Source organism: Streptomyces sp. NRRL S-1813 (genome assembly GCF_000719605.1).
GTDB lineage: Bacteria > Actinomycetota > Actinomycetes > Streptomycetales > Streptomycetaceae > Streptomyces > Streptomyces decoyicus.
Window position 1 is genome coordinate 57,672 of sequence record NZ_JOHB01000010.1, and the last position, 112,426, is coordinate 170,097.

Annotated in this window: 108 protein-coding genes and 1 pseudogene (2 of these 109 only partly in view); 55 read left to right on the forward strand and 54 right to left on the reverse strand. The window is 71.4% G+C overall.

Translation table 11 applies throughout. The annotated features are described in order from the left end of the window. A protein-coding gene (locus IF67_RS0116900) for an N-acetylmuramoyl-L-alanine amidase (protein WP_030986467.1) crosses the window boundary here: on the forward strand, positions 1–1,596 show its 3' portion. The gene continues 414 nt to the left of window position 1, outside the view; 1,596 of the gene's 2,010 nt are visible here — the last part of the coding sequence; its start codon lies beyond the left edge, outside the window; its stop codon occupies positions 1,594–1,596. Between the two features lie 98 nt (positions 1,597–1,694). Here IF67_RS0116900 and IF67_RS0116905 read toward each other — a convergent pair whose 3' ends face one another. From IF67_RS0116905 to IF67_RS0116915, 3 genes are all read right to left on the reverse strand, one after another. Further along, a complete protein-coding gene (locus IF67_RS0116905; RefSeq protein ID WP_030986469.1) occupies positions 1,695–2,195 on the reverse strand; it encodes a hypothetical protein in 501 nt (166 codons plus the stop codon). Between the two features lie 109 nt (positions 2,196–2,304). Then, complete coding sequence (locus tag IF67_RS0116910; protein ID WP_030986470.1) at positions 2,305–2,700, reverse strand: ACT domain-containing protein; 396 nt, start codon at positions 2,698–2,700, stop codon at positions 2,305–2,307. Positions 2,701–2,710: 10 nt separating this feature from the next. Then, positions 2,711–3,244 (reverse strand): CGNR zinc finger domain-containing protein, encoded by a 534-nt coding sequence (locus IF67_RS0116915; RefSeq protein ID WP_420708678.1) that lies wholly within the window; start codon positions 3,242–3,244, stop codon positions 2,711–2,713. A 243-nt stretch (positions 3,245–3,487) separates the two neighbouring features. On the opposite strand from IF67_RS0116915, the gene IF67_RS0116920 reads away from it, so the two are divergent. Continuing rightward, the gene (locus IF67_RS0116920) at positions 3,488–4,228 is read left to right on the forward strand and encodes a leucine-rich repeat domain-containing protein (RefSeq protein WP_030986472.1); all 741 of its coding nucleotides are present in this window, start codon (positions 3,488–3,490) and stop codon (positions 4,226–4,228) included. 139 nt (positions 4,229–4,367) lie between these two features. On the opposite strand, the gene IF67_RS0116925 is transcribed toward IF67_RS0116920, so the two are convergent. The 5 genes from IF67_RS0116925 to IF67_RS0116945 form a co-directional block, all read right to left on the reverse strand. Further along, on the reverse strand, positions 4,368–4,607 hold the full coding sequence (locus IF67_RS0116925; RefSeq protein ID WP_030986473.1) for a DUF397 domain-containing protein: 240 nt from the start codon (positions 4,605–4,607) through the stop codon (positions 4,368–4,370). A 137-nt stretch (positions 4,608–4,744) separates the two neighbouring features. Continuing rightward, positions 4,745–5,911, reverse strand: coding sequence for a thiolase domain-containing protein (locus IF67_RS0116930; protein ID WP_030986474.1), 1,167 nt, complete (start codon positions 5,909–5,911; stop codon positions 4,745–4,747). After that, complete coding sequence (locus tag IF67_RS0116935; protein WP_030986475.1) at positions 5,908–6,993, reverse strand: thiolase domain-containing protein; 1,086 nt, start codon at positions 6,991–6,993, stop codon at positions 5,908–5,910. The genes IF67_RS0116930 and IF67_RS0116935 overlap by 4 nt, the downstream gene beginning before the upstream one ends. After that, positions 6,993–7,940: a Zn-ribbon domain-containing OB-fold protein gene (locus IF67_RS0116940; RefSeq protein ID WP_030986478.1), complete on the reverse strand. Its 948-nt coding sequence runs from the start codon at positions 7,938–7,940 to the stop codon at positions 6,993–6,995. Before IF67_RS0116940 ends, IF67_RS0116935 begins: the two co-directional genes overlap by 1 nt. A 14-nt stretch (positions 7,941–7,954) precedes the next feature. Then, complete coding sequence (locus IF67_RS0116945) at positions 7,955–8,755, reverse strand: crotonase/enoyl-CoA hydratase family protein (protein WP_030986480.1); 801 nt, start codon at positions 8,753–8,755, stop codon at positions 7,955–7,957. A 163-nt stretch (positions 8,756–8,918) separates the two neighbouring features. Here IF67_RS0116945 and IF67_RS0116950 point away from each other — a divergent pair, with 163 nt between their 5' ends. Then, the gene (locus IF67_RS0116950; RefSeq protein WP_030986482.1) at positions 8,919–10,547 is read left to right on the forward strand and encodes an acyl-CoA synthetase; all 1,629 of its coding nucleotides are present in this window, start codon (positions 8,919–8,921) and stop codon (positions 10,545–10,547) included. A 30-nt stretch (positions 10,548–10,577) separates the two neighbouring features. On the opposite strand, the gene IF67_RS0116955 is transcribed toward IF67_RS0116950, so the two are convergent. Together IF67_RS0116955 and IF67_RS0116960 are read right to left on the reverse strand one after the other, a co-directional pair. Beyond that, complete coding sequence (locus tag IF67_RS0116955; protein WP_030986483.1) at positions 10,578–11,231, reverse strand: chorismate mutase; 654 nt, start codon at positions 11,229–11,231, stop codon at positions 10,578–10,580. A gap of 218 nt (positions 11,232–11,449) precedes the next feature. Continuing rightward, positions 11,450–12,148, reverse strand: coding sequence for an alpha/beta fold hydrolase (locus IF67_RS0116960; RefSeq protein WP_030986485.1), 699 nt, complete (start codon positions 12,146–12,148; stop codon positions 11,450–11,452). Between the two features lie 121 nt (positions 12,149–12,269). Here IF67_RS0116960 and paaK point away from each other — a divergent pair, with 121 nt between their 5' ends. After that, entirely contained in the window at positions 12,270–13,586 is a 1,317-nt protein-coding gene (gene paaK / locus IF67_RS0116965) for a phenylacetate--CoA ligase PaaK (protein ID WP_030986490.1), read from the forward strand. On the opposite strand, the gene IF67_RS0116970 is transcribed toward paaK, so the two are convergent. The 6 genes from IF67_RS0116970 to IF67_RS0117000 all read right to left on the reverse strand — a co-directional run bounded on the left by IF67_RS0116970 (position 13,583) and on the right by IF67_RS0117000 (position 21,975). Further along, positions 13,583–14,419 carry an alpha/beta fold hydrolase gene (locus IF67_RS0116970; RefSeq protein WP_199812737.1) on the reverse strand — a complete coding sequence of 279 codons (837 nt, stop codon included), beginning with the start codon at positions 14,417–14,419 and terminating at the stop codon, positions 13,583–13,585. The two genes, paaK and IF67_RS0116970, sit on opposite strands and share 4 nt — an antisense overlap. A gap of 228 nt (positions 14,420–14,647) precedes the next feature. Beyond that, positions 14,648–15,448, reverse strand: coding sequence for a VOC family protein (locus IF67_RS0116975; protein ID WP_030986492.1), 801 nt, complete (start codon positions 15,446–15,448; stop codon positions 14,648–14,650). A gap of 109 nt (positions 15,449–15,557) precedes the next feature. Further along, entirely contained in the window at positions 15,558–17,123 is a 1,566-nt protein-coding gene (locus IF67_RS0116980; RefSeq protein WP_030986494.1) for a fatty acyl-CoA synthetase, read from the reverse strand. 466 nt (positions 17,124–17,589) lie between these two features. Then, the gene (locus IF67_RS0116990) at positions 17,590–19,149 is read right to left on the reverse strand and encodes an acyl-CoA synthetase (protein ID WP_030986495.1); all 1,560 of its coding nucleotides are present in this window, start codon (positions 19,147–19,149) and stop codon (positions 17,590–17,592) included. Positions 19,150–19,168: 19 nt separating this feature from the next. Further along, on the reverse strand, positions 19,169–20,272 hold the full coding sequence (locus IF67_RS0116995; RefSeq protein ID WP_030986497.1) for an NAD(P)H-dependent flavin oxidoreductase: 1,104 nt from the start codon (positions 20,270–20,272) through the stop codon (positions 19,169–19,171). A gap of 131 nt (positions 20,273–20,403) precedes the next feature. Next, a complete protein-coding gene (locus IF67_RS0117000; RefSeq protein WP_030986499.1) occupies positions 20,404–21,975 on the reverse strand; it encodes a phytoene desaturase family protein in 1,572 nt (523 codons plus the stop codon). Between the two features lie 179 nt (positions 21,976–22,154). Here IF67_RS0117000 and IF67_RS0117005 point away from each other — a divergent pair, with 179 nt between their 5' ends. After that, positions 22,155–23,462 carry a glycoside hydrolase family 27 protein gene (locus tag IF67_RS0117005; RefSeq protein WP_030986501.1) on the forward strand — a complete coding sequence of 436 codons (1,308 nt, stop codon included), beginning with the start codon at positions 22,155–22,157 and terminating at the stop codon, positions 23,460–23,462. 129 nt (positions 23,463–23,591) lie between these two features. Here the strand turns inward: IF67_RS0117005 and IF67_RS0117010 are convergent, their stop codons facing one another. From IF67_RS0117010 to IF67_RS0117045, 8 genes and pseudogenes are all read right to left on the reverse strand, one after another. Further along, the gene (locus tag IF67_RS0117010; protein ID WP_030986502.1) at positions 23,592–25,709 is read right to left on the reverse strand and encodes a serine/threonine-protein kinase; all 2,118 of its coding nucleotides are present in this window, start codon (positions 25,707–25,709) and stop codon (positions 23,592–23,594) included. Positions 25,710–25,743: 34 nt separating this feature from the next. Continuing rightward, entirely contained in the window at positions 25,744–26,592 is an 849-nt protein-coding gene (locus tag IF67_RS0117015) for an oxygenase MpaB family protein (protein ID WP_234341167.1), read from the reverse strand. Positions 26,593–27,226: 634 nt separating this feature from the next. Continuing rightward, the gene (locus IF67_RS0117020) at positions 27,227–28,450 is read right to left on the reverse strand and encodes an acyl-CoA dehydrogenase family protein (RefSeq protein WP_030986505.1); all 1,224 of its coding nucleotides are present in this window, start codon (positions 28,448–28,450) and stop codon (positions 27,227–27,229) included. A 212-nt stretch (positions 28,451–28,662) separates the two neighbouring features. Continuing rightward, positions 28,663–29,180, reverse strand: a pseudogene (locus IF67_RS40790) (SDR family NAD(P)-dependent oxidoreductase). Between the two features lie 120 nt (positions 29,181–29,300). Next, positions 29,301–29,717: a hypothetical protein gene (locus tag IF67_RS0117030; protein ID WP_030986507.1), complete on the reverse strand. Its 417-nt coding sequence runs from the start codon at positions 29,715–29,717 to the stop codon at positions 29,301–29,303. A 175-nt stretch (positions 29,718–29,892) separates the two neighbouring features. Continuing rightward, positions 29,893–30,657, reverse strand: coding sequence for a VOC family protein (locus tag IF67_RS0117035; protein WP_030986508.1), 765 nt, complete (start codon positions 30,655–30,657; stop codon positions 29,893–29,895). Positions 30,658–30,800: 143 nt separating this feature from the next. Next, entirely contained in the window at positions 30,801–31,382 is a 582-nt protein-coding gene (locus IF67_RS0117040; protein ID WP_030986510.1) for a TetR/AcrR family transcriptional regulator, read from the reverse strand. A 115-nt stretch (positions 31,383–31,497) separates the two neighbouring features. After that, positions 31,498–32,643: an FAD-dependent oxidoreductase gene (locus tag IF67_RS0117045; protein ID WP_030986511.1), complete on the reverse strand. Its 1,146-nt coding sequence runs from the start codon at positions 32,641–32,643 to the stop codon at positions 31,498–31,500. A 337-nt stretch (positions 32,644–32,980) separates the two neighbouring features. Here IF67_RS0117045 and IF67_RS0117050 point away from each other — a divergent pair, with 337 nt between their 5' ends. The 21 genes from IF67_RS0117050 to IF67_RS0117150 all read left to right on the forward strand — a co-directional run bounded on the left by IF67_RS0117050 (position 32,981) and on the right by IF67_RS0117150 (position 58,653). Then, positions 32,981–33,991: a FecCD family ABC transporter permease gene (locus tag IF67_RS0117050; protein WP_030986513.1), complete on the forward strand. Its 1,011-nt coding sequence runs from the start codon at positions 32,981–32,983 to the stop codon at positions 33,989–33,991. Beyond that, positions 33,988–35,058 (forward strand): FecCD family ABC transporter permease, encoded by a 1,071-nt coding sequence (locus tag IF67_RS0117055; RefSeq protein ID WP_030986514.1) that lies wholly within the window; start codon positions 33,988–33,990, stop codon positions 35,056–35,058. Before IF67_RS0117050 ends, IF67_RS0117055 begins: the two co-directional genes overlap by 4 nt. After that, complete coding sequence (locus IF67_RS0117060) at positions 35,055–35,867, forward strand: ABC transporter ATP-binding protein (RefSeq protein ID WP_030986516.1); 813 nt, start codon at positions 35,055–35,057, stop codon at positions 35,865–35,867. Before IF67_RS0117055 ends, IF67_RS0117060 begins: the two co-directional genes overlap by 4 nt. 53 nt (positions 35,868–35,920) lie before the next feature. After that, positions 35,921–36,934, forward strand: coding sequence for an ABC transporter substrate-binding protein (locus tag IF67_RS0117065; RefSeq protein WP_030986518.1), 1,014 nt, complete (start codon positions 35,921–35,923; stop codon positions 36,932–36,934). Positions 36,935–37,026: 92 nt separating this feature from the next. Continuing rightward, positions 37,027–38,217 (forward strand): ATP-grasp domain-containing protein, encoded by a 1,191-nt coding sequence (locus tag IF67_RS0117070; RefSeq protein WP_030986520.1) that lies wholly within the window; start codon positions 37,027–37,029, stop codon positions 38,215–38,217. Further along, a complete protein-coding gene (locus IF67_RS0117075) occupies positions 38,214–40,019 on the forward strand; it encodes an IucA/IucC family protein (RefSeq protein WP_030986522.1) in 1,806 nt (601 codons plus the stop codon). Before IF67_RS0117070 ends, IF67_RS0117075 begins: the two co-directional genes overlap by 4 nt. Beyond that, positions 40,016–41,314: an MFS transporter gene (locus IF67_RS0117080; protein WP_030986524.1), complete on the forward strand. Its 1,299-nt coding sequence runs from the start codon at positions 40,016–40,018 to the stop codon at positions 41,312–41,314. Before IF67_RS0117075 ends, IF67_RS0117080 begins: the two co-directional genes overlap by 4 nt. After that, positions 41,302–43,101, forward strand: coding sequence for an IucA/IucC family protein (locus IF67_RS0117085; RefSeq protein WP_037839482.1), 1,800 nt, complete (start codon positions 41,302–41,304; stop codon positions 43,099–43,101). The genes IF67_RS0117080 and IF67_RS0117085 overlap by 13 nt, the downstream gene beginning before the upstream one ends. Continuing rightward, positions 43,098–44,345: a type III PLP-dependent enzyme gene (locus tag IF67_RS0117090; protein ID WP_030986528.1), complete on the forward strand. Its 1,248-nt coding sequence runs from the start codon at positions 43,098–43,100 to the stop codon at positions 44,343–44,345. The genes IF67_RS0117085 and IF67_RS0117090 overlap by 4 nt, the downstream gene beginning before the upstream one ends. A gap of 1 nt (position 44,346) precedes the next feature. Then, positions 44,347–45,117, forward strand: a complete 771-nt coding sequence (locus IF67_RS0117095) for an HpcH/HpaI aldolase family protein (protein ID WP_030986530.1) — start codon at positions 44,347–44,349, stop codon at positions 45,115–45,117. 87 nt (positions 45,118–45,204) lie between these two features. Then, positions 45,205–46,437: an NAD(P)/FAD-dependent oxidoreductase gene (locus IF67_RS0117100; RefSeq protein ID WP_030986532.1), complete on the forward strand. Its 1,233-nt coding sequence runs from the start codon at positions 45,205–45,207 to the stop codon at positions 46,435–46,437. Between the two features lie 142 nt (positions 46,438–46,579). Further along, a complete protein-coding gene (locus tag IF67_RS0117105; protein ID WP_030986534.1) occupies positions 46,580–50,866 on the forward strand; it encodes a bifunctional nitrate reductase/sulfite reductase flavoprotein subunit alpha in 4,287 nt (1,428 codons plus the stop codon). Between the two features lie 149 nt (positions 50,867–51,015). Next, on the forward strand, positions 51,016–51,210 hold the full coding sequence (locus IF67_RS41585) for a hypothetical protein (protein WP_078889478.1): 195 nt from the start codon (positions 51,016–51,018) through the stop codon (positions 51,208–51,210). 52 nt (positions 51,211–51,262) lie between these two features. Continuing rightward, a complete protein-coding gene (locus IF67_RS0117115; RefSeq protein WP_030986536.1) occupies positions 51,263–52,228 on the forward strand; it encodes an LLM class F420-dependent oxidoreductase in 966 nt (321 codons plus the stop codon). A gap of 36 nt (positions 52,229–52,264) precedes the next feature. Further along, on the forward strand, positions 52,265–54,679 hold the full coding sequence (locus tag IF67_RS0117120) for a phosphoketolase (RefSeq protein ID WP_030986537.1): 2,415 nt from the start codon (positions 52,265–52,267) through the stop codon (positions 54,677–54,679). Positions 54,680–54,798: 119 nt separating this feature from the next. Further along, positions 54,799–54,975 (forward strand): hypothetical protein, encoded by a 177-nt coding sequence (locus IF67_RS44250; RefSeq protein ID WP_199812738.1) that lies wholly within the window; start codon positions 54,799–54,801, stop codon positions 54,973–54,975. Further along, positions 54,972–55,463, forward strand: coding sequence for a monovalent cation/H+ antiporter complex subunit F (locus tag IF67_RS0117130; protein ID WP_037839483.1), 492 nt, complete (start codon positions 54,972–54,974; stop codon positions 55,461–55,463). Before IF67_RS44250 ends, IF67_RS0117130 begins: the two co-directional genes overlap by 4 nt. Then, complete coding sequence (locus IF67_RS0117135) at positions 55,456–55,725, forward strand: DUF4040 domain-containing protein (RefSeq protein ID WP_030986543.1); 270 nt, start codon at positions 55,456–55,458, stop codon at positions 55,723–55,725. Before IF67_RS0117130 ends, IF67_RS0117135 begins: the two co-directional genes overlap by 8 nt. After that, complete coding sequence (locus IF67_RS0117140; protein ID WP_030986544.1) at positions 55,722–56,480, forward strand: MnhB domain-containing protein; 759 nt, start codon at positions 55,722–55,724, stop codon at positions 56,478–56,480. Before IF67_RS0117135 ends, IF67_RS0117140 begins: the two co-directional genes overlap by 4 nt. Then, on the forward strand, positions 56,477–56,824 hold the full coding sequence (locus IF67_RS0117145) for a sodium:proton antiporter (RefSeq protein WP_030986546.1): 348 nt from the start codon (positions 56,477–56,479) through the stop codon (positions 56,822–56,824). Before IF67_RS0117140 ends, IF67_RS0117145 begins: the two co-directional genes overlap by 4 nt. Beyond that, complete coding sequence (locus IF67_RS0117150) at positions 56,821–58,653, forward strand: complex I subunit 5 family protein (protein ID WP_030986548.1); 1,833 nt, start codon at positions 56,821–56,823, stop codon at positions 58,651–58,653. Before IF67_RS0117145 ends, IF67_RS0117150 begins: the two co-directional genes overlap by 4 nt. Positions 58,654–58,791: 138 nt before the next feature. Here the strand turns inward: IF67_RS0117150 and IF67_RS0117155 are convergent, their stop codons facing one another. Then, a complete protein-coding gene (locus IF67_RS0117155) occupies positions 58,792–59,451 on the reverse strand; it encodes a hypothetical protein (RefSeq protein ID WP_030986550.1) in 660 nt (219 codons plus the stop codon). Positions 59,452–59,691: 240 nt separating this feature from the next. Here IF67_RS0117155 and IF67_RS0117160 point away from each other — a divergent pair, with 240 nt between their 5' ends. Then, positions 59,692–60,786, forward strand: coding sequence for a cation diffusion facilitator family transporter (locus tag IF67_RS0117160; RefSeq protein ID WP_030986551.1), 1,095 nt, complete (start codon positions 59,692–59,694; stop codon positions 60,784–60,786). Positions 60,787–60,879: 93 nt separating this feature from the next. On the opposite strand, the gene ligD is transcribed toward IF67_RS0117160, so the two are convergent. Further along, entirely contained in the window at positions 60,880–61,833 is a 954-nt protein-coding gene (gene ligD, locus IF67_RS0117165; RefSeq protein ID WP_030986554.1) for a non-homologous end-joining DNA ligase, read from the reverse strand. An 846-nt stretch (positions 61,834–62,679) separates the two neighbouring features. On the opposite strand from ligD, the gene IF67_RS0117170 reads away from it, so the two are divergent. The 5 genes from IF67_RS0117170 to IF67_RS0117190 all read left to right on the forward strand — a co-directional run bounded on the left by IF67_RS0117170 (position 62,680) and on the right by IF67_RS0117190 (position 66,906). Then, positions 62,680–63,519, forward strand: a complete 840-nt coding sequence (locus IF67_RS0117170; protein ID WP_030986555.1) for a hypothetical protein — start codon at positions 62,680–62,682, stop codon at positions 63,517–63,519. Positions 63,520–63,617: 98 nt separating this feature from the next. Next, the gene (locus IF67_RS0117175) at positions 63,618–64,019 is read left to right on the forward strand and encodes a DUF7144 family membrane protein (protein ID WP_030986556.1); all 402 of its coding nucleotides are present in this window, start codon (positions 63,618–63,620) and stop codon (positions 64,017–64,019) included. Positions 64,020–64,045: 26 nt separating this feature from the next. Beyond that, positions 64,046–65,437, forward strand: a complete 1,392-nt coding sequence (locus tag IF67_RS0117180) for a DUF2252 domain-containing protein (protein WP_030986557.1) — start codon at positions 64,046–64,048, stop codon at positions 65,435–65,437. Between the two features lie 149 nt (positions 65,438–65,586). Continuing rightward, positions 65,587–66,558 carry a Ku protein gene (locus IF67_RS0117185; RefSeq protein WP_030986558.1) on the forward strand — a complete coding sequence of 324 codons (972 nt, stop codon included), beginning with the start codon at positions 65,587–65,589 and terminating at the stop codon, positions 66,556–66,558. Positions 66,559–66,678: 120 nt separating this feature from the next. Next, positions 66,679–66,906 (forward strand): DUF6458 family protein, encoded by a 228-nt coding sequence (locus IF67_RS0117190; RefSeq protein ID WP_030079717.1) that lies wholly within the window; start codon positions 66,679–66,681, stop codon positions 66,904–66,906. A gap of 41 nt (positions 66,907–66,947) precedes the next feature. Here the strand turns inward: IF67_RS0117190 and IF67_RS0117195 are convergent, their stop codons facing one another. After that, positions 66,948–68,459, reverse strand: a complete 1,512-nt coding sequence (locus IF67_RS0117195; RefSeq protein ID WP_234341142.1) for an alpha/beta hydrolase — start codon at positions 68,457–68,459, stop codon at positions 66,948–66,950. A gap of 375 nt (positions 68,460–68,834) precedes the next feature. On the opposite strand from IF67_RS0117195, the gene IF67_RS43765 reads away from it, so the two are divergent. The 5 genes from IF67_RS43765 (at position 68,835) to IF67_RS0117220 (ending at position 73,372) form a co-directional block, all read left to right on the forward strand. Then, the gene (locus IF67_RS43765; RefSeq protein ID WP_030986562.1) at positions 68,835–69,707 is read left to right on the forward strand and encodes a hypothetical protein; all 873 of its coding nucleotides are present in this window, start codon (positions 68,835–68,837) and stop codon (positions 69,705–69,707) included. A 6-nt stretch (positions 69,708–69,713) separates the two neighbouring features. Further along, entirely contained in the window at positions 69,714–70,709 is a 996-nt protein-coding gene (locus tag IF67_RS0117205; protein WP_030986565.1) for an SRPBCC family protein, read from the forward strand. Then, positions 70,706–71,635, forward strand: coding sequence for a Rieske 2Fe-2S domain-containing protein (locus IF67_RS0117210; protein ID WP_030986567.1), 930 nt, complete (start codon positions 70,706–70,708; stop codon positions 71,633–71,635). Before IF67_RS0117205 ends, IF67_RS0117210 begins: the two co-directional genes overlap by 4 nt. A gap of 52 nt (positions 71,636–71,687) precedes the next feature. Beyond that, positions 71,688–72,656, forward strand: a complete 969-nt coding sequence (locus tag IF67_RS0117215) for an SDR family NAD(P)-dependent oxidoreductase (protein ID WP_030986571.1) — start codon at positions 71,688–71,690, stop codon at positions 72,654–72,656. 179 nt (positions 72,657–72,835) lie between these two features. Further along, complete coding sequence (locus IF67_RS0117220) at positions 72,836–73,372, forward strand: Dps family protein (protein ID WP_051818206.1); 537 nt, start codon at positions 72,836–72,838, stop codon at positions 73,370–73,372. 75 nt (positions 73,373–73,447) lie between these two features. Here the strand turns inward: IF67_RS0117220 and IF67_RS39260 are convergent, their stop codons facing one another. From IF67_RS39260 to IF67_RS0117280, 12 genes are all read right to left on the reverse strand, one after another. Continuing rightward, positions 73,448–73,621 (reverse strand): CsbD family protein, encoded by a 174-nt coding sequence (locus IF67_RS39260; protein ID WP_078889484.1) that lies wholly within the window; start codon positions 73,619–73,621, stop codon positions 73,448–73,450. Between the two features lie 17 nt (positions 73,622–73,638). Then, complete coding sequence (locus IF67_RS0117230) at positions 73,639–74,046, reverse strand: gas vesicle protein K (RefSeq protein ID WP_030986577.1); 408 nt, start codon at positions 74,044–74,046, stop codon at positions 73,639–73,641. After that, positions 74,036–74,284, reverse strand: a complete 249-nt coding sequence (locus IF67_RS0117235) for a gas vesicle protein (protein ID WP_030986578.1) — start codon at positions 74,282–74,284, stop codon at positions 74,036–74,038. The genes IF67_RS0117230 and IF67_RS0117235 overlap by 11 nt, the downstream gene beginning before the upstream one ends. Then, complete coding sequence (locus IF67_RS43025) at positions 74,281–75,102, reverse strand: GvpL/GvpF family gas vesicle protein (protein ID WP_030986579.1); 822 nt, start codon at positions 75,100–75,102, stop codon at positions 74,281–74,283. The genes IF67_RS0117235 and IF67_RS43025 overlap by 4 nt, the downstream gene beginning before the upstream one ends. Continuing rightward, a complete protein-coding gene (locus tag IF67_RS44255; protein WP_234341144.1) occupies positions 75,099–75,659 on the reverse strand; it encodes a gas vesicle protein in 561 nt (186 codons plus the stop codon). Before IF67_RS44255 ends, IF67_RS43025 begins: the two co-directional genes overlap by 4 nt. Positions 75,660–75,746: 87 nt before the next feature. After that, entirely contained in the window at positions 75,747–75,998 is a 252-nt protein-coding gene (locus IF67_RS0117250) for a gas vesicle protein GvpG (RefSeq protein ID WP_030986581.1), read from the reverse strand. Positions 75,999–76,009: 11 nt separating this feature from the next. Continuing rightward, positions 76,010–76,723: a GvpL/GvpF family gas vesicle protein gene (locus tag IF67_RS0117255; protein ID WP_030986582.1), complete on the reverse strand. Its 714-nt coding sequence runs from the start codon at positions 76,721–76,723 to the stop codon at positions 76,010–76,012. A 3-nt stretch (positions 76,724–76,726) separates the two neighbouring features. Continuing rightward, positions 76,727–77,173, reverse strand: coding sequence for a gas vesicle structural protein GvpA (locus IF67_RS0117260; RefSeq protein ID WP_030986583.1), 447 nt, complete (start codon positions 77,171–77,173; stop codon positions 76,727–76,729). 86 nt (positions 77,174–77,259) lie between these two features. Then, a complete protein-coding gene (locus tag IF67_RS0117265) occupies positions 77,260–77,658 on the reverse strand; it encodes a gas vesicle protein (RefSeq protein ID WP_030986585.1) in 399 nt (132 codons plus the stop codon). Between the two features lie 385 nt (positions 77,659–78,043). Beyond that, positions 78,044–79,681, reverse strand: coding sequence for a phytoene desaturase family protein (locus tag IF67_RS0117270; RefSeq protein ID WP_030986590.1), 1,638 nt, complete (start codon positions 79,679–79,681; stop codon positions 78,044–78,046). Between the two features lie 72 nt (positions 79,682–79,753). Further along, positions 79,754–80,209, reverse strand: coding sequence for an SRPBCC family protein (locus tag IF67_RS0117275; RefSeq protein WP_030986591.1), 456 nt, complete (start codon positions 80,207–80,209; stop codon positions 79,754–79,756). Positions 80,210–80,505: 296 nt separating this feature from the next. Next, on the reverse strand, positions 80,506–81,600 hold the full coding sequence (locus tag IF67_RS0117280; protein WP_030986592.1) for a PP2C family protein-serine/threonine phosphatase: 1,095 nt from the start codon (positions 81,598–81,600) through the stop codon (positions 80,506–80,508). 273 nt (positions 81,601–81,873) lie between these two features. Here IF67_RS0117280 and IF67_RS0117285 point away from each other — a divergent pair, with 273 nt between their 5' ends. Further along, positions 81,874–83,391 carry a glutamate synthase subunit beta gene (locus IF67_RS0117285; RefSeq protein WP_030986593.1) on the forward strand — a complete coding sequence of 506 codons (1,518 nt, stop codon included), beginning with the start codon at positions 81,874–81,876 and terminating at the stop codon, positions 83,389–83,391. A gap of 22 nt (positions 83,392–83,413) precedes the next feature. On the opposite strand, the gene IF67_RS0117290 is transcribed toward IF67_RS0117285, so the two are convergent. The 4 genes from IF67_RS0117290 to IF67_RS0117305 all read right to left on the reverse strand — a co-directional run bounded on the left by IF67_RS0117290 (position 83,414) and on the right by IF67_RS0117305 (position 87,054). Continuing rightward, a complete protein-coding gene (locus tag IF67_RS0117290) occupies positions 83,414–84,121 on the reverse strand; it encodes a hypothetical protein (RefSeq protein WP_234341146.1) in 708 nt (235 codons plus the stop codon). Positions 84,122–84,179: 58 nt separating this feature from the next. After that, positions 84,180–84,551 carry a hypothetical protein gene (locus IF67_RS43770; protein WP_030986595.1) on the reverse strand — a complete coding sequence of 124 codons (372 nt, stop codon included), beginning with the start codon at positions 84,549–84,551 and terminating at the stop codon, positions 84,180–84,182. A gap of 26 nt (positions 84,552–84,577) precedes the next feature. After that, positions 84,578–85,981: a zinc ribbon domain-containing protein gene (locus tag IF67_RS0117300; RefSeq protein WP_234341148.1), complete on the reverse strand. Its 1,404-nt coding sequence runs from the start codon at positions 85,979–85,981 to the stop codon at positions 84,578–84,580. Positions 85,982–86,316: 335 nt separating this feature from the next. Continuing rightward, entirely contained in the window at positions 86,317–87,054 is a 738-nt protein-coding gene (locus IF67_RS0117305) for an SAM-dependent methyltransferase (protein ID WP_030986599.1), read from the reverse strand. Positions 87,055–87,565: 511 nt separating this feature from the next. Between IF67_RS0117305 and IF67_RS0117310 the strand changes: the two genes are divergently transcribed. Beyond that, positions 87,566–88,570, forward strand: a complete 1,005-nt coding sequence (locus IF67_RS0117310) for a LacI family DNA-binding transcriptional regulator (protein ID WP_030986600.1) — start codon at positions 87,566–87,568, stop codon at positions 88,568–88,570. 13 nt (positions 88,571–88,583) lie between these two features. Here IF67_RS0117310 and IF67_RS0117315 read toward each other — a convergent pair whose 3' ends face one another. Genes IF67_RS0117315 through IF67_RS0117330 form a run of 4 tightly spaced genes read right to left on the reverse strand, consistent with a single transcriptional unit; the run spans position 88,584 to position 94,125 of the window. Next, positions 88,584–90,044 (reverse strand): hypothetical protein, encoded by a 1,461-nt coding sequence (locus IF67_RS0117315; protein WP_030986602.1) that lies wholly within the window; start codon positions 90,042–90,044, stop codon positions 88,584–88,586. A 10-nt stretch (positions 90,045–90,054) separates the two neighbouring features. Beyond that, positions 90,055–92,373: a carbamoyltransferase HypF gene (gene hypF / locus IF67_RS0117320; RefSeq protein WP_030986604.1), complete on the reverse strand. Its 2,319-nt coding sequence runs from the start codon at positions 92,371–92,373 to the stop codon at positions 90,055–90,057. Beyond that, positions 92,373–93,383 (reverse strand): hydrogenase expression/formation protein HypE, encoded by a 1,011-nt coding sequence (gene hypE, locus IF67_RS0117325; protein ID WP_030986606.1) that lies wholly within the window; start codon positions 93,381–93,383, stop codon positions 92,373–92,375. The genes hypF and hypE overlap by 1 nt, the downstream gene beginning before the upstream one ends. A 28-nt stretch (positions 93,384–93,411) precedes the next feature. Then, the gene (locus IF67_RS0117330) at positions 93,412–94,125 is read right to left on the reverse strand and encodes a DUF3865 domain-containing protein (RefSeq protein WP_030986607.1); all 714 of its coding nucleotides are present in this window, start codon (positions 94,123–94,125) and stop codon (positions 93,412–93,414) included. A gap of 265 nt (positions 94,126–94,390) precedes the next feature. Between IF67_RS0117330 and IF67_RS0117335 the strand changes: the two genes are divergently transcribed. The 4 genes from IF67_RS0117335 (at position 94,391) to IF67_RS0117350 (ending at position 98,086) form a co-directional block, all read left to right on the forward strand. Next, positions 94,391–94,975 (forward strand): isochorismatase family cysteine hydrolase, encoded by a 585-nt coding sequence (locus IF67_RS0117335; RefSeq protein ID WP_030986609.1) that lies wholly within the window; start codon positions 94,391–94,393, stop codon positions 94,973–94,975. A 138-nt stretch (positions 94,976–95,113) separates the two neighbouring features. Beyond that, positions 95,114–96,091: an arginase family protein gene (locus IF67_RS0117340; RefSeq protein WP_078889481.1), complete on the forward strand. Its 978-nt coding sequence runs from the start codon at positions 95,114–95,116 to the stop codon at positions 96,089–96,091. Between the two features lie 13 nt (positions 96,092–96,104). Beyond that, the gene (locus IF67_RS0117345; RefSeq protein ID WP_234341173.1) at positions 96,105–96,683 is read left to right on the forward strand and encodes a nitroreductase family protein; all 579 of its coding nucleotides are present in this window, start codon (positions 96,105–96,107) and stop codon (positions 96,681–96,683) included. 92 nt (positions 96,684–96,775) lie between these two features. Next, on the forward strand, positions 96,776–98,086 hold the full coding sequence (locus tag IF67_RS0117350; protein ID WP_051818168.1) for an MFS transporter: 1,311 nt from the start codon (positions 96,776–96,778) through the stop codon (positions 98,084–98,086). Positions 98,087–98,164: 78 nt separating this feature from the next. Here IF67_RS0117350 and IF67_RS0117355 read toward each other — a convergent pair whose 3' ends face one another. Then, entirely contained in the window at positions 98,165–99,364 is a 1,200-nt protein-coding gene (locus IF67_RS0117355) for an MFS transporter (protein WP_030986619.1), read from the reverse strand. Positions 99,365–99,426: 62 nt separating this feature from the next. Beyond that, the gene (locus IF67_RS0117360) at positions 99,427–100,395 is read right to left on the reverse strand and encodes a LacI family DNA-binding transcriptional regulator (RefSeq protein ID WP_030986621.1); all 969 of its coding nucleotides are present in this window, start codon (positions 100,393–100,395) and stop codon (positions 99,427–99,429) included. 206 nt (positions 100,396–100,601) lie between these two features. Here IF67_RS0117360 and IF67_RS0117365 point away from each other — a divergent pair, with 206 nt between their 5' ends. The 6 genes from IF67_RS0117365 (at position 100,602) to IF67_RS0117390 (ending at position 105,610) form a co-directional block, all read left to right on the forward strand. Then, on the forward strand, positions 100,602–101,183 hold the full coding sequence (locus tag IF67_RS0117365; protein ID WP_234341175.1) for a TIGR00730 family Rossman fold protein: 582 nt from the start codon (positions 100,602–100,604) through the stop codon (positions 101,181–101,183). Beyond that, positions 101,180–101,854, forward strand: coding sequence for an HAD family hydrolase (locus IF67_RS0117370; RefSeq protein ID WP_051818171.1), 675 nt, complete (start codon positions 101,180–101,182; stop codon positions 101,852–101,854). The genes IF67_RS0117365 and IF67_RS0117370 overlap by 4 nt, the downstream gene beginning before the upstream one ends. Beyond that, on the forward strand, positions 101,851–102,936 hold the full coding sequence (prs, locus tag IF67_RS40335) for a ribose-phosphate diphosphokinase (protein ID WP_051818174.1): 1,086 nt from the start codon (positions 101,851–101,853) through the stop codon (positions 102,934–102,936). Before IF67_RS0117370 ends, prs begins: the two co-directional genes overlap by 4 nt. Then, positions 102,920–103,639: a hypothetical protein gene (locus IF67_RS40340; RefSeq protein ID WP_051818177.1), complete on the forward strand. Its 720-nt coding sequence runs from the start codon at positions 102,920–102,922 to the stop codon at positions 103,637–103,639. Before prs ends, IF67_RS40340 begins: the two co-directional genes overlap by 17 nt. Positions 103,640–103,703: 64 nt before the next feature. Beyond that, positions 103,704–104,240, forward strand: a complete 537-nt coding sequence (locus tag IF67_RS0117385) for a phosphoribosyltransferase family protein (protein ID WP_030986631.1) — start codon at positions 103,704–103,706, stop codon at positions 104,238–104,240. Between the two features lie 98 nt (positions 104,241–104,338). Continuing rightward, positions 104,339–105,610 (forward strand): adenosylhomocysteinase, encoded by a 1,272-nt coding sequence (locus IF67_RS0117390; protein WP_030986632.1) that lies wholly within the window; start codon positions 104,339–104,341, stop codon positions 105,608–105,610. 127 nt (positions 105,611–105,737) lie between these two features. On the opposite strand, the gene IF67_RS44260 is transcribed toward IF67_RS0117390, so the two are convergent. Beyond that, positions 105,738–105,893 (reverse strand): hypothetical protein, encoded by a 156-nt coding sequence (locus tag IF67_RS44260; RefSeq protein ID WP_199812739.1) that lies wholly within the window; start codon positions 105,891–105,893, stop codon positions 105,738–105,740. Positions 105,894–106,009: 116 nt separating this feature from the next. After that, positions 106,010–107,242, reverse strand: coding sequence for a GDSL-type esterase/lipase family protein (locus IF67_RS0117400; RefSeq protein ID WP_030986633.1), 1,233 nt, complete (start codon positions 107,240–107,242; stop codon positions 106,010–106,012). Between the two features lie 147 nt (positions 107,243–107,389). Between IF67_RS0117400 and IF67_RS39265 the strand changes: the two genes are divergently transcribed. The 3 genes from IF67_RS39265 to IF67_RS0117415 all read left to right on the forward strand — a co-directional run bounded on the left by IF67_RS39265 (position 107,390) and on the right by IF67_RS0117415 (position 108,494). After that, positions 107,390–107,641, forward strand: coding sequence for a hypothetical protein (locus IF67_RS39265; RefSeq protein WP_030986635.1), 252 nt, complete (start codon positions 107,390–107,392; stop codon positions 107,639–107,641). Next, the gene (locus IF67_RS0117410; protein WP_030986638.1) at positions 107,638–107,850 is read left to right on the forward strand and encodes a LexA family protein; all 213 of its coding nucleotides are present in this window, start codon (positions 107,638–107,640) and stop codon (positions 107,848–107,850) included. Before IF67_RS39265 ends, IF67_RS0117410 begins: the two co-directional genes overlap by 4 nt. 200 nt (positions 107,851–108,050) lie before the next feature. Then, positions 108,051–108,494: a GNAT family N-acetyltransferase gene (locus tag IF67_RS0117415; protein WP_030986639.1), complete on the forward strand. Its 444-nt coding sequence runs from the start codon at positions 108,051–108,053 to the stop codon at positions 108,492–108,494. A gap of 46 nt (positions 108,495–108,540) precedes the next feature. On the opposite strand, the gene IF67_RS44265 is transcribed toward IF67_RS0117415, so the two are convergent. From IF67_RS44265 to IF67_RS0117435, 3 genes are all read right to left on the reverse strand, one after another. After that, positions 108,541–108,699, reverse strand: coding sequence for a DUF7196 family protein (locus tag IF67_RS44265; RefSeq protein ID WP_199812740.1), 159 nt, complete (start codon positions 108,697–108,699; stop codon positions 108,541–108,543). 482 nt (positions 108,700–109,181) lie between these two features. Continuing rightward, on the reverse strand, positions 109,182–110,339 hold the full coding sequence (locus IF67_RS0117430) for a hypothetical protein (RefSeq protein WP_234341150.1): 1,158 nt from the start codon (positions 110,337–110,339) through the stop codon (positions 109,182–109,184). A 462-nt stretch (positions 110,340–110,801) separates the two neighbouring features. After that, positions 110,802–111,218: a Fur family transcriptional regulator gene (locus IF67_RS0117435; RefSeq protein ID WP_030986644.1), complete on the reverse strand. Its 417-nt coding sequence runs from the start codon at positions 111,216–111,218 to the stop codon at positions 110,802–110,804. A gap of 134 nt (positions 111,219–111,352) precedes the next feature. On the opposite strand from IF67_RS0117435, the gene IF67_RS46280 reads away from it, so the two are divergent. The 3 genes from IF67_RS46280 to katG all read left to right on the forward strand — a co-directional run. Next, the gene (locus tag IF67_RS46280; protein WP_420708674.1) at positions 111,353–111,622 is read left to right on the forward strand and encodes a hypothetical protein; all 270 of its coding nucleotides are present in this window, start codon (positions 111,353–111,355) and stop codon (positions 111,620–111,622) included. A gap of 115 nt (positions 111,623–111,737) precedes the next feature. Beyond that, a complete protein-coding gene (locus tag IF67_RS46285) occupies positions 111,738–111,878 on the forward strand; it encodes a hypothetical protein (protein ID WP_420708675.1) in 141 nt (46 codons plus the stop codon). 33 nt (positions 111,879–111,911) lie between these two features. Continuing rightward, a protein-coding gene (katG, locus tag IF67_RS0117450) for a catalase/peroxidase HPI (protein ID WP_030986647.1) crosses the window boundary here: on the forward strand, positions 111,912–112,426 show its start. Its footprint extends 1,714 nt past the window's final position; only the first 515 of its 2,229 coding nucleotides appear in the window; its start codon is at positions 111,912–111,914; its stop codon lies off the right edge, out of view.

The window sequence follows — 112,426 nt, forward strand, 5'->3', positions numbered from 1 at the left end:
GCGGAACTCCCCGCGCGGCTGCGGACATTGACGACGGCCGCCACGCTGGCCGGCCTTCCGGCCGAGCGGCTGCGCACCGACCCCGCGTCCAATGTGCTCGGCGGGGCGGCGCTGCTCGCGGCGGAACAGCACAAGCTGGGGCAGACCGCCGGCAGCGACCCGGCGCGGTGGTACGGGGCGGTGGCGCGCTACGGCGGCCAGGACGACCTGCGCGGCGGCCAGGCCTTTGCGGACGAGGTCTACGAGGTGATGCGCCGGGGCCAGACGCGCACGACCGACGCGGGACAGCGGGTCACGCTGCCCGCCACGCCGGAACTGACCCCCGACGCCACGCAGAAGAAACGTCTCAGCGAATCGGCCGCCAGGGCATCGGCGCCGCAGTCCGCTCGCACGCCGGAGTGCCCGCGGAGCGTCGCCTGCGAGTCGGTCCCGGCGCCGTACGAAGAGTTCGGTGACGGTGACTACGGCAACCACGACAAGGCGGACCGGCCCGACGACCAGCGGGTCAGCACCATCGTCATCCATGACACCGAGGGGTCCTGGGAGACGACGCTGAAGCTGATCAAGGACCCGACCTATGTGTCCTGGCATTACACGATCCGCTCCGCGGACGGTCTGATCGCCCAGCATGTGCCGACCAAGGACGTCGCCTGGCATGCGGGCAACTGGTACATCAACTCGCACTCCGTCGGCATCGAGCACGAGGGTTTCCTCGCCGCGCCGGACGCCTGGTACACGGAGGCGATGTACCGCACGTCGGCCCGGCTGGTGAAGTATCTGAGCCGCAAGTACGACGTGCCGCTCGACCGGCAGCACATCCTGGGCCATGACAATGTGCCCGGCACGACCACCGCCACGATCCCCGGTATGCACACCGACCCCGGTCCGTACTGGGACTGGGCGCACTACTTCACTCTGCTGGGCAAGCCGTTCAAGGCCGCCTCGGGCTCGCACGGCGGGCTGGTCACCATCCGCCCCCACTACGAGCGGAACAAGCCGGTCTACACCGGCTGCGAGAAGCCCGGTGACACCTGCGCACCGCACGGCTCCGCGGCGGTCCGGCTGCACACCGCGCCGAGTGAGAGCGCACCACTGGTCAAGGACGCCGGACTGCACCCGGACGGCAGTGACTCGACGAAGGGCGTGAACGACATCGGTGCCCGTGCCTCGACGGGCCAGCGGTTCGCCGTGGCGGGCCAGGCCGGCGACTGGACGGCGGTCTGGTACCTCGGGCAGAAGGCGTGGTTCCACAATCCGCACCGCGCGCCGACGGCGGTGAACGCCAAGGGGCTGATCGCCACGCCGAAGGACGGCCGGCAGGAGATCCCGGTCTACGGCCGCGCGTACCCGGAGAAGGACGCCTACCCGGCCGGGGTGCCCTACCAGGCGGTCTCGCCGCTGCCGTACAAGCTCGCCGCCGGCCAGAAGTACGCCGTCGGGGACCGGATGGCGGGCGACTACTTCTACGCCCCGACGTTCGATGTCTCCCAACACGCGATCGTGCGCGGCGAGGACGTCTACTACGAGATCCAGCTCGGCCACCGGGTCGGGTATGTGCGGGCGGCCGATGTCGATGTGCGGCGCTCGGATTCCTGAGCCCGCTCGCGCACCGTTCGGGTGAGCGCGTCGCGCCCGGTGGACGGCAGTGCCGTCCACCGGGCGCGCCGGTGTCCGCTCCGGAGCCGTGCCGGGGCTCAGCCCTGCTGGAAGAGCTCCGCCGGCAGCGGCTTGAGCAGCGCGTAGAGGTCGTCCGTGATCGGCCGGTCCCAGCTGGCGATGGTGACGAGTACGCCGTCGCTGCGGTCGAACTGGGCGCAGGAGATCCGGCTCTCGGAGCACTTGACGCGCTTGACGATCAGCAGGTTGTCCTCGTGCATCACGGGGGTGTCCTCGCTCTCGACGACCGTCACCGGCTCGTCGTTGCCGAGCGCCGCGAGCAGCTGTGCCACCTCGAAGGGCACCTGGTCGTCCTCCAGCTCGCGGGCCGGGGAGCCTTCGGGCAGATTGCCGATGACCATCGCGGGGCCGCGGCCGCCGAACAGGTCGTAGCGGAGGAAGACGCCCTGGCAGCTCCCGTCGGGCGCGGGCAGCAGCCCGGCCCCGAGATTGCCCGGCCAGTCCCCGGGGTCCATGGCGAGGACGTCGAAGTCAGGCCCGGCGGGCGTGGCTGCGCTGCGGCGGCGGAGGAAGGACATGCCGCCATCGTACGTGGCCCGGCCGGGCACGCGGCGCGGACGTCGGGGTGAGCGGCGCCCGGTGCGCGGAGCCGCCGCGTCCTCTTGCCGCTGGTCGTTGTGGTGGCTGTTATGCCTGGTCGGCCAGCGCGCGCAGCCGGCGCAGCGCCTCGTCGGTCGCGGCATACGGCACGAAGAGGTGATCGTGGTGGAAACCGGCGACGACATTGCAGCTGAGGCCCGCCTGGGCGAGTGCGGTGGCCACGGCGGCGGTCAGTCCGACGGCGTCCAGCGCGGAGTGCACCCGCAGGGTGATCCAGCCGGCGACATAGTCGTACGCCAGGCCCGCGCGGTCGGCCTCGTCCTGGTGGACGACAAGGGTGCGGCCTTCGGGCTCGGTGACGGTGACCACCGGTGTCAGACCTTCGGGGACCGTGCCGGGCACGGTCGCAAAGACAAAGCGGCCCTCGTTCCGCTCGGGACGCATCCCGCTCAGCAGGGCCCGGAGATCACGTTCGCCCGTCATGCGCCCCACCCTACGGGGCGCCGCCCTGCCCTTCCCGGCGCCGCTCGTGGTGGCGTGCGACCCGGGCGCGGTTGCCGCAGGAAGGGGTGCACCACTCCTGGCGGGCATGGTCCTTGACGAAGTAGCGCACACAGCGCGGGGCGGGGCAGGCCCGCAGCAGCGCCCGGTCGGGGCCGGCGAGGAAGTCGAGGGCGGCGCGGGCCAGCGCGGCGACGATCCGGTCGGCGGGCGGCGGGGAGCCGGCCGGGTGGTGCCGCACGGCCGGCGGCGCGCCCGGCTCCCAGCTGAGCCGGGGTGTCATGGGAACCAGGGCCGCAGCGGCATTCAGCCGGCGGAGCGCCTCCTCCTCCGGGAGCAGCCGGTGCGCATCGGCGGAACTGGGCGGCCCCGGCCGGACGGCGCGGGCGAACAGCGACCGGACCGCGGCCCGCAGCTCGCGTACGGCGGTGTGCAGCGCCTCGTCCGGGACGGCCGGGTCGGCCGCGCAGTCCAGCAGCGCGGCCCGCTCACGCACCCAGACCGCGAGCCCCTCCGGACCGGCCAGGTCGTCGGCGACGCCGCCGTGCCCGCGTCCGCGGCCTGGGCGGCGGTCGGCCCGGCCGACTGGTCGCGGCCGGTGAAGTACCGGGACGGCGAGCTGCGTGCCGCCCTGCTGTCCTGGTGGCGGGAATGGGAGATCCACACGGCGGACGCCCGGATCGGCCACGGTCCGCGGGACTGGCCACGGGAGCTGTGCCACCCTAGTCGGCGCTCCCGGCACCACCCTCCGGAAGGAGACCACCACTCCATGGCCCGCCCCGGTTCCGCCACGCCTCTCGTCCTCAACCTCTGGAAGGCGGGCCTGAGTTCGGTGCCTGCCGAGGTCTGGCGGCGCGACGACTGGGAGGTGCTGATCCTCGCCGACAACACCCTGGCCGAGATCCCGGCGGCACTCGGCCGGCTGCGGGCGCTGCACACCCTCGACCTCGGCCACAACGCGCTGACCGCCCTGCCCGACGAGATCGGCGAGCTCACCGGTCTGACCCGCTTCCTCTATCTGCACGACAACCGGCTCACCGCCCTGCCGGACTCGCTCGGCAGGCTGGACCGGCTCGGCTATCTCAACGTCGGCGAGAATCCGCTCGGCGCACTGCCTGCGGCGCTCGGCCGGATGGCCCGGCTGGTCGAACTCCGCGCCCAGCGAGCGGAGTTGACCTCACTGCCCGACACGCTGGGGCGGCTGGGCCGCCTTCGTGAGCTGTGGCTGGGCGGCAATGCGCTGACGGCGCTGCCCGCGAGCATGGCGGCGCTGCGCGAGCTGAGGGTGCTGGAGCTCCGGGACAACGCTTTCCCCGGCGTCCCCGAGGCGCTGCGCACGCTGCCGCTGCTGCGCCGGGTCGACCTGCGCGGCAACCGGATCGAGGTGCTGCCGTCGTGGATCGCGCGGCTGCCGTCGCTGGAGAAGCTGGATCTGCGCTGGAACTCCATGGATGACGGAGCGGAAGCGGTGTCGGCGCTCCGGCGGCGGGGGTGTGTGGTGCTCACCTGACGCTCGCGCCGCGGCCGGCGGGTCGGCCGGCGTCGTCGGACGGGCGGCCCCTCGCCGTTGCCGTGACCATGGCGCGAACGGATGATCGAAACGAAACGCCCCTGCGTGCCGTCTCGGAGCCCGGTGACGAGCGACAGCCCTAGGTGAGATCGAACTCCCCATCGCGGGCATCGAGGACGAACGCACGCCACTCGGCGGGGGTGAAGACCAGCGCGGGGACGTCCGGGCTGTGGCGGTTGCGCATCGCGATATAGCCCTCGACGAAGGCGATCTGGACGCCGCCCACGCCCTGGGTGCTCGACTGCCACTCGGCCTGCGTCAGGTCGAGATCAGGCTTGGGTCCGCCCGCGAGCCGCTGCTCGGTGATGCTGTCGGTCACGTGTCCCGCTCCTCCCGGTACGTCGTCCGCGTCAGCCTAACCACTGTGTCCGGGGACGGACAGGGGACATGGCGGGGCGGTGGAGTGGTGGTCCGGGAGGGGGCGCGCCGGGTCGGCACGCCCGCCCCCGAGGGGTGTCAGGTGGCCGGCCGGTCGGCGCCGACCAGCCACATCGAGAAGAACTGGGAGCCGCCGCCGTAGGCATGTCCCAACGCCGTACGGGCGCCGTCGACTTGATGACCGCCGGCCTGCCCGCGTACCTGGAGGGCGGCCTCCGCGAACCGGATCATGCCGGAGGCGCCGATGGGGTTGGTGGACAGCACCCCGCCGGAGGGGTTGACCGGGAGATCGCCGTCGAGTGCGGTGACGCCCGACTCGGTGAGCTTCCAGCCCTCGCCCTCCTCGGCGAAGCCGAGGTTCTCCAGCCACATCGGCTCGTACCAGCTGAACGGGACGTACATCTCCACCGCGTCGATCTGCCGACGCGGGTCGGTGATGCCGGCCTGCCGGTAGACGTCGGCGGCGCAGTCCTTGCCGGCCTGCGGGGAGACGAAGTCCTTGCCGGCGAAGAGGGTGGGTTCGCTGCGCATCGCACCGCCGTGCACCCAGGCCGCCGGGTGCGGTGCGCGGGCGGCCCCGGTGCGGTCGGTGAGGATCATCGCGCACGCGCCGTCGGAGGACGGGCAGGTCTCGGAGTAGCGGATCGGGTCCCAGAGCATCGGCGAGGCCTGGACCTTTTCGAGGGTGATGTCATTTTCGTGGAGGTGGGCGTAGGGGTTCTTGAGGGCGTTGCGGCGGTCCTTGTAGGCGACGAGGGAGCCGACGGTGTCCGGGGCCCCGGTGCGCCTCATGTACGCGCGGACGTGCGGGGCGAAGAAGCCGCCGGCGCCGGCCAGCAGGGGCTGCTGGAAGGGGACCGGCAGGGACAGGCCCCACATGGCATTGGACTCGGACTGCTTTTCGAAGGCGAGGGTGAGGACGGTGCGGTGGACCCGGGCGGCGACCAGGTTGGCGGCGACCAGGGCGGTGGAGCCGCCGACCGAGCCGGCGGTGTGCACCCGCAGTATCGGTTTGCCGACGGCGCCCAGCGCGTCGGCGAGATACAGCTCGGGCATCATCAGGCCCTCGAAGAAATCGGGGGCCTTGCCGATCACCACGGCGTCGATGTCGGCCCAGGTCAACTGGGCGTCGTCCAGGGCGCGTCGGGCCGCCTCGCGGACGAGTCCGGCGAGGGAGACGTCGTGGCGGGCGGCGACGTGTTTGGTCTGGCCGATGCCGACGACGGCCACGGGCTCCTTGCTCATCGCTCACCCTCCAGGACGGCGACCAGGTTCTGTTGCAGGCACGGGCCCGAGGTGGCGTGGGCGAGGGCGCGGTCGGATGCGCCCCGGTGGATGCGGGCGGCGGCCTCGCCGAGGCGGATCAGGCCGGCGGCCATGACGGGGTTGGCGGCCAGTGCGCCGCCCGACGGGTTGATGCGCACCGTGCTGTCCGGCGCGTCGAGTTTCAGGGCGCGGCGCAGCACGACCTCCTGGGAGGTGAAGGGGGCGTGCAGCTCGGCGGTGTCCACCATGGGGGCACCTCCCATGCCCTTGAGGCCATGGGGGAGCTCGAAGGCACCGGCGCGCTCGGCGGCGAGCCGGGTGGACGGCGAGTCGGTGAGGTCGCGGACGCCCAGGCTGTGGGCCTCGATGCGGTGGTCGAGGCCGCGGATCCAGGCGGGGCGGTCGACCAGCCTGCGGGCGGTGTCGCCGGCGGCGAGGACGACGGCGGCCGCGCCGTCGCCGATGGGCGGGCAGTCGCCGGTACGCAGCGGGGCGACGAGCACCTCACCGGCGGGCACCTCGCCACGCAGCTGGGCGTGCGGATTGGCCCCGGCGTCCGCCCGGCTGCGGGCCGCGATACCGGCCAGCGCCTGCGCGTCGGTGAGTCCCGCGTCGATCAGGGCCTGGGCCTGGAGGGCGGCGAGCGCGACGGAGTCGGGCCACAGCGGGGCGACGTAATACGGGTCGAGCTGCCGGGTGAGGACCTCACGGAGATCGCCGGGCGAGGACTTGCCGTACGCGTAGACCAGTGCGGTCTCCGCCTCGCCGGTGAGGATCTTCACCCAGGCCTCGTACAGCGCCCAGGCGCCGTCCATCTCCACATGGGATTCGGAGATCGGCGGCCAGGCTCCGACGCCGTCCAAGGCCATGGTGAAGGAGAAGGCCCGGCCGGCGAGGTAGTCGGAGGAGCCGGAGCAGGTGAAGTCGATGTCGCGGGCCGCCAGGCCGGTCTGCGCCAGGACATCGTGGAGCACCGGCATCAGCATCTCGACCTCGGAGGTCTCGGCGCTGTCGCGGACGTGATCACTCTGCCCGAAGGCGACGATGGCGACTTCGCGCATCAGATCAGCTCCTTGTAGCTGTCGTAGTCGGCATCGGGTTCGCCGGTGGGGCGGTAGTGGTCGGGGAAGCGGCCGCCCTCGGTCCAGACGGGTTCGACGCGCAGCCCCATGCGGACCCGGTCGTACGGGATGCCGCCGATGCGGGCGTGCAGCGCCAGGTCGGCGCCGTCCAGGGCGATATGGGCGTAAACGTACGGGACCTCGATGTCGAGGTTCCTGGCCTTGATGTTGACGATGCAGAAGGTGGTGACGGTGCCGCCGGGGCCGACCTCGACCTGGGTGTCGGTGGCGACACCGCAGGTGGGGCAGGCGCCGCGGGGCGGGACGTAGACCTTGCGGCAGGAGGGGCAGCGCTCGCCGACGATCCTGTGGTCCGTGAGCGCCCGGAGGTAGCGGGACTGGGTGCGGCCGGGCGAGTAGGTGTAGTCGAGCCGGGCGGGGGTGGTGATACCGGTGACGGCGTCGGCGAACTCTCCGGTGTGCGCGGCCGGCCGGCTGTCGTCCGCGGCGCTGTCGTCCGGCTCGAAGCAGGCAATGTCGGTGATCGCGCCGGTGCGCTCCGCGGCCCAGCGGACCCGGACCCGCATCCCGGTGCGTACGGCGTCCGGGCCGGGTGCGTCCAGTGCGTGCAGCAGTGCGGTGTCGGCGCCGTCGAGCCGGACCAGGACCCAGGCGAAGGGAGTGGTGAGCGGCTGGCCGCGGCGCGGGGACGGGTTCCAGGCCCAGGTGGTGACGGTGCCGCCGGTGCCGACCTCGACCAGCTCGCGGATCTCCTCGGCGGTGACCGGGTCGTACTCGGTGGGCGGTACGACCACCCGGCCGTCGCTCGCGGTGACACCGAGGACGGTGCGCTCGCGCAGCCCGGTGAGAAAGGCGCTCTGGACGGGGCCGAGCGAGCGGGTGAAGGGGAATTCCACGACGAGAGGCGCCGTGAGGACCTCTGACATGCGGGCTCCTTGGGTCAGGCGCGCCGGTAGACGGGCGGGCGCTTCTCGGCGAAGGCCCGGGAGCCCTCTTTGGCGTCGGCGGTGTCGAAGACCGGCCAGCCGCGGGCGAGTTCGGCCGCGAGCCCGTCGGTCTCGGTCATGTCGGCGGTCTCGTAGACGGAGGCCTTGACGGCTTCGACGGCCAGCGGTCCGCAGCCGTTGATCAGTTCCGCGATCTCCAGGGCCTTGTCCAGCGCGGTCCCTTCGGGGACGACATGGCCGATCAGCCCGATGCGTTCGGCCTCGCGCGCGGGGTAGGGCCGGCCGGTGAGCAGCATCTCCAGGGCGTGGGTGCGGGGGATCTGGCGGGCGAGGCGGACGGTGGAGCCGCCGATCGGGAACAGCCCGCGCCGGACCTCGAAGAGCCCGAAGGTGGCGCTCTCCCCGGCGACGCGGATGTCGGTGCCCTGGAGGATCTCCGTCCCGCCCGCGACGCAGTGGCCTTCGACGGCGGCGATCACCGGCTTGCGAGGGCGGTGATGCCGCAGCATCGCCTTCCAGTGCAGGTCGGGGTCGGCGCGCAGCCGGTCGCGGTAGTGCTCGCCGGCCATGCCGTCGCCCGCGAGGGCCTTGAGGTCCATTCCGGCGCAGAAGGTGCCGCCGGCGCCGGTGAGCACGATGGAGCGGATGCCGTCGTCCTCGTCGGCGGCGGTCCAGCCGTCGTACAGCCCCACCAGCATCGGCAGCGAGAGAGCGTTCTTCGCCTCCGGCCGGTTGAGGGTGAGCACCAGTGTCGCGCCGACACGCTCCACCGACAGATGTTCCGTGCTGCCCATTCCGTCCTCCCGTCTCGCGACGTAGAACAGGTTGCAGTAGGCGCACACCGACTTCAAGACCTTTCTGACAGGTAGTCAGATTTCTTGGCCGTGGCCCTTCCCTGCTCCTTCCGGCGGCGCTCTAATGACCGCCAAGCCGACGCCCGCCCGGTCTGGAGGAGACGTGGAGTACAACCTTGCCGACCTCTTCGAGTCGATCGTCGACACGGTCCCCGACCGCGAGGCGCTGGTGTACGTCGACCACCCCGGGACCGGCGCCGAACGGCGCCTGACGTACGCCGAGCTGGACCGCGCGGCCAATCGCCTGGCCCACCACCTCGCCGACCACGGCATCGGTCCCGGCCGGCACGTCGGACTGCACCTCTACAACGGCGTCGAATACCTCCAGGCCGTCTACGCCTGCCTGAAGATCCGCGCCGTCCCGGTCAACGTCAACTACCGCTACGTGGAAGAGGAGTTGACCTACCTCTACCGGGACGCCGACCTGGCGGCGCTGGTCTTCGACGCGGAGTTCACCGCGCGGGTGGCCGCCGCCCTCCCCCAGGCGCCCGGTCTGCGGCATCTCGTACGCGTCGGCACCCCGCCGGCCGACGCCCCCGAGCCGCGGATCACGCCCGTCGCGCTCGCGGACGCCGAGGCCGCCGGTTCCCCCGCGCGCGGCTTCGGCCCGCGCTCCGCCGACGACCAGATCGTCATCTACACCGGCGGCACCACCGGTATGCCCAAGGGCGTGATGTGGCGCCACGAGGACCTCTTCTTCGCCGGGATGGGCGGCGGGGCACCGACCGGCGAGCCCGTGCGGCGACCGCAGGAGCTGGCCGAGCGGGTGGCGTCCGGCGGTGAGGGGATCGTCTTCTTCCCCACTCCACCGCTGATGCACGGCACCTCCACCCTCACCGCGTTCATCGCCTTCCACTTCGGCCAGAAGGTCGTCGTCCACCGCAAATATGTGCCCGAGGAGGTGCTGCGCACGATCGAGCGGGAGCAGGTCACCAGTGTGTCGCTGGTCGGCGATGCGATGCTGCGCCCGCTGGTCGACGCGCTCGCCGGGCCGCTCAAGGACACCGACTGCTCCTCGCTGTTCAGCGTCAGCAGTTCGGGCGCGATCCTCTCCGAGACCGTACGCGCCCAGTTCAGTGCGCTGGCCCCGCACGTCATGCTGCTCAACAACTTCGGCTCCTCCGAATCCGGCTTCAACGGCACCGCCACCGAGGACTCGGGCCCCGCCAACGGCTTCCGGCTGCGCGTCAACTCCCGTACGGCAGTGGTGGACCCCGCGACCCACGAACCGGTCCCGGCCGGCGAGGTGGGCCGTATCGCGCTGCACGGGCATGTCCCGCTGGGCTACTACAACGACCCGAAGAAGACCGCCGAGACCTTCTTCGAGGCGCGCGGTGACCGGTGGGTGCTGCTGGGCGATATGGCCACCGTCGACGCGGCAGGCATCGTCACCGTCCTCGGCCGGGGCTCGCAGTGCATCAACTCCGGCGGCGAGAAGGTCTACCCGGAGGAGGTGGAGCAGGCGCTGAAGGCACATCCGGACGTCTATGACGCGCTGGTGGCGGGCGTGCCGGACGAGCGGTGGGGCAACCGCGTCGCGGCCGTGGTCCAACTGCGCCCCGACGCCGCGCCGTTGGACCTCGCGGGCCTCCAGCTCCACTGCCGGACCCGGTTGGCGGGCTACAAGATTCCGCGCGCCGTCGTCTTCACCGACCACATCCAGCGTTCGCCCAGCGGCAAGGCGGATTACCGCTGGGCGAGAGCGGTGGCGGCGGGCGAGCGGACGGGCTGAGCCGGACGGGCCGCCGGGCGCGGCCGTCGGTCAGGCTTTGTCGCAGACCGAGCGCAGCGAGCGGGCCAGCGCCGCCGTGTGCAGCCCGTCCAGGTGCCGCTCATGGCGGACCTGCGCGGCGGCCACCGTCAGCAGCGGAGTGCAGTACGGCGCCGAGCGGACATGCGGGGAGCGGGCGATGGCCCGCACCAGCTCGCCGTTGATGCGGTTGATCTCCTTGCGCACCTCGTCGAGGTCGGGTCGCGTGGTCGGCGCCTGCGCGGGATCCGCGTGCCACCGGCGGTGCAGCCCCCGCTGCACGACCTTGCTGGCCTCGATCTGGTCCCGGAAGATCCGCACCGTGGCCGCCGGATCGGCGCCCAGCCGCCGGGCCTGATCCGCCACCGCGTCCAGCACCTCCTGCTCACGGGCCGGGTCGTCGATCGGACCGCCGGTACCCCACTTCGCCGCGGCCACCAGATCGCCGGTGGCCAGCCGCTCCGCGGACAGCCCGGCGAGCGGGCCGAGCCGGCCGTACACGGAGTGCGCGGTGGCAGCAGCCGGGGTGGTGGCCGCGGCCGACGAGACGGGGGCCTTGACCGGCGGGGCTGCCGGAGCCGCGACGGCCCCGCCGGTTCCGGTCAGCAGGACGGCGGCGGCCGCTCCGGCGGTCAGGGCGCTCCGCATCGAGATGATCAGCTGCACGGTCGGCCTTTCTCGAACCCCGGGAAACCCCCGGGGAGTTCAGCGGCGGCATCGGCCATGAGCCTAACGGCCGTCCGTCATCCCCGGCGGGCGCGCGACGACAGCCCCGAGACGGACGAGGCGGCCGGGGCACCGTGGGCCCATCCGGCGAGGGCCGAGGGCGTGTCGTGCGGGCCACGGCGGACCCCGCCGGGACCCGCACGACACCGCGCGGCAGGCTACGGGCGCGGCGCGAGGAACGAGTTGACCGCGGCGAGGAACTCCCCGGGGCGCTCCTCGTGGACGAGATGACCGGCACCCTCCACCGTCACCAGACAGGCGTCCGGGATCCGCTCGACCAGCTCGGCGAGGTGCTCCTGCGGAATATGGCTGGACTCGCCGCCGCCGATGACCAGGGTCGGTGCGGTGATCTTCTCCAGCGCCTCCCACCACACGGGGTCGGGCGCATTGCGCTCCGCCACCACGGCGACCTTGGCCTGCCAGTCGAACGGCTGCGGACCGGCCGGCTGCTCCGGCACCTCCTGCGGCGGATCGGCGGGCCGCGGCGGCGCCACTTCCTCCAGGATGAGCCGGTCCACCAGCTCGGGCCGGTCCGCGGCCAGCAGCAGCGCGGCCACCGCGCCCAGCGAGTGCCCGATGAGGATCACCCGCTCCAGGCCGAGTGCCTGGAGGAAGCCGATCGCATCGTCCCGCCACCGTTCGAAGCCGTACGCACCGGGCCAGTCGCTGTACCCGTGGCCCCGCTGATCGAGGGCGTAGACACGGTGGGTACCGGCGAGCCTGCCGACCACACCGCGCCAGTCCTCGCCGTCCTCCCCGAGGCAGTGGAGCAGCACGGCCGGGGGCGCGTCCTCCTCTCCCCACACCCGATACGCCAGCTGGACCTCACCGACCTGCACTTTCCGGACGTCACTCATGCGCTGGACGCTACCCGGGAGGTGTCGGCGCCACGCCCCTTGACGTGTTCGCCGCGCGCTGATTACTTGGACCAGCATGCGGCTACCGAATGATCGGTAGGGACACGAGGCGGTGAACTCCATGCCGGAAGCGGCTATGGGCAGTGAGACGTTCGACGATGCGGAACGACTCTCCGCGGAGGCGTTGCACACCCTGCAACTGACACGGCTGCGCGCCTCGTTGCAGCACGCCTATGACCACGTCCCGTTCTACCGGGAGTCCTTCGACCGGGCCGGGGTGCATCCGCAGGACTGCCGCTCGCTCGGCGACCTCGCCCGCTTCCCGTTCACCGTCAAGGACGATCTGCGCGCCCAGTACCCCTTCGGGATGTTCGCCGTCCCCAAGGAGCAGGTGCGCCGGCTCCATGCCTCCAGCGGCACCACGGGCCGCCCGACGGTCGTCGGCTACACCGAGCGCGATCTGTCGCACTGGGCGGATGTCGTCGCCCGTTCCCTCCACGCGGCCGGCGGGCGGCCCGGTCACACCGTGCATATCGCCTACGGATACGGGCTGTTCACCGGCGGGCTGGGCGCCCACTACGGCGCGGAGCGGCTCGGCTGCACGGTCGTACCGGCGTCCGGCGGGATGACCAGCCGGCAGGTGCAGATCATCCAGGACTTCCGGCCCGAGATCATCATGGTCACGCCGTCCTACATGCTCACTCTGCTGGACGAGTTCGAGCGGCAGGGCGTCGATCCCCGTACGACCTCGCTCAAGGTGGGCGTCTTCGGCGCCGAGCCCTGGACGCAGGAGATGCGCCGCGAGATCGAGGAACGGTTCGCGATCGACGCCGTGGACATCTACGGCCTGTCGGAGGTCATGGGCCCGGGCGTCGCCCAGGAGTGTGTGGAGACCAAGGACGGGCTCCACATCTGGGAGGACCACTTCTATCCGGAGGTGGTCGACCCGATCACCGGCGAGGTACTGCCGGAGGGGGCGCACGGCGAGCTGGTGTTCACCTCCCTCACCAAGGAAGCGATGCCGGTCATCCGCTATCGCACCCGGGATCTGACCCGGCTGCTGCCCGGTACCGCGCGGGCCGCCTTCCGCCGGATGGAGAAGATCACCGGGCGCTGCGACGACATGATCATTCTGCGGGGGGTCAATCTCTTCCCCGCACAGGTCGAGGAGATCGTGCTGCGGACGCCCGGGGTCGCCCCGCACTTCCAGCTGAAGCTGACCCGGGAGGGCCGGATGGACCGGCTGACCGTGCGCGCCGAGGCCCGGCCGGACGCGAGCCCTGAGGTGCGCACGGTGGCCGCCGGGCTGATCGCACGCGGCGTCAAGGACGGGATCGGGGTCACGGTCGCGGTGGAGATCGTCGACCCGGAGACCCTGGAGCGCTCGGTCGGCAAGATCAAGCGCATTGTGGACGCCCGGCCGCGGGATTCGGCCTAGGGAAGCAGCAGGCCGGCGAGGTCGGCGAAGGCCGCCCGGACGGCTTCGGGGTTCTCGATCCACGGGAAATGGCCGGCTTCCCCGATCCGGCGGTGCAGGATGCGCGGACCGTGGAAGCCGGGCTCGTCCTGCCAGAGCCGCTGGTCGACGATGTGGTCCCGGCTGCCGCTGACGATCAGGGTCGGCAGGGTCCGTGGTGTCCAGCGGGCCCGGTAGCTGTCGTCGAAGTGGGCGTCGGCCCAGGCCACCGCGCCATGGCAGTACGGGAGGCCCGCAAGGAGGGCCCGGCCGTCGGCGGCCGCGGACGGGCTGAAATTCCATGGCGCGGCGGCCAGCGTCAGGGCACGCAGGGTCTGGTCGTCCGGCTGCCGGGCATGGCGCTCGGCGGCGGTGTCGACTCCGGGGAGCGGGTGGTCCTGGGCGTAGCGGGCGAAGGCGGGGCGCCAGCCGGCGTGCGGGGCGCTGCTGATCAGCGCCAGGCCCGTGAGCTGTGCCGCGAGTTCCGGGACGGACAGCAGGAACATGCCGCCGGTGGAGTGGCCGACCATCACCACGTCGTCCAGCGCCTGCGCGGCCTCCGTCAGGACTCCCGGCCAGTGGGCGTAGGGGTCGGCGGGAATCGCGGGACGGTCGCGGTTGGAGCCGTCGCCGGGCAGATCGACCAGCCAGGCGGCTCCGGGGACCTGGGCCGCCGTCACCAGGCCGTGCAGGGACTCGGAGCCCAGCCCTGGTCCGCCGGGCACGAAGAGCCAGTTTCCGCGCCCGGCACCGGAGGTGACCTGGCGGAGCCGGACTCCTGACGCCGTCCACCGCTCCTGCCGCACCGCTCCCACCGCGCTCTCTCCTTCGGACGGTCCTGCGTTGCCCTGCCCCGGGGACGATAGGCGCCGCGGACCGCTGCGCGCCCGGCATTTGTGTGTGCGGTGCCGGGAGCGCGTCGCCCCGCCGCACGGCCTCCCGACCGTACGGTCCGGCAGGCGGGCGCGGCTCCTCGCAGGCGGGCGCCGGTGGCTCACGGGCGGGCCCCGGTCCCGCGCCGCGTCCGCGGGGCGGCGGTCGCCTCAGGCCGTCGTCGGGTCCCCCGTAATCAGGGCGAACGGGGCCCCTGCCGGGTCCCTGAGCATGGCCAGCCGGCCGACGCCCGGGGCGTCGGTGGGCGGGATCAGGACCGTGGCGCCGCGGCCGGTGGCCGTGGCGAAGGCGGCATCGCAGTCGGTGACGCCGAAATACGGGTGCCACTCGGAGGTCGAACCGGCCTGTAGATTCTCCTTCGGCAGCTGCATGATGCCGCCGTGCCCCGAGTCGTCGTCCTTGCCGCCGCCCGGTGCGGAGACGACGGAGTAGACCGTTTCGCCGCCCATCGGCATGTCCTGGTGGCCCCAGGAGAAGACCGAGTGGTAGAAGTCCTTCGCGGCGGCCGCGTCGGTGGTGTACAGCTCCGTCCAGCACAGGGAGTTCGGCTCCATGACCGTCTCCAGGCCCTGGACGTCGCCCGGCTGCCACACGGCGAAGTCGCCGCCGGTCGGGTCGGTGAAGGCGGCCAGCCGGCCCGCGGTGAAGACGTCCATCGGCGGGACGCGCACCGAGCCGCCGGCCTGCTCCACCGCCTTGACCGTGGCGTCCGCGTCAGGGGTCTGGAAGTACACCGTCCAGGCGGAGCCGGCGCCCTCCTCCATCAGCGGGCCCACGGCAGCGACCGTCCTGCCGTCGAGCTGGAAGAAGCCGTACCCGCCGGCGTCCGGTCCGGCCGACTGGAAGGTCCAGCCGAACACGGCGGCGTAGAAGGAGACGGCGTCGTCGATGTCCGGGGCCCCGAGGTCGAGCCAGTTCGGGGTGCCCGGAACGAAATTGGTCGTCAGCATCGGTGGTCCTCCGTCGCACGGATGGGTGTTCAGGGCTGTTTCGCGCCGATTCCCAGCATCGCAGGGGGCACTGACAGTCGCCCTTCGCGCACGCCGTGCCGGGCCCGGCTCAGGGCGCGCCGAACCGTGCCCGCAGCTCCCGCTTGAGGACCTTGCCGCTGGCGTTGCGCGGCAGCGCGTCCACGAACACCACCCGTTTGGGCGCCTTGAACGGCGCAAGGCGCGCGCGGGCCGCCGCGATCAGCTCCGCCTCCCCCGCTTCCTCCCCGCCGGCCTCGTCCCCGGTACCGCCCGCACCGTCCGTACGCCGTACGACCACCGCGGTCACCGCCTCGATCCAGCGCTCGTCCGGCAGCCCGATGACCGCGACCTCGGCCACCTGCGGATGCTCGTAGAGCACGTCCTCCACCTGGCGGGAGGCGACCAGGACGCCGCCGGAGTTGATGACGTCCTTGACCCGGTCGACCACCGTGAAATAGCCCTCGGCGTCACGGACGGCGAGGTCGCCGGAGTGGAACCAGCCGTCCCGGAACGCCTCGGCGGTCTCCTCCGGCTTGTCCCAGTAGCCGGTGCACAGTTGAGGGGAGCGGTAGACGACCTCACCCCGTGTGCCGTCCGGTACCTCCCGGCCCTCCTCGTCCACCACCCGGGCCTCGACGAACAGCACCGGACGCCCGCAGGAGTCCATCCGGCCCTCGTGTTCGCCGGGGCCGAGCACAGTGGCCAGCGGCCCGATCTCGCTCTGCCCGAAGCAGTTGTAGAAGGCGAGTCCTGGCAGCCGGGCGCGGAGCCGCTCCAGGACCGGCACCGGCATGATCGAGGCACCGTAGTAGGCCTTGCGCAGCCCGCTCAGCTCCCGGGTGGTGAAGCCGGGGTGGTGCGACAGCGCGATCCATACGGTCGGCGGCGCGAACAGGCTGTCGGCCCGGCCCGCTTCCACCAGGTCGAAGATCTTTCCCGGGTCGGGTCCGTCCAGGATGGTGTTCTCCGCGCCCACCGCCAGGTAGGGCAGCAGGAACACGTGCATCTGCGCGGAGTGGTAGAGCGGGAGCGAGTGAACCGGCCGGTCCGTCTCCTTCAGGTCGAGGGCGACGACGGCGCTGGTGTACTCGTGCACCAGGGCACGGTGGGTCATCATCGCGCCCTTGGGCAGGGCGGTGGTGCCCGAGGTGTACAGCAGTTGGACGAGGGCGTCGTCGTGCACTTCGGCCGCCGGGACGGCGGCGTCCGGCCCGGCGGCGTCCGGCGCGTCGTGGGCCGCGAGCCGCTCCAGCAGCCCGTCGGGCGCCCCGTACAGGGGCATGGTGCGGACGGAGTCCGGCAGCCGGTGCGCGAGCGCGGCGTCGGTGAGCACCAGCGCACTGCCCGACTGCTCCAGGAGGTAGCGCAGATCCTCGCCGGTGAGGCTGTGGTTGACCGGCACATGCACCAGTCCGGCTCGGGCGCAGGCCAGAAATCCGATCAGATACGCATCCGAGTTGTGGCCGTAGGAGGCGACCCGGTCGCCGGGCCGCAGGCCGTCCGCCCGCAGCACCCGGGCCGCGGCGGTCACCGCGTCGTCCAGCGCGCGATAGGTCCAGGCCCGGTCCGCGTACCGCACCGCCGTGCGACCGGGCACCCGGCGGGCGCTGCGCCGCAGGACTCCGTCGACCGTATTGCTCCGCGCTTGCGTCATGGCGCGATCCTCGGCGGCCCCGCACCCCGGGTCAAGGCGCCCGACCGGAGTGCGGCACGGCAGCAGCGCCCGCGCTCGTGCTGCCGCCGGCTCCCCGTCGCCCGCCTCGGGTCACTGCCGGGGCCCCGCCGCCCGCCGCATGTCACGGCCGGCCTCCGCCACCCGCCTCGTGGTGCCGCGGTTCCCCGGAGGGGAATACCGACCGCTTGGTACGCTCAACCGCCTTTGCTCTCACGTCCATTGGGAGGAATCATCCGTAACCGTCTCAGAGCTCTTCCACTCGCCGGGGTGGCACTGTACGCGGCCGGCCGGATGGCCCCGGAGCGGTTCCGCGCCAAGGACATCGCCGCTGCGCCCGGTCTGCGGGTGCTGCACGTGCGCCCCTGACGGCCACGGCAGGCGATGCCGCGGCGGCCGGTCCCCGGAGGGGTGGGACCGGCCGCCGGCGGCTGTCCGGGACGCATGGCTACACGGCGCGCTCCCGCCCCTCCCAGTACGGGTCGCGCAGCCGGCGCTTGTAGAGCTTGCCATTGGGGTCGCGCGGCATGACGGTGATGAAGTCGACCGACTTGGGCCGTTTGTAGCCGGCCAGTTGCCGCGCACAGTGGGCCAGGAGCTCGGCGGCCAGACCGGGCCCCGGCGCATGGCCCTCGGCGGGCTCCACGACGGCCTTGACCTCCTCGCCCCAGTCGTCGTGCGGGATGCCGAAGGCGGCCGCGTCGGCGACGGCGGGGTGGCCGAGCAGGGCGGATTCGATCTCGGCGGGGTAGATGTTCACCCCGCCCGAGATGATCATGTCGATCTTGCGGTCGCGGAGGAAGAGATACCCCTCCGCATCCAGATATCCGAGGTCGCCGACGGTGAAGAAGTCACCGATCCGGTTCTTCTTCGTCTTCCCCTCGTCCTTGTGGTAGCTGAAGCCGCCGGTGTTCATCTTCATGTAGACGGTGCCGAGTTCGCCCGCGGGCAGCCGGTTGCCGTCGTCGTCGAAGACGGCCAGTTCGCTGATCGGCCAGGCCTTGCCGACCGTTCCGGGCCGTTTGAGCCAGTCCTCGGCGGTCGCGAAGGCACCACCGCCCTCGCTGGCCGCGTAGTACTCCTCGACACAGCCGCCCCACCAGTCGATCATCGCGCGTTTGACGTGGTCGGGGCAGGGTGCGGCGCCGTGAATGGCGTGCCGCATCGAGCTCACGTCGTACGCCGCGCGGGCCTCCTCGGGCAGTGCGAGCAGCCGGTGGAACTGGGTGGGCACCATATGCGTGTGGGTGCAGCGGTGCGCGTCGATCAGGGCCAGCATGCTCTGCGGCGTCCACTTGTCCATCAGGACGAGGCGGTGGCCGAGGTGCAGTGAGGCACCGGCGAATTGCAGCACGGCCGTGTGGTAGAGCGGCGAGCAGACCAGATGGACATTGCCGTCGAACGGCTTGATGCCGAAGATGCCGAGGAAACCGCCGAGGTGGGCGTCCTCGGGTGCGGTGCCGGGCAGCGGGCGGCGGATACCGCGCGGGCGCCCCGTGGTGCCCGAGGTGTAGTTCATGACCCAGCCCAGCGTCCGGTCCGCGGGTGCGGACTCGGGCTGCCCGTCGAGGAGCTGGGCGTACGGGCGGAAGCCGTCGATGTGACCGACGGCGTGGCGCTGCGGCCCCGGCAGCTTCGCCTCGTCCGCGGCGTGCCGGGCCGCCTCCGCGAACCGCTCGTGCGCGATCAGCACCTTCGCCCCGGAGTCGGCGACGATCCAGGCGATCTCCGGGCCGACCAGATGGTGGTTGACGGGGACGAGATAGAAACCGGCCTGGGACGCGGCGAGATGTGCGGTGAAGAACTCGACGCCGTTGGGGAGGACCACGGCGAACGCGTCGCCGCGCTCCAGACCCGCCGCGCGCAGCCCGTGGACCAGCCGGTTGCTCGCGGCGTGCAGCCGGCCCGCGGTCCACTCCTCGCCGTCCGGGGCGATCAGGACCGTACGGTCCGGGTCGGCGGCGGCCTGTGCCCAGAAGCCGTTGGGCGGTGGGGAGTCTTGGGTCATTCCGCTGTCCTCCTCGGGATCAGGCACGTCCGGCGATGCGGTTGATGCGGTCGATGGCCCGCTCGAAGCCACGGGTGAGGTCGTCGAAGACGGCCTGTACGCTGCGCTCGCTGTTCATCCGTCCGACGATCTGGCCGACCGGGGTGCCCAGCAGCGGTTCGACCTCGTGCCGCTGGATACGGGAGTTGGCCTCGGCGACCAGCAGGCCCTGCAACGGCATCGGCAGCGGGCCGGGACCGTTCGGATCGTCCCAGGCGTCGGTCCACTCGGTGCGCAGCTGGCGGGCGGGTTTGCCGGTCAGGGCGCGGGAGCGCACGGTGTCGTCCGGGCCCGCGGCGAGCAGTTTCGCGGTCAGCCGCCGGGAGTGCAGGTCGGCCTCCTCGGTGGTCAGCCAGAGCGAGCCCAGCCAGACGCCCTGGGCGCCGAGGGCGAGTCCGGCGGCGATCTGCTCGCCGGTGCCGATACCGCCCGCGGCGAGCACCGGCAGCGGGTCGACGGCGGCCACGACTTCCGGAGTGAGGACCATGGTGGCGATCTCGCCGGTGTGCCCGCCCGCCTCGTACCCCTGGGCGACGACGATGTCGATACCGGCGGCCTTGTGGTGCCGTGCGTGCCGCGGGCTGCCGGCCAGCGCGGCGACGAGGACGCCGTGGTCGTGGGCGCGCCGGATGATGTCGGGCGGCGGTGAGCCGAGGGCGTTGGCCAGCAACTTGATCGGATAGTCGAAGGCCACATCGAGCTGGGTGCGGGCGACCTGCTCCATCCACCCGGTGATCCGCCAGCCGGACGTCTCCCCCGCCGCGAGCTGCGGTACCTGGTGTTTGTCGAGGAGCTCGGTGACGAAGCGGCGGTGCCCCTGTGGGATCATCGCCTCGACCTCGGCCTCGGTGACCCCTTCCACCTTCTTGGCGGGCATGACCACATCGAGCCCGTAGGGCAGCCCGTCGGTGTGCTCCTGCATCCAGTCCAGGTCGCGGGCCAGTTCGTCCGGCGCGGTGTAGCGGACCGCACCGAGCACCCCGAACCCGCCGGCCCGGGTGATCGCCGCGGCGACCGCGGGAAACGGCGTGAACCCGAAGACGGCGTGCTCGACTCCCAGCGTGTTGCTCAGCTCCGTCTGCATGGGCGAAGGATGCCGCAGCGGGCCGTACGAGGGAAGAGCGTTTCTGATGCAGCGTCAGAAACTTGGCGCCGGCCGCCGGGACGGGCGGCCCCCGGCCGTCCCGGGCCGCCGGGGCGGGCGGCCCCCGCCCCTCACCCCTCCTCCAATACCGCCATCGCCGCATTGTGTCCCGGGATGCCGCTCACGCCCCCGCCGCGTACCGCGCCCGCCCCGCACAGGAGGACGTTGGGGTGGGTGGTCGCCACGCCCCAGCGGGCCGGGGCGGACCGGGCGTCGCCGAGGGCCTCGTCCGAGGGATCGGCATAGGGAAAGGCCAGGTCCCGGTGGAAGATGTTGCCGCCCGGCAGGCCGAGTTCGCGGTCCAGGTCGAGGGGGGACCGGGCCTCGATGCAGGGGCGGCCGTCGGCGTCATGGGCCAGGCAGTCGGCGAGCGGTTCGGCGAGGTGGGTGTCGAGTTCGGCGAGGGTGGCCGCCAGCAGGCGGTCGCGGGTGGTGTCGTTGTCGGCGGTGAACAGGCTGGCGGGGGTGTGCAGGCCGAACAGGGTGAGCGTCTGGTAGCCCTGGCGGACCAGGTCAGCGCCGAGGATGGAGGGGTCGGTGAGGGAGTGGCAGTAGATCTCGGACGGCGGGGAGGAGGGGAGGGCGCCGGACGCGGCCTGTTGGTAGGCGCTCTCCAGTTGGCGGTAGCCCTCGGCGATATGGAACGTGCCGGAGAAGGCCTCCCGTGCGTCCACACGGGTGTCACGCAGCCGCGGCAGCCGGGTGAGCAGCATATTGACCTTGAGCTGGGCGCCCTCGGCGGGTGGCGGCGGGGCCTCGCCCAGCAGGCGGGCCAGCTCGCGCGGGGCGGCGTTGACCAGGACCCGGCGGGCGCCGACGGTGCCCTGGTCGCAGGTCACCTCCGCGGTGCGGCCGTCCGTCGCGATCCCGGTCACGGCGCAGTCGGTGACGATCTCCGCCCCGGACCGGCGGGCGGCGTCGGCCAGCGCGTCGGTGAGGGCCCCCATACCGCCGATGGGCACGTCCCAGTCTCCGGTGCCGCCGCCGATGACGTGGTAGAGGAAACAGCGGTTCTGACGCAGGGACGGATCATGAGCGGTGGCGAAGGTGCCGATGAGGGCGTCGGTGAGGACCACCCCGCGGACCAGGTCGTCGCTGAAGGTCTCCTCGACCACCTCCCCCAGAGGACGTTCGAACAGGGCATGCCAGGTGGCGTCGTCGTCGACGGTGGCGCGCAGCGCGGCGCGGGTGGGGAGGGGCTCGGTCAGGGTGGGGAAGACGCGTTCGGCGAGACGCCCGGTGGTGCCGTAGAAGCGCTGCCAGGCGGTGAACTCCCGGTCGGATCCGGTGAGTTCGGCGAAAGCGGTACGGGTCCGGGCATCGCCGCCGCCGACGAGGAGACCGGTGGGGCGGCCGTCGCGCACGGCGGGGGTGTAGGAGGAGACGGTGCGTTTGCGGACCGCGAAGCGCAGACCGAGATCCCGCACGATCTTCGGCGGCAGCAGGCTGACGAGGTAGGAGTAACGGGACAGCCGGGCGTCGACCCCGGCGAAGGCCCGGGTCGACACGGCGGCCCCACCGGTGTGGTCCAGCCGCTCCAGCACCAGCACACTGCGCCCTGCGCGCGCGAGATAGGCGGCGGCAACGAGTCCGTTGTGCCCGCCGCCGACGATGACCGCGTCATACGAAGTCCGTTCCGGCATGCCCCTTGGTAGCACGCGGTGATCTCGGTCGCCAGGTGCAGGCGGCTGAAACCTCTCCCCGGGTCGGTGCGGCTTCTTGACCGGGCAGGGGGCTGCTCCTAGCGTCCGGCCGTGCTCCGCCCCGGCACCGCCCCCGCCACCCTCTCCGCAGGCCGTCCCGCCCACCCGTGAGGTGACCCGTGTCCCACTCCCCGGTACCCCGCCTCGGCCGCACCCTCGCCGGACTGACCGCCGTCGCCGCCTGCTCCGCCGGGCTGCTCGCGGCCCCCGCGCCCGCCTCTGCCGCCGCCGGTCCGGTCCGTGCGACCGGCGCCCGGCACGCCGCCGGGGCGTATCCGAATCTGGCCCCCAGACCCCCGATGGGCTGGAACAACTGGTCGTACTACATGTGCGACATCAACGAGAAGGTCGTCCTCGACAATGCGCGTGCCCTGGTCCGTTCGGGGCTGGCACGGCAGGGCTATCGCACCGTCACCGTCGACGACTGCTGGATGAGCCGACAGCGCGGGCCCCAGGGGGAGCTGACGGCCGACCGGACGAAGTTCCCGCACGGCATGGCCTACCTCGGGCGGCAGCTGCACGCGCTGGGACTGAAGTTCGGGATCTATGAGGACGTCGGCACTCTCACCTGTGAGAAGTATCCGGGCAGTCTTGGCCATTTTCAGCAGGACGCGGAGCTGTTCGCCCGCTGGAAGGTCGACTACGTCAAGGCGGACGGCTGCAATGTGCCCGTCGCGCCGGGGCACTCCAAGGAGGAGACCTACCGGGATCTGTACGGGCAGATGAGCCGTGCGCTCCGGGCCACCGGCCGCCCGATCACCTTCTCGGTGTCGGCACCGGCCTACTTCCAGTTCGACGGCGACAGCGTCTGGCACCGGGTCATCGGCTGGTCGGCCGAGGTCGGCAATCTGTGGCGGGGCGGGCGCGATGTGGCGCTCCAGAAGAGCACGCCGGCCGCGAAGTGGTCCTCCATCGTCTACAACTTCCGCTACAACGCACGGCTGGCCGGCCTCCAGCGTCCCGGCCGCTGGAACGATCCGGACTTCCTGCTGGCCGGTGACACGGGCCTGACAGCGCGGGAGATGCAGAGCCAGATGTCGCTGTGGTCGATGATGGCCGCTCCCCTGATCTCCAGCACCGACGTCGGCAGTCTGTCCCCGGCGGCACGCAAGGTGCTGGGGAACAAGGAGGTCATCGCCGTCGACCAGGATGCGCTCGGCGTCCAGGGGAACCTCGTGCAGCAGGACGACGGCTCCGCGGTGCTGGCCAAGCCGCTGAAGAACGGCGACCGGGCGATCGCCCTGTTCAACTCGGGCGACGCACCGCGCACGCTCTCCGTCACAGCCGCCGCGGCCGGACTGCCGGCGGCCGACTCCTACCGGCTGCACGATCTGGTGACCGGCCGCCGCACGCACAGCGACGACACGATCGTGGCGCGGGAGGTGCCGCCGCACAGCACGGTGCTCTACCGCGTCACACCGGACTGACCGGGGCGCTGCGGTTCGCCCGGCGGCATCCGGGCGCCATCCGGGCGCGGCCAGGGCACAGCCGTCCCCCGGCCGCGCCCGGATGACCGCGGCCGCCCTCCCCCTGGGGGCTCCCCCTGAGGGTCTCCCCTAGCGCCGGCGTGCCGCGCGCTCCTGGTGCAGGGCCGCGATCCGGCGGTGGAGGGCGGCAGCCTCGTCCGCGCTGCCCAGTTGCTCCAGGCACTGGGCGAGGTCGCCGTAGCTCGCCAGCGTGTCGAGGTGGGCCGCGCCCAGGACCTGTTCGCGGGCGTCCGCGACCTCGCGGTAGAGGTCCAGCGCCTCGTCCCAGCGGCCGAGCCAGCCCAGCGCCACGGCGGCCTCCCGGCGGCTGACCAGGGTGTCGGAGTGGTCGGGGCCGAGCACCCGCCCGCGCGTCGCGGCCACTTCACGGGCCTCCACGAGCGCCTCCTGCCAGCGGTTCTGCCGGCCGAGGTTGACGCCCAGGCCGTGCCGGGCGCGCAGCGTCTCCGGGTCGTCGGCGCTCCGGGCGACGGCACAGGCCGAGGCCAGGTCCCGGTAGAGCGCCACGGCCCCGGCGCTGTCGCCGAGCCGGCCGAGGCCGATGCCGACCTCGTAACGGGCGGCGAGGGTGTCGGGGTGGCCGGGGCCGAGCGTGGCGGTGCGCGCCGCCGCGACGTCCCTGTGGGTGTGCAGCGCCTCCGCATACCTGCCCAACTTGCCCAGTACGTGGGCGAGTTCGAAGAGCGTGGCGAGGGTGTCGGGGTGCTGCGGGCCGAGTACCCGGGCGCGCGCCTCGGCCACCTCATGGGTCATGGCGAGGCAGTCCTCCAGCCGTCCCAGCCGGCCGAGGTTGAGCGCGACCTGGTGGCGGCAGCTCAGCGAGTCGGGGTGGTCGGGGCCCAGCGCACGTTCACGGCCCGCCAGCACCTCGGCGTAGATCTGGTGCGCCTCGAAGCTCCGGCCGAGACGGCTCGCGGCATGGCCTCCCTCCAGGCGGCTGGTGAGGGTGTCGGGGTGGTCGGGACCGAGGAGTCGCTCGCGTTCCGCGGCGAGCACACGGTGGGCCTCGCCCGCCTCCTCCCAGCGGCCCAGCCGGCCGAGGTTCAGCGCGGCGGTGTGCCGGCCGGCCAGCGCGGCGAGGGTGGCGCGGTGGTCGTCCGGCGGTGCCGGACTGGCGATGCCGGCGTCCGGGGGCGTCTCACCGCCCTGCGGGCCGCCGCGCCAGCCGGTCCAGGTATCGGTGAGGACCGTGGCGGCCCCGTCCGCGGCGTGCCCGTGCGGTCGCCGGGCGAGGCCCGCGGGGGCGCCGAGGGTCATGCCGCGGGTCCAGGTGGGCTGCCACCGGGCGGGGACCGTCAGCTCGTCCGGGCCTGTCGCGACGTCCCGCCCGGGGTGCGGATGGCGGGCATCGGCGAGGCGTTTGCCCAGCTCGTGGGCGTCCCTGGGACGGTCGTCGGGGTCCTTGGCGAGCAGTTCGAGCACGATCCGCTCATAGGCCTCGGGCAGATCGGGCCGGAGCGTACGGGGCGGCTCCGGTGCCAGGTCGCGATGTCCGACGAGCACCGCCCAGGCGTCGCCCAGGTCGAACGGCGGCACTCCGGTGGCGATCTCGTACAGCACACAGCCGAGCGAGTAGAGATCGCTGCGGTGGTCGACGCCGTGGGCGCCGATCTGTTCGGGCGACATGTAATGCGGGCTGCCCATGGCGATGCCGGTGCCGGTGAGGCGGGCGGTGAAGCCGATGTCGTGGCCGAGCCGCGCGATGCCGAAATCACAGATCTTGACCGTGCCGTCGGCGGTCCGGACGATGTTGGCCGGTTTCAGATCGCGGTGCACGATGGCTTGTTCATGGGTGTAGGCAAGCGCGGCGGTGACCTGCTCGGCGATCTCCATGAGGTCCGCCACGGGCAGCGGCTGACGGCGGTTGTCGTCCAGGAGCTGGCTGAGGTTACGGCCGCTGAGCAGCTCCATCACGATGAAGAGGGTGCCGTCGTCCTCGCCGAAGTCATGGACGACGGTGATGCCGCGGTGCTGGAGCGCGGCCGCGACCCGGGCCTCGCGGCGGAAGCGTTCGCGCAGCACCTGGAGGAACGACGGCTCGTGCCGCGGCCCCATGGGCTTGAGGCACTTGACCGCGACCTGCCGGCCCAGCGACTCGTCGCGGGCCCGCCACACCTCCCCCATGCCGCCGCGCCCGATGGTGCCGAGCAGCCGGTACCGCCGTTGGATCAGTCTGTTTTCCGCCACCATGTATCGCCGCCCCCGTCCCCGTTCCCCGTGGTCAGCCGCGCAGCTCCCCCTGCGGGGCCTCCTGCCCTTCCAGTATGGCGGCGGAACGGCGGAGCTTGTAGGGCGCTGGGCGGGCGCCGGGGCCGAGTCGTGCGACGGCGCGCAGGATGTGCCGGGGCGGGAGCTGCCAGCGGACCGTGGGGGGAATGGCGCGAAGGAGGTGGCCGGTGGCGCGGAGCCGGCGGGTGACCGTGGCGGGCGGGGGCGCGGGGCGCCCGTAGAGCTCGTGGGCATACGCCGGGAGTGCGCCGTAGGCGAGCCGGGCCACCCGGTGCCAGAGCAGGGCACGGGCCGGGACGAGCGGCGCCGGGGTCGGCGGCCGGCGCAGAAAGTCGTCGACCTCGCGGGCTTCAGGGGTCAGCGCCAACTCGGGCCGTACCTGGGCGAAGTAGGCGGCGAGCGCGGCCCGGCTGCCCGGAACCCCGGCCGGGTCGAGGCCGACGAGCCGGGCGCTTTCGCGCTGCTCGTGGACGTAGGCGTCGGCCTGGGCGTCGCTGACGGGATAGCCGGAGCGGCGCAGTACGTGCAGGTAGGAGTCCACCTCCGCGCAGTGCACCCACAGCAGCAGGTCCGGCTCGTCGATCCCGTAGCGCTCGCCGGTGGCCGGATCGGTGGCGGACAGCCGGCGGTGGATGCGCCGGACCGTGGCACCGGCCTGTTCGGCGGCGTCGGTGGTGCCGTAGCTGAGGGTGCCGACGAAATGGGCGGTGCGCATCAGCCGGCCCCAGGCGTCCCTCCTGAAGTCCGAGTTCTGGAAGACACCGCGCACCGCACGAGGATGCAGCGCCTGGAGGTACAGCGCGCGGACACCCGCGATCCACATCATCGGATCACTGTGCATCTGCCAGGTCACGGACCGGGGCCCGAAGACCCCCGGGTCGCCTGCCACGCATCCCACCTCCCGCTGCCGGATACGACACCTGACGGAAGACGTCCGACGGTGGATGTCCGACGGTAGATCTCCGACGGCAGTAGTCACCAGCATCCATCATGGTGGGCCCACAAGAGAGCGGGGCCCTGTCTCTTCGGTCACCGGCTGCCCTCCCGGGCCCCCGTACCCGCGCCACGCCCGCCGGTCGGAAGCCGGTGCGGACTGTCCGCGCGGTGGTGTGTCATCGGGGGTATGGCGATCGTGTGCGGCAAGCCGGGAGTCGACGGGCTGAGCGAGGCTGTGGGCGTCCTGCGGGAGTGGCAGTACGACGGGGTCCCGATGCAACTGCATCCGCGACTTCACGGAGCCGGTGCAGGACCCGGGCGTGCGGATCGAGGTGGTCGGGCCCGAGCAGGCACACGTGTTTGCCGCCGTACAGCGGGCAGCGTTCGACGGGTCGAGGTTCACGGACGAGCGCTGGCACACGATGGCGGCCGGACTGCCGTACCCCTGGCTCCCATGTCGGCGCCGTCGCCACCTACAAGTCAGCCGGGTTCCGGCAACGCCCCGACGTCCTGGGTGAGGGCGCACGGCCGATTCCGGCTCAGCGCCGCACGCGGGGCATCCCCAGGCCGATCCACGAGATGATTTCGCGCTGGATCTCGTTGTTGCCGCCGCCGAAGGTGAAGATGACGGCGGAGCGGTAGCCGCGTTCCAGTTCGCCGTGCAGGACCGCGCCGGCCGAGCCCTCCTTGAGGGGGCCCGCGGAGCCGACGACCTCCATCAGCCAGGCATAGGCGTCCCGGCGGGCCTCGGAGCCGTAGACCTTGACGGCGGAGGCGTCCTGCGGGGTGAGGGTGCCCTGCTGGAGCGCGTCGACCATCTGCCAGTTCAGCAGTTTCATGGCGTCCAGCCGGGTGTGGGTGCGGGCCAGCCGTCCGCGTACCCAGCCCAGGTCGATGACCCGGCGGCCGTCGGCGAGTGTGGTGTCGGCGGCCCAGCGCTGGACGTTGTGCAGTGCGCGGATGGCCATGGTGCCGTGGGCCGCGAGGGTGACCCGCTCGTGGTTGAGCTGGTTGGTGATGATCCGCCAGCCCTTGTTCTCCTGGCCGACGCGGCGGGAGGCCGGGACGGTGATGTTCTCGTAGTAGCTGGCGGTGGTGTCGTGCGAGGCGAGGGTGTTGATCAGAGTGCAGGAGTAGCCGGGGTCGCTGGTGGGGACGAGGAGCATGGTGATGCCCTTGTGGGGCGGCGCTTCCGGGTCGGTGCGCACCGCGAGCCATACCCAGTCAGCGGTGTCGCCGTTGGTCGTCCAGATCTTCTGCCCGTTGACGACATAGTGGCCGCTCTCCTCGTCCCCCACCCGTACGGCGCGGGTCTTGAGGGCGGCCAGGTCGGTGCCGGCGTCCGGTTCGCTGTAGCCGATGGCGAAGTCGATCTCGCCGGAGAGGATCCGGGGCAGGAAGTAGGCCTTCTGCTCGTCGGTGCCGAACTGCATGATCGTCGGGCCGACGGTGTTCAGCGCCATCAGCGGCAGCGGCACCCCCGCCTGGGCCGCCTCGTCGAAGAAGATGAACTGTTCCGTCGGGGACATACCGCGCCCGCCGAACTCCTTGGGCCAGCCGACGCCGAGCCAGCCGTCCGTGCCCAGCCGGCGGACGGTCTCGCGGTAGAAGCGCTTCTGCGCCGCGGGGCCCGCGACGGGGTCGCCGTCCGCGCCCGGGGAGTTGCGTGGGCCCGTGGCAGCGCGGTCCGGCACCAGGTCGGCGAAGTAGGTGCGCAGCTCGGCGCGCAACTGCTGCTGTTCGGGGGTGTATTCGAGGTGCACGGCCCCTCCAGTTCGTCCGGTCCGGTCGTCCGGTGCGAGGGGGCGCGGGATGCTGACGGCCCGTCGGCTGCCGGATCGAGGGGCACAGTAGAACTTGTTCCAGTAATACGGAAGGGTGCGGGAGGTGCATCCGTCCGGGCCGGTGCCTGCCGGGACGGGGGCGAGGGGGATGGCGAGCGAGGGACGGCGGGGGGCTCCCGGCCACCGCCCCGTCAGGGAACGATCGAGTCGATGTACCCGCCGTCGACGCGGACGGCCGCCCCGGTCGTCGCCGAGGCGTACGGGGAGCTGAGAAAAACCACCATGGCGGCGATCTGTTCTGGATGCGGCCCCAGCCCCGTTCGGTCATCCCGGGCAGATAGCGGCGGATCATCCGGACGGCCGTGAGCACATTGATCTCGAAATACCGCCGCCACTCGGCATCATCGATCTCCAGGGCGGGCCGGGAGCCGAAGATACCGAGGTTGTTGATGAGGATGTCCGCCTGCGGTACGGCCTCGGCGACCTGGTCGAGGCCGCTGTCGGTACCGATGTCGCCGGGCGCCGCGAGAAAGGCCGCGTCCGGTGCCTGCGTACGTATCCGCTCCAGCGCCGCCTCCACGGAGCCGACGCTGCGGCCGTTCACCGCGACCCGGGCGCCGGCGCGGGCCGGCCCCAGCGCGATGGCCGCTCCGATGCCCTGGGTCGAGCCGGTCACCACCGCGGTCCGGCCGGTGAGATCGATCTGCACGGTTCTTCTCCGTTCTCGGTCACCCGCCCCCGGACTCCGCGCGCGGGCCCTGCCCGCCGCGCACACGAAGGCCCGGTCCGGCACCTCCGCAGCGCCGGACCGGGCCTCCTCCGGGCTCCATCAGCCCACGGCGTGCTTCGCCGCGTGGTTCGGCTCGTGCCGGCTGCGCTGGACGTCCTTGCAGTACTTGACGTAGCCGCTGTTGGTCACGTACTTCGCCGAAACCCAGGAGGCCCGCTCCTGGCGGGTCAGGTACCAGACGGTGTTGCCGCCCACGCTCTGGGTGCGGACCTTGCACACCAGGCCGACCTGCGCGCGGTGGTGGAGGTGGCCCCGCACGGAGGAGTCCGTGCTGGGGTACTGACGCTGGCTCAGTCCCGTTTTGGCAGTGACCACTCCGAAGGGCTTGGTGGGTCCGGGCGCCGCCTGGGCCGGGACGGCGAGCAGCGTCGCACCGAGGGCGACGGCTGTGGCCAGTGCGCCCGCGCCGGCTGCGAGCTGTTTGCCTCGGGCCACGAGGTTTTCGGTCGTGGACATAGGGGGTCTCCTGTTCTTGACGCGCAATGCCACCCATTGGTGTCAAGTGGACATTACGCTCAAACCACCCTGCGAATGTGGTGAAACGACGAACAGGCCGCCGATCGTGTGACGGCACAAGTCCGCCCGCCGCACGGGCAGTCACCGCCCCGCGGGCACCCCGGAGCGGGCGGGGTCAGCCCTCGGTACCGGCGCCGTGGATCCCGAAGGAGCCCCCTTGCGGATCCCGGATCACCGCGACCCTCGGTCCGTGGGGCACATCCGTCGGGGGCACCAGCAGCATGCCCCCCGACTCGGCGGCGCGGGCGGCCGTCTCGTCGACGTCGGCGACCGCGAAGTACGGCAGCCAGTGCGCCCTGATGTCGTCCGGATAGAACTCGTCCAGCGCGCTCAGACCGCCGAAGTCGGCGCCGTCGATACCCCATTGCGGATAGTCCTTGTGCGTGCCCACGGTCCAGCCGAAGACTCCCGTGTAGAAGGCCTTGGCGGCCTCGGCGTCCCGGGTGGCGAGCTCGGCCCAGCCGAGCGAACCCGGCGCGCTGAGCACCGCGGCACCGGCGAAGGACCGGGCCTGCCACAGCGAGAAGACCGCGCCTTCCGGGTCGGCCAGGACGGCGAAGCGGCCCAGGTCGAACACGTCCATCGGGCCCCTCAGCCGCCGCCCGCCCGCCTCGGTGACCGCCGTGGTCAGCGCGTCGACGTCCCGCGTCGCGAACGACACGGTCCAGGCGGTCGGCTGCCCGGGGGCGTAGAGCGGGGTCAGCGCGGCGACCGGGGCGCCCCCCAGGTACATGGTGGTGTAGCCGCCCGCCTCTTCCCGCGGGTCGGTCTCGGCACGCCAGCCGAAAACCTGGCGGTAGTACACCTTGGCGGCGTCCACGTCCGAAGTGCCCAGCTCCACCCAGCAGGGCGCGCCGGGCGTGGGCTCAGTGATCTTCACGGTGTGTTCCGCTCCTCCGCGCCGAGCCGTGGCCGGGCGGTGCCGCGCTCGCGTCCGCGCACTGCCGGTCGGTATCCGTACGCTGCCGATCGTGCGACGGGCGCGACGGGGCCGCAACCGGAGCGCGGGCGCGGAGGACCGGCTCAGCCGGCCAGGTCGGCCCAGCCGTTCTTCAGCCGCGCGAAGATCTCGTCCAGTGCGGAGCCGGGGTCGTCACAGCCGGCGGCCAGCCGGGGAGCGGCCAGTACATAGTGGGCCAGCGCACGCGCCGAGGCCCCGCCCTCATCGGCGCCGGCCGCCTCGGCGATCGCACCGGCCAGCGCCGTTTCGTGCCGCAGCCACATCCGGTGGGCGTAGTCGCTGAGCACCGGGGTGCCGTCGACCAGTTCCCGGAAAGCCCGGAACTCCGGCGCCTCGCGGACCGTGACCAGCAGGCCGTGGAGGTAGGCGTGCAGCGCGTCCAGGACCGTGCTCCCCGGTGCACGGTCGCGGACGGCCGCGACGAGGGCCGCGCTCTGCTCGGTGTCCCGGTCGAACACCAGGGCTTCCTTGCCGGAGAAGTGCTTGAACAAGGTGGTCACCGAGACATCCGCGGCCTCGGCCACGTCCTTGACGCTCACCCGGTCGTAGCCGTGCTCCAGGAAGAGCCGCAGGGCCGCATCGGCCAGTGCCTTGCGGGTCTGGGCCTTCTTGCGTTCGCGGCGGCCGGGCGTCGGCTGGGTCATGACAGCAGATCATCTCTCGTGGTCGGGCGGCTCAAAAGGGGAGCCGGTGCAACGGTGGGGTGCACGGGGCGGCCGGATGCCGGTGCGGCGGCACGGGTCCCGATACGGCCGCAGGTCACTGGAAGCGGGCGCGCAGATGGCGCAGCGAGCCGTGCGGGGCGTCGGGGGCGATGGCGTTGGCCAGGCCGCGGGCGGCGAACTCGGCGGCCTCGGCGGCGCGGGGCAGCATGACCGCCTCGTAGGCGCGTACCGCCGCGTCCTGGTCGCTCTGTCCGGCGAGGGCCCGGGCGAGTTCACCGCCGTCGAGCATGGCGAGGTTGGCGCCCATGCCGGAGAACGGTGACATCAGATGTGCGGCGTCGCCGAGCAGGGTCAGGCCCGGGGTGTGGGTCCAGGTGTGCGGCACGGGCAGGGCGAACAGCGGCCGGTTGGCGAACCCGCCGTCGTTGTCCCGCAGCAGCGCCAGCAGCCGGTCGTCCCACCCCGCGAACGCGTCGAGCAGCACGGCGCGGACGGCTTCGGTGTCCGCCACCTTCACCCCTGCCTCCAGCGCCCAGTCCTGGGAGCCGCGGAAGGCGATATAGACGCGGATGTGGCCGCGGCTGTTGCGCTGGGCGATCAGCGCCTTGTTGGCGGACGCCGCCCACATGCTGCCGTCGCCGACCAGACGGGCGATATCCGGGTGGCGGTGGTCGGCGTCGTCGAATCCGGCCTCGACGAAGGTGACCCCGGTGTAGTGGGGGGTGGCGTCGGAGAGCAGCGGCCGCACCCTGGACCAGGCGCCGTCGGCGCCGATGACCAGATCGAAGGCTTCGGTGTGGCCGTCGTCGAACTCGGCCTTGTGGCGGCCGTCGCCGAGCGGGTGCAGCGTGCGCAGATGGCTGCCCCAGCGCACGGTTTCGGGGGCGAGGGAGTCCAGCAGGAGCCGGCGCAGCTCGCCCCGGTCGATCTCGGGGCGGTCGCTGTCGCCGGGGGCGGGGGTGTGCTGGAAGAGCACGGTCGCGGTGTGGTCGAGCAGCCGCACCTCCTGGCCTTCGGGGCGGGCGAGAGCGGTGAACTCCTCGTGCAGGCCCGCTGCCCGCAGGGCCGCCTGACCGGTCGTCATATGCAGGTCCAGCGTGCCGCCTTGTGAGCGGGCGTCGGCGGACGCTTCATGGTCGAAGACAGTGACGGGTACGCCGTTGCGCTGGAGGACGCGGGCGCAGGTCAGCCCACCGGGGCCGGCGCCGACGATCGCGATACGGGGAGTGGCGGAGGTCATGACGCTCCTCAAACGGTGCGGGATGGCAGGACATCCCCCTCAGAAAAGCACAACGATTAAAAAAGCGCAATCGATACACTTTCTGAGCGACTCACCCCACGCCGAGGGGCCAGCGAGGGGTGCCGACGGTCGTTCGGCAGGGCGAGCGGGCGCATGAGCGGGTGCCCGAGTGGGTAGATCGCCCCTGGCCAGGGCCCCACAGAGGCCCACCGGCGAAGATTTGTCCGGCAAAAGGGACAGTTGATTATTTAACGTCGGCACGTTTGCAAGTTTAGGCATGCCTAACCTAATGTAACGACGCGTGTCGACGATCAAACCACCTGCCACCGCACCCCCCGTGCCCGATGCGCGTCCCGCCGCGAAGGTCCTGCGGCGCGTTCCGCTGTTCGTGGCCGGGCTCGGTGCGCTGGCCGTCTGTGCCGCCCTGAGCCTCGTCCTCGGCGCCCGGTCCGTACCGCTGTCCACCGTGTGGGACGCGCTGACCGGCACCGCCCACGGGCGGGATGCCCTCGTGGTGACGGGACTTCGGCTGCCGCGCACGGTGGTGGCCCTCGCGGTCGGCGCCGCCCTCGGTGTCGCAGGGGCCGTCGTCCAGGGCGTCACCCGCAACCCGCTCGCCTCCCCGACGACGCTCGGCATCAACGCGGGCGCAGGCTTCGCGGTGGTCACCGCGATCTATGCACTGCATCTGACCCGGCCCGTTCAGTACATCTGGTTCGCGTTCGCGGGCGCCGCGGCCGCCGCACTGTTCGCCCAGGCGCTGGCCCGGCGCGCCGGTGACCTCGACCCGGCACGGCTCGCGCTGGGCGGTACCGTCCTCCAACTCGTCCTGCTGTCCTGGACATCGACCGTCATGCTGGCCAGCAAGCGGTCGCTGGACGAGGCCCGGTTCTGGATGGCCGGTTCGCTGGCCGAGCGCCCGCTGTCGGTGCTCTACCCGGTGCTGCCGACCCTGGCCATCGGTCTGGTTCTCGCGCTGGCCCTCGCCCCCGCCCTCAACGCGCTGGCGCTGGGCGACGATTCCGCGCAGGCGCTGGGCGTGCGGGTGGCACGGATCCGTCTGACCGGCGGCCTGGCCGTCGTGCTGCTCGCCGCGTCGGCGGTGGCCGTGGCCGGACCGCTGGCCTTCATCGGACTGGCCGCACCGCACCTGGTCCGCCAGCTGCTGCGCACCTCCGACCACCGGGTGGTGGTGCCCGGCTGTCTGATCGCCGGCCCCCTGCTGCTGCTCACCGCCGACATCCTCGGACGGCTCGTCATCCGGCCGTCCGAACTCCAGGTCGGCATCATCAGCGCGTTCCTCGGCGCGCCGCTGCTGGCGCTGCTGGCCCGGAAGGTGGCCCGATGACCGACGTCGTACGGAGCAAGAAGCCGCTCGGCTCCCCCTCCCGGCCCGCGGCGGCCGGACGCGGGCCCGCGCTGCGCCGTACCCCGCTGCTGGCCCTCGCCGGCGCCGTGGTGCTCGGCGTACTGGTGACGGTGTCCGTGGCCAACGGCGAGATACCGCTGGCGCCCCTCGACGCGGTCAAGGGCCTGCTCGGCCTCGGCGATTCCGCCACCGTGCTGGTGGTCCAGGAGTTCCGGGCCCCGCGGATGGTCGCGGCGATCGTCGCGGGGGCGGGCCTCGCGGTGGGCGGCGCCCTGCTCCAGCGGCTCTTCCGCAATCCGCTCGCCTCCCCCGATGTGATGGGGGTGACCGGCGGTGCCTCGTTCGGCGCGGTGGCGATGCTGGCCGCCGGGGCCTCGCAGGCGCTGATGCCGCTGGCCGCGCTGGGCGGCGGACTGCTCGCCGCGGCGCTGCTGGGGGTGTTCGGCTGGCGCTCCGGTGTCAGTGTGACGCGCCTGGTGCTGGTCGGTCTCGCCGTACAGGCGGGGCTCTCCGCCGCGGTGAGCTTCATGGTCGTCCGCTTCCCCACCGAACTCGCGGGCTCGGCCCTGCAATGGACGACCGGCTCGGTGTACGGGCGGACCTGGACCGAAGTGTGGTCCGCGGGCGGGGCGATGGCCGCGGGACTGCTGGCCGCCTTCGCGCTGCACCGCCGGCTCGCCGTCCTCGACCTGGGCGACGACTCGGCCGGCGCACTGGGTCTGCGCACCCACGCCGCCCGCCTCCAGATCCTGGTCGTCGCCATCGTGCTGGCCTCGCTGGCCGCCGCGCTCACCGGCCCGGTCGCCTTCGTCGCCCTGGCCGTCCCGCACATGGTCCGGTTCCTCGCCGGGCCGCCGACCGCCGGGACGCTGGCACTGTCCGGCCTCGCCGGTGCCGTGCTGCTGCTCGCCTCCGACCTGGTGGCGCAGTACCTGCTGCCGGTCGGCGGGCTGCCGGTCGGGGTGGTCACCGCCACTCTGGGCGCGCCCTGGCTGCTGGTGCTGATGATCCGTCAGAGCAGTTCCGTCAACAGGAGTGTCCGATGACCGCCAACCAGCTCTCCACCCAGGGGCTCGACCTGCGCTACGGCGACCGGCTGATCGTCGGCGGCCTCGATCTGGTGCTGCCCGGCGGCGCCGTCACCGCCGTGGTCGGCCCCAACGCCTGTGGCAAGTCGACCCTGCTGCGCGGGCTGACCCGGCTGCTGCCGCCCGCCGCCGGCACCGTCGCGCTGGACGGGGCCGATATCCACCGGATGCCGGCCCGTGCGCTGGCCCTGCGGATGGGGCTGCTCCCCCAGCAGCCGGTCACCCCCGACGCGATCACCGTCGAGGCGCTGGTACGGCTGGGCCGCTACCCGCACCAGCGGCTGCTGAGCCCCTGGTCGGCGACGGATCAGCAGGCGGTGGAGGAGGCGCTGCGGCGCACCGGCACCGTGGAGCTGCGCGACCAGCCCGTGGACCGGCTCTCCGGCGGCCAGCGGCAGCGCGCCTGGATCGCCCTCGCGCTGGCACAGGACACCGAGCTGCTGCTGCTCGACGAGCCCACGACGTTCCTGGACCTGCGGCACCAGCTCGATGTCCTCGACCTGGTCGCCGCGCTGCACTCCGAGGCGGGCCGCACCGTGGTGATGGTGCTGCACGACCTCGGGCAGGCAGCCCGTTACGCGGATCACCTCGTGGTCCTCAAGGACGGGAAGCTGGCCGCGGCCGGCGCCCCGGCGGACGTACTCGACGCGGAACTGGTCAAGTCCGTCTTCGACGTGGACTGCCGGGTGATCCCCGACCCCGAGACCGGCACCCCGCTGGTCGTCCCCAAGGGCAGCGCGAAACGGCACACCACCGTCTCCGCCTGACCCGACCGTCCCCCCACGCACCTCTTTTCCGCTCCCCTAAGGAAGTTGCCCTCATGTTCAGCAGACCGACTCTCCGCGGCGCCGTCCGGCTGCCCGCCGCGCTCCTCGCCGTCGTCCTGGGCGCCGGCGCCCTCACCGCGTGCGGTGGCGGCACCTCCTCGGGCGGCGACGACGCGGCGAAGGCCGGTGCCGGCTTCCCGCGCACCGTCAAGAGCGCCGTGGGCGGCGAGGTGAAGATCCCCGCCAAGCCCAAGCGCGTGGTCGTCCTGGACACCGGTGAGCTCGACGACGTCACCATGCTCGGCATCAAGCCCGTCGGCGCGGTCTCCCCGCACATGAAGTCCGAGGGCGGCTTCCCCGCCTACCTCAAGGGCGAGATCGGGGGCGTCAAGGACGTCGGTCCGCTGCTGGAGCCGAACCTCGAGAAGATCATCGCCCTCCAGCCCGATCTGATCCTGTCCTCCAAGGTCCGCCACGAGAAGATCTACGACAAGCTCAAGGCGATCGCGCCGACGGTCTTCACCGAGACCACCGGCGGCCCCTGGAAGGCCAATCTGAAGGTCCACGCCAAGGCGCTGGGCATGGAGAAGCAGGCCGACCGGAGGATGAAGGAGTACGAGGGCCGGGCCAAGGAGCTCGGCGAGGCCATCAAGAAGAAGTACCACGGCACGATGCCGTCGGCGTCCGTGGTCCGCTTCGTCGCCGGTCCGACCCGCCTCTACCAGAAGTCCTCCTACAGCGGCGTGGTGCTGAACGACATCGGCCTGGCCCGGCCGAAGTCGCAGAGCTCCACCGACCCGGTCAAGACGATGCTCGACGTCAGCCCGGAGCAGATCGACAAGGCCGACGCCGACCTGGTGTTCGTGACCGTCGCGGACGAGCCGGACAAGACCCAGCAGAAGGACGTCACGTCCAACCCGGTCTGGAAGGACCTGCCGGCCGTCAAGAAGCACAAGGTCTTCACCATGCCCGACGAGACCTGGATGTCCGGCATCGGTATCCAGGCCGCCGAGCACATGCTCGCCGACGTGGCGAAGGCCACCGGCGTGCCGCTGCCCAAGGGCTGACGCACCCGCAGAGGGGTGGGCCGCCGTCCCCACGGCCCGCCCCCGCCCGCGACGTCCCCCCGCACCACCCTTGATCCTGAAGGACCCCGCCCATGCGGCTGTATCTGCTCGCGCTCAACCCCACCGACTCGGTCACCCAGGGATTCCTCCCCGCCGCGGCCCGCCTCGGTCTCGATGTCACGCTGCTGACGGACCAGCCCGAGGCGCACCGGCGCAACAGTCCCCGGACCGAGGTCCTGGAGTGCGACGTCCATGATTTCCGCGCCGTCATCACCCGCATGGCCACGCACCACCCGGCCGCCGCGGTCTTCTCCAACAGCGACCATCTCCAGACCCAGACGGCCCTGGCCGCGGAGTACTTCGGACTGCCCGGCAAGGACTGGCGGGCCGCGCTGCGCGCCAAGAACAAGGCGGAGATGCGCCGCCACCTCGCCGCGTCCGGCGCCGACACCGTACGGTCCGTGGAGCTCGGCCCCGGTCAGGACCCGTCCGCGCTCACCGCCGCGGGGCTGCCCTACCCCTGTGTCGTCAAACCCCGCGAGGGCGTGGCCAGCGAGGACGTGATGCTGGCCGACGGTCCCGAGGAACTGGTGGCGCGTGCCGAGGAGATACAGGCGCGGCGGCCGCAGGCGGCACTGGTCGCCGAGGAGTTCCTGGCCGGCGAGCTGTACACCCTGGAGACCCTCGGCGACGGACGGCTGTGCCATGTCCTGGGCGGTTTCCACACCACTCTCTCCGCGCCGCCGGCCTTCATCGAGGAGCGGCACGACTTCGTCGCCGCCCACCCGGAGCCCGTGGCCGAACAGGTGCTGGCCCAACTCGACGCGCTGGGAGTGGGGTTCGGCGCCTGCCACACGGAGTTCGTGGTGCACGAGGGCCGGGCGCGGCTCATCGAGGTGAACTACCGCGTCATCGGCGACCAGTGCGATCTGCTGCTCGCCCGGGTCCTGGGCATCGAGCTGTTCGAGCACGTCCTGCGGACCCATCTCGGCGAGCCGCTGCCCGCCGATCTCGGTGCGCGGCAGGACGGCGTGGGCCGGGTGGAGTACGCCCTCGCCGACCGGGCCGGGACGCTCACCGCCGCGCCCGCCGCCACGGACCGCGAGACGGACGGCGTACGGCTGGCCTACCGGCCGCTGCGCGCGGTCGGGGCCGAACACCCGCTGTACCGCACCAACCGCGACTACCTCGGCGTGCTGCGGGCCACCGGCACCGACCGGAGCTCCCTGGACCGGGCCGCGGACGGCTTCTTCGCCACCGAGCGCTGGGAGATCTCGTCATGACGGTCTCCCCCGGCATCCTCACCGACACGACCGGGCAGGAGACGGCCGGCGCCGCCGAGGAGTCCGAGCTGCTGCTGCGGGTGCTGAGCGCGCTGCTGCGCGAGGACGTCGTCGGTCTGCGCACCCGCGGCACGCTGCTGGAGCGGCCGGACGGCCCCTGGCTGCGGCTGGCCGCCGACCCGGCGGCCGGTGCCCTGCTGCTGCCGCTGGGCGCGGACGGCTACCAGAGCGTGCACGCGGCCCGGCTGCCGCTGCTCGTCCGCGAATCCGACGGTGCCCGCCTCACCTCGGTCGACGAGGTTCTCACCGCCCTGCGCACGCTCGCCGACCCGGCCGACCGCCCCGGCTTCGACGCCTTCGCCGAGGAGTGCCGCCAGACCCTGACGACGATGCGGCTGCACACCCGCACCCGGGACGAGGTGGACCGTACGCTGACGGAGCGTCACGGCGAGTCCGATGCCTGGCTGGGTCTGGACGGCGGCCTGGCGTACGACACCCTCGCCGCGCGCCTCGACCACCCCGTCTACCCGGCCTCGCGGGGCCGCTCCGGCCTGGACGAGGCGCAGCTGCGCGCCTACGCACCGGAGTTCCGTCCGGACTTCGCGCTGCGCTGGCTGGCCGTACCGCGCTCCGCGATGACCGTCGCGGGCGGTACCGCGGCGCTGCCCGGCTGCTGGCCGACGCCGGCGGAGCTGGATCTGCCGCACCTCGCCGACAGCCATCTCGCCCTCCCCGTCCACCCGCTGACGCTCGGCGACGCCCTGCACGAGGCGCTGCGCGAGACCGGCCTGGAGCAGGAGGCGGTGCTGTCCGGGCGCGCGCTGCTCGGCGCGGTGCCGACGCTGTCGATGCGGACCGTGGCGGTGGACGCCGACCCCCGGCTGCATCTGAAGCTGCCGCTGGCCACCGCCACGCTGGGGCTGCGCAACCGGCGCACCATCAAGCCGCGCACCCTCGTCGACGGTGCGGCGGGCCAGCGGCTGCTGGAGCAGGTGATCGCCCGCGAGCCGCGGTTCGCACAAACGATTCTTCAGGCCGACGAGACGGTGTACGCGCACGCCGGCCACGAGCTGCTCGCCGTGCTGTGCCGGCGCTACCCGGCCGGGCTGGAAGGCAGTGCCGTGGTCCCGATGGCCGCTCTGCTGGGCCGGGCGCCGGGCGGACGGCTGGTGATCGACGAGCTCGCCGACCGTTTCTACGACGGTGACCCGCTGGCGCTGCTGGACGCCTGTCTGACCCTGCTCTTCGACTGGCAGACCACCCTGTTCGGCTACGGCTTCGGCCTGGAGTCGCACCAGCAGAACATCTCGCTGGTACTGGACCAGGGGGTGCAGGGCACCCGGCTGCGGCTGCTGTTCAAGGACAACGACGCGCCGCGCATCAACGCCGTACGGCTGCGGGAGACCCTGGGCGACGACGCCCCGGACCCCGAGGACTTCGCCGATCCGCGGATCTTCGCGGACCACGACCGGCCGGTGCTGGACCTGTTCACCACCATCACCGTCCATCTGTGCGCGGGCTCCTACGCCTTCGGGCTGGCCCGGCACGGGCGGGCGCCGCAGGACCGGCTGCTGGGCCTGGTCCGCGACCGGCTCGCCGAGGCCGTCGCACGGCTGGGCACCGCACCGGGCGAGCCGGGCGCCGCGCTGCGCGCGCACGTCCTGGACGCCCCGCGGCTGCCGGTCAAGGCGATGGTCAGCGCCGGCACCCTGCTGTCCAAGGAACGGTCCGGCGCTGCCGACATCAACAAGCACTACACCACCGGCCCCAACTATCTGCTGCCGATGGGGACTTCCCGATGAGCCCGACGAAAACCGCCACCTCCCCACGGGTCGACGCATCCGCCGTCGAGACCAAGGTCCGCCCGGACATCGGCCGCCGCCAGGTGTACGCCGTGGCCGGCTGCTACTTCGTGGCGTCGTTCGCCGCGCTGGGCCTGCCGCCGTACCTCACCGAGATCCTGCCCGAGCTGGGCGACGGCGCCGCCCGCTGGGCCGGTCTGCTCTACATCGTGCCCACCATCTTCGGCGCCATCGGGGCGCCGCTGTGGGGGCGGCTCGCCGACCGGTTCGGCCGCAAACGGCTGCTGCTGCGCGCACAGTTGGGGCTCGCCGCGGCGTTTCTGCTGGCGGGCTGGGCCGACTCGATCGGCACCTTCGCCACCGCCCTGGTGATCCAGGGCGTGCTGGGCGGCACCTTCGCCGCGTCGAACGGCTATCTGGGTGCGGCGCTGGAGGGCCATGCGCTCTCCCGGGCGCTGACCCTGATGCAGGGCAGTGCCCGCGCGGCGCTGGTGTGCGCGCCGATCGTGGTCGGCTCGCTGACGCCGTGGCTGTCGCCGCACCGCCAGTACGCGCTGCTGGCCGTGCTGCCGCTGGCCGCCGCGGCAATGCTGGCGGCGCTCCCGGAGCCCCCGCGGTCCCGGCCCGCACCTCCGCAGGCCACCACCGCGGAAGCCGAGGCGGACGGGACGCCGGTGGTCGAGGCCACCGCCGAGCCCTCCGGGCGCGCCCCGGCCGCTTCTCTGCGGGCCCTGTACGCCATCGAGTTCGCGTTCGTCTTCTCCACCGTCATCTCCTTCCCGTACCTGATCGCCCTCATCAAGGAGCGCATACCGGGTACCGGCCCGATGGTGTCCGGGATCCTGTTCGCCCTGCCGCACATGTGCTACCTGATCGCGGCGATCCCGGTGCACTCCCTCTTCCGCGGCCGTCCCCGGCTCGGCATCGCGCTCGGCTTCGGCTGTATCGCGCTCGGCCTGGCCGGGCACGGCATCGCCGACTCGCTCACCTCGTTCGTCGCGGTGCGCCTGGTGCTCGGCGCCGGCCTCACCCTGGGCCTGGTCTGTATGTCGGTATTGGCCGCCGACTGCGCCAAGGGCCGTGCCCCCGGCGGGCTGTTCGGCTCGATCGAATTCTTCTCCAAGGCCGGCGCGGTCGCCGCCGGTGTGGCCGCCGCGGCCGGAAACGACTGGTTCGGCCCCACCGCACCCGTCCTGACCGGCACCGCGATAGCGCTGGTCACCGGGCTGGCGACCGCCCTCCCCCGCCTTCCCCGTACTCTCCGCACCCGCAGGAGCCTTCGATGCCCTCGCTGACCAACTCACCCGCCGCCCCTGCCTGCGCCACCCCCGCCGGACTGCCCACCGCGGACCAGGCCGTGGCGCACACCCTGCTCAACTGCCTGCTGCGGGAGGTGTCGGGGCCCGAGCACCAGACCGCCGTCGACCACGGCCGGCTGCTGCTGCGGCTGCCGCGGCGCGGAGTGCTGTTGCGGGTCGCGCTGCGCCGCACCTCGCTGCTCGGCGCGCACCGGTTCACCGGCCCGGTGTCCGAACAGACCGCCGACGGCTGGGCCGAGGTCGGCTGGCACCGGCTGGCCGAGTACGTGCATGCCGAGCTCTCGCTGCGGACCGGGGTGCGCAACGAGGAGTTCCTCGCGCAGATCGCCTCCAGCCACCAGGCCGTCTCCGCCGCGCTGGCCGCCCGTACGGAGCAGTGCCCGGCCGACGGGGGAACGGCCGCCCAGGACCCGCAGTCCGGCGCGGAGGACTGGCAGGCCGCCTACGTCGCCTCCGAGCAGTCGCTGGTCCTCGGCCACCGCTTCCACCCGACCCCCAAGGCCCGCACCGGCGACCCCGCCTCCTGGCAGTCGTACGCCCCCGAGACCGGCGCCGTCTTCCCGCTGCTGCTGCTCGCCGTACGCGAGGAGCTGATCGCCGAGGAGGTGTCCGCCGACGGCGCCACGGGCCCGCTGGACGCGCTGCACACCGACGTGCCGGACGGCTACCGGCTGCTGCCCGTACACCCCTGGCAGTACGAGCTGCTGCGCGACCACGCGGGTCTGCAAGAGGCGCTGGACCGCGACGACATCCGCGTCCTGGGCAGCAGCGACACGCCGTTCGCGGCCACCGCGTCCGTGCGCACGCTCTACGACGGCGAGGCGTTCCTCAAGTTCAGCCTGAACGTCCGGATCACCAACTGCCTCCGGAAGAACGCCAGTTACGAGCTGTCCGGGGCGGTGGCCCTCACCCGGCTGCTGGCGCCGGCACTCACCGATCTCGCCACCCGGTTCCCCGGCGCCGCGGTCCTCCGGGAGCCCGCCTACCGCAGCCTGGCGCTGCCCGGCGCCGACGGCCGCCCGGACACCGAGCTGCTCGAAGGGTTCGGTGTCATCGTCCGCGAGGGCCTGTCCCAGCACCTGCTGCCGGGCACCACCCCGCTGCTGGCCGGCGCCGTCGCCGACGAGTACCCCACCAGCCCGGCCCATGTCTCCCGCCTGCTGGACGGGGCCGGTCCGCAGGCCGCGCTGGAGTGGTGGGCCGCCTACCTCAATCTGCTGCTGCCGCCGGTGCTCGCCGCCTACTTCGACCACGGCCTGGTGCTGGAGCCGCACCTGCAAAACGTGCTGGTCTGTGTCGACGGCGACGGGATGCCCGCACAGGTCCTCTTCCGCGACCTGGAGGGCACCAAGCTCGTCCCCGAGCACCACACCGAGCTGCTGGCCTCGCTGCCCGAGCAGGTCGCCGGACCGATGACCTACGACGCCCAGCACGGCTGGGACCGCGTCGTGTACTGCCTGCTGGTCAACCACGTCGCCGAGATGCTCGCCGCACTCGCCGATCTGCACCCGGACACCGAGACGGAGCTGTGGGCGCAGGTGCGGCGCACCCTCCAGACCCACGCGGACCGGTACGGCTGCCCGCCGCGGCTGGCCGCCCTGCTGGCCGGCGTCCCGCTGCCCGCCAAGGCCAACCTGCTCACCCGCTGGGAGCGCAAGGCCGACCGCGAGGCGGGCTATGTCCTGCTGCCCTCGCCGCTGGCCGAGGCCGTTCTGTCGGGCGCCGGGCGCACCGACGACACCACCCCCTGGAGCGCACGATGACCACTCCCGCCCCCGCCCTCACAGCGGACGTCCGCGACCGCGCCCGCTCCCTCTCCCCCGAGGAACTGCCCGCCTACCTCTACGATCTGACGGCGCTGCGCGCGCACCTGGCCGAGGTGCGGGCCGCGCTGCCCGAGCGCGTCGAGCTGTACTACGCGGCCAAGGCCAACCCCGAGCCGGAGATCCTGGAGGCGCTGCGTCCGTACGTGGACGGCTACGAGGTCTCCTCGGGCGGCGAGCTGGCGCATGTCGGCAAGGCCGTGCCGGGCGCGCCGCTCGCCTTCGGCGGACCGGGCAAGACGCCTGCCGAGGTCGCGCAGGCGCTGGAGCTGGGGGTGCAGCGCTTCCATGTGGAGAGCGTGTACGAGCTCCACATGCTCGCGAGCCTGGCCGCCCGGCTCGCCCCACAACGCCGTATCGCGGTGCTGGCCCGCTTCAACCTGCCGGTCGACGACGGTTCCCTGGACGGCAGTTCGCTCGCCATGGGCGGCCGCCCGGCCCCCTTCGGCCTGGACCCCGCGCAGGCCGGCGAGTTCGTCGCCCTGCTCACCGACGGCAGCTACCCGCAGCTCGAACTCCGCGGTATCCACGCCCACTTGGCCAGTGGACTGGAGGCACCCGAGCAGCTCGCCGTGTCGGAGGCCATCGTGACGTGGGCCGCCGAGCTGGCCGCAGAGCACCGGATCCCGCTCTCCGAGGTGACCATCGGCGGCGGGATGGCCGTCGACTACGCCGCCCCGGATCGCCGCTTCGACTGGACGGCGTACGGTGCGGGCCTGGCCCGGCTCGCCGCCGCCCACCCCGGCTTCACCCTGCGCATCGAGCCGGGACGCGCGCTCACCGCGTACTGCGGCTGGTATGCCACCGAGGTGCTGGATGTGAAGCACAGCCACGGCGAGGAGTTCGCCGTGGTCCGCGGCGGCACCCACCATCTGCGCACCCCCGCGACCAAGGGCCACGACCAGCCCTGCACGGTGCTGCCGTCCGAGGCGCCCTGGCCGCACCCCTGGGCGCGGTCGGCGGCGCAGGGCGGCCAGGTCACCGTCACCGGGCAGCTGTGCACCCCCAAGGACGTCCTCGCCCGCAACGTCCCGGCACCGGGGCTGCGGGCCGGTGACCGGGTGGTGTTCGGCGTCGCCGGGGCCTACGCCTGGAACATCTCGCACCACGACTTCCTGATGCATCCGCGCCCCGGTTTCCACTTCCTCGGCGCCACGGAGTCCGGCGCGGCAGAGGAGGCCTGAGATGCTGCGCCCCAACGAGGTCCGGCAGAAGCTCGGTGCGGGCGAGGAGGTCTACGGGCTCTTCAGCACGCTTCCCGAGCCCACGATGGTCGAGATGATCGGCTGCGCCGGCTATGACTTCGTCATCCTGGACACCGAGCACACCCTCGTCGACCCGCAGCGGCTGGAGAACCTCATCAGGGCCGCCGAGACGACCGGGCTCACGCCCTTCGTCCGGGTTCCCGAGGCCGACCCCGGTGCCGTGCTGCGCGCCCTGGACGCCGGGGCGATGGGCATCGTCGTCCCGCACGTACGCCGGCGCGCGGACATCGACGGCACGATCCGCGCCGCCCGCTACGCGCCCGAGGGCATGCGCTCCCTCAACGGCGGACGGGGTCCCGGCTTCGGCCGTATCGACCCGGCCGAGTACATCCGCCGGGCCAACGCGGAGATCATGGTCGTGGCGCTCCTGGAGGACGCCGAGGGCGTGGCGGCGATCGACGAGATCCTCGCCCCCGGCGGCGTCGACCTCGTCCTGCCCGGTCCCGGGGACCTCTCCCAGTCCTACGGAGTCCCCTGGCAGGTCCGCCACCCCCGCGTCCAGGAGGCCGTCCGCACCCTGCGCGGCTCCTGCGCCCGCCACTCCGTTCCCTTCTGTGCCATGTCCACCACGCCGGAGCGCCGCGCCGAGTGGCGCGCCGACGGCGTCACGGCCTTCGTCCTGGGCGAGGACCGCGATCTGGCGGCGCGTGCGCTGCGGGCACACCGGGAGCGGACCGCCGGGCGGGAGTGACGGCAACTCCTTCGGCGGTACCTGCACGGGCTCCGGGCGGGTAACTGATGACCGGGTAACCGATCGTCCGAAGGAGCTGAGCGGTACATGGCCCAGAACACGGCATTCATCATCGCGGGAGCGGGGCTGGCCGGCGCGAAGGCCGCGGAGACGCTGCGCGCGGAAGGCTTCGAGGGCCCCGTGGTGCTGCTGGGGGACGAGAGCGAGCGTCCCTACGAGCGTCCTCCGCTGTCCAAGGGCTATCTCCTGGGCACCACCGAGAAGGAAAAGGTGTACGCCCATCCGCCGCAGTGGTACGCCGACCACGAGGTCGATCTGCGCCTGGGCAACGCCGTCACCGCCCTCGACCCGGCCGGCCACGAGGTGACCCTCGCCGACGGCAGCCGGCTGGGCTACGCCAAGCTGCTGCTGGCCACCGGCTCCACACCGCGCCCGCTGCCGGTGCCCGGCGCCGACCTCGACGGGGTCCACATGCTGCGGCGCCTGGCGGACAGCGACCGCCTCAAGGAGGTCTTCCGGACCGCGTCCCGGATCGTGGTGATCGGCGGCGGCTGGATCGGCCTGGAGACCACGGCCGCCGCGCGCGCGGCAGGGGTCGAGGTGACCGTGCTGGAGGCGGCGCCGCTGCCGCTGCTGGGGGTGCTGGGCCGCGAGGCCGCCCAGATCTTCGCCGATCTGCACACCGAGCACGGTGTCGCGCTGCGCTGCGGTACCCAGGTCACGGAGATCACCGGTACGGACGGCGCCGTGGACGGGGTGCGGCTGGCCGACGGCACCCGTATCGCGGCCGACGCGGTCATCGTCGGCGTAGGGATCACCCCCAACAGCGAGACGGCCGCCGAGGCCGGGCTCAAGGTCGACAACGGTGTCGTCGTGGACGAGCGGCTGTGCTCCTCCCACCCGGACATCTACGCCGCCGGCGATGTCGCCAACGCCTACCACCCCCTCCTGGGCAGGCACCTGCGCGTCGAACACTGGGCCAACGCCCTCCACCAGCCGCAGACCGCCGCCAAGGCCATGCTGGGCCAGGAGGTCCGCTACGACCGGCTGCCGTACTTCTTCACCGACCAGTACGACCTCGGCATGGAGTACACCGGGTACGTCGGGCCGGAGGGCTATGACCGGGTCGTCTTCCGCGGCGACACCGGCACCCGTGAGTTCATCGCCTTCTGGCTCTCCGGCGGCCGGGTGCTGGCCGGGATGAATGTGAACGTCTGGGACGTCACCGAGCCGATCCGGGCCCTGGTGGCGAGCGGGCGGGCCGTGGACCCCGGGCGGCTCGCCGATACGGACGTGCCGCTGGCGGATCTGGTCCCCTGAGCGGCGGCCGGCGGCTGTTCTCACGCGGCGCCGCGGGTGACTGTGTGGGCGCCGTAACGACGGTTGATCTCTTGACGTGACACCTGGTTAACGGGCGATTCCTACCGTGGAGCGGAACATCCGACCACGAAGGGGACCGCCCGTGACCGCACCGGAAACACCGGCAGAGAGCATCACGCAGGTGCGCACGGCGTGCTCGTACTGCGGTGTCGGCTGCGGGATCGTGCTGGATGTCGGGACGGGCCCGGACGGGCGGCGGACGGTCCGCAAGGCGGCCGGCGACAAGGCGCACCCGGCGAACGGCGGACGGCTGTGCACGAAGGGCGCGACCAGCGCCGAGCTGCTCGCCGCGCCGGGGCGGCTGTCGACCGCCCTGGTGCGCGCGGACCGCGGCGACGAGCCGGTGGCCGAGGCGATGGAGACGGCGGTCAAACGGACCGCCGGGCGGCTGCGCGAGATCGTCGACGAGCACGGCCCGGACGCCCTCGCCCTCTACGTCTCCGGTCAGATGACCCTGGAGGCCCAGTACTTGGCGAACAAGCTCGCCAAGGGTTTTGTGCGCACCCGGCACATCGAGTCCAACTCCCGGCTGTGCATGGCGAGCGCGGGCAGCGGCTACAAGCTGTCGCTGGGCGCGGACGGCCCGCCCGGTTCGTATCAGGACTTCGAGCATGCCGACGTCTTCTTCGTCATCGGCTCGAACATGGCCGACTGCCATCCGATCCTCTTCCTGCGGATGATGGAACGGGTCAAGGCGGGCGCCAAGCTGATCGTGGTCGATCCACGGCGCACCGCCACCGCGGCCAAGGCCGATCTGTTTCTCCAGATCGCGCCGGGTACGGATCTGGCGCTGCTGAACGGCCTGCTGCACCTGCTGGTCGAGAACGGCGCCGTCGACGCGGAGTTCATCGCCGAGCACACCGAGGGCTGGGAGGCGATGCCGGACTTCCTCCGGGACTATCCGCCCGCGACCGTCGCGGAGCTCACCGGGATACCGGAGGACGGCCTCCGCCGGGCCGCGGAGTGGATAGCGGCCGCGGGCGACTGGATGAGCTGCTGGACCATGGGCCTGAACCAGAGCACCCATGGCACCTGGAACACCAACGCACTGATCAACCTGCATCTGGCGACCGGTGCGATCTGCCGCCCCGGCAGCGGACCGTTCTCGCTCACCGGCCAGCCCAACGCGATGGGCGGCCGCGAGATGGGCTATATGGGGCCGGGCCTGCCCGGCCAGCGCTCGACGCTGGTGGACGGGGACCGGGCCTTCGTCGAGGAGCTGTGGGGGCTGGAGGCGGGGGCGCTGCGGGCGGACGGGCCAGGCCAGGGCACCGTCGAGATGTTCCGGCAGATGGCGGACGGGGACATCAAGGCGTGCTGGATCATCTGCACCAACCCCGTCGCCTCGGTCGCCAACCGCCGGACGGTCATCGAGGGGCTCGAGGCGGCCGAGTTCGTCGTCTCGCAGGACGTGTTCGCGGAGACCGAGACCCATGCGTACGCCGATGTGGTGCTGCCGGCCGCCATGTGGGCCGAGGCCGAGGGCGTGATGGTCAACTCGGAGCGCAATCTGACCTTGGTGCGGCAGGCCGCCGATGCCCCGGGCGAGGCCTGGCCGGACTGGCGGATCATCGCCCGGATCGCCTGCGAGATGGGGTACGAGGACGCCTTCGGGTACGAGAGCGCGGAGGAGATATTCGAGGAGATCAAACGCGCCTGGAACCCGCAGACCGGCTACGACCTGCGCGGGGTGAGCTATGAGCGGCTGCGGCAGACCCCCGTGCAGTGGCCCAGCGCGGCCGCCGACGGGCCCGCCCGCAATCCGCTGCGCTACCTCAACGACGGCGTCAGCCAGACGCTGGACGAGCGGCCGGACGGCACCCGCCCCCGGCTGTCCTTCCCCACCGCCAGTGGCCGGGCCGTGTTCTTCGCCCGTCCCCACCTTCCGGCGGCCGAGCTGCCCGACGACGACTTCCCGTACGTACTCAACACCGGCCGGCTGCCCCACCAGTGGCACACCCTGACCAAGACCGGCAAGGTCGCCAAGCTGAACAAGCTCAACCCCGGCCCCTTCGTGGAACTCCATCCGCAGGACGCACAGGCGCTGGGCATCGCGGAGGGCGACACGGTCGAGGTCGCCTCGCGGCGCGGCCGGGCGGTGCTGCCCGCCGTACTGACCGACCGGGTGAGGCCCGGGAACTGCTTCGCGCCGTTCCACTGGAACGATCTGTTCGGCGAGTACCTCAGCGTCAATGCGGTGACCCATGACGCGGTCGATCCGGTCTCCTTCCAGCCCGAGTTCAAGGTGTGCGCGGTCTCGCTGGCCAGGGTCGCGGGCGAGGCGGGAGGCGGGCACGGCGGGGCGGGCACGGCACACACGGGCGGCGCACCCGGAGCGGGTGCGAGCCAGGGCCCGGGGGCATTCCCGGGCTCCGGTGCAGGCCAGGACAGCGGTACGGGCCAGGGCTCCGGTACGGGTGGTGCGGTCGGGGTGCTGGCCGGGATGTTCCAGCTCGCCGATACCGCACCGCCGGTGCTGGCCGAGCACGAACGCCGCTACCTCTCCGGCTTTCTCGCCGGGCTGGGTTCCGCTCCCACCGCCGGCACGCCCGTACTGCCCGACCGGGCGCCCTTCGGTCCGGAGAGCGCGCTGTGGGTCAACGGCGTGCTGGCCGGGATGTTTTCGCGCACCCCGGACCGGCCGGCCACCGCACCGGACCCGGCGGACGCCCCCGCCCAAGCGTCCGGTGACACGCCCGCCCGTACGGTCCTCGTACTGTGGGCCTCACAGACCGGCAACGCGGAGGAGGTCGCCGCCGACACGGCCCGGCGGCTGACGGGCAGCGGACGGGAAGCGAAGCTGCTGAGCATGGCCGACAGCGCCCCGGCCGCCCTGCCGCCCGGCGCCGATCTGCTCCTGGTCACCAGCACCTTCGGTGACGGCGACGCCCCCGACAACGGGACCGGCTTCTGGGAGACCCTCAGTGCACCGGACTCCCCGCGGCTGGACGGGGTGCGCTACTCCGTCCTCGCACTGGGCGATTCCTCGTACGACGATTTCTGCGGCCACGGACGCCGGCTGGACACCCGGCTCGCCGAACTGGGCGCGGTGCGGCTGGTGCCGCGTACGGACTGCGAACCGGACTACGAGCAGCCGGCGGGGCAGTGGCTCGACCGGGTGCTCACCGCCCTGGAGGCCGACGCGGAGCAGGGCGGCGGGGCCGAGCGCGGCACCACGGGGAAGGCGGGCGCCGCCGCAGCGGGTGCGGCACCGGCTCCCGAGGCGCCGGCCCCCGCCCGCCCCTCCAAGGCCGCACCCGCCGCCGCCCGTCTCGTCGGCAACCGGCTGCTCAGCCGTGCCGGGGCCACCAAGGAGGTGCGGCAGTTCACCTTCGACACCCGGGACGGCAACGGCACACCGCTGGCGTACGAGGCGGGCGACGCACTCGGCGTACTGCCGCGGAACTGCCCCGATCTGGTCGCGGAGTGGCTGGCCGTCACCGGTCTCGACCCCGCCGCCACCGTCGACCTCACGGGCCTGGGCACGGTGCCGCTGGGCGAGGCCCTGCACCGCCATCTGGACATCGCCAAGATCACCCCCGGGCTCCTCCGGCTCGTTGCCGAACGCACCGGTGACCGGACCCTCAAGAAGCTGCTGCGGCCCGACAACAAGGGCGAGCTGGCCCAGTGGACCTGGAGCCGGCAGGCCGTCGACGTCCTCGCCGAACACCCCGTCCGGGCCGGTGCGGCGGAGTGGGCCGACGTCCTCACCCGCCTCCAGCCCCGGCTCTACTCCATCTCGTCGAGCCCGCTGACCGATCCCGCTCTCGTGCGTCTGACGGTGTCCGTGGTCCGCTACGAGAACCGCCGGGGGCGTCCGCGCAAGGGCGTGGCCTCCACGTTCCTGGCCGATGCGGAATCCAACAGCCCGGTGCCCGTGTTCGTGCAGCGCGCCGCCCATTTCCGTCCGCCGGCCGATCCGGCCACCCCGATGGTGATGGTGGGCCCCGGGACCGGCGTCGCCCCCTTCCTCGGCTTCCTGGAGGAGCGGCGGGCCCTCGGCCACCGCGCCCCCAACTGGCTCTTCTTCGGCGAGCAGCGCCGCGCCACGGACTTCTACCACGAGGAGGAACTCGGCCGGCTGTGCGGCGACGGCCTGCTCACCCGGCTGGACACCGCCTTCTCCCGCGATCAGCGCGCCAAGGTCTACGTCCAGGACCGGATGCGCGAACACGGCGCCCAGCTGTGGTCCTGGCTCCAGGACGGCGCCCATTTCTATGTGTGCGGTGAGGCGTCCCGTATGGCCAGGGACGTCGACCGGGCACTGCGGGACATCGCCGTCGCCCACGGCGGTCTCGTGGAGGAGGCGGCCGCCGGCTACGTCAAGCAGCTCGCCGCCGAGAAGCGCTACGTACGTGACGTGTACTGAGGAACCTGCCGACGCGGGGCCCGGTGGGCACGGACGGCCGTGTGCGTTCCCGTCATGAACGGAGCGCTCCGTGAAGGCGCCTTCGGATTTTTTTCCTGAACGGGCCGACCACGTGCATTGGACGGACGATGGTGAGGAAGGAGAGCGCTATGACCTTGAAAACTGTCCCCGCCATGACCACCGAACCGACGCCCAGGGGGCCCGGGGCCGTGCCGAGCGAGCCGGAGCCGGTGCCGCGTGACCCGGTCCCGGCCGAGCCGGAGCCGGATGAGCCGGGCCCGAATCCTGAGGAGCCCCCGGGTGCGGAGCCGGGCGACCACCCGGCCCCCGAGCCGCCCGACTGAGCCGGAACCTCCCCGGTTGCACGCCCTGCGCACCCCCAGCAAGGTGGATGGAATGGTGGATGTCGGATACACAATGATGACCGAACAGGCCGGGCCCCGGGCGCTGGTGGAGCATGTGGTGGGCGCCGAGCGGGCCGGCTTCGACTTCTCGGTGACCTCCGACCACTACTTTCCGTGGCTGGCCTCCCAGGGCCACTCACCGTACGCCTGGAGCGTGCTGGGCGCCGCGGCGCAGGCGACCACCCGCATCCCGCTGATGACCTATGTGACCTGTCCGACGACCCGCTACCACCCCGCCGTCATCGCCCAGAAGGCCGCGACCATGCAGCTGCTCTCCGGCGGCCGGTTCCGGCTGGGGCTCGGCTCCGGCGAGAACCTCAATGAGCACGTGGTGGGTGCGGGGTGGCCCGCCGCGCCCGTACGGCTGGACCAGCTGGCCGAGGCGATCGAGATCATCCGGGCGCTGTTCCACGGCGGGGAGGTCACCCACCACGGCACCCACTTCGACGTGGTGCACGCCAGACTCTGGGATCTGCCCGAGGTGCCGCCGCCGATCGGTGTGGCCGTCTCGGGCCCCCGGTCCTGCGAGATCGCGGGCCGGCTGGGCGATCTGGTCATCGCCACCGAGCCCAAGGGCGAGCTGCTGACCACCTTCGACCGGCACGGCGGCCAGGACAAACCGCGGATCGGCCAGCTGCCCGTCTGCTACGACCCCGACCGCAAGGCGGCCATCGCGCGGGCCCACGAGCAGTTCCGCTGGGCGGTCGGCGGCTGGCGGGTCAATGCCGAGCTGCCGGGCCCGGCCGGATTCGACGCGATGACGGAGTTCGTACGGCCCGAGGACGTCGCGGAGGCCTTCCCGTGCGGCGACGACGTCGGCCGCTTCGTCGACGCGGTACGCGCCTATGTGGACGCGGGCTTCACAGAGGTCGCCCTGGTCCAGATCGGCGGCGCGCACCAGGAGCCGTTCCTGGAGTGGGCCGAGGCCGAGCTGCTGCCCGCACTGCGCACGCTGTGAACGCCCGTTGCACGCCACCGTGACAGGGAGATGAGCATGCAGGATGCGGAAAACCCGGCAGGCGCGGGAACGAGCGCGGCACCGGCGGCGCCGGGGCCCCTGGACGCCGCCGAGCTGCACCGTCTCGACGCCCACTGGCGGGCCGCCAACTATCTGGCCGTCGGGCAGATCTATCTGATGGCCAATCCGCTGCTGACGGCGCCACTGCGCCCCGAGCACATCAAGCCGCGGCTGCTGGGCCACTGGGGCACCTCGCCCGGCCTGAACCTGGTCCACACCCACCTCAACCGCGTCATCAAGGCCCGCGAGCTGGACGCCCTGTGCGTGTGGGGGCCGGGGCACGGCGGCCCCGCCGTGGTGGCCAACTCCTGGCTGGACGGCACGTACGCGGAGACCTATCCCGATGTCAGCCGGGACGGCGAGGGCATGGCCCGGCTGTTCCGGCAGTTCTCGTTCCCCGGCGGGGTGCCCAGCCATGTCGCGCCGGAGACCCCGGGCTCGATCCATGAGGGCGGCGAGCTGGGCTACTCCCTGACCCACGCCTACGGCGCGGCGTTCGACAACCCGGAGCTGTTCGTCGTCTGTGTGGTCGGCGACGGCGAGGCGGAGACCGGGCCGCTCGCCGCGTCCTGGCACGCCACGAAGTTCCTGGACCCGGTGCACGACGGCGCGGTGCTGCCGCTGCTGCATCTGAACGGCTACAAGATCGCCAACCCGACGGTGCTCGCCCGGATTCCGCAGGACGAGCTGGATGCGCTGCTGCGCGGCTACGGTCACGAGCCGATCCATGTCACCGGCGACGATCCGGCGGCGGTCCACCAGGAGATGGCCGCCGCCATGGACCAGGCGCTGGACCGGATCGCCGCCATCCAGCGCCGGGCCCGCACCGAAGGGGTGACCGAGCGCCCCCGCTGGCCCATGATCGTGCTGCGTACGCCCAAGGGCTGGACCGGTCCGCACGAGGTCGACGGGCAGCCCGTCGAGGGCACCTGGCGCGCCCACCAGGTCCCGCTGCCGGGCGTACGCGAGAACGCCCAGCATCTGCGGCAGCTGGAGGACTGGCTGCGTTCGTACCGGCCCGACGAGCTGTTCGACGACGAGGGCCGGCCGCGTCCGGAGGTCCTCGCCTGTGTGCCCGAGGGGTCGCGCCGGCTGGGCGCCTCGCCGCACGCCAATGGCGGTCTGCTGCTGCGCGATCTGCCCGTCCCGCCACTGGAGCGGTACGCGGTGGAGGTGACCAAGCGCGGCAGCGAGCTGCACGAGCCGACCCGGGTGCTGGGCGGGCTGCTGGAGGCGGTCATGGAGGCCACCGCCGAGCGCCGGGACTTCCGTGTCGTGGGCCCCGACGAGACCGCGTCGAACCGCCTGGAGGCGCTCTACGACGCCACCGGCAAGGCCTGGCAGGCCGAAACGCTCGGCACCGACGAGCATCTCGCGCGCGACGGCCGGGTCATGGAGGTGCTCTCCGAGCATCTGTGCCAGGGGTGGCTGGAGGGCTATCTCCTCACCGGCCGGCACGGGCTCTTCTCCAGCTACGAGGCGTTCGCGCACATCGTCGACTCCATGGTCAACCAGCACATCAAATGGCTGCGGACCGCGCGCCGGCTGCCCTGGCGGCGTCCCATCGCCTCACTGAACTACCTGCTCACCTCCCATGTCTGGCGGCAGGACCACAACGGCTTCTCGCACCAGGACCCCGGCTTCGTCGACCACATCCTCAACAAGAGCCCGGAGGTGGTCCGGGTCTATCTGCCGCCGGACGCCAACACCCTGCTCTCGGTCGCCGATCATGCGCTGCGCAGCCGCGACTACGTCAATGTGATCGTGGCCGGCAAACAGCCGGGCTTCGACTGGCTCACCCTCGACGAGGCCCGCACCCACTGCGCGCGCGGCGCCGGCGCCTGGGAGTGGGCGGGCACCGAGGACGGCAGCCGCGAGCCGGACGTCGTACTGGCCTGCGCGGGGGACGTGCCCACGCAGGAGACGCTGGCGGCGGCCGATCTGCTGCGCCGGCATCTGCCGGAGCTGGCGGTGCGGGTGGTCAATGTCGTCGACATGGCCCGGCTGCTGCCGTCGGGCGAGCATCCGCACGGTATGCCGGACCCCGAGTACGACGCGCTGTTCACCCGCGACAAACCAGTCGTCTTCGCCTACCACGGCTATCCGTGGCTGATCCACCGCCTCTGCTACCGCCGCGCCGGGCACGAGAATCTGCACGTCCGCGGCTACAAGGAGGAGGGCACCACCACCACGCCCTTCGACATGGTCGTCCGCAACGATCTGGACCGGTACCGGCTGGTGATGGATGTGATCGACCGGGTGCCGGGCCTCGGGGTGCGCGCCATCGCGCTGCGGCAGGCGATGGCGGACGTCCGTACCCGCCACCACGCCTGGATCCGGGAGCACGGCACCGACCTGCCGGAGGTCGCCGACTGGACCTGGGCGGGCTGACGGCGCACGGCTGCCCGATGGCCGCCCCCGACGGAGTGACACGCGGCGCGGTGACCGGGCGGCCGGGCCCCCGCATGTGAGCCTGAGGCCCGGGTACCCGGGCCTCAGGAGGTGCGCGGATGGCTCGACGGCTGACGACCGGCGCCGAACTCATCGGATGGTGGGCGGTGTTGACCGGACTCTGGATCGTACTGATCGGTCCCGTCGGCACTCTGGAATGGGCGGTCGGCGCCGGCGCCGCGCTGCTCGCCGCCGCGGCGGCCTGCGGGGCGCGCCGCGCGACGGAGCGCCGGTGAACGGGTGGACCGCAGCGGGCACCGCGCTCCTGCTGTGCGGCGTCGTCCCGGCCGCGTACGGCGCCGCCACCGGCCCGGTCCGGCGGCGGGTGCCTGCCCAGAACCTGGTCACCACGCTGCTCAGCCTCGTCGTCCTGCTGCTGGCCCAGGGCTACGGCCGCCCGGCGTATGTCGATCCGGCGCTGGTGCTCGCGGTGCTGGGGCCGGCCGGCACGCTGCTCTATGTGCGGCTGCTCGCCGACCGGTTGGCGGACCGTCCGCCGCGGCCGCGCACCCTGCTCACGGTCACAGCGCTCACCTACGTCGCGGTGCCCGCGGTGGTGCTGCCGCTGTGCGTGGCCGCCGGACCCGGCAGAGCGCTGGTGAAACTGCTGGTCATCGGCGTGCTGTTGATGATGGGGAGCCGGGTGGCCGCCCGCGCGGTGACCGCCGCCGTCAGCACCGGGCACGGCCGGACCGGGCCCGCGGAAGGGATGTCCGATGGCTGACGACCTGCCGCTGCTCCTCGGCCTGGTCCTGGTGGCCGTCGCCGGGACCGCCACCGTCCTGGTGCGCGACCCGGTACGCCAGTCCTTTCTGCTGTCCCTGCTCGGCCTCGCGCTGGCCGCCCTCTTCCTGCTGCTCCAGGCCCCCGATGTCGCGCTCTCCCAGCTGGCGGTCGGCTCGGCGCTGACCCCGCTGATGGTGCTGCTGTCCGTGCGCAAGGTCCGGCGCAAGGCGCGCAGCGAGCGCCGGGAGGAGCACGAATGAGCATGCGGCTGCGGCTGTGTGTGCTGGCCGCCGGCGGCCTGGGCGTGACCGTGCTGTTCCTCCTGGCCTGCTTCGATCTGCCCGCGTTCGGCGGCCTGTGGCATCCGTACGGCGACCGGGCCGTCCATGCCGCGCTCGCCCGGCACACCGCCAACACCGTCTCCTCCGTCAACTTCGACCAGCGCGCCTTTGACACCCTCGGTGAGGAGTCCATCCTGTTCGCCTCGGTCGTGGGCACCGTCACCCTGCTGCGGCAGACCCGCGACGAGGACCGGCTGCCCCCGGAGCCGGTCCGGGTCGCGCCGCCGGTGCGCCGCTATGCGCTGATCGCGCTGCCCGTCACCCTGCTCATCGGCCTGTACGTCATCGCGCACGGCCAGCTCAGCCCCGGCGGCGGCTTCCAGGGCGGGGTCGTGGTCGCCACCTCGCTGCATCTGCTCTACATCGCCGTGGACTACCGGGCGCTGGAGAGGATCAGACCGGTCGGCATGTACGAGGTGGCGGACGCCGCGGGCGAGGCCGCCTATCTGCTGGTGGGCGCGGCCGCGCTGCTGACCGGGGCGGCGTTCCTGGCCAACTTCCTTCCCTACGGCACCTTCAACACGCTCTCCTCCGGGGGCACCGTTCCGCTGCTCAACGCCGCCATCGGCGTGGAGGTGGCGTGCGGGGTGGTCGTGCTGCTGGCCCGTTTCCTGGACCAGGCCGTGGAGATCGAGAGCGAAGGCCGGGACGACGAGGCGGAGGCGAGGGCATGAGTGTGCTGTCGTATGTGATCGCGGCGTGGCTGTTCCTGATCGGCTGTTACGGGCTGGCCACCAGCCGCAACCTCATCCACGCCGTGGGCTGCCTCGCCGTCTGCCAGTCCTCGACGTATGTGCTGCTGCTCGCCATCGGGTACCGGGACGGCGGCACCGCCCCGGTCTTCTCCGACATCGCGCCGGGCTCGCGCCCCGTCGTCGATCCCGTCGTGCAGGCCCTGACCCTCACCGACATCGTCATCGGGGCGACCGTCACCGCGCTGCTGCTCTCCCTGGTCATCCAGGTCGCCAAGCGGCACCGGACGGTGGATCCGGACGAACTCTCGGAGCTGCGCGGGTGAGCGTCGCGCAGACCCTGCCGCTGATCGTGGCCACTCCGCTGTTCGGCGCGGCGGTGCTGGTCGGCGCGGGCCGCCGGCTGCCCCGGTACGCGGCGGAGATGCTGGGGTGCCTTTTCGCCGCGGGCGCCGCGACGCTCGCGTTGTACGCCTCGGGCGCCACGCCGTCCTCCACCGCACGGCCCGTGGAGTGGCTGGGCGGGTGGCGGCCGCACGGCGGGGCGAGCGTGGGCATCGTGCTGGTCGGCGACCGCATCGGCCTCGGCCTGGCCACGCTGGTCTCGCTGCTGGCACTGGCCGCCCTCGCCTACGCCTGGCGGTACTTCGACGAACCGCCACGCCGCCATGCCGGCTCCTTCCCCGCCCTGGTGCTGCTCTTCCAGGCGGGCATGTGCGGCTTCTCGCTCACCGGGGACCTCTTCAACGCCTTTGTCTTCTTCGAGCTGATGGGCGTCGTCGCGTATGCGCTGACGGGCTACCGCGTCGAGGAGGCCCGCGCGGTCCAGGGGGCGCTGGTGTTCGCCCTCGTCAACTCCCTCGGCGCCTACACCAGCTTGCTGGGCATCGGGCTGCTCTACGCCCGGACCGGCGAACTCGGCCTCGCCCAGATCGGCAGCGCCCTCGATGCACGCCCCGGCGGCCCGGACGCGCTGGTGATCGCCTCCTTCGTCCTCGTCGTCACCGGTCTGCTGGTCAAGGCCGCGGCGGTGCCGTTCCACTTCTGGCTCGCCGATGCGCATGCGGTGGCGCCGACGCCGGTGTGCATGCTGCTGTCCGGGGTCATGGTCGAGCTGGGCCTGTACGGCACGGCCCGCGTCTACTGGACGGTCTTCGCCGGCCCCGGCGGCATCCCGGCGCCCGCGGCGCACCGGGCTCTGCTGGCCCTGGGCGTGCTGACGGCCGTGCTGGGTGCGGTGATGTGCTGGCAGCAGCGCCATCTCAAGCGGCTGCTGGCCTACTCCACCATCGCGCACACCGGAATGTTCCTGGTGGGCCTCGCGACGCTCACCCCGGAGGGGCTCGGCGGCGTCGCCCTGTACGTGCTGGCGCATGCCGGGGTGAAGGCCGCGCTCTTCGCCTGTGCGGGAATTCTGCTGGACCGGTTCGGCAGCGTCGACGAGCTCCAGCTGCACGGCAAGGGGCGGGAACTCCGTTGGGCGGGCGTGCTGTTCGGCGTCGGCGGGCTGGCGCTCGCCGGGCTGCCGCCGTTCGGCACCGCGCTGGGCAAGGCCGTCATCGAAGAGGCGGCGGGCGGCTGGGCGACGGCGCTGTGCGTGCTGGTCTCGGCGGTCACCGGGGGCGCGGTGCTGCGGGCCGGGGCGCGGGTGTTCCTGGGGCTGGGGCCGGTTCCGGAGAGCGCGGCCCCGGAGTCCCGCCCGGCCGACGACGACGCCGAGACGACCGGGAAAGAGGAGGAGCCGGAGACCCGTGGCGGGCGGCTCTCCCGGATCCCGGACAGCATGCTCATCGTGCCCACGGCGCTGCTCGCCGGGGCGCTGGCGGTGGGGCTGGTCCCGGCCCTGCGCGCCGGCGTCGGCCGGGCCGCCGACGCCTTCACCGACCACGCCGGATACCTCACGGCCGTCCTGTACGGCCGGGCGGCGGAGCCCGCCCTCACTCCCCCGCCGCACTGGACCATGGCCGGTGTGCTGTGGGGCCTGCTGGCCACCGCGCTGGCCACGGCGCTCGCCCTGCCGGCCGTGCGGCGGCCCGAACGCCGGGAACCGACGCGCTGGGCCACGCCGCTGCGCCGCCTGCACTCCGGTCATGTGGGCGACTATGTCGCCTGGTTCCTGGCGGGCATCACTCTGCTGGCGGCACTGATCGTGTGACGGGTGCGGACGGCTTCCGTGCCGTCAGTCCCGTCGGTACCGTCAGCGCCGTCAGTGGCGTCAGTGGCGTCAGTGGCAGCTACCGGTTCACGCGGCGTCCCGTGGCCGCGGCCGGTCGGTGGCGCCGCGGGTGCCGGGTCAGGCGCCCGATGCCTCCAGTACGTCGTCGACGACGGAACGGTCCAGCGCCGCGCGTACCAGCCCCGAGGCGAAGGCGGCGGTCTCGTCCTGCCCGACCAGCCGCGCGAGCTTCCCACTGTCGTCCGGCAGGCCCAGCCGCTCCGCCCCCTGGACGGCCTTGGCATCGAGATACGGGGCGAGTTCGGTCCAGACGCCCTGCACCTCACGCAGAAAGATGTCGCAGCCCGCCGGCCCCAGGCCCGGCACCTTCCGCAGGGCGCCACGCAGCGCGGCGGTGTCGCCGCCGGCTTCCTCCCGCATCCGCCGTAGATCGCCGCCGTAGGTGTCCAGCAGCAGTGTGGCCCCGTCACCGAGCTGGGTTGCGGTGCGCTCGTCGTAGCGCCGGTATCCGCCCTCCCCCAGCGCGTCCACCCGTTGCTGCCAGGTCGCCTCCGCCATCCGCCGCGGTGTGCGCATGCCCGCGTCGAACAGGGCGCGCGCGGCCGCCACCGCCACGGAGGCGCGGATCCGCGCACTGAGCAGACCGGCCAGCACCAGCACCTGGTAGAGCGGTTGCGGCGTGTTCCCCAGCCGGATCCCGCTCTGTGCCGCAAAGGTCTCACCGTGCCGCTCCAGCAGGGATCGCGCAACGGCCCGCTGCCCGCCGCGGGGGCTCATGCGGCGCCCCCGCCGAGGCTCATGAGGTCGAGAAGAGAAGTCCTGGCCACGCCCTGCCCTCTGTCGTGTCGTGGGTGATCCGCTTGTCGTGTCGTGGGTGATCCGCTGTCACACTCCCCGGTGCGCCGGGCGGGAAACCGCCACTGCTCCGTGGGGCCCAATGCCCCCGCAGCGGGTGCGCGGCCACGTCCGGGCGACTACGCTCACGTCGCTGTCCGACCGACGACGGGGAGGCGACGCTTGTCCCGGGACGCTGAGGCTGCGCTTCACTCCACCGGTCGGTCGGAGCAGGAGGGGGCAAAGGACCAGAAGGACCAGGAGGACGCGGAAACCGCGGTCACCGTTCTCGTGGCGCTCGGCGCCAACTTGGTGATCGCCCTGGCCAAGCTGCTCGGCGGGCTGTTCGCTGCCTCACCCGCGCTGCTGTCCGAGGCCGCGCACTCGGTCGCCGACAGCCTCAACGAGATTTTCCTGCTCGCCTCCCTCAAGCGCAGCAAACGCGCGCCCGACAGCAAGCACCCTTTCGGCTACGGAAAAGAGCGGTACTTCTGGTCCCTGCTCGCCGCCGTCGGCATTTTCGTCATGGGCGGCTGTTTCTCCGTCTTCCAGGGAATCGAGGCACTGCGCTCGGGCAGTTCGGAGACCCGTACGGGCTATGTCGTCGGCCTGATCGTGCTGGCCGTGGCACTGGTCGCCGAGGGCTCCTCGCTGGTCCGCGCCGTGCTCCAGGTCCGCAGCCAGGCACGGCAGGACGGCCGCAGCATGCGGGAGGCGATCCGCGCGGCCGACGACCCGGCCTTGCGGACCGTGCTGGCGGAGGACTCCACCGCCTGTTTCGGTGTGGTGGTCGCCATGGTCGGCATGGGACTTCACATGATCACCGGCCAGGTGCAGTGGGAGGCCTGGGCGTCGGTGATCATCGGCGCGCTGCTGGTGTTCGTCGCCTACCAGCTCGCCAAGCAGTCCCGCGGCCAGATCATCGGCGAGGCCGCCGACCCGGCGCTGCGGCAGGCCATCCGGGAGTTCCTGGAGGCCCAGCCGGAGATCGACACGGTGACCACCCTGCTGTCGATGCGGCTGGGGACCCGGTCGACGCTGGTCGCGGCCCGTGTCGATCTCGTCCCCGGGCTGGACAGCGAGGAGGTGGAGGAGGTCCTGGTGCGGCTGAAGAAGGCCGTCCGGGAGAACTGGCCGATCGCCGACCAGCTCTTCCTGGACGTCACGGAAGCCTCACCGAGGGACCGCGCACGGGCCCGGCGGGAGCGTCGGCAGCTCGACAGAGCGGTGAACGGCGAGCCCGAGCAGGACGAGGCGGAGCGGCGGCCGGAGGGCTGAGGCGGAGCAGCGCCCGGAAGGCCGAAAACGCGCAGGCGCCGGACGGCTTTCCGCGAGCCGCCCGGCCGCTCACCACCGGCCCGTGCACGTACCTCACCCCGCCCCCCGCAGCCCGTCGAGCCGCCGTCGTGCCGGGCCCAGCGAACGCCCGCGGGCCGGCACCCCGGACCACGGCCGCGACCTCGCCTGCTCCAGGACGCCCGCGACATCCTTCAACGACCAGGTCTGTGCGGTGATGTGGGGATCGTCGAGCTGCTTCCGGCTGATCGGCACGGCAACCGGGGCACCGGCTTTGGGCCGCAGCGACCAGGGCGCGACCGCCGTCTGCGCATAGGCGTTGCGCTGCACATCGAGGTAGAGCCGGTCGCCGCGCGACTTCTTGCGTACGGCGGAGGTCAGACGGTCCGGGTGACGCCCCGCCAGCACCTGGGCCACCTCCTGGGCGAAGCCCCGTACCGTGTCGAAGTCGCTTCGGCCGTCCAGCGGGACGGTGACGTGCAGCCCCTTCGATCCGGTGGTCATCAGGGTGGCCGGCAGGCCGAGTTCGTCGAGCAGCGCACAGAGCTGCCGGGCGGCCTCCCGTACCGCCTCGAAGTCCGGGCCGGGCGGGTCGAGATCGAACACCAGCCGGTCGGGGTGGTCGGGCCGGTCGGCGCGCGACAGCCAGCGGTGGAAGGTGAGGCAGGCCTGGTCGGCGAGGAAGAGGAGGGTCGCCTTGTCGTCGCAGACGGTATGCGTGACGGTGCCGCCCTCCTTGGTGACCCGTGCCCGCCGGATCCAGTCGGGGTAGTGGTCCGGGGTGTCCTTCTGCATGAACTGCGGTCCGCCCAGCCCCTCCGGAAGCCGTTCCAGCATCAGCGGCCGCCCCCGCAGCTGGGGGACCATCGAGGCGGCCACCCGGCCGTAGTAGTCGATGACATCGGCCTTGGTCGGACCGTCGTCGGGGAACAGCACCTTGTCCGGCCGGTGGATCCGCACCGTGCGACGGCCCGCGCGGACCGTGTCCGAGTCCGTATCCGTGCCGGTGCCCGTCTCTGTGGCGTTCATGCGGGCGGGGTTACCCGCTCCGGGCCGTCGTACGCTCCCGCGTCCGGGTGGCCCTGCGCGCGACGCGCCCGTTCGCCTCCCCTGTCGCCGAGTGGCCGGTGCCGTCGCAGAGTGTGTACGTACGCCGGGAAGGCGGGTCCGTGCGTCTCGCTGCGCAGCGGGCCCGTGCGTCTCACTGCGCGGGGTCGGTGCGTCTCGCTGCGCATGGCCGGCGCAGGATCGGCAAGGAGAGCAGCATGCCGCGCGGAGCGAGCGTCAGGCGCTCGGCCGCCGGGAAGCGACGCGTGAGGAGCAGATGACGGTGCGACAGCCACCGGGACCGCCAGGCCCCACCCATCCGGATCCGGTCCCGCCGACTCCGGGTCCGGGCCCCGGGCCGCCCGGACCCACGCCGGGCCCGGCCCCCGGCCCGGTCCCCGCCCCCGGACCCGACCCCGTGCCCCCGCCGGTACCGGGCCCCGAGCCGGATCCGATCCCGCCGAACCCGGCGCCACCGACGCCCGGACCGCAGCCCGGACCCGCGCCCGATCCGCTCCCCGCGCCGGGCACCGCACGGCGGGCCGAACCGTCGCACCATTAAGACCGACCGGCACCGGTTCGCCTCCGAGGAGCCGTATGCGTGCCGTTCGGCTGCCGTCCGTCCGGCCGGACGGCAGCGTGACGCGGCGCGTACGCGGACCGAGATGCTCGACGTCGCCACGGAGGAAGTGCGCGCCTGGGCGGCACGGACGCCCGGAACGCCCCCGTCCGCCTCGCCGCCCGGCACCCCGCGGACCAGCGGGGCCCCGGCGAGGACCTGACGAGGCGCTGCCCGGCATTCCCGTACGGGATCGGTAGGCTCGGCGGGTGGGGCATTCCGAGGAGCGCGCCGAAGGTGCGGGACCGTTCACCACCCGGCTGACCTGGCGCCTCGAAGCGGGTGAGACCGCCGTCTGGGAGTCACGGGCGGCCCGCAAGCGCGGGACGCTCGCGGTGCGGCCCGCCGGGGCCACCGAGAGCAGCGTGCGGCGCGCCGGCGCCGCGGCACTGACCCGTCTGCGCAGGCTCAACGGCGTCGCCGCGGGCTCCTTCACCTTCGGCGGCACGCTGTTCGTCCTCGGTGCGGCGCTCGCCCAGTTCAGCTCGATGAGCGCCACCGGGACCGCCACGATCTACTTCGTCGGCGGCGTGTTCTTCACCCTGGGCGGCTATGCCTCCCTCGTCCAGGCCATCAACGCTCCGCGCCGGGAGAGCGCCGCGGCTTCGCTGACCACGCACCGCTTCCGGTGGTGGAGCTATGAACCGGGCCGGATCGACTGGCTGAGTACCTTCGTGCTGTTCGCGGGCACACTGGTGTTCGGCATCAATCTGCTGGATTCGTTTCTCCAGGGGCTGACGGTCCAGCAGATGAACCGGCTGGTCTGGGCGCCGGACATGGTCGGCTGTCTGCTGTTCCTGATCTCGGGGCAGCTGGCGGTCGTCGAGGTCTGCCACGGCCGGCTGTGCCTCGAACGGCGCAGTCTCGGGTGGTGGATCGTCGCGCTCAATCAGCTCGGTTCGGTGCTCTTCATGGTGGCCGCGCTGGCCGCCTTCACCCGGCCCGAGACCGGAAGCCTGGTCAGCGTCGGCATCGCCAACTGGGGGACCCTCACCGGAGCGCTCTGCTTTGCGGTGGCCGGGGTGCTCCAGGCCTTCGAACATCCCTGACATGCGGCTGACCGGTACCTGTGTGAATGTGGAACGAACTGCATGACCACCGGCGGGTCCGGTATGGACGGCCAGGTTTCTCAAGTGAGGAGTCACCCATGGCGACTCAGAAGCGCGATGTGAGCGGATGGACGGCATTCGCCGCAGTCCTGATGATCTTCGGTGGCGCGATGGCCTTCTTCGAGGGCATCTCCGCCATCGCCAAGGACAACGTCTTCGTCACCACGCAGAACTACGTTTTCTCCTTCAACCTGACGGGATGGGGCTGGATCCATCTCATCCTGGGCATCGTCATCCTCCTCGCCGGTGTCGCGCTGCTCTCCACGGGCGCGATGTGGGCACGGGTGATCGGTGTCATCCTGGCGGGCCTGGGGGCGCTGGCGAACTTCCTGTGGATCCCCCACTACCCCTTCTGGGCCATCGTGCTGATCGCCATCGACATCTTCATCATCTGGGCACTGTGCACGGACAACCACCACCGCACCGCGGCCGCCCGGTGAGCTGAACACCCCCTCCGGCCACGGTCATGACCACCGGACCCACCCCGCAGGAACGCGCGGAAGCAGGCAGGGCACTTCGCTCCGAAGTGCCCCGCACCCGTCATGCGGAGTTCACCCCCGCGGCCGGCCGGGCCGACCCGGTGGACATCATCGAACGGCAGTCCGCGCTCCGTGTACCGGAGTTGGTGCCTCTTCGCTACGGACGGATGCTGGAGTCCCCGTTCCGCTTCTACCGCGGTGCCGCCGCCATCATGGCGGCGGACCTGGCCACGACACCGTCCACGGGGCTGCGGACCCAACTGTGCGGGGACGCCCATCTGCTGAACTTCCGGCTGCTGGCCTCCCCCGAGCGCCATCTGATGTTCGACCTCAACGACTTCGACGAGACCTTGCCAGGACCGTGGGAGTGGGACGTCAAACGGCTGGCGGCCAGCTTCGCCATCGCGGGGCGCGGGAACGGTTTCCCCGAGAAGGTCCGGGCCGGCATCGTCCGGGCCGCCTGCGCGTCCTACCGCGAGGAGATGCGCCGCTACGCGGACATGCGCACCCTGGAGGTCTGGTACGCCCATGCCGATATGGCCGACGTCGAGGCCGAGGAGGCGCATGAGCTGGGCAGCAGGGGCCGTGCGGGTCTGGCCCGCACCATCGAGGAAGCCCGTACGCGCGACACCGTGCAGGCGTATCGCAAGCTGACCCGGAGGAGCGGCGGCCAGGTGCGGATCGCCGCCGATCCGCCGTTGATCGTGCCGCTGGACGATCTGCTGCCGGACGTCGAGCGTGACCGGCTGACGGAGCAGATCCACGGACTGGTCCAGAGCTACGGCCGCACACTGCGTTCGGACCATCGCCGGCTGCTGGAGCAGTACCGGGTCGTCGACATGGCCCGCAAGGTCGTCGGGGTCGGCAGTGTGGGCACCCGCTGCTGGATCGTGCTGCTGCTCGGCAAGGACATGGACGACCCGCTCCTGCTCCAGGCCAAGGAGGCCGATGAGTCCGTACTCGCCCCGTACGCCGGCCCCGGCCCGCACACCCACCAGGGCGAACGCGTGGTGGCCGGCCAGCGGTTGATGCAGGCTGCCGGCGACATCTTCCTCGGCTGGGACCGGGTCACCGGCATCGACGGGCGCCCACGCGACTTCTATGTACGCCAATTGCGTGACTGGAAGGGCATCATGCCGACGGATGTGATGGTGCCGACGGGTATGCGGCGGTTCGCCGTACGCTGCGGGGCCACCCTGGCCCGGGCGCACGCCAGGTCCGGCGACCGGATCGCGATCGGCGCCTACCTCGGCAGGAGCACGGTCTTCGACGAGGCGCTGGCACGGTTCGCGGAGCGTTACGCGGACCAGAACGAGCACGACCACCAGACGCTCAGGGAGGCGGTCCGGGCGGGCCGGGTGACGGCCGCGGCCTCCTGAGCGGGGTGGGGCGGGGGCATCCGAGCACCGTGCCGCACGGCAGCCGGGGCGCCGCCACCCGAACGGCGCGCACCCGGAATCGCCCGGGATGTACGGTCCGTCCGCCCCGCCTAGCATGGTGCCGAATGGCTCCGATGAAGGCGGCCCCCATGCGCCCCACGGCGAAGTTCTCCATCAGCTTCGGCCTGGTCACGATCCCGGTCGCCGCGTACAACGCCACGGACAGCTCCACGTCGGTCAGCTTTGTGCGGATCCATACGGCGGACGGCGGACGGGTCCGCAATCAGCCCGTGTGCTCGCTGGAGGACGTCGAGATCCCCCCGGACGAGATCGGCCGGGGCTACAAGCCCGACGACAGGGACACCGTCGTACCGCTGAGCGACGACGATCTGGACGCGCTGCCGCTGCCGACCGCGAAGACGCTGACGATCCTGGCCTTCGTCGCCGGCGGGGACATCGACCCGCTACAGATGGGCAAGGGCTACTACCTGGGCATCGACAGCCCCGCCGCGGCCAAGCCCTATGTGCTGCTGCGCGAGGCGATGGAACGGCATCAGCGCGTCGGGCTCGGCAAGATCGCGCTGCACGGGCGGGAGACGCTCGCCATGATCCGCCCGATGGAGGGCGCGCTGGTCATGCAGGTGCTGCTGTGGCCGCACCAGATCCGCCCGATGGACGGGGTGCTGCCCGAGCGGCAGCCGGAGGTCGCCCCCGCCGAGGTGGCGGCCGCCGAGACGCTCATGGATTCCTTCGGCGAGCTGTCGGAAGACGATGTGCACGATCACTACCGTGAGGCGCTCGAGGAGATCGTGGCGGCGAAGCTGGCGCATCGCGAGCCGGAATTCCCGGCCGGTGAGGAGCAGCCGGCCGGCCAGGTGATGGACTTGATGGCGGCCCTTCAGGACAGCGTGCGCGCGGCCAAGAAGTCCCGCGGCGAGGACGAGGAGACCGAGGGTGCCCCGGGCGGTGGCGGATCCGGCCGCACCACGAAGAAGAGCACGGCGAAGAAGACGGCGGCGAAGAAGGCCGCCACCACGAAAACGGCCGCCAAGAAGACGCCTGCCAAGAAGACGGCCGCGGCGAAGAAGACCGCGGGCAGGGGCGGGCGGCGGGCCGGCTGAGCCCTTGCCGGGGCCCCGGCCGGCTGCCGCCCCGCGCCGCGTCCGGACATAAGGCGCCCGCCCCCGGGTACGCGCCCCTCAACGGGGGTCACTGCCCGGAGAGTTAGGGAGGCTGACACGATGGGTATTGGCGGGTGCATCGGTCTACTTGCGGTGGGGGCGATCCTCACCTTCGCCGTCGACTTGCATGTTGCCGGGATCAACGTCGACCTGGTGGGGATCATCATGATGCTCGTCGGCATCATCGGTCTCGCCACCTATGTGAGCATCCTGAAGCGGCGGCGTACCCAGCCGCCCTCCCCCGGCGCCCCGGTCGTCGATGTCGAGGACAACCGCTACTACAGGTAGTCGTGGTCGTACGCGTCCTCGCCCCGCGGCGGGCCCGGCCGTCAGCCGCAGGCGGTATGGGGCTTCGGCAGGGTGCCGTTCAGCAGGAAGCCGTCGACATGCTGATGTACGCAGGGGTCGCCGGTGGTGTAGGCGGCATGGCCCTCACCGCGGAAGGTCAGCACGACGCTGGAGTTGTCCAGCGCACGGGCCATGTGGAACGCGCCCTCGTAGGGGGTCGCCGGGTCGTTGGTGGTCGCGACGAGCAGAAGGGGCGGCGCGTCGGGCGCCGCGACCTCACGGGAGGAGTCGTCGCCCGCAACGGGCCAGTCGTGACAGTCCAGCAGGGTCGGTGCGATGTCCGGGCCGAAGAGCGGGGAAGCCTGCGTGAGTTCGCGCTCCGCCCGGGGGAAATCGTCTTCGCCATAGCGTTCCGAGGTGTCCCGGCAGGAGATCGCCCGGAGGGCCAGCTGGTCCTGCGGCGGTAGGTCGTCCCGGCCGACGGGCCGCGCCGGGACGCCGTCGACGCGAGCGGCGCTGCTGCCACCCGCGTCGCTCAGGCGCAGGATCCCGGAGCCGTCGCCGCGCCGCAGCTGCTCCAGGGCCGTACGCAGCGTCGGCCAGACGCTCCTGCTGTACAGGGCCTCCCGCAAGGCGTACACATAGGTGGTCTCGTCCACCGTCTCCCCGTTCACCTTCATCGGACGGTCGTTCAACTGCCCGTACCACCGGCGCAGTTGCTCCTCCGCCTTGCTCTTGTCGGTGCCCAGCGGGCAGCCCGCGACACGGACACAGCCCGCGGAGAATTCGTCCAGCGCCCGCTGGAAGCCCCGGGCCTGGGACAGCGCGGTCTGCCAGGCGTTCTTGGTCGGGTCCTCGACGCTGTCCAGGACCATCCGGCCGACCTTGTGGGGGAACTCATGGGCGTAGACGGCACCGAGCTTGGTGCCGTACGAGAACCCCAGGTAGTTGAGCTTGTCGTCGCGGACCGCGGCGCGCAGGACGTCCATGTCCCGGGCGACATCGGGGGTCCCGACCCACTTCAGCAGCCCGCCGGAGTAGCGCCCGCAGGCCTCGTTGATGCGCTTCTCCTTCGCGGCGAGGCTGTCGGCGGCGGTGCCGGGCGGCGGGGCGAGCTTGCTGCCGCAGGAGACCGGTTCGGTGTGGCCGGTGCCGCGCGGATCGAAGCTGACGATGTCGTAGCGCTGCCCCAGCCGCGCGAAGGCGCTCCCGCTGTCGATCAGGTAGTTGACGCCGGAAGCACCCGGTCCGCCGGGGTTGAGCACCAGCGAGCCGAGCCGTTTCCCGGGACCGGTCGCCTTCAGCCGGATCAGCTGGACCTGCATCGTGCTGCGTCCGGGGTCGCCGTAGTCCCGCGGCACCTCCAGTCGCGCGCACTCCAGCCGTTTCCGGAAGCCGGCCGGCTGCCCGGCGCCTCCGCTCTGCGCGCCGTTCTGAAGGTCCTCGCCGCAGGGTTCCCAGGCCAGTGCCTGCTGGTGGAAGGACGTCAGATCGGGGTCATCGACCGCCGCCGCGCCCGGAGTTCCGGCGAATGTGCCGAGCAGCGCCACCACCGCCACAACGGCCGCGGGCGCCCTGCGCCGGTGAACACACCGCGCTCCCCCTACTCCCACACGAGACGGTGCACGGCGTGTTCCCGGCATGTTTCGAGCCTAGGGCCGTTGCGCGGCTCCCGCACACCTGCCGCGGCCGCTGCCGGTCCCGGACGGCGTCACCGCCTGTTTCCGTTCGGAAAGCACCCCGTGTCATCCCGTCACGCAACAGGACCGGTCGCTTCCGCAGGGTGACCGTACGGGCCACTTCGGCCCGCTCGAGATGCGCGGGTCGAGACTCCGACCACTCTGGAGATAGGGCACAACTGCGCCGCCGGATGGCGGCCCCTGCACAGACGCCGATCGGCTGCATGTCCGGGAAAAGGTGACGCACCCATGAATGACACAAGCAAGGTCCTGCTGGCCGCCGCCCTTGCCGGCGGCTATGTGCTGGGCCGTACGAAGAAGGGCCGATTTGCGCTCACCGTGGCGTCGTATATCGCCGGGCGTCAATTCGGACTTGAACCACGCCAGCTCGTGGCCCAGGGGGTGCGCAAGCTCAGCGAGATCCCCCAGGTCGCGGAGCTGGGTGAACAGCTGCGCGGGGAAGTGATGGACGCCGGCCGGAAGGCCGTGACGACGGCCGCCAACCGCCGTCTGACGACGCTCGCCGACACCGTCCACGACCGGTCCCTCAAGCTCGATGGCATCGGGCTCGAGGAGGAAGAGGAACCCGAGGAGGAGGAAGAGGAAGAGGGCGAGTACGCGTACGACGAGGACGAGGAGCCGGAAGAAGAGGAGGAAGAGGAGGAAGAGCCCGAAGACGAGTACGAGGACGAGTACGACGAAGAGGAGGAGCCCGAGGAGGAGGAAGAGGAAGAAGAAGAGCCGGTGGAGAAGCCCGCGAAGTCCGCCGGGAAGAAGGCCACCGGGAAGAAGGCCGCCGCGGGACGGGCGGCCGCGAAGAAGACGGCACCCGCGAAGAAGACCGCTGCCAAGAAGACGGCGGCGAAGAAGACGGCGGCGACGAAGTCCGCCAAGGAGGCCCCGGCCAAAAAGGCGGCCGGAAAGGCCGCTGCCAAGAAGGCGGCCCCGGCCAAGAAGACCGCGGCAAAGAAGACCGCGGCAAAGAAGACCGCGGCCAACAAGACGGCCGGAAAGGCCGCCAAGAAGGCTCCTGCGAAGAAGGCCGCTTCAGGCAAGAAGGCAGCCCCCGCTGCGAAGAAGAGCGCCAAGAAGGCGTCATCGCGCACCGAGCGCCGGAGGTAACCGGTCATGGCCAACACGGGACAGGACAAAGCGGACTCGGGACTCGATCGCCTGCGCGGCGAACTCGGGGACTACGCGACGAAGTGGGTCGGAAACCTGGCCGAACGGGCCGGGGACAAACTCATGGATGTGACCGGCCAGCTCAACGATGTCGCCGAGAACGGCGGATCGCTGTCCAAGATCGCGGGCAATCTCCTCGGTGGTGACTCCCCCGTCAAGGCCGCCGTCAAGGGGACGGCGGAGAACGTCAAGGACAGCGTGGTGGGGAAGGCCAAGGAATTCTTCGGCGGCGGCAAGAAGCGCAAATCGGGGGACAAGAAGGTCACCAACATCATCGAGGTCCTCGACATCGGGGTGCCTCTGCGCACCGCCTACGACCACTGGACGCAGTACGAGAAGTTCAGCAGCTTCACCAAGGGCGTACGCAGTGTGTCGATGCAGGATGAGATTTCCAGTGACTGGAAGGCCAAGGTCGGTCCGTCCACCCGGGGATGGAAAGCGACCGTCCAGGAGCAGGTGCCGGACGAACGCATCATCTGGACGTCCGAAGGTGCCAAGGGATCAACCCGCGGTGCCGTCAGTTTTCACGAACTGGCGCCGAATCTGACCCGCATCGTGCTGGTCGTCGAGTACTACGCCTCGGGATTCTTCGAGAAGACCGGAAATGTCTGGCGGGTCCAGGGACGCCGACTGCGCCTGGACTTCAAGCACTTCCAGCGCTACGTCACCCTCACCGGCGAAGAGCCCGAGGGCTGGCGCGGTGAGATCCGCGACGGCGAGGTCGTACGGACCCACGAAGAAGCCATCGAGGAGGAAGAGGCCGAACAGGACGAAGAGGCCGAGGACTACGACGGCGAGGAAGACGAGGAATACGACGAGGACGAGGAAGGCGCCGAGGCCAAGGAGGGCGAGGAAGAAGAAGACGGGGACGAGGACGAAGACGAGGGCGGCGAAGAGGGCGACGAGGAAGAGGAGGAAGAAGAAGAGGAGGAAGAGGAATGAGTGAACCGGAATGCGCGGGGCTCGCCCCGGGCAGCGGCATCGCACAAGGGGCCTTCGCCCGTGCCGAGGAAACCCTTTTGTCGTCCCTCGACGCGCTGGGCCGCCTGGAGAAGCTGGATGCGCTGATCGGACCGGTGCAGCGGGTGGTGCGCGGGCTTCCCCTGGGGCGCTTCCGCGATGTGCTGCACGGCCTGCCGATCGGCCATCCGCTGCACCCGGCCCTGGTGCAGGTGCCGATGGGTGCATGGCTGTCCGCCGCGGTGCTCGACGTCGTCCCGGGGACCCGGCGCGGTGCCCGCCTCCTGGTGGGGGTGGGCGTCCTCACGGCCGCACCGGCCGCGCTGGCGGGCTGGGTGGACTGGGCCGAGCAGCACGAGGACCAGATGCGTACCGGCCTGGTGCACGCGGTGTCGATCGCCGTGGCCGTCGGACTGTACGCGCGGTCCTGGGTGCTTCGTGGCCGCGGCCGTACGGCGCGCGGCAAGGTGCTCGGGTTTGCGGGGCTGTGCGCGGCCGGCACCGGGGCCATGCTCGGCGGGCACCTCGCCTACCGGCAGGCAGCCGGCGCCAACAAGTCGGAGCCGGTGCCCCGTCTGCTGGACGAGGGCTGGCATCCCGTGGGCAGGGTCGAGGACTTCCCGGTCGGCGAGGCGGTGCGCCGGGAGCTGGGCGAGGTCCCGTTGCTGGTGGTCCGCCAGGCGGGCGGGTCCCTCCATGTCCTCGCCGGGCGGTGCAGCCATCTGTCGGGGCCCCTGACGGAGGGCACGATCGCCGACGGCTGCGTGGAGTGCCCCTGGCACGGCAGTGTCTTCCGGCTGGCGGACGGCGCGAACGTCCGTGGCCCGGCGACCGCTCCCCAGCCGTCCTTCCAGGTGCGGGTGGACGGTGCGGGCAGCGTCGAGGTACGGCTGCCCGGCGCCGGCTGAGCCCCTCGCGGGTCGCTCCTCGGCCGACCGGCGCCCAAGGGAAGGGATCGTCATGCGTGTGCTTCCGGCCGCTCCCTCGATCGAAGGACTCACCGCTGTCGTCACCGGCGGCTCGCGGGGGCTCGGACTGCTGCTGGCCCGCCAACTGCTGCGGCACGGCTGTGATGTCGTTCTGCTGGCCCGGGACGACGCCGAACTGGCCAGGGCCGTCGGCAGGCTGGCCCAGTGGCGCGGCGGCACGGTGCGCGGTGTGGTGTGCGATGTGCGGGACAGGGCCGCGGTGCAGGACCGTCTCGCGGAGATCGCCAGGGACTATGACGGGCTGGACATCGTCATCGCCAACGCCGGCATCATCCAGGTCGGCCCGGCGGACGCCCTCGGCCCCGACGGCTTCCAGGAGGCGATGGACTCCGTCTTCAACGGGGCCTTGAACACCGCGCTCGCCGCGCTCCCCCACCTCCGGCGCAGCCCGGCCGGCGGCAGGCTGGCGCTCATCGGGTCCATCGGGGGGCTGCTGGCCGTGCCGCATCTGCTGCCGTACTCCTGCGCCAAGTCGGCGGTGGCCGCGCTGGCCGAGGGGCTGCGCGCGGAGGAGGGCCCGCACGGCGTCAGCGTGACCGCGGTCCACCCCGGCCTGATGCGCACCGGGTCGCATCTGCATGCCCTCTTCGGCGGGGACCGGCGCCGGGAGTACGCATGGTTCTCGGCGCTGGCCGGGGCGCCGGTGCTGTCGATGAGCGCCGAACGGGCGGCGGACCGTATCGTCTCCGCACTCCGACGACGGCGTCCCCGCATCGTGCTGACGCCGGCGGCGAGGCTCGGCGCCAGGGCGCACGGGCTCGCACCGGTGACCACCACCCGGCTGGTGTCGGCGTTCGCGCGGGTGCTGCCCCGCGACGGCGCCCGCGGAACCGTCGACGGCTCGACGGTCGAGGCCGCGGAGCAGCCGCCGGCCCGGCGGCTCCGGCGGGTGCTCGGCGCCCTCAACGAACGGGCGGCCGACCGCTTCAACCAGCGCTGAGGGCATCCCTCGCCCTTTCGGAAAGCCGGCCGGCGGGGCGGACGAAAATCCATGGGTGGGTGTGTGTTTCCGGAGGGAGTTGCCGGGCACGCGGCTTTTCGCCACAGGAAGAGCTGACAGTGGTGAAAGGAGATCTCATCGTGGCCGCGAGCAATTCCCCCCAGTACACCGTGCCCGGCATGACCGAGGCCGAAGGAGGAAAGGTCATCGAATCTCTGCGGCTGCGGCTGCATGCGCTCAATGACCTGGCCCTCACCCTCAAACATGTGCACTGGAACGTCGTGGGGCCGCACTTCATCGCCGTCCACGAAATGCTCGACCCGCAGGTCGAGGCCGTCCGCTCCATGGTCGACGCCACCGCGGAACGCATCGCGACGCTCGGCGGCTCCCCGACGGGCACGCCGGGCGCACTGGCCGCCGAGCGGACCTGGGAGGACTACTCCGTCGGACGGGCGCAGGCGATCGAGCACCTGGGTGCGCTGGACGTCGTCTACTCGGGAATCGTCGAGGACCATCGAGCGGCGGTGGCCGCTACCGAGGGAACCGATCCGGTGACCCAGGACCTGCTGATCGAGCATCTGCGGTCGCTGGAACTGTTCCAGTGGTTCGTCCGGGCGCATCTGGAGAGCGCCGGCGGCAAGCTCAGCACCGGCTCCGCCGACGGGGAGTCCGCGGCCGGCCGCGCGGCCGTCGACCAGGCGCGCCGGCAGCCCTGAGCCGCACCGGAGGGCACTGCGCCCCAAGGACCCGGCCCCGCCGTCGCACGAGGTGCGCCGGCGGGGCCGCGCCGGTCAGTGCCGGAAGGTGTCCTTGCCCTTCTCCACCGCCTGCCGCATTTTGCCCAGGGCCTGCTCTGCTTTGCCTCTCCGTTGCAGGCCTTTGTTGCCGAGAGCCCTCCCGGTCGTTTCCTTGGCCTTTCCCTCGACGATATGGCCGATGTTCCTGGTCTTCTTCCCGATGCTCATGTCGTGCTCCTTCAGGGTCATTCCGCGGGTGGCAGCAGCGTCCCGAGCGGCCCGAGATCCAAATTCAGGTCCTGCATCGAAAGGTCGTATTGAGCGCAGAGTTCGACCATGCGGTTGTGGAGAATCATCAGCGTCGCTCCGAGGCGCTCCTCCTGTTCCTCGGTGAGGTCTCCGGCGTCGACCCGTTGCAGCGCCTGACGTTCCATCAGCTGGCGCAGCAGCTCGACGAGGGTGAGGACGAGTTTGATCAGGTCCCGCTCCACCGTGTCGGGATCGGTGCTGACCCGGTGCGCCGCCGGCCGCGGCTCCGCACTGGCCTGGTACGGGACGTCCTGCGGTGCCGCGGGCAGCAGACGGAAGGCGCGGGCGGCCGCGTCGGCGACATCGTCGAAGCGGTTGCCGGGCCGCGGCTCGTCAGCGGTCATCGTCGTCCCGGCCCAGGGGTGCGGTGGCGTGCCACGGGGAGGGGTTCTTTTCGCTGATGGAGACGATCAGCGCACGCAGGGAGATGCGTACGAGGTCGATGTCGGCGATGGAGAGCACCACATCACCGGTGAGGACCACGCCACCGCTGAGCAACCGGTCCAGCAGATCGATCAGCGCGATCTGCCGGTCCGGCAGGGGCTCGTCCGCCCGTGCCGGCTGCCCGCTCGCCGGCCTCACGGGGCGGCTCGCTTCAGCGGTTCGGCTTCGGGGGGCGTGGCGAAGGAGTACGGGGCCCAGGGCCCGGTGACCTCGACCCGTACCCCGGGCAGCGCTTCGGCACTCCGCAGCACGTCGGCGCGGAAGCTTTCGCCGTACTCCAGCGGCACGAGATAGGCGTCGTTGATGACGTTCTCGCCCGGCCCACGGGCGAGTTCGCCCTGCTGCACCCGGTGCTGGACCCGGTCGACCGCATAGCTGCGGGCCGCGGTCTCGACGCGCTGGGCGACCTGTTCGGCTTCCCGGTAGGCGTCGTCACGGGCGTGCCGCTGCGCTTTGCGGTGGCTGAGGTAGGCCCGTCCGGGGCTGAGGTCCGCATCTGCGGGTGGCTCGGCCGGTCTGTCGGTGGCCGCGGGCGCCTCGACATAGATCTTGACGCCCCACTCCGTGTGGGAGGCCAGGTCGGACAGCCGCTCGGCGAAGGCCTCTTGACGGGCATCGAGCATCTGCCGCACCCGTTCGTCGTCGAGATACACCGTCGCCAGTCGGAGCGGCAGGACGGTGGTACGGGCGGCCAGCGCCTCGATCACCCGGTGGTGGGCGCGGGCCACCGACTCCAGCCAGTCCAGGTCCTCCAGGTGCGTGCGCAGGGCGTTCTCTTCGAAGTCCCGCTCGGGCACCGGGCTCACGGCGACCACCACCTCGCCGCGGTGTCCCGCGCGCACCAGATGCACCGGCCCGTCCGCGACTCCCGGCAGGCCGGACAGCGCCTCCTCCAGGGAGCCCTCGGCGTCCTGCGCGACGGCATAGGCGTAGGTGATGGCCTCGGGCTCGGTCATGACTCGTCCCGTCGCTTCCTACGGGGGCCGGGCTCGGCTCGTTTGGTACGCGACGTGCGTGCGGGGCGTGAGGGGCGAGAAGTACGTGAGGGGCGGCGGGTGGCGGCGGGACGGGCTTCCTCCTCGTCCGCTTCCTCCTCCTCGTCCGCCTCCTCATACACGTCCTCGTCCTCCTCGTCCGCCTCCTCCTCGGCCTCCTCCTCGGCCGACGGCAGCTCCTCGCCCTCGCGCAGGGCCTCGATCTCGGCGCGCAGCCGCTTGTTCTCCTCGCGGAGCGAGCGGGACCCCTCGGAAGCGCTGGAGGAGAGCGAAGGATCGTGCTCCCACCAGTCGATGCCCATCTCCTTCGCCTTGTCGACCGAGGCGATCAGCAGGCGCAGCTTGATGGTGAGCAGTTCGATGTCCAGCAGGTTGATCTGGATGTCGCCCGCGATGACGATGCCCTTGTCCAGGACCCGTTCCAGGATGTCGGCGAGGTTGGCCGAGGAGCCCTGGCCGCTGTACGGGCCGGACCGGGACGGGTAGTCGCCCATCCTCCTGGCGACGGGTTCGTTCACGGCCTCTGCACCTCCCTTCCCTGGTATCCGGGCAGGGCGGCGCCGGGAGCGCGTGACCGCGCCCCGTCGCCGCGCCGGCCCCCGCGGTCAGGTGTCGGTGCCCTGCGCATGGGCCCTGATCTCGTCCAGCCGGTCCAGCAGTTCGTCCTCGCGCCGGTCGAACGTCTCCTCATCGATGTCGCCCGCCAGCAGCGACCGCTCCAGCTCGGCGAGTTCCCGCTCGATGGGTTCGGGGTCGTAGTACTCGTTCTCCGCGGCCTCCAGGGTGCGCTCCATGACCCAGGCCACGCCGCGCACGGGTGCCAGCGGAAGGGTGGCAAGTTGGCTCAACAGGCCCATGGGAGGCCTCCCTAGACGAAGCTGTAGGCGGGCAGTGGCCCGAGCAGCCGGAGGTCGAAGTCCTCCCCCAGCTCCTTGGCGAGATCCTGCTCCGCGGCGAGGAAGCTCTTCTCGTTGTCCCGCTCCACGAGGAAGGACACGCTCAGGAAGTCGTTCCCGGTCGCCTGCGACCCGCTTTCCTCCCGCGCGAACCCGCGCAGCGCATCGAGGACCACGGAGGCAAGCTGTTGCTGCCGTGCCTCCACTTCCTGGGCGACCAGTTCACCGAGGGCCATCGGCAGATCCGGACTGCCGGTGCCGCTTCTGATCTGGTCGTTGAGCGAGCGGGCCTCGTCCGACTCCTGAAGGATCTGCCGCAGCATCGCATCCTCGTCCTGCGCCGCCTTCAGGTGGTACTCGGCGCAGCCCTCCAGCGCCTCCAGCCGCTCGGTGAATTCCTCCGCACGCTCCTTCAGCACGGCGCGTACGGCCTCGTCGTCGGTGGTCGTGAAGCCGAACTGGAGGGGCAGGACCGTGCCGTCGGCCATCAGCCGTTCCTGGACGGCCTGGTGGGCGGCGAGGTCCCGGCGTTTGGGACGCAGTTCCTCGGGAGCGTCGCTGACGACGGCGGAGAGCTCCTTGCTCTGCACCGTGCGCAGGGTGGACGGCGGTTTCCCCACACCGTCCAGGCCCTCCAGGCCTTGCGGATGGGTGGTCGCGACAATGGAGTAGACGTAGACGGACATCGCTCATTCCTTTCGGCGCCGGGCCGGCCGGCGAGCCGGCCGCTCGCGCCGCTCGGCGGGCTCCTTGGGCCTCTCTTCGTGCTCCTCGCCGCCGCCCTTGAGGGCGTCGGTCACCGCTTCCGCGGCCCCGGACAGGGCGCCTTTTGTCTTGCCGTGCGAGCCGCCTTCGGTGACCTCGCCGACGATGTCGGTCAGCTGGGAGGGCGCCTTGCGCCCCTCTTCCAGGTCGAGGCGGTTGCAGGCCTCGGCGAAGCGCAGGTAGGTGTCGACGCTCGCCACGACGATGCGGGCATCGATCTTGAGGATTTCGATACCCACCAACGACACACGCACAAAGACGTCGATGACCAGACCGCGGTCCAGAATCAGATCGAGGATGTCGTAGAGATTTCCGGAGCCCCCACCGCCGCCGGTGGCGACGGCTCCTCCGCCTTGCGGCACCACAGTCACGGTGCCTCCCTTCACCGGCCCACCCGGGCTGTGCGGGGTGGCCGTGTCGTTCACCTGGCGAACGGTCTGCCGTGCAACCCGAGTCTTCAGCGCCGGTCGATCTGGCCTCGGGTGTAGCGGCGGGTGCGCTCGTACGCCACCAGTTCGCCCTCCTTGTCCAGCACCACGCGGTAGGTCGCCATGACGCTGGTGGTCCCGGGGACCCGTTCCAGCTCCAGGACTTCGACATCCGCCTGCCAGCCGTTCTCCGTCGGCTGTACCGAGGAGACGGAGTCGGGGGCCCGCCCCAACAGTTCCTTGAGCTGCTCGGCCGCGTACCGCATCGCACGCGGGGCCGAAACGCGGCGGGCCGCGCGCTCCGTTTCGCTTTCGCTCTCGCGGCTGCCGGCCCGAACGCTGCTGGTCTTCTTGGCGGTCCTCTTGGCGGACTTCTTACTGGACGGACGCCGGACTTCTCCGGTCTCGTCCTCTTCGTCTGCGGCCATGTTCTCTCTCCGGAATCGGAGGCGACATGCTGCCCGCGCCACTTCAAAGAGGCGCTACTACATGATATACGGCCTGAGCTGAGCGCATCTTGAGCCGTTCAGGCCTGGTCACAGCGGCAGCGGCAGCCCGGCAACGGGTGCCGCGGCCCGGCCGGCGGCGTAACGTCGGGACTGTCCCGGGAGGGACGGCACGCCAGAGACGGCGCGCCTTGCCGGCGTACGGCTTTCGCCGTCGCCGCCCGTTACCTGCCGTCGACCCGCGGTGATGGACGTGGCGGCCTGGACCCGGATCCTGTTCACCTCGGCACAGGACGAGTTGACGAAGAGAGCGCCCCCATGAAGTGCGGCACGCCCGCAGCCGGCCCGCTCAGCACGCCCGTTCCGCTCACCACGCCCGTTCCGCCGGATCCTGCACCTGGGCCTCACGGCGCCCCAGTACCCGCTGCGCCCGGCTCAGGGCACCGCTGGGCGAGCGGGCGCGCAGTGCCGCGTGGGCCGCGTTGGCGCCGGGGGCGCCGTGCACGCCGCCGCCCGGGTGCGCCCCGGCCGAGGCCAGATAGAGGCCCGTGACCGGGGTTTCCGGGCGCCCGAGGCCAGGCAGCGGACGGAACACCAACTCCTGGTGGAGGGCGGCCGTACCGCCGTTGACGGCGCCGCCGCGCAGATTGGCGTCCGTCGCCTCCAGCGTGGGCGGGGCGAGGATGCGGCGCGCCCTGATCCGGGAGCGGAAGCCCGGGGCGAAACGCTCGACCTGCGCCTCCAGCCGGTCGGCCATCATTTCCTGTTCCCCCTGGTTCCAGGACCCGGTGATGCCGTCCTCCCCCGCGTCCCCCCGGATCCGGTGGGGTACGTGGGTGTAGGCCCAGGCCGACTCGGTGCCGGCCGGGGAGCGGGTGGCGTCCGCGGTGGTCATCTGGCCGAACAGGGCAAAGGGCCGGTCGGGCACCCGGCCGGTGGCGATCTGGGCGGCAAAGCGGGTGAGTTCGTCCCTGCCGTCGGCCAGATGCACGGTGCCCGCGGTGGCCGCGTCCCCGGCGGTCCACGGCACCGGGCCGCCGAGCGCCCAGTCCACCTTGAAGGTCGCGAAGTCCCATTGGAAGCGCCGCAGGTCGGCCAGGACACGGCCGGGCAGGTGCCGGGCGTCGACCAGCCGGCCGTACAGGGCGGGCACGGACACATCCGCCAGCACGGCGCGGCGGGCCGGTACGACCTCGCCGATCGCGGTGCGCACCGCCACCGCGCGCCCGGAGCGTACGACGATCTCGTCGACCCGCTCCCCGCAGCGCAGCACACCGCCGCGACGCTGAAGACGCCGCACCAGGGCCGCGGTGAGCGTCTGGGCGCCGCCGGCCGGTACGGGAAAGCCGTAGGTCTGGCCGAGCATCGACATCAGCCATCCGAAGCCGCCGCTGCCCGCGGCCTCGGGGACGAGGTCGGCATGCAGGGCGTTGCCCGCCAGCAGCAGCCGGCCCGCCTCGCCGCTGAACTCCTCATCGCCCAGGCGCCGTACGGGCAGCAGCAGCATGCGCGCCAGCCGCAGCCCGCCGGCGCCGCGTACCCGCGCGGCGAGCCGGGCCGTGGCACGCAGCGGCGGGAAGGGGGTGAACAGGGCGTCGAGGAGGTCGCCGCCAACCCGGTCCCAGAGGGCGCACAGCCGCTGCCAGGCCGCGCCGTCGCCGGTACCGAAGGCCTCCAGTCCGGCCGCCGTACCGGCGACGCCGCGCTCCAGCAGCGCACAGCGGCCGTCCGTCAGCGGATGCGCCAGCACCCGTGGCGCATGGCTCCAGACGAGGCCGTGTTCGTGCAGGGCGAGGGCCGCGAGAACCGGGGAGGCGACGGCCAGCGGGTAGAAGGAGCTGCACAGGTCATTGACGTAGTCGGGGTGTACCCCGCGGTCGCTGCGCACCGCACCGCCCGGCTCGTCCTGTTCCTCCAGCACCTCCACCGTCCACCCGGCGTCGGCCAGCAGGTTCGCCGCGACAAGTCCGTTGGGTCCGGCACCGATCACCACCGCGTCCGGCATCGCTGCCTCCTGTTCACCCTGCTGCCCGTGCACCCGGCCGCGGCGTCGGCGGGCCTCCGGGCGGGGCGGCGGTCAGGCGCCCGTACGCACGCCCCGCGGGACCTCCTCGGCCACGCCGGCCAGCCTGCTCAGCATGCTGCGGTGGCGCAGTTGCAGCAGGACGTCGAGGCCCGCGTTGTGCAGTCGTCCGCCCGGACCCCGCAGCGGGTGTTCATCGACGATGACCAGGGAATCCGGGCCCCAGCGCCGCACCTCGATGGCGACCCGGGCGGTGCCCAGCCGGCCGCTGTCCACCTCGAGTTCGAGTTCCCGTGGCGGGTCGCTGCGGCGTACGACGGTGTGGCCGCGGAGCTCCCAGAGCCCCATCCGCACCGTGTACTCGATCATGGAGCCGACCTCCGGCCAGTTGCCGGCCACGGGCCGCGAGTCGACGGTGCCGACCACCCAGTCCTGGTACCGGGAGCCGTCGGCAAGTACCGTCCACAGCTCCTCGGGAGACCGCTCGATCAGCTGGTGCCGTACCGCCACCCGCCTCCACCGCCTCACCGCGCGTCGGTCGTGGGCTTCCCCACCAGCGTAGAGCGCGCCCCTGGGCTCGGCCTCCCGAGGCGGCGCGGGGGCGGTGGCACTCCGCCGGGTGCCGGGGTTCCTTTCCTTCCGTCCGTCCGTCGCAACGGTCCGCGCCGCCTCCGTCCGGCACGGAGGCCAACTCCCCTCCCACTGCGTCCAGTTATCGGTTCCGGGTGCGCGGCATGGCCGCCGCACACCGTGGCTGAGGGACGTCATGGCCGCTGCACGTCATGGCCGGCGCTCACCTCGGGGCGCTACCCGTCCCGGGGCAGCGAGCGCGAAGGCGGGCGACGCCGGGTGACGGCCAGGATGGCCATGTCGTCCCGGTAGTCGTCCCCGGTCCAGCGGCCGACGTCCTTGGTCAGGGCCTCCAGCAGGGCGTCCGGTTCGGTGAACCGTCTGCCCATGCGGCGGGAGGAAGCGGGATCGTAGAAGGCCCCCTGAGCGTCCCTGGCCTCGGTGACCCCGTCGGTGACCAGCAGAAGCGAGGCGCCCGGTGGCAGGCGCACCACATCGACGGGCGCGGAGCCGGCCGGGGTGAGGTCCCCCAGTCCCATGCCGAGGGGCAGCTGCGGGAGAGTCGGGTCGAGCCGTACGAGCTGCCCGCCATGGACCAGGTAGGGCGGCGGATGCCCCCGGTTGACCAGGCTCAGCGTCCCGCCGTCGGCGGAGACCTCGGCCAGCACGGCGGTGGTGAAGCCCTCGGTGGAGGTCACCGGCCCGCTCCGGGCCGCCTCCCTGGCCAGCGCCTCGTCCAGCCGCTGGACCAGGGTGGCCAGTGTGGGGGCGTACTCGGCCTCCTGACGGAAGGCCCCGATCGCGACCGACACGGCGGCGACAGCCCCCATGCCCTTCCCCCGCACATCCCCGATGATCATTCGCACCCCGAACGGTGTCTCCTGCACCGCATACAGGTCCCCGCCGATCCGCGCCTCGGCCTGCGCCGCGGTGTACCCGGCAGCCACCGCGAGCGGCCCGACCTCCCGCGGCGGGTCCGGGAGCACCGCCCGCTGGACCGCCTCCGCGATGTTCCTGGCGAGTGCCAGGTCACGCCCCTGCCGGACCAGGAGCCGGTTGACCGCGAGCGCCAGCACACCGATCAGGCCGACCACGGCCAGGTCGACATACCGTGCCGTCGCCGGACGTCCGCGCTCCAGATCCAGCGCCACGGACACCACGCAGGCGACACACACGACGATGAACGCGGAGCGGAAGGAGAGCATGGCGCCGGCCACCAACGGTGCGGCTGCCAGCAGCGGAAGTCCCATGTACGGCTGGGGCGCGAAGAGATTCAGCAGGACACCGGCCAGCAGGGCCAGCGCCGCAAGCATCCACGACACCCTCGCCAGCCTGGGCCGCAAGATCTTCACGGTGCCTCTCCTGCTGCCGGGCCGCCCTCGCGACGCGGAAGGGAACGGAATCCCCGCATGGTGGGCCTCGCCCTCCCTGCGGGCACGTCCCACTGGATTCACATATACGCCCTGTGGGCCAAAAGCGCCCACCGCTCCCCCTGGCACCACAGCCCCTGCCGTGAACCCGCCGGCCGATGAAAGCCGCACCAAGCAGGCGTAGGCTGACCAGGACCGCCGTAGTGCGCCGCGAGTGAGCGATGGAGGCGGCGTATGACCGATCCTCACGGCTTTCTCAAGTTCCCCCGCCGGCCGGTCCCGGCCCGCCCTGTCGAGGAACGGCTGAACGACTGGCGCGAGGTCTACGAGGGGCAGACATTGCTGCCGCTGGTGTCCGAGCAGGCCGACCGCTGTATGGACTGCGGCATACCGTTCTGCCACAACGGCTGTCCGCTGGGGAACCTCATCCCCGAGTGGAACGCGTACGCGGCACGGGGCGACTGGCGGGCCGCGGCTGAGCGGCTGCATGCGACGAACAACTTCCCCGAGTTCACCGGGCAGCTCTGCCCGGCACCGTGCGAGGCCGCCTGTGTGCTGGCCCTCAACGCCGATCCGGTGACGATCAAGAACGTCGAGCAGGCCATCGCCGACCAGATCTGGGAGCGCGGGTATGCGTCACCGCACCCGCCGCAGCGGCTCAGCGGGAAGACCGTCGCCGTCATCGGCTCCGGGCCCGCGGGGCTGGCGGCGGCGCAACAGCTCACCCGTACCGGCCACACCGTCGCCGTCTACGAACGCGCCGACCGCATCGGCGGGCTGCTGCGCTACGGCATCCCCGCGTTCAAGATGGACAAGCGGCGTCTGGACCGCCGCATCGAGCAGATGCGGGCGGAGGGCACCAAGTTCCGCACGGGCGTGGACGTCGGCGGTGATCTCGACGCAGCCGAGCTCAGAAGGCGTTACGACGCGATGGTCATCGCCGTCGGAGCCACCGAGCAGCGGGAGCTTTCGGTCCCCGGCCGCGAACTGCACGGCATCCATCAGGCCATGGACTACCTGCCCCTCGCCAACCGGGTCGTGGAGGGCGACTACGCCGCACCCCCCGTCACCGCCGAGGGCAAGCACGTGGTGATCGTCGGTGGCGGTGACACCGGCTCGGACTGCCTGGGCACCGCCCTGCGCCAGGGCGCGGCCTCCGTGGTGCAGCTGGACATCAACCCGGAGCCGGGCGACGACCGGCAGGACACCGAGCCCTGGCCCGTCTATCCGAAGGTCTACCGGATCTCCCATGCCCATGAAGAGGCCCGGGGCCGGGAGGGCACGGATCCGAGGCTCTTCTCCTCCGCCACCCTCCACTTCGAAGGGAGCGCGGCCGGCCAGGTGCGCGCGCTGTGTCTGACGGAGGTGGAGCCCACGGCCAGGAGGCCACGGCCGGATACCGAGCGGGTGATCCCGGCGGAGCTGGTTCTGCTCGCTCTCGGCTTCTCCGGTCCCGAACGGGGCACCGGTCTGATGCAACAGCTCGGGCTCACGCTCGACGAGCGGGGGAACTTTGCCCGGGACGCCGGCTTCGCGGCCGTGACGGTGGCGCCGGCCGAACGGGGCAGGCTGGCGCTGCGCACCTGGCAGGACGGGGTCTTCGTCACGGGCGACGCGGGGCGCGGCCAGTCCCTCGTGGTGTGGGCCATCGCGGAGGGACGCGCCACCGCGGCGGCCACGGACCGCTATCTGACCGGTTCCACCGCGCTCCCCGCCCCCATCGGTCCCAGGGACCGGCCCCTGGTGGCATGAGGCGCAGGGACGGCCCGCGGAGTCACCGCTCGGAGATGTCGGCGCTGACGATCTCGCCGTCGGACACCGTGTAGGTCCCCTGGTACAGCTTCACCGATCCGTCACTCTGGGTCGCGTGGACGACGGCACTGGCCTGCCCAGCGCTGTCGGCGTTCACCGCGCTCAGTTCGATGCTCGCCGTCGTGTCGTAGCCCGCCACCCACGCCGAGTAGGAGTTGCCGCCGATGTTCCTGCCGCCGAGGTCCCAAGCCGCGCTGAAATCCCGGTTGTTGATGTCCCGGTAGAACTCCTCGACGATCGCGCTCGCGCCGTCGGGAGACGGTGAGGGGTCCGGTGTGCCGGGGGAGAAAACGTCGGTCGGCGGCACGGACCCGATATCGGTCGGTGGCGCCGAAGCGACGTCGGTGGGCGGCCCGGAAGCCAGGTCCCAGCTCGGAGTCGGAGTGGTCGACGGGACGCCGCCGACCGCCTCGTACGACGGCTCGGAGGACCCGGAGGACGAGGCGAGGGCATAGGCCGCCACCCCGCCACCGGCGAGCAGCGCCGCCATCACCCACAGCAGCCACTGCGGGAGGATGGTGGACCCCACACGGACGTAGCCGTACCCGGTGACCCCGTGGGGCTGACCGGTGCCCTCGGGCACGCCGCGCTGTCGCGGCATTCCGCAGCCCGTACAGGAGGCCGCAGCGGAGTCCTCGAAGCGCGCGCCACAGTGAATACAGACCGGCATGGTCATCTCCCCCCGACATCCCTCATGTCTCTCGCACCCGGCCTTCTCCTCGGCCCGGTTACAGCCCCCGGACCGCCTCTTCGATCGCCACCGCCAGGGAGGCCAGCGCGGTGAACCCCGGCACGGCGCCCACGAGCGCCCTGGCGAACACCTTGAGCTTGCCCTTGCGCGGCGTCTCCGAGGCGAGTTCCTCGCGGGCATCCTCCGCGGCCTCGATCAGGTCGGCCCGCTCGGGGTGCTCGGACCGGCCGAGCTCGTCGATCAGCCGGGAGAGCAGCTCGCCGATCTCCTGGGGCGACCGCTGCCGTCCGCCGTCGGACTGGGTCAGCCCGCTGTCCCTGACCTCGGCCTGCGCGTTCCTGCCGCTGGCGACGGCGTTGCCGACGACGTTCGAACCGACGGTCGCGGTGATTCCGTTGTTCCTCTGCATTCCGGTTCCTCATCCCTACTCGGTTATCAGTCCGTGTTCAGCAGCGGGATCTTGTTGAGCACTCTCATCGAGATCCGGGACCTCTCGCCGGAGGCGACCGAGCTGGAATCCACCCTGGCCCCGTGGGCCGCGATGATGCCGTTGTTGATGATCGTCTCCTGACGCTGGACCAGGTCGCCCACGTCGATGTCACGTGCTTGGGCGAACTCGACGAGCGCGTCCAGGACGCGCTTTTCGACGGTCTTCAAGACCATGCCGCTGTCGGCCTTCTGGAAATAGCGGTGGTGCTTCTTGTCCGCCGCCTGACGGCGCACGCTCTGCCGCGCCCCGTAGTCGAACCTGCGCAGCCTGGTGATCAACTTGTCCTGACGGCGCACCCGCCAGGTCATCCCGTAGTCGGGGGCAAAGCCCGCGATCGCGCGCGCGGGCGAGGCCACCAGCACGAAGACGGTGCTGACCAGCGTCTGCGAAAACAGCGTGACGAGCTCGCGCAGGGGCGGGCGGGGCATGAGGGTGTCGATGACCCGGTAGCGGTCGAGCAGAGGGAACAACACCGTCGGAACGGCTTCCACGAAGAGGTTGGATTCCGAACGGATGAAGCGCAGGAACAGCGAGGTGACCAACTCACCGCCCCAGCCCGTGGAGTGGACGGCCAGATAGGGGCGGGCGCCCTCCTCCGGCGTCCGTTTCAGCGCATCCATCTGTGCGAAGGGAATCCGGGCGACGGGCCGCCCGAGCGGGTCCGGCAGGAAGCGGGTGTCCTCCAGGAGGGCCGAGCCGTCGACGAAGAGCCGCTCCTCGATCTCCAGACAGGGCAGGACCAGGGTGCCGACCCGCTCGGCAATGTGGGTGTAGAGGTCCGTCACGTCGAAGTCCTGCGGCTTGACCCCCGGACTGCTCGATGTCGTCACATCGAAGGTCAAAGACCATGAGTCGAGTTCGGACCCGTACCCGATGAACGGCGAATAGCCGCTGTAGGCGGTGACGTTGCCGTCGGCGTATTCGCGGATCTGGCGGAGGCGCGCCGCGACATCGGCATTGAGCGGCAGCGGCGCGGCCGCGGGGTCGAACCGGTCCGGGCGGAGGCTTTGCAGATGGCGGCCGTACTTGGTCGAGAGCTCGAAGGAGAACACGGTCACCCAGGAGAGGAACAGCACCAGCAGGGTGATCCCGGGGTGGCCGACCCAGAAAGCAAAGACGAACGCCAGCAGGAAGAGGACGGTGAGCACCAGATCCCGGCTGTGGCGGCGGGCGTTGGCCAGGTAGGCGTGCCGTAGCACCACGGGGACGTCGCACGCCGGGGCCGCCGCCACTCCCAAGTGGGGCTGGGCGGCCACCTGTTTGATGAGCGACCTGGCGTATTCGCGATCCAGATAGGCGGCCGCGCAGAGGTACCTGGTCAGGTCCCGGCCGTCACCCCAACGCGGCACAGCGGTGCGGCGATCGGCGGCACTTACGGTGACGGGCGCCGTGGACACCGTCGGCGCAGACGACGAGTGGCCGAGGGGCTCGGCCAACGTCGCAGTCGGCTCGGCGTCCGCCACGGCCACACCGCAATTGCCGCAGAACGCGGCCCCCGAAACTGTGCCGCAGCCGCATCCTGGGCACGCAGTCGAATGCGTCATCGCTCCCCCACGCATGAGACGACCTCACGTCCACCAAGTGCACCACGGGGGGATCTGAGAAAACGTCAGAGTCGCTCTTCGAAGCGGTACCGTTACCGATCGATACGAACAGACGCGCGACCCGACGGGCCCGGTCCGGGTCAGGGGGACGTGCGACGCAGGACCAGACTGACGAAGCCCCAGGTGTCCCGGTAGACGCGGAGCCATTCGGAACGGCGCGTGGCAGCCGTCTCGAGCACCTGCGCGCTGTCCGGGTCGGCGGGGTGGTCCAGGGCCCAGGCGGCCAGCGAACCCCAGCAGGACCACTCGTAGGCGTCCAGCTCACTGCGGGAGCTGACATGGCCGTGCACAGGGGTCCACCCGTCGGCGACGACGCGGTCCAGCGTGGTCGCCAGGTCCGTGAACTCCCCGAGCATCTCGACGGCTTCCGGTGAGGGCTCGCGCTCCCAGAAGCCGTCACCGATCAGTACGTGCCCCCCAGGGGCCAGGTGCTTGCGTGCCGCTGCCAGGGTGGGCAGCAGGCCGCCGAAGGCGTGCGCGGCGCCGACGCTGAGCACCAGGTCGAACGGGTGCGGGGAGGTGAAGTCTTCGGCTTCTCGCTGGTGGAGTACGAGGCGCTCCTGGACACCGAGGCGGACCGCGGCCTGCCGGGCCTGCGCCAGGTCGCCCTCGGAGATGTCGACGCCCTCGGCCTCCAGCTGCGGGTGCATGGCCAGGGCGCGCAGCAGCCATTCCCCGCCCCCGCACCCCAGGTCGAGCACCCGCTCGTTGCCACGCGGAAGGCAGCGTTCCAGCAGTTGGCGCACGGAGTCGTCGTCGAGCGGGGACTTTATCGGGTGCTCGGCATGGGCCAGCCCGGAGATCTGTTCACGATTCACCGGCGCAGCATGGCAGCGCCGGATGTCGCCCGCACCTGGATTTCCCTCGGCCGGCGATGACGGCCTTACGCCGCATCTGCCAGGGCATCGGTGTGGAGTACCCGCAGATGCAGCTCCGCGCCCTTCACGGCCACAACTTCGCGAGTTTCGGCGAAGTCCCACCGCAGAGGATGGAAGACTGGACGGCGGGCCGAATCCCCCGCCGCGCGCCACAACACCCGGGCCCGAACTCGGCGGCATGCAAGGAGTGTCGGGCTTCCACCCTTGAGCCCGGCTTCCTCGGTTTGGATGCGCCATACACCATGATGGCAACCATCACGACGGATTCCGCGGACTCGGTCATCCGGCCCCTTCCACCGGTGGGTATCAGCTTTCTTTTGCCCCTCAAAGGTTGTAGAACGGGATGGAACTGCTGCCACATCTCAAAGTGCCAACTGCATGCGGCCTTCTCGTCGATTGTGCGATAGAAATAAGCGAAGAGCTCCACGCCGTCTCAACAGAAGATTCCTGAATGTCCGATACCGAACCTTTCCGTGCCGTAACCGCGACGGATGTCGCCCGCGTTGCCGGGGTCTCTCAGTCGACGGTTTCCCTGGTACTGAACGGAAAAGGCCGCGGTCGTATCAGCGACAAGACGGTGCGACGCGTTACCGAGACCGCGCAGCGGATGGGCTATCGCATCAATCAGTCGGCCCGCCATCTCCGGCTGGGAGCCAGTGGCACGGTCCTGCTGGCCGTCCCCACCCTCACCAACAACGCCTTCGCCGCGGTCCATGCGGGTGCGGCCCGCCGAGGGGCCGAACACGGCCTCGGCCTCGTGGTCTTCCCGCTCAGCGCCGAGGACGGCACCAGCCCTTTCTCCGCGCCGCAGCAGGCTCTCGACGGAGTCATCGCGTGCTCCATGCCCGCCAAGACGGTCGCCGACGTGAGCGCGGGAGTACCCCTGGTCGTGCTCGACGACGCGCCGGCGCCGGGCATCCCGGCGGTGACGATGGATGTCAGCGGGGGCATGGCCCTGGCCCTGAACCGGCTGCTCGCCCTGGGGCACCGGCGCATCGCGCATGTCCGGGCCGACCGGCCCGCATGGACCTTCGAGCAGCGGGCGCAGGCTTTCGACCTGGGAGTTCACACCCGGCCCGACGTCATTGCCCAGCGGATCCCCTGCCCCTTCGCCCCGTCCATGGTCAAGGAACGCATGATGCCGGTGCTGTCCGCCCCGGACCGGCCCACCGCCGTCGTTTGCGATGACGACAACATGGCGACCGGCGTCTACTCGGCGGCGATGAGCCTCGGGCTGACCATCGGCACGGATCTGTCCGTGATCGGCTTCAACGATGCCCCCGCTGCCTCCCAGGTCACCCCCGGGCTGACCAGCGTCCGGCTTCCGCTGGAGGAGCTGGGTGACCAGGGGATGCGGATGCTGGTCGGGCTGCGTGGCGGGGTGACGGCGGACCCCGACCCCTTGCCGGTTGCCCTCGTCGAGCGGGGCTCCACCGGCCCGGCGCCGCAGGTGTGAGGCAGCGGCCGGCTCACACCCAGTCGTGGACGAACGTCGCGGCCTCGTCGAATCCGATCCGCTCCGTGAGCTGTTGCTCCTTGGGGATGTAGGAGTTCGAGAAAAGGTCGTAGACGCCGCTGGACCCGACGGAGAGGACGTCCTTGAACGGGGTGCGGAGCACGCTGTTCACATAGGTCTCGTCCACCCCGCCCTTGCTCATGACGTCGGCGGCGTAGAGCGTCGTCAGCGTCTCCCCTGCCCTTTCGAAGAACACCGGGGTGCCCGCGATCATGCCGGTGACGTCGACCTCCTCGATGAGCCGGGCCTCCCGCGCCGGTCCGTGACGGTCCAGCAGCGCCTGCCACCCGTTCTTCAACTGTGTGGTGTAGACGAGGGATCCGGGGCCGACCAGGGGCTTGATGCCCGCGAACAGCAGCAGGGTCATGTACAGCGCCACCGAGGGCACGAGGTCCTCACGGTGCAGCGCCTCGCGCAGGGCGTCCCGCTCCAAAGGAACCCGCAGGTGGGCGAAACGCGGGTCGGCCGGTACCAGCTCGCCGCCCTGCACGTACAGCCGCAGGAGCCCCGGCCGGCCGGGGTGCCGCATCCAGAAGAAATGCGTTCCCTTTCCGGCGGCCTCGTCCCAGGCCACCACGACCCCGCGAAAGGTGTCGAGAACCCGTTGCCGCGGTACGGGGTCGAGCAGCGCCTCGGAAAGGTAACTCTCCTCCGCCAGCAACTCGATCAGGCTTTCCCTGGCGACATCCTCGGCACCGGCGTAGAGCAAATCCGGGAGACGGGGGCGCAGTTCTTCCGAGAAGAGCCGCGGCCAGGTCCCGTGCACCACGGTCGCCAGCTGATCACGGTGTCCCGGACTCGCGGAATGATCAAGTCCGTTGAGGAGATGCTGGTACTCCTCGAGGAAATCCTGGTCGGCGGGCGCGAAACCGGACCAGCGCTTGAGCGAGTGCAGCCGCTGTACGAAGTCAAAGGTCCGCGGCCGGAGATAGTACATGACGTCCCGGTGTTCTTTCGCCGAGAAGTAGGGGATGTCCACACCCCGGAAACGGAACCCATTTCTCATGTAGTGGTTGCTGGGGTTGACGTTGCTGCACGACAACGTGACGATCGGCGCCGCCGGCCCGTCGGACAGCAGCCGGCCCGCGTTCGCAATGATGTTGGTGCCCAGGAGCAGCGGATGATTGAGCACTTGGTGGTGGTCGACGATGTTCACCGCCCGGATGTCACGGGCCGTGACGGCATCCGCGGGGCCGCCGGGCCCGAACGCCCGGCGCAGCACCCGCCGTACGCACGTCGCGATCAGTTCCTGGCGCTCCGCGTGCTCGGGAGCGACGCCGGAGGTGGGGCTCAGCGCCTTCGCGTACTCCCCCAGGGGCCGGTCGTCCTCGAAGTACGGAGCCATGTCGGGCACATACGTCCGGAGCTGTCCGACGACGGCGTCCACCGCTTGCCGCACCCGTTGTTCGTCCATTGCCGCCTCGTCAGTTCGTTGCGTCCGTCGCGACCGCCCGTGCCGCCGCCACCATTGCCTGCCCCACGGACACGCCGCCGTCGTTGGGGGGTATCCGCCGGTGAGTGTGTACCCGAAGTCCCGCCGCGGTCAGTTCCTGTTCCGCCCGTATCAGCAGGTGCTGGTTGAGGAACACCCCACCGCTCAGGACGACATCGGGCAGACCGTGGGTGCGCGACAGACGCAGGCAGACCTCGACCACCGCGTGCACCACACTCTCGTGGAACGCGCGGCTCAGTGCGGCGGTGCTGTGACGTCCGTCCGTCAGGCCGGCGAGCAGGGACTCCAGCCAGGGCCGGTGATCGACGACCAGGCACCCGTCCTCGTCGTCCAGCCGCAGCGGCCACGGCGTCGCCGGCGTGTGGTCCCACGCGATGAGCTGCTCCAGTTCGATGGCGGCCTGCCCTTCGTAGCCGACCTCCTCGCACACGCCCAGAAGCGCGGAGTACCCGTCGAAGAGACGGCCCATGCTGGAGGTCAGCGGGGCGTGGAGACCACGTTCGGTCATCTTCATCAGCACCTCGACCTCGAACGGGTCCCGGTTGCGCAGCAGACCGAGCGGGAGAGATGCCGCGTCCTGGCCGAAATACTGGGTGAGCAGCGCGATCGCCACGCGGGCCGGTTCGCGTACGGCCTTGTCCCCGCCGGGCAGCCGGAAGCGCGCGAGGTGTCCGGCCCGCTCGAAGCCGCGGTAGTCGCCGACGAGGAACTCGCCGCCCCAGATGGTGCCGTCGGTGCCGTAGCCGGTGCCGTCGAAGATCACGCCGATGACCGGGCGGTCCAGGCCGTTGTCGGCCATGCAGGACGCCATGTGCGCGTGATGGTGCTGTACGGCCACCGGCTCCATGTCCGCGCAGGAGCGGGCGTAGCGGGTGCTGTGGAAGTCCGGGTGCAGATCGTGCGCGACGTAGCGGGGGGTCACGTCGAAGACCTGGCGCAAGTGGCCGATGGTGTCCGCGAAGAACCGCTGGTTTCCCGCTGACTTGAGGTCTCCGATGTGCTGCCCGACATAGAGCGAGGTGCCGGATCCGAGGCACACCGTGTTCTTCAGCTCGGCCCCGAGGGCGAGGACCGGAGGCACCTCGAAGGGCGCCGGCAAGGGATCGGGGACAAAACCGCGTGCCCGGCGCAGGAGGACCTCGACCGGTCCGTCCGCGCGGTGCACGACGCGGGCGATGGAGTCGTCCACCCGGGTATGGATCGTGCGGTCGTGCACGAGGAAGGCGTCCGCCAGGCCCGGGAGAGTGGCGAGCGCCTCCTCCTCCGTACGGGCCATGGGCTCGTCCGGGGCGTTGCCGCTGGTGGCGATGAGGACGCCGGAGGTATCCGCCAGCAGGAGGTGCTGCAAGGGGGTGGTCGGCAGCATGAATCCCAACGTAGGGGATCCGGGGGCCACATCCGGTGAGAGTCCGCTGTTCCGGCGGGCCCGGAGCAGGACGATAGGGCGCGCCGGGGACTCCAGCAGCCGGGTCTCCTCGGCGTCGAGGTGGGCGTAGCGCGCGACCGTCGCGGTGTCGGCGGCCAGCAGTGCCAGGGGCTTGGCGCTGCGCTCCTTGCGGGAGCGCAGTTCGGTCACCGCCGAGGGCAGGTACGGGTCGGCCATGAGCTGGTAGCCGCCCAGTGCCTTGACGGCCAGAATGTGTCCGTCGCGCAGCATCTGGGCCGCGGTCCGGACCGGGTCCCCGTCGCCGGTCTCCGTGCCGTCCGCCGACAGCAGCCGCACCCGGGGGCCGCAGGACCAGCACGCGTTGGGCTGGGCGTGGAAGCGCCGGTCGGCGGCGGAGTCGTACTCCTTCTGGCACTCCGGGCACATCACGAAGTCGGCCATGGTCGTCAGCGGCCGGTCGTAGGGAAGTCCTTTGATGATGCTGTAACGCGGCCCGCAGTTGGTGCAGTTGATCAGGGGGTAGCGGTACCGGCGGTCCGCGGGGTCCATCAGCTCGGTGACACAGTCCGCGCAGACCAGGCTGTCGGGGGTGACGAGCCCACCCGACCCGCCGTCGGGGCGGCTCTGCCGGATGGCGAAGGCGGAGTTCCCCTCGCGCAGTGGCTCCTCGGCGAGTACCTCACAGGTGTCGATACGCGCGAGGCCCGGCAGTTGCGCATACAGGTCGGCTCCGAAGGCGTCCGCCGCGGCGCGTGGCCCTTCGACGCAGATGGTGACGCCGCGCATGTCGTTGAGCACCCAGCCGCCCAGCAGGTGCCGGGTGGCCAGGCGGTAGACGAAGGGGCGGAAGCCCACCCCCTGGACGAAACCGGTGACCCGTAGGGTACGGCGCACCGCCGCCATCAGCACAGCCTCGGCAGCTGGGCACCGTAGAGCAGGTCCACGGTCTTCTCACGGCCGTCCGGACCGGTCATCCGGACGGTTCCCGGCGTTCCCTCGACCACGCTGCCGACGACGGCCGCCTGCACGCTCTCCTCGTGGGCGTGCAGGGCCTTGAGCGCGGCTTCGGTGTGCTCCGGGGAGACGACGAGGCAGAGGTTTCCCTCGTTGGCGAGGTACATGACGTCGACGCCCAGCATGTCGGCGGCCATGGCGGTCTCCGGCCTGACGGGCAGGTCGGCCTGGGAGAGCAGCACGGCGGCCGAGGAAGCCTGGGCGAACTCGTTGACGACCGTGCCCAGGCCCCCTCGGGTCACGTCGCGGATGCACCGCACCCCCTCGCCGCAGGCATCGAGGACATCGGCGATCACATGGTTGAGCACCGCGCAGTCACTGCGCACCCGATGCTCGAAGCCGAGGCCCTCCCGCTGGGAGAGGAGGTGGATGCTGTGGTCGCCCAGGTAGCCGGTGACGATGACCTGGTCCCCGGTGCGCAGCGACCTGCTGGACAGGTGCAGGGGGCGTTCGAGCACCCCCACACCCGTGGTGTTGAGGAAGATGCCGTCCGCCTCCCCACGCCGTACGACCTTGGTGTCGCCGGCGACGATCTGCACCCCCGCCGCCACCGCGGTGTCCCGTACGGAGTGCAGGATCCGCCGGAAGTCGGCCAGCGCGAAGCCCTCTTCGAGGACGACCGCGAGCGTGAGGTAGAGCGGACGGGAGCCGCTGACGGCGAGGTCGTTGACCGTGCCGGCGACGGCTATCTTCCCGATGTCGCCACCGTCGAAGAACAGTGGCTCCACCACGAAGGAGTCGGTCGTGACGGCGATCCGCCTCCCGGGGAGCTCCAGCAGGGCACTGTCCTCCATTTCGCCGATGTAGGTGTCGCCAAGAATCGAGGCGATGGTGCCGGCGATGAGCTCCTGGCTCATCCCTCCACCGGCTCCATGGTCCAGGACCACGGTCTTCGTCACGCGCCGGCCTCCTGTTGCGGTCGTCGGATCAGGCGGCGGAGAGGACGGAGTGTCCCAGAGACTTCTGGAGGAGCGCGTCCCACCACACCCGCATGATGCGGATGGCCTCCAGGGCGCCCTTGCGGACCTCGTCCATGTCGATCGGCTCGCCGTCGCCGTCCGCGGCGTCCGGGCCGAGGTCCACGAACGCGGCGAGGCCGTCCTTGTGCCCCTGCTCCACGCCGTCCTCCAGGTGGATGTCGTGGAAGCGCTTGATCAGGCTGCCTTCGTAGGCGAACCCGCGACGGTCGCAGATCTCCTTGCAGATCTCGAAGAGGACCTCGTGCTCGAAGATCGCCGCGGTCTCGGTCGCGTAGAGCGAGCCCAGCGCGCGCGAGGGGTCGGGGGCGCACAGCGCGTCGACTTCCGCCAGGAACCGCGTCGTCGGGGGGAACTCCACTCGCTTGTCCATGTCGGTACCCGCCTCCAGCATGCCCTTCTTGTACATCGGGGCGTGGCCGTCCTCCTCGTCCACGTTGCGCTGAAGTTCCACCGAGACGCCGGCGTCGGCCAGCTTCTTGGTGCAGTCCACGGCCTTCTGGAGCAGGACCTTGTTGGCGAAGGAGAACTGGTAATGCTCCATCACCAGCCACTCCAGCGATTCCGTCTCGGCTTGTGAGAGTGCCTTGAACAGCTGGTCCTTCACCGCGTTGGTGAAGGCGTCGTTCTCGGCGTCGATCTGCACGGACAGGCGCTCGGCCATGGCAAGCCTCTTCTCTCTGATGATGGTGAAGGGGACGTGCGACACAGCAGGCACCCGGGGTGGCCCGGTGCCTGCTGTGTCGCAGGTTAGTCATACGCATGACTGAAGAACAAGAGGAAGCCAGAGCTTCAACTCTGCTTCTGAGCTTCATGTTTGACAGCGGGAAAGAGCCGATCTGTTGCGAACAGGTCATTCGTATGACTACGCTCGCCGTCGTTTGGCCGACTACACCCGGAACCCCCACTCCCGAAGCCAGGGAAGTCACATGCCTCGATACGCAATCCTCACCAACGACCTCCAGCGTGACCTGGTCGACAAGAACGAGCAGCGCAAGGCGAACGTGCAGGAGATGACCCCTGCGTTCCAGGAGTTCCTGGCCCGGATGCGGGAGCTTCAGGTCCCGGTGATCCATCTGCAACTGGTCTACGACGAGGACGACAAGAAGATCGAGTACCACGACGGGCGCATCCCCGTGCTGCGCGGCACCCGCGGGGCCGAGCTGCTCCCGGAGTTCGTGGCCCCCGACGACCTCGTCATGGAGAAGAAGAAGGACAGCGGCTTCTTCGAGACGGACCTGCACGACTACCTGCAAAAGAACGACATCGACACCGTGATCATCACGGGGATGCAGGCGCAGGTCTGCATCCAGACGACAGCGGCGGACGCGCACTTCCGCGGCTACAACGTGGTCGTGCCCTCCGACGGGGTCGTCTCCACCCGCGAGGAGGACCGCACGCGGGCCCTGGAATGGCTGGCGTCCTACTGCGCCGTGGTGGCACCGATGGCCGAGGTGGCCCGGCGCATCGGCAGCAAGGAGGACTTCGACTTCTCCGTTGCGGCGCTTCCCTGAGACCTGTCGGAACGCTCGGACGGCCGGGTACGCAATTCCACCGCACACCGCGGGAGCACACCCGGCCCGTCGCCGGCACCGTGATCGTGCCCGGCTCCTGTCGAAGGCTCCCGCGCGCAATCCTTGAGGAGGCGTCCGATGGACGTGGCAGTGTCAGCGGGGGCCCACGCCTGGAACGGGCTCGCGCTGCCCCCTGGCGCACAGCAGGAACCCGATCTCCTCGTCATCGGGGTGCCTTTCGAGGGGGGCGCGGGCGGTGCGGGCGGCGCCTCGCTCGGACCCGCCAGGGTGCGGGAGCTCACCCCCCGCCTCAAGACGACCGACCGTCATGGCCGCGACGCCTCGGCGGTGCGGCTGCGGGACCTCGGCGACATCCCGACCTGGCGGTTCGACCTCCCCCGGTCGATCGCGCACCTCGCCGAGGTCTACCAGAAGGTCTTCCGCGAGGTCACGGTGCCCGTCCTGACCTACGGCGGGGACCACTCGGTCACCTATCCCATCGTGGCCGCGGCGGGCACCGGCCGGCGCCTCGGCCTCGTGTGGTTCGACGCGCACCCGGACGTGCTCGACGGCTACCAGGGGTCCGGGATCTCCCACGGCTCGCCGCTGCGCCGCATCATCGAGGACGGCGCGGTCGCCCCGGAGAACGTGCTGCTGGTCGGCACCCGTGCCTACGACGCGGGCGAGACCGCCTTCATCGAGAAGCACGGCATCCATGAGGTCCGGGCCGCGCACTTCGCGGACGATCCCCGGGCGGCCCGGGAGAGCTACCGGCGACATCTGGCCGACATCGGCGAGCGGGTCGGCCATTTCTACGTCACGCTCGACATCGATGTGCTCGACGCCTCGTGCGTACCCGGCACCGGCACGCCGGTCGCCGGCGGGATCGGCACCGGTGAGCTGCTCGGCCTCATCGAAGACCTGCCCGAGTCCGTACTGGCCTACGACATCGTGGAGTTCGCCCCGGCCCACGACGTCGGCGGCATGACCGGGCACGCGGTCATGGCCCTCACCACCGCGTACCTCGCCCGCATCGCGGCCCGAACCCACGGACCGGGCGCACCGCCATCCCCCGGACACCCCGTGGCGAATCCGCCCCGACTCCCCGAGGAGTGACGCCTTGGACGTCATGACGGCCATCCTGACGCGGCGCAGCAGCCATCTGCTCAGCGCCCCGGCCCCCACCGACGCGGAGTTCACCTATCTGCTGGGAGGCGCGGCCACCGCCCCCGACCACGGCTCGCTCCGGCCGTGGCGGTGGGTCCTGTTGCGCGGCGACGGCCGCGAGGCACTCGGCGACTGCCTGGCCGCCGAGGCGCCGCCGGGCCGGCAGGAGCGGACCAGACGGAAGATGCTGCGCTCTCCGCTCAAGGCGGTGCTGATCTTCATGCCGCGTCTGGACCACCGCGTCCAGGAGTGGGAGCAACTGGCGGGCACCAGCTCGATGGTGTACGCGATGATGATGCTGCTGCATGCCCGCGGCTACGGCAGTATCTGGCGGACCGGAGCGCTGTGCCGTAGTGAGGGCGTCCGTGAACTCCTGGGGCTGTCGCCCGCCGAACGGGTGCTGGGCTCCCTGGACATCGGCACGCCCGACGAGCAGGCGCGGCTCCTGCGGCGGCCCCGCGAGGACGTGGCGGCCAAGGTCTCGGCCTTCCCCGGCGCGGCCGCCACGGCCTCGAAGGCGAGCGACGTCGCCGGTCCCTGACCGCGTGGGCCGAGCGGGCGCCCGGTCGGCGAGGACCGCCCGAAGACTCGACCCAGCCGGTCCCGACCGGATGAGAAAGGCAGAGCGCACCAGTGGAACCCAGTGACGAGTTGACGCCGTCGCACGAACGGCCGCATCCGCCCGAGCAGGGCCCGGCCGCCTGGGCCCGGCGCGCGGCACGCAGCGTTCCTCCGGGGCGGGCGGCCCGCACCTTCCTGCTGGTCGCCTTCGTCGACGCCGCGGGCCGTGGCATCTTCCTCGCGGGCTCCGCGCTCTTCTACACACAGGTCATCGGGCTCACCAACGCGCAGGTCGGACTGGGGCTGTCGATCGCCGGCCTGGTGGGACTGGTGTGCGCCATTCCCATCGGCTGGCTCGCGGACCGGTTCGGTGACGGGCCCGTCCTGGTGGCGCTGCAACTGTGGCGTGCCGCGGCGTTCCTGGTCTATCCCCTGGTCGACGACTTCGGGTTGTTCCTTGTGGTGGCCTGTCTGGTCGGCGCGGTGGAGTGGGCCGCGATGCCCATCATCCAGTCGGTCGCGGGAGCCACCAGCGAGGAGGGCTCCATGGTGGAGGCCATGGCCGTGGTCGCGGTGGCCCGCAACTCCGCGTACGCACTCTCGGCCTTGGCCGCCACGGCCGTGATCACCTGGGCGTCCCCTCGCGCCTATGTCGTCTTCGTACTGTTCAACGCGCTGGGATTCTTCGTCTCGGGGATGCTGCTGCTGAGACTGCGACTGCCGCGCCGGGCGGTGGATCACCGCTCGAAGGAGTCGGCCGGGTCGAAGCTGCTGCCGTTCAGGGACGTGCGGTTCCTGCTGCTGTCCGTCACGAACGGGATCCTGTACGCCCATATGCCGATCCTGTCCGTGGCCTTCCCGCTGTGGGTCGTCACCCGTACCGATGCGCCGCGCGCCCTCGTGGGTGTGGCGCTGACCCTCAACACCGTGATGGCGGTGATGTTGCAGATTCGGCTCAGCAAGGGCGGGGACGACCTCGAGCGCGCGGGCCGCAAGCAGCGGCTCGCCGGGCTGGCGCTGGCCGCGTTCTGCGTGCTCGTCGCGTTCACCCGGTCCGTGGACGGACTGACGGCCACGGTCCTGTTGTTGCTCGCCGCGGTCGCGCTGACACTGGGCGAGCTGTGGCAGTCGGCGGGCGGCTGGGGGATCTCCTACGGGCTCGCCCCCGAGGCCCAGCGCACCTACTACCTGAGCGTCTACCAACTCGGGGCCACCGGGTGCACGGTTGCGGGGCCGGCGGTGCTGGTGATGGCCGTCGTGGACGTGGGCCCGGCCGGCTGGGCGGGGCTGGCGGCCTTGCTCGCGCTCACCGGCCTGGTGACCCCCGCGCTCACCCGGCCGCCGCGCCAGAAGGCAGCGGTCGCCCCGGCTCCGGCCGACTGATCCGCTGCCGGGCCCCCGTGGCCGGGCCCGCGTGAGCGGGCCGTAACACCGTCATGGAGCGGCCGTACACCGTCACCGTCATGAAGCGGGAGTGTGCACCTGCTCGTCGGCTCGTCGCGCCGTCCTCTTCCGGTCCCGCCCAAGGGTGGTGACGTCGGCCACCACGACGAGGAGGGTGGCGGCCACGGCGAGCACGGCACCGACCAGGTTGGGCGAGGCGTAGCCGAAGCCTGCGCCGATGGCGGCGCCGCCGAGCCAGGCGGCGAGTGCATTGCCGACATTGAGCGCGGCGACATTCGCGGCCGAGGCGAGAGTGCGCGCCTCGGAAGCCACCTGCATGATGCGGTGCTGCAACGTGGGAATCGCGGCGGTCCCGCACAATCCCAGCAGCGTCAGGGTGATCACAGCAGGTGTCCGGAAATGGATGCTGTAGGCGAAGACCGCGAGCAGCACGGCCAACACGATGAGCGTGCCGTGCAGCGTTGCGACCGGGAATTTACCGGCAAGATGTCCGCCCAGAAGATTTCCGACGGACATCCCGATGCCATAGAGCATGAGAATCACCGTGACGGCACTCGGCGCAAAACCGCTGACCTTGACAAGCATCGGCTCGATGTAGGTGAAGGAGGCGAAAATCGCTGCGGAAACCAGCATGGTGACGGTGAGAGTGATCCACACCTGTTTCCGGCGGAAAGCACCCAATTCCGCGCGGAGACCACCGCCCGAGGGGCGCGGTTGCGCGGGCAGCAGTACAAGAATGCTGAGGAGTCCGACGAAACCGATCAGTGCCACGCTCAGAAAAGTGGTCCGCCAGCCAAAATGCTGGCCGATAAGCGTTCCCAGCGGTACCCCGAGAATCGTCGAGACGGTCATGCCGCTGAAAATCAGGGAGATGGCGCTCGCCCGCCGGGCCGGGGCGACGAGGTCCGCGGCGGTGACAGCCGCGACGCCGAAGAACGCCCCGTGGGCGAGTGATACCAGCACGCGGGCGGACATCAGCAAGCCGTACCCGGGGGCGACACCCGCGAGGAGGTTGCCCACGACGAAGACGGCCATGAGGAGCACGAGGACAGCCCGACGGGGGAAACGGGTGGTCAAGGCGGCCAGCGGCAGCGCACCGGCCACGACGCCAAGGGCGTAGCCGGAGACCAGATAGCCGGCCACGGGCACGGAGACGGACAGGTCGGCCGCCACATCCGAGAGCAAGCCCATGATCACGAACTCGGTCGTGCCGACCGCGAAGGCGCTGATGGCCAGGGCGAGGATTGCCAGGGGCATGAAAGAAGAAACTCCTTCGGCGGGGAGGTACTGCGTGCGTGTCAGGGGCGTCGGCGGGCCCGTCAGTGCCGTGGTGGCCCCACGGAGGCCCGCTCGACGAACTCGACCGGCATGACCGTCTTGGCCATCACGGTGTCGTTGCGCAGGAACTGCTCCATGCCCAGGCGCCCCAGCTCATGGGCGGGAAGGCGCACCGTCGTCAGGGCGGGCACCATCAAGGAGGCGAGGGGCAGGTCGTCGAATCCGATGACGGACAGATCGCCGGGGATGGACAGCCCGAGGCCGTGCGCGGCGGAGTAGGCACAGGCGGCCAGGTTGTCGTCGTCGCAGATGACTGCCGTCACCGAGCTGTCGTCGCGCAGCCTGGCCAGTATCAGTTCCCGCGCCCGCGCACCGTCGAAGGGAACGGCCAGGCTCCGCCCCCGCACGCGGCGGTGCGCCCCGAGCCGGCTGCCGAAAGCCTCGGCGCGCTGCGCGAACGTCCAGGCGTCACGCTCCGCGCGGACATGCAGGATGTCCCGGTGCCCCAGCCGGACGAGGTGGTCCACGGCGGAGCGCATCCCGGCGCCGACGTCCATGGTGACCGAACAGATGCCGGCGTCCGGGTCGCTGTCGAGGGCGACCATGGCGACGCCGTCCCGCAGCACGTCGATGCTCCCGGCGGATACGGCACAGGCGAGAACGCCGTCGATGGCTTGCCGGGGAGAGGGGAACGGCCCCTTCCCGTCCTCGCCCTGGAGCGGGTAGACGATCACCCCGATCCCGTGGTCGGCACCGACGCGGGCCGCTCCGCTGTGCACATCGGCGAAATGTGGGTTCGTCAGGGACGGCACGACCAGCATCACCGTGCCGGTCCGGCCTAATCGCAGATTGCGCGCCGAGAGATTGAGCCGATAACCCATATCGGCCGCCGTATCGAGGACCTTCTTCGCCATTTTGGCCGAGATGCGACCACGCCACTTTCCCGCCATCACCAACGAGACGGTGGTCTGCGACACGCCAAGCGTCCGTGCCAAGTCCTTGCTTGTCATTTGATGCGCGTTAACCGGTGCGTTCCCTGCCCTGTGGAGTCCTTCAGACAACGGTCCCTCAACTCTTGTGCGAACTGCGGACGTTCAGCTTCCGTTAGATCTTGCGCCGGACATCATACGTATGATCTGGTAGCGCACATCATACGTATGATGCGGTTGCTCAACCAGAGATAACAGTCAGCGACATTCGGCGCATGGAGATGTCAATGGAATCGGCCGTCACCGTGTATTGCGGAGCCTCACTCGGAGAGCACCCCGCCTACGCCGACGCAGCACGTCAATTAGGTCAGTCTTTGGCCCGGTCCGGAATGAACTTGGTCTACGGCGGGGCCTCCACCGGCCTGATGGGGTGCGTGGCGGACGCGGCACTCCTCGGCGGCAGCCGCGTCACCGGAGTGATCCCGCAGAGCCTCGTCCGGTACGAGGTCGCGCACACCGCCCTCACCGACCTTCGCGTCGTCCAGACCATGCATGAACGCAAGGCGCTGATGGCCGAGTTGGGAGACGCCTTCGTCGCGATGCCGGGCGGCTTCGGCACCGCGGAGGAACTGTTCGAGGTCCTGACCTGGGCCCAGCTCGGACTGCACTCCAAGCCGTGCGCCCTGCTGAACACCAACGGTTACTACACCCCGCTCCTGAGGTTCCTGGAGCACGCCGCCGACGAAGGCTTCGTGCACCGGCGCTACCTCGGCAACGTGATCGTCGAAGACGATCCGCACGTCCTGCTTTCCCGGCTCGCGAGCCACCGTGCGCTGCCGCATCTGTTCGAAGAGGTGGCGGAGGCATGACCACGGCACCCCGCCCGGCTGCCACGGACGCCCGTTCCAGGCCCTCCGGTGCCCCTCCCCCCGCCCCGGCACTCGCCGTGTTCGACCTCGACGGCACCTTGCTTCCGGAGACGACCTCGTGCCGGGAGATCGCCCGGGTGGTCGGCAGGCACACGGACATACACGACCTGGAAGCGGCGTACGGCCGGGGCGAGATCGACAGCCGCGCCTTCGCGGTCAGCGCTCTGCGGTGCTGGAGTGCAGGCGGCAAGAACGTCTACCGCCAGGCGTTCGACGCCGCACGCTTCCTCCACGGCATCCAGGACTGTCTGGCGTGGCTGCGCACGCACGGGGCGACAACCGTCCTGGTCACGATGTCGCACAGGGAGTTCGCCGAGTGTCTCGACGGCTTCGACCTCATCTTCGCGTCCGACTACCCCGACGACATCCTCAACCCCGAGGACAAGCCGCTGATCGTCGAGAAACTTCGGACCGACCTGGGCATCACGGCCGACGACGTCATCGCCTTCGGTGATTCGACATCCGACCTGCCGCTCTTTCGCACCCTCCGGCGCACGGTCGCCGTCAATGCCTCCCCCGCCCTCACGGCGCTGGCCGCGCACCACTACCAGGGCGACGATCTGCGCGGGGCGCTGCGCCTCGTCTGCCCTGACGCGGAGTTCACCTCATGAGCGCGCACCACCCGCCCGGCCACGCCGCACCCTCCTCCACGACGGCCGCCTCGCCCGCTCCCGGTGCCGGCACCGTCACCGCCGTCTGCCGGTCCTTCGCCGAGGACTTCCCCGGCGGGCTCGGCGCCCTCCACGACGCCCTGAGCCGACGGGGCCTGACCACCGGGACACACGGACGGGTCGACGGGCGGTTCCCCGACGGTGAGCTGTGTGTGGACCTGCCCGGGGACCCCACCGGGGCGCACGTGATCATCCACCAGTCCCTGACCGGACCCGCCGAGCAGGTCGACCAGTCGGCGATGGCACTGCTGGCCGTGGCCCGCGCCTACCGGGAGCACGGGGCCCGGAGGGTGACCGCCGTCGTCCCGCACCTCGCCTATGCGCGCCACGACCGGCACGTACCCGGCGAACGCCGCCCGATCATGGCCGGCTTGCTGGCACAGCTCGCGGCGACGGCCGGTATCGACCAGCTCATCACCCTGGCCTCGGGCGCCCAGGACCGTCTCGGACGACTCGGCGAGCCGATGGACCTGGTGCAACTCCCCCCGGATGCGGCGCTGATGTCCCTGGTGCACCCCTGGGTCGTGCCCGGCCGTACGGTGCTCGTGGCCCCTGATGCGGGGGCCGCCGACCAGGTCCGCCGGCTCGGTGACCGGCTACGGCTTCCGGTGATCACCGCCACGAAACGCCGCACCGGCCCGGACTCCGTCACCGCGACCCTCACCTCGTCCGCACCCGGCCCTGCCGACCGCGCCATCATCGTGGACGACCTGATCACCAGTGCGGGAACGATGCTGGCGGTGGCCCGGCTGGCACGGGCGGAGTCCGACGGGTGCCAGGTGCTCTGCGCGGCGACCCATCTGCGTCCCACCCCCACCGGAGAACAGCGGCTGGCCGCTGCCCTGCGGGACGGAACGCTGCACCGCGTGCTCACCACCGACGCGGCGGGCCACCGCCCCCGTATCCCCGGTGTCGACATCACCGCCGTCCTCCCGCTGATCGCCGACGCCGTCGCCGAACAAGTCCTCCCTGCCCACTCTCCTTTAGCGGAAAGGCCCACCGCACATGCAGGCTCCCACTGAGCTGCTCGATACCGCTCCCCCGAACACGCTGAGCCCGGCCTTGTCCATGTCCGTGGTCTGCCTCGACCAGACCCGGCTCGGTGAACACGTCGCACAGTTACGGACGTTGGGGATCAGCCGGCTGCACGTCGACCTCATCGACCCGGCCTTCGCCCGGAACGTCGGACTGCCCCTGGAGACCATCAGCGACCTGGCGGCCACCTGCGGCCTGCCGATCGACGTCCACGCGATGCTGGCACGCCCCGGTGACCTGCTGGAGCAGGCCGCGGCACGCGGGGCAGCCACCATCTGCGTCCACCAGCGCACCGTGACCCCCCAGGTCCTGGCCTGCTTGCAGCGCATCGCCGCCGGGCCCGCCGAGGTGGGCCTGGTCATCGACCCGGGCGAGGGACTGGACCGTGCGCTGATCGAGCAGCTGGCCCCCGCCCAGCTGACGGTGATGAGCGTCGAACCGGGCGGCGTGGGACGGCCGTTCCGCGACGAGGCCCTGCTCACCCTCGCCGAGGCCGCCGAGCTGCGCGCCCGCGGAATCGTCCAGCGGGTCGAAGCCGACGGGGCGGTCGGACCGGACACCGTCGCACGGCTGGTGTCCGCCGGGGCCGGCCAACTCGTCCTGGGCAGCACGGTCTTCCCGCGACGCGGCCCGAACGGCAACCGCCTGGACGAACTGGCCCTGGCGCTCACCGCCCTCTCGCCCGCCTGACCTCGGGCACCCCCTCATCCCCGACCGATCGTCCCCGACCGACGAAGATCAAGGACCGTTGCTCATGACGCTCACTCACACCATCACCATCGGCGACGTCCGCCGCGAGCTGCCGATCGTACGGGTGGCGGACGATGCCCGGATCGCCTTCCTCAAGCTGTACGGCGACGTGGAACTCACCGTCGCCTGCGCACGCGCACTGGCCGAGCGGATGCCGGCCGACGTCGATGTCATCGTGGGCCCCGAGACCGGGGGCATCCTGCTCGCCCACGAACTCGCCGAGCACTCCGGGCGTCCCTACGTGATCGCCCGCAAGAAGCTGCGCCCCAACATGGTCAAGCCGCTCCGCGTCCCGGTACAGAGCATCGGAACCCCGGGACAGCAGGAACTCTTCCTCGGTGAGGACGACGCGGCGCTCATCGAGGGCCGCCGGGTCGCCGTCGTCGACGAGGTCATCAGCAGCGGCGGCACCCTCAAGGCGCTCCACGAACTCGTCGCCGCGGCCGGCGGGACGGTGCAGCAGGTGCTGACCGTGGCCACCGAAGGGGAGCGCAGGCCGGACGTCGAGTCGCTGCTGCATCTGCCCGTCTACACGGATTAACGCCGCCCCGCTCGCTGCTAGCTGCTCACTGCTCGCTTCCGTACGCCTTCCCCCCGGATCCTCACCCGTACCCCATACGAACACCTAGGAGTTGCACGATGACGCCCACCCTCCATGCAAGCGAGGTCGCAGACATCGGCCTCGCCGGCCATGGCGAAGGACTGTGCGACTGGTCGGCCCAATCGATGCCCATCCTGGCGCGGATACGCGAGCGTTACGCCGTCGAGAAGCCCTTCCAGGGCAAGCGCATCGCCATCGCCGTGCACATCACCACCGAGACCGCCAACCTCGCTCTGACCCTCCGGGCCGGCGGCGCCGAGGTCTTCCTGTGCGCCTCCAACGTCCGGACGACGAACGACGCGGTAGCCGCCTACGCAGCCCGGCAGGGCGTGTACGTCTACGGAATCCAGGGCGAGGACCGCGAGACCTACTCCACACACTGCCACCATGTCCTGGACGCCCGCCCGCACCTCGTCATCGACGACGGCGCGGATCTGACCGGTCTGCTGCACGGCGCGCGCAGCGATGCCGCGTCCGACGTCATCGCGGGTCTGGAGGAGACCACGGCCGGCATCCAGCGCATTCGCAGCCTGGAGGCCGACGGGCTGCTGCGGTACCCCGTCGTCGCGGTCAACGAGGCACGCACCAAGCATCTGTTCGACAACCGCTACGGCACCGGACAGAGCACCATGGACGCCATTCTGCGGCTGACGAACACCTTGGTCGCCGGCTCACGGGTGGTCGTGGCCGGTTACGGGATGTGCGGAAAGGGCGTCGCGGCACGGGCCCGCGGTATGGGCGCCGATGTCCTGGTGACCGAGGTGGACCACGTCCGGGCCCTGGAGGCCGTCATGGACGGGTACCGGGTCATGGAGATGGACCGCGCCGCGGAACTGGGCGACATCTTCATCACGGTCACCAGCAACAAGAACGTGCTCGGGGCGGAGCACTTCGCCCGCATGCCGGACGGCGCCCTCGTATGCAACTCCGGCCACTTCGACGTGGAGATCGATGTGCCGGCACTGCGCGCCGCGGCGCTCAAGCACACCCAACCCCGTCCCGGCATCGACCAGTACACGCTCGCCGACGGCCGGCGGATCAACCTGCTCTCCGCCGGGGAGGTGGTGAATCTCGCCGCGGCCGAGGGCAACCCGGCGACGTTGATGGACATGTCCTTCACCAACCAGGTCCTGGGCTGTGAGTACCTCCTCAAGAACGCCGCGGACCTGGACCGCCGCGTCCACACCCTGCCCGCGGACATCGACAACGAGGTGGCACACCTGAAACTCCAGACGCTGGGCGTCGACATCGACACCCTGAGCGAAGAGCAGTTCGCGTACCTGCACTCCTGGGATCAGGGCAGCGCCTGAGGGGGCCCGCCCTACGACACGGGCCGCGGCGGCACGAGGGGGCAGCACCAGCGGGTCGCGGCAGCCGGCTGGTCGGCTGCCGCGTCCGGGCAGCGGATCGGCAGGTCGGCTGCCGCTGCGGCCCGGATCAGCCTTCGTCGTCCTCCGCCCTGCGCTCGCCTTCCGCCTGGGACGGCTGGGTGCGGACCGTCGCGGGGTGTCGCTGCTCGGCCGGGTCCCTGTCCTCCTCCAGCCTCTCGCCCTCGGCCTGCGACGGAGTCGGGTACTCGTCGTTCTGCCTCATGACCGCCTCCGCAGTCGGTACAAGTGCATACAAACCGAGCCTAACGCCCAGGTCGTTCGACGGCCTGGGCTGCGAGGACGGCTCCGGAGCGGCTGACAGCGGCCCGACCTGGCGTGTCAGGCACGCTTGGCGGTGAACGGGCCGCCGGAGCCGAAGGCCAGGGCGGCGAAGCGTTCGCCGATGCGTCGGTGCGTGGCGGCGTCCGCGTGGAGCTGGTCGGGCAGCGGCAGTTCGGCGAAGTCCGCCTCGCCGTAGAGGTCGCGGCCGTCGAGGTAGTGCAGGTTCGGGTCGTCGGCTGCCCGCTGCTTCACGAGGCGGGCCAGTTCATCCCGGATGACGTTGAGGGTCAGCTTCCCGCCGGCCCGTTCCGCGGGATCGCCCGCGGCCCTGAACTGGAGCTTTCCCGCGCTGAGGTTGCTGAAGTCCGGGGCGCTGGGGCCGGGTGTGTCCTCGTGGATCGGGCACAGGAGGGGTGAGACGACCAGGAGCGGAGTGCTGGGGTGTCCCTCACGGATGGTGTCGAGGAAGCCGTGCACCGCGGGGCCGAACGCGCGCAGGCGCATCAGGTCGGCGTTGACGAGGTTGATGCCGATCTTGACGCTGATCAGGTCCGCGGGGGTGTCGCGCAGGGCGCGGGCGATGAACGGGTCGAGCAGGGCGCTGCCACTCAGCCCCAGGTTGGTCAGTTCCACGCCGCCCAGGGAGGCGGCCAGCGCGGGCCACGTGGTGCTGGGGCTCGCGGCGTCGGAGCCGTGACTGATCGAACTGCCGTGGTGCAGCCACTTCTTGTGGCCCGCATCGGGCAGGGGCTCGACGGGGGCGTCGGTGCGCAGGGCGACGAGCTGGGTGATCTCGTTGTGCGGCAGCCAGATCTCGACGTCCTTGACGCGGTCCGGGAGCCCGGTGAACCGGAGGGTGCCGGCCGGGCCGGGCCGGGATTCCGCGGATCCGGTGGTCAGGTCCACCATCAGGACGTTCCCGCCGGTCACGCTGGCCTGCCCCGCCGGCCGGCCGTCGACGAGCAGGTCGTACAGGCCATCGGGGCGGGGCGGAGCACCCTGGTACGCGTTCTTGGTGCGGAGTGCGTCCAGCTCGATGGCGGTGGCCCGTGTGCGGAACACCAGCCGTACGCCGGAGGCCTGGGCCTCCGCCATCGCCAGCAGCCAGTCGGTGCACTGGGCACGGGCACGGGCGGGCAGCCGGTGCGGCAGCACCCCGTGTTCGGTGTGCTCCAGATCCAGGGCGCCGCGCAGGAGGCCGGCGGTGAGGGGGGTGGTGATCCAGTCGGCCACCTGGGCCGCCGAGGCCGTCGCGGGGTCACCGGGGGCGTCGTCGAGCCAGTCATTCATGGTGGCATTCTGCGGGCCGGATGCAGGGCCTGCCCAATGATTTTCCGCCCCCGGTCACCTGTGCACCGTCGGCACCCTCAGCGGCGGGGGCGAGGTTCACCCTTCCGTGTGCTGCGCCCTAATTCGAACATGTGATGCAATCTGGGAGTGACGCCTTACGCCTTCCCCGACGACCTCCTGCGGGCCCAGCGCGACTGGTACACCGCGTACCGGCAGCTCGCCCAGGAGGAGAACCCTTCCCAGACCACGGTCCTGCGCCGCACGCTTCAGCGGCTCTCCGTACGGATCGCTACACACCCGTACTGGGCGACCATTCCCGGCCGGGCCCCGGCTGCCCGGATGGCGCTCAAGCAGCAGACCTGGGAGCCGGAGCAAGCATCTGAAGAGGCCCGACGGTGACCGCCTACGTGACCGACACCCAGGAGCGGATCGCGCGGGTGCTGCGCGAGCTGACCGACGGCGCCGGGTATCCGCCGTCGATACGGGAGATCGCGGGCGCGGTCGGACTGTCCGGCTCGACGGTCGCCTACCACCTGCGAGCTCTGGAGCGCCACGGGATCGTCAGCCACACCCCGCACCGCAGCCGCTCGTACCAGATACGGCGATAGACGAGACGGGGCCGCGTCCGGCTGATCCCGCGGCATGGCCCCGCGCCCGTACCGCACAGCTCCCCCTGCGGATACGGCCACCAAGGCCGATGCGCAGCGGCAGGCATAATCCGGCCGTGGATGCGAAGACGAAGGCGGACGGGATACAGGCGGGCCAAGTGGTGCCCGGCTTCAAGTCGGACCGGCCCGTGGAATGGTCCATGCGCCCCGCGGAGCCGGCGGACGTCGAGGCTATTGCGGAGCTGCGGGCCATGGTGATGCGCCCGGACCTGGAGCGGTTGGGCCGGTTCGACGAGCATCGGGTCCGGCAGCGGCTGCGGGACTCCTTCTCCCCGCGGCACACCTCGGTCATCTTGGCCGGTGGCGCCTTCGCGGGCTGCGTCACCTTGCGGCCGGCCGAGGACGGGCAGTGGCTGGAGCATTTCTATCTCGCCCCAGGAGTCCAGGGCCGGGGGCTCGGTTCGGCCGTCCTGCGCACGCTGCTGGACCGGACCGATGCCGACGGCCTGCCCGTCCGCCTGAACGTCCTCCAGGGCAGCGCCGCCCGGCAGCTGTACGAGCGCCACGGGTTCACTGTGGAGGTTCAGGGCCCGATCGACATCTACATGGTGCGGCTGCCGGGCGCGGGCGCCCTCGGAACGTGAAGAGGGCGACGGGCGTTCATGGGGAGCGTTTACGGCCGTGCAGGCCTCACTGGGTGAGGATGGTGATCGTTCCGGTGCCGCCTGCTCGTTGGTTCGCGGCCTCGGCCTCTTGGTAGGTGACGTAGTGACGCATGGTGCCGTCGGGCAGGGTCAATTGGTAGCCGACGATGGCCTGAGGGACTCCCCCGCCGCAATTGCATGGCATGGCTGTGGTCCTTTCGCGTTGTGGTTCTGCGGCGCTCCGGGAGGCGCCGCTCAACGGACAGGCAGGAAGGCGCTGGTGGTCAGTCCAGCCACCGTGAAGCGACTCCCGCCAGGTAGGAGAGCGTCAGAGCGGTCGCCGGCACCTGGAACCACGGAGAGCCTCCGCAGCAGGAGGCGTACAAGGCTGTGGGCATGGCGACCCAGATGCTCGTGCACCATCCGCAGCTGACCAGATATGCGGCTCTGGAGTCGTCACCGAAGTGAGCGCCGATCCATGATCGGAACCCCGCCGCCAGCGTGTCCTTGGTGAGGAAACGGGTGACGCGGCACGTGACTCCGAGGGCAAGAAGGAACGCGGCAAGGCTCATGGAAAACCATCCACTCTCCGACGGGGTTCAATACGGGGTGGCGCGGGCTCGGCGGGCACCCGGATGATCCGGGATACGTCCGACCGGCCGCCCCGGCCGACCGGGCGCCGACCGGTCACACCGGTGGGAAGCAGGGCGCCAGGGTGCCGGTCGCCTGGATCGTGGCGCCGCCGACGGTGGCGACCGCCGTGTAGCTGCCGGCGCTGATCTGGAGCAGGGACAGGCCGGCATTGAGGGTGGCGACTCCACTGGCGTTGGTCACCGCCGTGCCCACCGGCAGGCCCGAGACGAAGAAGGTGACCGTGACACCCGCTTGCGCCGGCGTGAGGGTGGCCTTCAACGTCGCCGTGAACAGGTGCGGCACCGGGAAGGGCAGGTTGACCCGCCAGCAGGCGGGCGACGCCTGCAACGTGGGGCCCGTCTGTCCGCCCACAGTGATGATGACGGGGGCCGAGACGACGCCGGTGCACGCACACGCAGTACCGGCCGGCGCGGTGACCGTGGCGGCCACCGTGGCAGGCCCGGCAGTGTTGAAGGTCAGCGAACCGGCCGCGATACCGGCCGCGTTGGTGGTGACCGTCACCGGAGCCGCACCACCGGTGAAGGTGACCGAGGCACCCGCGACCGGCAAGCCGTTGCAGGTCACCACGGCGGTCACGGACGTCGGCCGACCGACGACCACCGGCCCGGCCACCGGCTGGATCGCCACCGAGCAGGTGAGCACGGGCGGCACGATGACGGTGATGGGTGCCAGCGTGCAGGCGGGGCAGGACCCCTCGGCCGCAGTGAAGCTGACGCCCACGGTCTGGCCTGCTGTCAGTGCCACGCCCAGGCTGGTCGGCACCACCACGCCGTTGATCACGGTCGCGGTGACCGTGACCCCGCCGGGGAGGGTGTAGGTCAGTGTTCCGTTGATGGACAGGAGGCCACCGCTACAGGTGATGATGGTGGTGGCCGTCGTGAGCCCCCCGATCGGGGTGATCAGCGTCGTGGTCAGCGTTCCGGCCGGCGCAGGGGTGACGGTCACCGTGCCGTTCTCAGAGCCCACTGCGGCGCTTGTGGCATCGAGGTACACCACGGAAACCGTCTGGGCTCCGGACCCGACGGCCGTGAACGTGGCCGGCCCGGCCGCACCGGCGACCACGGGCAACGTCTGTGCGGGTGCGCCGTCATAGGTGAAGACAGCTTGCGTGGCCGTACCGGGAGCGCCGGTGACGCTGACGATGAATGGCTGGCACGCCGCGACCGTGGTGGGAACGATGATTACTGCCATGGAGAAGCCCCTTTGAGGAGAATCGGGAAGGGGGCTGCCACAGCGGCCGCACCTACGGCGCAGCTCGCGAATCCACCTGCCGGGGTGCCCATAAAGCGCAACAACGATCCGTCAAAAGATCGCTGCTCGACTCCCCGACAGAGGATGGGCACCCCACAATCGGTACGACTATTAGAGCCACGGCGGTGGCTCCGGGCCATACCGGCTTCCCGGATTCCCCCGTACGGCAGAGCGCGCGTTGTCAGGCCGCATGAACTCCCGTGCGGGTCCCTGGCGTTGTGCCCAGGTTCACCCCGGCGCGCACGACCGTCGGCCGCCTGACCGCCCTTCCCCATGGCCATCGCGCACAGCAGAGCTACCCGTCCGCGCGGGCCGCCGGCGCTGCCGGGAGAGCAAGCGCGAAGGCCGCCGCACCCAGGAGCGCCACGAGGTGGGCGCCGTGGCCGGGCCGCGTGGGCCGGTTCAGGTGCGGGCGCAGTCGGGGCACCGGCCCCGGTAGGTCATCTCCACCTCGGAGATGGTGAAGCCGAACCGCTCGGAGGCGGGCAGATCGGCCAGTGGGTCGCCGCCGGGGTGGACGTCGCGCACAGTGCCGCAGTCGGAGCAGACCAGGTGCTGGTGAGGACGGTGGGCGTTCGGGTCGTAGCGCTTGGCGCGGCCGTCGGTGGCCACCTCGCTCACCTCGCCGAGCGAGACGAGTTCGCCGAGGGTGTTGTAGACGGTCGCGCGAGAGATCTCCGGCAGCCGGGCGGTGGCGCGCGCGAGCACCTCGTCCGCGGTGAGGTGGACGTGGTCGCCGTCGAGTACCTCGGCGACCACCCGGCGCTGGGCGGTCATCCGCCAGCCACGTCGGCGCAGCCGGTCCCGCAGGTCGCTCATGCCCACCAGCCTCACTGTGCGTCGTCCGACGGATGGATCTGTACGGATCTGGTTGGTGTATTGACTTGGATTTAGTCCATCGTAGGATCGGTTCCGGCGACAGCCAAGGGACAGGACAACAGCAGGGAAAACCCGTGACCGTACAGGAGACGGGTCCGCTCACCACCGAATCCGGTGCCCTGGTCGCGGACCACCAGACCGGCGAGCAGGCGGGCGTCAGCAGCCCGGCGCCGGTCCAGGACCAGGTCCTGCCGGCGCAGCCTGCCCACCTCACCCGTGAGCGCATCGACCCCGCGTGCGACGCCGGCGGCCGGGCGGAAACCGCCCCGACGCCAAGAGGTCGCCTCCGGGATGCGCGATCGGGCAGGCCGCATTTCCCTTCGAGCCATGTAATCCGCGCATGAGGTCCTCCGCTCGCGCACCACGGCGCGATGTGTCCCGCATCGGACCGGTCCGCAGTCCGGCCCGGTCCGGCAGACGCGCCGGCGACGACCACCACCCATATGTGCCGGTCGTGCGGTGTCGTCGCTGACGTCGACTGCGCGGTCGGCGTGGCACCTGTTCCTGACCCTGTCCGACACCCACGGCTTCTCGATCCACGAGGCCGAGGTCTTCCACTGGGGCCTGTGCCCCGACTGTTCCACCGGCCGCAATTTTTGAGCACCGAGTTCCGCACAGTTCGGAAGGATTGCCATGACTGACAACCACGACGCAATCGTCACAGACCCCAAGCCCGAGGAGGCGGGGGGCTGCCCGGTCGCGCACGGTCGCGCCCTCCACCCGACCCAGGGGGGCGGCAACCGTCAGTGGTGGCCGCAACGGCTCAATGTGAAAATCCTCGCCAAGAACCCCGCCGTGGCGAATCCGTTGGGCGAAAAGTTCGACTACGCCGAGGCGTTCAAGAGCCTTGACCTCCCGGCAGTGAAACGGGACATCGCCGAGGTGCTGACGACCTCGCAGGACTGGTGGCCGGCCGACTTCGGTCACTACGGCCCGTTCATGATCCGGATGGCGTGGCACAGCGCGGGCACGTACCGCATCAGCGACGGCCGCGGCGGCGCCGGTGCGGGCCAGCAGCGCTTCGCTCCGCTGAACAGCTGGCCGGACAACGCCAACCTCGACAAGGCCCGCCGTCTGCTGTGGCCGGTCAAGAAGAAGTACGGCCAGAGCCTTTCCTGGGCGGACCTGCTGGTCCTGACGGGCAACGT

Excerpts from the sequence above, each read along its gene's own strand:
- IF67_RS0116905 (WP_030986469.1), bottom strand. The coding sequence starts at position 2,195 with ATGTCCTTCCTCCGCCGCCGCAGCGCAGCCACGCCCGCCGGGCCTGAC.
- IF67_RS0116910 (WP_030986470.1), bottom strand. The coding sequence starts at position 2,700 with ATGACGGGCGAACGTGATCTCCGGGCCCTGCTGAGCGGGATGCGTCCC.
- IF67_RS0116920 (WP_030986472.1), top strand. The coding sequence starts at position 3,488 with ATGGCCCGCCCCGGTTCCGCCACGCCTCTCGTCCTCAACCTCTGGAAG.
- IF67_RS0116930 (WP_030986474.1), bottom strand. The coding sequence starts at position 5,911 with ATGAGCAAGGAGCCCGTGGCCGTCGTCGGCATCGGCCAGACCAAACAC.
- IF67_RS0116935 (WP_030986475.1), bottom strand. The coding sequence starts at position 6,993 with ATGCGCGAAGTCGCCATCGTCGCCTTCGGGCAGAGTGATCACGTCCGC.
- IF67_RS0116940 (WP_030986478.1), bottom strand. The coding sequence starts at position 7,940 with ATGTCAGAGGTCCTCACGGCGCCTCTCGTCGTGGAATTCCCCTTCACC.
- IF67_RS0116945 (WP_030986480.1), bottom strand. The coding sequence starts at position 8,755 with ATGGGCAGCACGGAACATCTGTCGGTGGAGCGTGTCGGCGCGACACTG.
- IF67_RS0116960 (WP_030986485.1), bottom strand. The coding sequence starts at position 12,148 with ATGAGTGACGTCCGGAAAGTGCAGGTCGGTGAGGTCCAGCTGGCGTAT.
- paaK (WP_030986490.1), top strand. The coding sequence starts at position 12,270 with ATGCCGGAAGCGGCTATGGGCAGTGAGACGTTCGACGATGCGGAACGA.
- IF67_RS0116975 (WP_030986492.1), bottom strand. The coding sequence starts at position 15,448 with ATGCTGACGACCAATTTCGTTCCGGGCACCCCGAACTGGCTCGACCTC.
- IF67_RS0116980 (WP_030986494.1), bottom strand. The coding sequence starts at position 17,123 with ATGACGCAAGCGCGGAGCAATACGGTCGACGGAGTCCTGCGGCGCAGC.
- IF67_RS0116990 (WP_030986495.1), bottom strand. The coding sequence starts at position 19,149 with ATGACCCAAGACTCCCCACCGCCCAACGGCTTCTGGGCACAGGCCGCC.
- IF67_RS0116995 (WP_030986497.1), bottom strand. The coding sequence starts at position 20,272 with ATGCAGACGGAGCTGAGCAACACGCTGGGAGTCGAGCACGCCGTCTTC.
- IF67_RS0117000 (WP_030986499.1), bottom strand. The coding sequence starts at position 21,975 with ATGCCGGAACGGACTTCGTATGACGCGGTCATCGTCGGCGGCGGGCAC.
- IF67_RS0117015 (WP_234341167.1), bottom strand. The coding sequence starts at position 26,592 with ATGCACAGTGATCCGATGATGTGGATCGCGGGTGTCCGCGCGCTGTAC.
- IF67_RS0117030 (WP_030986507.1), bottom strand. The coding sequence starts at position 29,717 with ATGTCCACGACCGAAAACCTCGTGGCCCGAGGCAAACAGCTCGCAGCC.
- IF67_RS0117040 (WP_030986510.1), bottom strand. The coding sequence starts at position 31,382 with ATGACCCAGCCGACGCCCGGCCGCCGCGAACGCAAGAAGGCCCAGACC.
- IF67_RS0117045 (WP_030986511.1), bottom strand. The coding sequence starts at position 32,643 with ATGACCTCCGCCACTCCCCGTATCGCGATCGTCGGCGCCGGCCCCGGT.
- IF67_RS0117055 (WP_030986514.1), top strand. The coding sequence starts at position 33,988 with ATGACCGACGTCGTACGGAGCAAGAAGCCGCTCGGCTCCCCCTCCCGG.
- IF67_RS0117060 (WP_030986516.1), top strand. The coding sequence starts at position 35,055 with ATGACCGCCAACCAGCTCTCCACCCAGGGGCTCGACCTGCGCTACGGC.
- IF67_RS0117065 (WP_030986518.1), top strand. The coding sequence starts at position 35,921 with ATGTTCAGCAGACCGACTCTCCGCGGCGCCGTCCGGCTGCCCGCCGCG.
- IF67_RS0117070 (WP_030986520.1), top strand. The coding sequence starts at position 37,027 with ATGCGGCTGTATCTGCTCGCGCTCAACCCCACCGACTCGGTCACCCAG.
- IF67_RS0117075 (WP_030986522.1), top strand. The coding sequence starts at position 38,214 with ATGACGGTCTCCCCCGGCATCCTCACCGACACGACCGGGCAGGAGACG.
- IF67_RS0117080 (WP_030986524.1), top strand. The coding sequence starts at position 40,016 with ATGAGCCCGACGAAAACCGCCACCTCCCCACGGGTCGACGCATCCGCC.
- IF67_RS0117085 (WP_037839482.1), top strand. The coding sequence starts at position 41,302 with ATGCCCTCGCTGACCAACTCACCCGCCGCCCCTGCCTGCGCCACCCCC.
- IF67_RS0117090 (WP_030986528.1), top strand. The coding sequence starts at position 43,098 with ATGACCACTCCCGCCCCCGCCCTCACAGCGGACGTCCGCGACCGCGCC.
- IF67_RS0117095 (WP_030986530.1), top strand. The coding sequence starts at position 44,347 with ATGCTGCGCCCCAACGAGGTCCGGCAGAAGCTCGGTGCGGGCGAGGAG.
- IF67_RS0117100 (WP_030986532.1), top strand. The coding sequence starts at position 45,205 with ATGGCCCAGAACACGGCATTCATCATCGCGGGAGCGGGGCTGGCCGGC.
- IF67_RS41585 (WP_078889478.1), top strand. The coding sequence starts at position 51,016 with ATGACCTTGAAAACTGTCCCCGCCATGACCACCGAACCGACGCCCAGG.
- IF67_RS0117115 (WP_030986536.1), top strand. The coding sequence starts at position 51,263 with ATGGTGGATGTCGGATACACAATGATGACCGAACAGGCCGGGCCCCGG.
- IF67_RS0117120 (WP_030986537.1), top strand. The coding sequence starts at position 52,265 with ATGCAGGATGCGGAAAACCCGGCAGGCGCGGGAACGAGCGCGGCACCG.
- IF67_RS44250 (WP_199812738.1), top strand. The coding sequence starts at position 54,799 with ATGGCTCGACGGCTGACGACCGGCGCCGAACTCATCGGATGGTGGGCG.
- IF67_RS0117135 (WP_030986543.1), top strand. The coding sequence starts at position 55,456 with ATGGCTGACGACCTGCCGCTGCTCCTCGGCCTGGTCCTGGTGGCCGTC.
- IF67_RS0117140 (WP_030986544.1), top strand. The coding sequence starts at position 55,722 with ATGAGCATGCGGCTGCGGCTGTGTGTGCTGGCCGCCGGCGGCCTGGGC.
- IF67_RS0117145 (WP_030986546.1), top strand. The coding sequence starts at position 56,477 with ATGAGTGTGCTGTCGTATGTGATCGCGGCGTGGCTGTTCCTGATCGGC.
- IF67_RS0117155 (WP_030986550.1), bottom strand. The coding sequence starts at position 59,451 with ATGAGCCCCCGCGGCGGGCAGCGGGCCGTTGCGCGATCCCTGCTGGAG.
- ligD (WP_030986554.1), bottom strand. The coding sequence starts at position 61,833 with ATGAACGCCACAGAGACGGGCACCGGCACGGATACGGACTCGGACACG.
- IF67_RS0117175 (WP_030986556.1), top strand. The coding sequence starts at position 63,618 with ATGGCGACTCAGAAGCGCGATGTGAGCGGATGGACGGCATTCGCCGCA.
- IF67_RS0117180 (WP_030986557.1), top strand. The coding sequence starts at position 64,046 with ATGACCACCGGACCCACCCCGCAGGAACGCGCGGAAGCAGGCAGGGCA.
- IF67_RS0117185 (WP_030986558.1), top strand. The coding sequence starts at position 65,587 with ATGCGCCCCACGGCGAAGTTCTCCATCAGCTTCGGCCTGGTCACGATC.
- IF67_RS0117190 (WP_030079717.1), top strand. The coding sequence starts at position 66,679 with ATGGGTATTGGCGGGTGCATCGGTCTACTTGCGGTGGGGGCGATCCTC.
- IF67_RS43765 (WP_030986562.1), top strand. The coding sequence starts at position 68,835 with ATGAATGACACAAGCAAGGTCCTGCTGGCCGCCGCCCTTGCCGGCGGC.
- IF67_RS0117205 (WP_030986565.1), top strand. The coding sequence starts at position 69,714 with ATGGCCAACACGGGACAGGACAAAGCGGACTCGGGACTCGATCGCCTG.
- IF67_RS0117210 (WP_030986567.1), top strand. The coding sequence starts at position 70,706 with ATGAGTGAACCGGAATGCGCGGGGCTCGCCCCGGGCAGCGGCATCGCA.
- IF67_RS0117215 (WP_030986571.1), top strand. The coding sequence starts at position 71,688 with ATGCGTGTGCTTCCGGCCGCTCCCTCGATCGAAGGACTCACCGCTGTC.
- IF67_RS0117220 (WP_051818206.1), top strand. The coding sequence starts at position 72,836 with ATGACCGAGGCCGAAGGAGGAAAGGTCATCGAATCTCTGCGGCTGCGG.
- IF67_RS39260 (WP_078889484.1), bottom strand. The coding sequence starts at position 73,621 with ATGAGCATCGGGAAGAAGACCAGGAACATCGGCCATATCGTCGAGGGA.
- IF67_RS0117230 (WP_030986577.1), bottom strand. The coding sequence starts at position 74,046 with ATGACCGCTGACGAGCCGCGGCCCGGCAACCGCTTCGACGATGTCGCC.
- IF67_RS43025 (WP_030986579.1), bottom strand. The coding sequence starts at position 75,102 with ATGACCGAGCCCGAGGCCATCACCTACGCCTATGCCGTCGCGCAGGAC.
- IF67_RS0117250 (WP_030986581.1), bottom strand. The coding sequence starts at position 75,998 with ATGGGCCTGTTGAGCCAACTTGCCACCCTTCCGCTGGCACCCGTGCGC.
- IF67_RS0117255 (WP_030986582.1), bottom strand. The coding sequence starts at position 76,723 with ATGTCCGTCTACGTCTACTCCATTGTCGCGACCACCCATCCGCAAGGC.
- IF67_RS0117265 (WP_030986585.1), bottom strand. The coding sequence starts at position 77,658 with ATGGCCGCAGACGAAGAGGACGAGACCGGAGAAGTCCGGCGTCCGTCC.
- IF67_RS0117270 (WP_030986590.1), bottom strand. The coding sequence starts at position 79,681 with ATGCCGGACGCGGTGGTGATCGGTGCCGGACCCAACGGACTTGTCGCG.
- IF67_RS0117285 (WP_030986593.1), top strand. The coding sequence starts at position 81,874 with ATGACCGATCCTCACGGCTTTCTCAAGTTCCCCCGCCGGCCGGTCCCG.
- IF67_RS0117290 (WP_234341146.1), bottom strand. The coding sequence starts at position 84,121 with ATGCCGGTCTGTATTCACTGTGGCGCGCGCTTCGAGGACTCCGCTGCG.
- IF67_RS43770 (WP_030986595.1), bottom strand. The coding sequence starts at position 84,551 with ATGCAGAGGAACAACGGAATCACCGCGACCGTCGGTTCGAACGTCGTC.
- IF67_RS0117310 (WP_030986600.1), top strand. The coding sequence starts at position 87,566 with ATGTCCGATACCGAACCTTTCCGTGCCGTAACCGCGACGGATGTCGCC.
- IF67_RS0117315 (WP_030986602.1), bottom strand. The coding sequence starts at position 90,044 with ATGGACGAACAACGGGTGCGGCAAGCGGTGGACGCCGTCGTCGGACAG.
- hypF (WP_030986604.1), bottom strand. The coding sequence starts at position 92,373 with ATGGCGGCGGTGCGCCGTACCCTACGGGTCACCGGTTTCGTCCAGGGG.
- IF67_RS0117330 (WP_030986607.1), bottom strand. The coding sequence starts at position 94,125 with ATGGCCGAGCGCCTGTCCGTGCAGATCGACGCCGAGAACGACGCCTTC.
- IF67_RS0117335 (WP_030986609.1), top strand. The coding sequence starts at position 94,391 with ATGCCTCGATACGCAATCCTCACCAACGACCTCCAGCGTGACCTGGTC.
- IF67_RS0117340 (WP_078889481.1), top strand. The coding sequence starts at position 95,114 with ATGGACGTGGCAGTGTCAGCGGGGGCCCACGCCTGGAACGGGCTCGCG.
- IF67_RS0117345 (WP_234341173.1), top strand. The coding sequence starts at position 96,105 with ATGACGGCCATCCTGACGCGGCGCAGCAGCCATCTGCTCAGCGCCCCG.
- IF67_RS0117355 (WP_030986619.1), bottom strand. The coding sequence starts at position 99,364 with ATGCCCCTGGCAATCCTCGCCCTGGCCATCAGCGCCTTCGCGGTCGGC.
- IF67_RS0117360 (WP_030986621.1), bottom strand. The coding sequence starts at position 100,395 with ATGACAAGCAAGGACTTGGCACGGACGCTTGGCGTGTCGCAGACCACC.
- IF67_RS0117365 (WP_234341175.1), top strand. The coding sequence starts at position 100,602 with ATGGAATCGGCCGTCACCGTGTATTGCGGAGCCTCACTCGGAGAGCAC.
- IF67_RS0117370 (WP_051818171.1), top strand. The coding sequence starts at position 101,180 with ATGACCACGGCACCCCGCCCGGCTGCCACGGACGCCCGTTCCAGGCCC.
- prs (WP_051818174.1), top strand. The coding sequence starts at position 101,851 with ATGAGCGCGCACCACCCGCCCGGCCACGCCGCACCCTCCTCCACGACG.
- IF67_RS40340 (WP_051818177.1), top strand. The coding sequence starts at position 102,920 with ATGCAGGCTCCCACTGAGCTGCTCGATACCGCTCCCCCGAACACGCTG.
- IF67_RS0117385 (WP_030986631.1), top strand. The coding sequence starts at position 103,704 with ATGACGCTCACTCACACCATCACCATCGGCGACGTCCGCCGCGAGCTG.
- IF67_RS0117390 (WP_030986632.1), top strand. The coding sequence starts at position 104,339 with ATGACGCCCACCCTCCATGCAAGCGAGGTCGCAGACATCGGCCTCGCC.
- IF67_RS44260 (WP_199812739.1), bottom strand. The coding sequence starts at position 105,893 with ATGAGGCAGAACGACGAGTACCCGACTCCGTCGCAGGCCGAGGGCGAG.
- IF67_RS0117400 (WP_030986633.1), bottom strand. The coding sequence starts at position 107,242 with ATGAATGACTGGCTCGACGACGCCCCCGGTGACCCCGCGACGGCCTCG.
- IF67_RS0117415 (WP_030986639.1), top strand. The coding sequence starts at position 108,051 with ATGCGCCCCGCGGAGCCGGCGGACGTCGAGGCTATTGCGGAGCTGCGG.
- IF67_RS44265 (WP_199812740.1), bottom strand. The coding sequence starts at position 108,699 with ATGCCATGCAATTGCGGCGGGGGAGTCCCTCAGGCCATCGTCGGCTAC.
- IF67_RS0117430 (WP_234341150.1), bottom strand. The coding sequence starts at position 110,339 with ATGGCAGTAATCATCGTTCCCACCACGGTCGCGGCGTGCCAGCCATTC.
- IF67_RS0117435 (WP_030986644.1), bottom strand. The coding sequence starts at position 111,218 with ATGAGCGACCTGCGGGACCGGCTGCGCCGACGTGGCTGGCGGATGACC.